Genomic DNA, 115,343 nt, shown 5'->3' on the forward strand with positions numbered 1-115,343 from the left:
TAAAACTATTGATGCTTTAATGAAACTTGAATTGCCAAGTGGAGTTGAAGTAGAGATTAAAGTATAATTTTTATTATATTTTTTATATAAAAAGCGAGTCAGAAATGACTCGCTTTTTTTGTTTTGAAGGGGTGGTTTTAGTTGGTGGTTTTTTCTAAATATTTTATGGTTCCGTAAGTCTTTTGGATTTGTGTAAAGACCTTTGTTTTAAGGAGGTACGAAAGTTTTTTATTTCAATTTTATTAAGTAATTGTTAAGTGTAAATTGTCTAAAGATTAAAAAAAATGTTTCAAATTTTGTGCTGGGCAAAGCTGTTTTTGATGTCATTTTTGAGCTTGGATTTTGATTATGAGCGATTTAATTTTTGTAACTGTTTGGTATATTCAATTTTAATGTCTACTTTTGCACTCCCTGTTTGGAAATTTCTGTTATTTTCAAATTGAAGGGAATTTTAGTAATTAATAATTAATATTTATGTCTGGGTTAATTGGTAAGAAAATCGGCATGACTAGTATTTTTGACGAAAACGGGAAAAACATTCCTTGTACAGTAATCGAAGCTGGTCCATGCGTTGTTACCCAAGTCAGAACCAAAAGTGTTGACGGGTACGAAGCGTTGCAACTTGGTTTCGATGACAAAAACGAGAAACATTCCACTAAAGCTGCTTTAGGGCACTTTAAAAAAGCTGGAACTGTTGCTAAGAAAAAAGTCGTTGAATTCCAAGATTTCGCAACTGAGCAAAAATTAGGAGATCTTATTGATGTTTCTATTTTTGAAGAAGGAGAATTTGTAGATGTACAAGGTGTGTCTAAAGGTAAAGGTTTCCAAGGGGTTGTTAAACGTCACGGTTTTGGTGGGGTTGGACAAGCTACTCATGGTCAGCACAACCGTTTAAGAGCGCCAGGTTCTGTAGGAGCTTCTTCTTATCCATCTAGAGTATTCAAAGGAATGCGTATGGCTGGAAGAATGGGAGGAGAAAATGTAAAAGTTCAAAACCTTAGAGTTTTAAAAGTAGTTGCTGAAAAGAACTTACTTGTTATTAAAGGATGTGTTCCTGGACATAAAAACTCTTATGTAATCATTCAGAAGTAATGGAAGTAAAAGTATTAGATTTCAACGGAAAAGATACTGGAAGAAAAGTTCAACTTTCTGATTCAGTATTCGCAATTGAACCAAACAATCACGCTGTATATCTTGATGTTAAGCAATATCTTGCTAATCAAAGACAAGGTACTCATAAGGCTAAAGAAAGAGCTGAAGTAACTGGTAGTACACGTAAGATTAAAAAACAAAAAGGAACTGGTACTGCTCGTGCGGGAAGTATTAAAAATCCTTTGTTTAAAGGTGGTGGAACAGTTTTCGGGCCAAGACCAAGAAGTTATTCATTTAAATTGAATAAAAGCGTAAAAAGATTGGCTAGAAAATCAGCTTTCTCAATTAAAGCAAAAGAAGCGAATATTGTCGTTCTTGAAGACTTTAATTTTGAAGCGCCAAACACTAAAAATTTCATTAACGTTTTGAAAGCTTTAGGGTTAGAAAATAAAAAATCTCTATTTGTATTGGGTGAGTCAAATAAAAACGTATATTTGTCGTCACGTAATTTAAAGGCTTCTAATGTTGTAACTAGCTCAGAATTAAGCACTTACGCAATATTAAACGCTAATAATTTAGTGCTTTTGGAAGGTTCTTTAGAGTTAATTGAAGAAAATTTAAGTAAATAATAGGAATATGAGCATCATTATCAGACCTATAGTAACGGAAAAAGTAACCAAAGAAAGTGAAGTTCTTAACCGCTTCGGATTCGTTGTTGACAAAAAAGCAAACAAAGTTCAAATTAAGAAAGCTGTTGAGGCTGCTTATGGAGTAACTATCGTTTCTGTTAACACTATGAATGTGAGACCAGACAGATCTACTAAATACACTAAAAGTGGTTTAATCAGTGGAAAGACAAATGCAATTAAAAAAGCGATTGTTCAAGTACAAGAAGGAGAAACAATTGATTTTTACAACAATATCTAAGATAGAAAAATGTCAGTAAGAAAATTAAAACCTATTACCCCAGGTCAGCGATTTAGAGTTGTGAATGGTTATGACGCCATTACAACTGATAAGCCGGAACGCTCTTTGATAGCGCCGATAAAAAACTCTGGAGGTAGAAATAGTCAAGGAAAGATGACCATGCGTTATACGGGTGGTGGTCACAAGCAGAGATATCGTATTATTGATTTCAAAAGAACTAAAGACGGAATTCCGGCTACAGTGAAATCAATCGAATATGATCCAAATCGTACTGCATTTATCGCTTTATTAGCTTACGCTGATGGAGAGAAAACTTATGTAATTGCTCAAAATGGATTGAAAGTTGGTCAGAAATTAGTTTCTGGGCCAGAATCTCAACCAGAAATTGGTAATACATTACCTTTAAGCAGAATTCCTCTTGGAACTGTTATATCTTGTATTGAGTTACGTCCAGGACAAGGAGCTGTTATTGCTCGTTCAGCTGGAACTTTTGCTCAGTTAATGGCAAGAGACGGGAAATATGCAACAATTAAAATGCCATCTGGTGAGACAAGATTAATCTTGTTAACTTGTTCGGCTACAATTGGAGCTGTTTCTAACTCTGACCACCAATTAGTTGTATCTGGAAAAGCAGGTAGAACAAGATGGTTAGGAAGAAGACCTAGAACTAGACCAGTAGCGATGAACCCAGTTGATCACCCTATGGGAGGTGGTGAAGGACGTTCTTCTGGAGGGCACCCACGTTCAAGAAACGGATTGCCAGCTAAAGGTTACAGAACTCGTTCTAAGAAAAACCCGAGTAACAAGTATATCGTAGAACGTAGAAAGAAATAATAAGATATGGCACGTTCATTAAAAAAAGGACCTTTCGTTCATTATAAATTAGACAAGAAAGTTCAAGAAAACGTAGAAAGTGGTAAAAATAGTGTAGTGAAGACTTGGTCTAGAGCTTCAATGATTACTCCTGACTTTGTTGGACAAACTATCGCAGTTCATAACGGTCGTCAATTTGTACCAGTTTACGTAACAGAAAACATGGTAGGTCACAAATTAGGAGAGTTTTCACCAACTAGATCTTTTAGAGGTCATGCTGGAGCAAAAAATAAAGGTAAAAAATAAGAAGCAATGGGAGTTCGTAAAAGAGAAACAGCAGATGCGAGAAAAGAGGCTAATAAGTCTATTGCTTTCGCAAAATTGAATAACTGCCCTACTTCACCTAGAAAAATGCGCTTAGTAGCGGACTTGGTAAGAGGTCAGAAGGTAGAAAGAGCACTTAACATTTTAAGATTCAGTTCTAAAGAAGCTTCAAGAAAATTAGAAAAACTATTATTATCTGCAATCAACAACTGGGAGCAAAAAAATAGTGAAGGTAATTTAGAAGAAGCTGGTTTATTTGTTAAAGAGATCAGAGTAGATGGTGGAATGATGTTGAAAAGACTTCGTCCAGCTCCACAAGGTCGTGCACACAGAATCAGAAAACGTTCTAACCACGTAACAATCGTGCTTGGAGCTATCAATAACACACAAAGCAATTCTTAAGCAGCATGGGACAAAAGACAAATCCAATTGGAAATAGACTTGGTATCATCAGAGGGTGGGACTCAAACTGGTATGGTGGAAATGATTACGGTGATAAACTTGCCGAAGATCACAAAATCAGAAAGTATATCCACGCTCGTTTATCAAAAGCTAGTGTATCTAAAGTAATTATCGAGAGAACTTTAAAGCTTGTAACCGTTACTATCACTACTGCTAGACCTGGTATTATTATCGGAAAAGGTGGACAAGAGGTAGACAAGTTAAAAGAAGAACTTAAGAAAGTTACTGACAAAGAGGTTCAAATCAACATCTTTGAAATCAAAAGACCTGAATTAGATGCTTATCTTGTGGCGACAAGCATCGCTCGTCAAATCGAAAGCCGTATCTCTTACAGACGTGCAATCAAAATGGCTATTGCTGCTTCTATGCGTATGAACGCTGAAGGTATCAAAGTTTTGATTTCTGGTCGTTTGAATGGTGCTGAGATGGCGCGTTCAGAAGGTTTCAAAGAAGGTAGAATTCCTCTATCAACTTTCAGAGCTGATATTGATTATGCTTTGGCTGAAGCTCACACTACTTACGGTAGAATGGGTATCAAAGTATGGATCATGAAAGGTGAAGTTTATGGAAAGAGAGATCTTTCTCCACTTGCAGGAATGGATAAAAAACAATCTGGTACTGGTGGTGGTAAAGGTGGAGATGCCCCTAGAGGTAAATCTAACTTTAATAAAGGTGGAAAACCAGACGCTCGTAAAAGAAAGTAAATTTTTAAACTAAAGAAAAATGTTACAGCCTAAAAGAACAAAATACCGTAAGGTACAAAAAGGTAAGATGAAAGGTAACTCTCAAAGAGGGCATGAACTTTCTAATGGAATGTTTGGTATTAAATCTGTACATGAAGATGGAATGTTCTTAACTTCTCGTCAAATCGAAGCTGCGCGTATCGCTGCAACTCGTTACATGAAGAGAGAGGGACAATTATGGATTAAAATATTCCCAGACAAACCTATTACTAAGAAACCTCTTGAAGTACGTATGGGTAAAGGTAAAGGAGCAGTTGAGTATTGGGCTGCTGTTGTTAAACCAGGAAGAATTATGTTTGAAGTTGGAGGAGTTCCATTGTCAGTTGCAAAAGAGGCGTTACGTCTTGCAGCTCAAAAACTTCCAGTAAAAACTAAGTTCGTCGTTGCTAGAGATTTCGAAGCATAATTTATATTATATTATGAAACAATCAGAAATAAAAGATCTTTCTGCAGCGGAGTTGCAAGAAAAACTTAGTCAAACTAAGAAAATATATGCTGACCTAAAAATGGCTCATGCTATTTCTCCAATTGAGAACCCGCTTCAAATTAGAGGTGTAAGAAGAACAGTTGCAAGATTGGCTACAGAGTTAACTAAAAGAGAGTTACAATAATTGTATTCTGCTGAAAGATGGAAGAAAAAAGAAATTTAAGAAAAGAAAGAATAGGTGTTGTTACTTCAAATAAAATGGATAAGTCTATTGTTATTGCTGAAGTAAGAAAAGTAAAACACCCATTATACGGTAAGTTCGTGTTGAAAACAAAGAAATATGTTGCACACGACGAAACAAACGACTGTAACATTGGAGATACTGTAAGAATTAGCGAAACGCGTCCTTTAAGTAAAACAAAATGTTGGAGATTAGTTGAAATCTTAGAAAGAGCTAAATAATTATGGTACAACAGGAATCAAGACTAAAAGTAGCAGATAACACGGGAGCAAAAGAAGTTTTAACTATCCGTGTTTTAGGAGGTACCAAAAGAAGGTATGCCTCTGTTGGTGACAAGATTGTAGTATCTATTAAAGATGCAACTCCAAACGGTAACGTTAAAAAAGGAGCTGTTTCAACTGCAGTTGTTGTACGTACCAAAAAAGAAGTGAGAAGAGCTGATGGTTCTTATATCCGTTTCGATGATAATGCATGTGTTCTTTTGAACGCTGCAGGGGAAATGAGAGGGACTCGTGTTTTTGGTCCGGTAGCAAGAGAACTTCGTGAAAAACAATTCATGAAAATTGTATCATTAGCACCAGAAGTGCTTTAATTCGTTTTAAGATGATAAAGCTAAAAATAAAATCAGGAGATATCGTAAGAGTTATTGCTGGAGACCATAAAGGTGCTGAAGGTAAAGTTTTACGTGTTTACCGTGAGAAAAATAAAGCGATAGTTGAAGGTGTAAACATGGTTTCAAAACATACAAAACCAAGTGCTAAAAACCCTCAAGGTGGTATCGTTAAGAAAGAGGCTTCTATTCAAATTTCTAACATTGCTCTAATTGATCCTAAAACTAAGGAAACAACTAGAGTAGGTATTAGAGTAGAAGGAGATAAGAAAGTAAGATTTTCAAAAAAATCTAATCAAGTACTATAGTAATGGCATATACACCTAGACTAAAAGAAGAATATAAGAGTAGAGTAATCTCTGCTCTTAAAGAAGAGTTCGGATATACAAACGTTATGCAAGTTCCAAAACTTGAAAAAATCGTTTTGAGCCGTGGAGTTGGTGCAGCTGTATCTGATAAAAAACTTATTGACTATGCAGTTGATGAGTTAACAAAGATCACTGGACAAAAAGCAGTATCTACAATTTCAAAGAAAGACGTTGCGTCATTCAAATTGAGAAAAGGGATGCCTATTGGAGCAAAAGTTACTTTACGTGGTGAAAGAATGTATGAGTTTTTAGATAGACTTATTACTTCTGCTTTACCACGCGTTAGAGATTTTAGTGGTATCAAAGCTACAGGTTTCGACGGAAGAGGTAACTACAATCTTGGAGTTTTGGAGCAAATCATTTTCCCAGAAATTGATATTGACAAAGTAAACAAAATCTCAGGAATGGATATTACTTTTGTTACTACTGCAAAAACAGACAAGGAAGCAAAGTCATTATTGGCTGAATTAGGATTACCTTTTAAAAAGAATTAAGACATGGCTAAAGAATCAATGAAAGCCCGTGAGGTGAAAAGAGAGAAAACGGTAGCTAAGTATGCTGAAAAAAGAAAAGCTTTATTAGAAGCTGGAGATTATGAAGGCCTACAAAAATTACCTAAAAATGCTTCACCAGTTCGTTTGCATAATCGTTGTAAATTAACAGGTAGACCAAGAGGTTATATTCGTCAATTTGGTATTTCTCGTGTAACTTTCCGTGAAATGGCTAATAATGGATTAATTCCTGGTGTTAAAAAAGCATCTTGGTAATCTCGTAATAAGTTATTACTTTTGCAAACCAAAAAATAATTTTAATTGATTAAAGGTTCGGGAGACGAGTGTCTCCCGAAAACCATAATCGCAATCAAATACATATGTATACAGATCCTATTGCAGATTATTTGACTAGAGTTCGTAACGCTGTGGCTGCAAACCACAAAGTTGTTGAAATTCCGGCTTCTAATCTAAAAAAAGAAATAACTAAGATCTTATTTGATCAAGGTTATATCTTAAGTTACAAATTTGAGACGAACACTGTTCAGGGTTCAATCAAAATTGCTTTAAAGTATGATAAAGATACTAAAGAGCCTGTAATCAAAGATATCCAAAGAATTAGTAAACCTGGTTTACGTAAGTACGCAGGTGCTGCCAAATTACCGAGAATCCTTAACGGATTAGGAATTGCTATTGTTTCTACATCAAAAGGTTTGATGACTGGAAAACAAGCTAAGCAATTAAATGTAGGTGGTGAAGTAATTTGCTACGTATACTAATTTTAAACACTAGATAAAGATGTCAAGAATAGGTAAAAGCCCAATTGTAATCACTGCTGGTGTAACTGTAGAAGTTAAAGACGGTATTATTACAGTAAAAGGAAAAAAAGGTCAACTTACTCAGGAGTTTTCGGACGTAACTGTAAAAGTTGAAGGCGATCAAGTTTTAGTTGAAAGATCGTCTGATCATAAAGACCAAAGAGCAAAACACGGATTATACAGATCATTAATCAGTAATATGATTGTTGGTGTATCTGAAGGTTTTACTAAAGAACTAGAATTAGTTGGAGTTGGTTACAGAGCTTCAAACCAAGGTCAAAAGTTAGATTTAGCTCTTGGATATTCTCACAATATTGTTTTAGAAATTGCTCCAGAAGTATCTTTAGAAACAATATCTGAAAAAGGTAAAAACCCTATCGTAAAGTTAACATCATTTGATAAACAACTTTTAGGTCAAGTTGCTGCGAAAATCAGAGGTTTCCGTAAGCCAGAGCCATACAAAGGAAAAGGTGTTAAATTTGTGGGTGAAGTATTAAGAAGAAAAGCAGGTAAATCAGCTTAAAAAATAAGATTATGTCATTAACAAAATCTGATAGAAGACAGAGAATTAGATTCAGAATTAGAAAGTCAATTAGTGGTACTGCTGCTAATCCAAGATTATCTGTATTTAGAAGTAACAAAGAAATTTACGCTCAACTTATTGATGATGTAAATGGAGTTACTATATTAGCTGCATCTTCAAGAGAAAAAGAAATAGGAAAAGGTACTAACGTTGAAGTAGCTGCTGCTGTTGGAAAACTAGTTGCGGAGAAAGCGTTAAAAGCTGGGATCGAAACCATCACTTTTGACAGAGGTGGATATTTGTATCACGGTCGTATTAAATCATTAGCAGAAGGCGCAAGAGCGGCTGGACTTAAATTCTAATATATTATGTCTAAATACAAAAATGTAGAATTGGTAAAACCAAGTGGTCTTGAACTTAAAGATCGTCTGGTAAGTGTTAATCGTGTTACTAAAGTTACAAAAGGTGGTAGAGCTTTCGGTTTTTCTGCTATTGTAGTTGTAGGTGATGAAAATGGAGTAGTTGGTCACGGATTAGGAAAATCTAAAGACGTTTCTGAAGCAATTGCGAAAGCAGTAGAAGATGCTAAGAAAAATTTAGTAAAAATTCCTTTGAACGGACAATCAGTTCCTCACGAACAAAAAGGTAAATTTGGTGGTGCACGTGTATTTTTAATTCCTGCTTCTCATGGTACAGGAGTTATTGCTGGTGGAGCTGTTCGTTCAGTTCTTGAATCAGTAGGTATTCACGATGTATTATCTAAATCTCAAGGATCATCAAATCCTCATAACGTAGTGAAAGCAACTTTTGATGCTTTATTACAAATGAGAAGCGCTCATACTGTTGCAAAACAAAGAGGTGTTTCTTTAGAAAAAGTTTTTAAAGGTTAATTCAAGGAAATTATGGCTAAATTATTAGTAAAACAAGTAAGAAGCAAAATCAACTGCCCTCTTTCTCAAAAAAGAGGTTTGGAAGCTTTAGGTCTACGTAAAATGGGACAAGTTGTAGAGCATGATTCAAATCCTGCAATCCTTGGGATGATAAACAAAGTTAAACACTTAGTTTCTGTAGAAGAAGCTAAATAACAAATACTGTTATGAATTTAAGTAACTTACAACCAGCTGAAGGGTCAACGCACAATCAAAATAAAAGATTAGGTAGAGGAGAAGGTTCTGGAAAAGGTGGTACTTCTGCAAGAGGTCACAAAGGAGCAAAATCTCGTTCTGGTTATTCTAAAAAGATTGGTTTTGAAGGAGGGCAAATGCCACTTCAAAGACGTGTACCTAAGTTTGGTTTCACAAACATCAATCGTAAAGAATACGAAGGTGTTAATTTAGATACGCTTCAATTATTAGTAGACAATGGTGTGATTACTGATTCTGTTTCTATGACAGATTTCGTAGCAAACCGTCTAGCTACCAAAAATGAAATCGTTAAGATTTTAGGTAGAGGAGAGTTGAAAGCAAAATTAAAAGTAACTGCTCACAAATTTACTGCTACTGCTAAAGCTGCTATTGAAGCTGCTGGAGGAGAGGCTGTAACAATATAATTTTTCTATTGTATGAAGAAATTTATTGAATCAATAAGCAATGTTTGGAAAATCGAAGAACTGAAAAACAGAATTCTAATTACTTTAGGATTACTTTTAGTATATCGTTTTGGAGCACACGTAACGCTTCCTGGAATTGACGCAACTCAATTGATGGGGTTAGCAGGACAAACTAAAAATGGTCTAGGATCTATCCTGGACATGTTCACCGGAGGTGCATTCTCTAAAGCTTCAGTTTTTGCTTTAGGTATTATGCCTTACATTTCTGCTTCTATTGTTGTTCAGTTAATGGGAATTGCTATTCCTTATTTGCAAAAACTTCAAAATGATGGAGAAAGTGGTAGAAAAAAGATTAACCAAATTACACGTTGGTTAACTATTGCTATTACATTGGTTCAAGGTCCAACTTATATCTACAATTTATACAGAACGTTACCTGGAAATGCATTTTTACTAGGTTTTAACTCTCCTGAGTTTTTATTTTCGTCTGTTATTATCTTGGTTACTGGTACAATTTTTGCTATGTGGCTTGGAGAAAAAATTACAGATAAAGGTATTGGAAATGGAATTTCATTATTAATTATGGTGGGTATTTTGGCTCGTTTACCACAAGCTTTTATACAAGAATTTAAATCTGTTGTTACTAATAACGCTGGAGGTTTAATGTTAATGGCTATCGAGATTATCGTATGGTTATTGGTTATTATTTCTTGTGTATTATTGACAATGGCAGTACGTAGAATTCCAGTTCAATACGCTCGTCGTACTACAACTGGAGACTACGAGCAAGATTTAGCAGGTGGTAACAGACAATGGATTCCTCTTAAGCTTAATGCTTCTGGAGTTATGCCAATCATTTTTGCTCAGGCAATTATGTTTATACCTGCAGCTGTAGCTGGATTGTCTAAATCAGACACATCACAATCTATCGTTGGAGCATTTAGCAATATGTTTGGTTTTTGGTATAATTTTGTATTTGCAACTTTAATTATTGTATTTACATTCTTTTACACTGCAATTACTGTACCTACAAACAAAATGGCTGATGATTTGAAAAGAAGTGGTGGTTTTATTCCGGGTGTTCGTCCGGGAACTGAAACTTCTGAATTTCTTGATAAAGTGATGTCTTTAATAACTTTCCCAGGATCTTTATTCCTTGCTTTGATTGCTGTGTTCCCAGCCATTGTTGTAAGTATTATGGATGTACAACAATCTTGGGCAATGTTTTTTGGAGGTACCTCATTAATAATTATGGTGGGAGTTGCAATAGACACGATTCAACAAATCAATTCATACTTGTTGAATAAACATTATGATGGTTTAATGAAGACTGGTAAAAATAGAAAAGCAGTAGCTTAATATATTTATGGCAAAACAATCAGCAATAGAACAAGACGGATCAATCATTGAAGCATTATCTAATGCGATGTTCCGTGTAGAGTTAGAAAATGGACATATTGTAATTGCTCATATTTCTGGTAAAATGCGTATGCATTACATCAAATTATTACCTGGTGATAAAGTGAAACTAGAAATGAGTCCTTACGATTTGTCAAAAGCAAGAATTACTTATCGATATTAAAGGATAATTACTATGAAAGTTAGAGCATCAGTAAAAAAGAGAAGTGCCGAGTGCATTATCGTGCGTAGAAAAGGGAGACTGTACGTAATAAACAAAAAGAATCCTAGATTTAAACAAAGACAAGGATAATTATGGCAAGAATAGCAGGGGTAGATATCCCAAAAAACAAAAGAGGTGTTATCGCACTTACCTATATCTTCGGATTAGGAAGAAGTAGAGCTATTGAGATTTTAGAGAAAGCTCAAGTAAGCCAAGATAAAAAAGTTCAAGATTGGAATGATGATGAGATCGGAGCAATTCGTGATGCAGTTTCATTTTACAAAATTGAAGGAGAATTACGTTCTGAAGTTTCTTTGAACATCAAACGTTTAATGGATATTGGTTGTTACAGAGGTATCCGTCATAGATCTGGTCTTCCGTTAAGAGGGCAAAGAACTAAAAACAACTCTAGAACAAGAAAAGGTAAAAGAAAAACTGTTGCTAACAAGAAAAAAGCAACTAAATAATAAGTAATATGGCTAAAGCAACTGCAAAAAAACGTAAAGTTATCGTTGAATCAACGGGTGAAGCTCATATTTCTGCCACTTTCAACAATATTATCATTTCTTTGACTAATAAGAAAGGTGAAGTTATTTCTTGGTCTTCAGCTGGTAAAATGGGTTTCAGAGGTTCTAAAAAGAATACTCCGTACGCAGCTCAAATGGCAGCAGAAGATTGTAGTAAAGTAGCTCTTGAGGCAGGACTTAAAAAAGTAAAAGTTTATGTAAAAGGACCAGGAAACGGACGTGAGTCTGCTATCCGTTCTATTCATAACGGTGGAATTGAAGTTACAGAGATTATCGATGTTACTCCAATGCCTCACAACGGATGTCGTCCTCCAAAAAGACGTAGAGTTTAATACTCAAAATTTAATATAGTATAACCTAGATAGAATATAGATTATCGAAGGATAAGACCTGAATTCATAATCTCTATCTTAAACAATTTAAAATGGCAAGATATACTGGTCCTAGCACAAGAATCGCTCGTAAATTTGGCGAAGCAATCTTCGGAGATGATAAGTCTTTCGAAAAAAGAAATTACCCACCTGGACAACACGGGATGGCTAAAAAAAGAGGAAAAAAATCTGAGTATGCTGTTCAGTTAATGGAAAAGCAAAAAGCTAAATATTCTTACGGAATTTTAGAAAAACAATTCAGAAATTTATTCGAAAAAGCATCAGCTACTAAAGGAGTTACTGGTGAGGTTTTATTACAATTATGCGAAGCAAGATTGGATAACGTAGTTTTTAGAATGGGTATCGCTCCTTCTAGAAGAGGTGCACGTCAAATTGTATCTCACAGACACGTTACTGTAAATGGTGAAGTTGTTAATATTCCTTCTTACCACCTTAAGCCTGGTGATAAAGTTGCAGTTCGTGAAAAATCTAAATCTTTAGAAGCTATCGAACGTTCTTTGTCAAATTCAAGTCATGTTTATGAATGGATTACTTGGAACAATGATCTTAAAGAAGGAACGTTTGTTTCTGTACCTGCAAGACTTCAAATTCCAGAAAACATTAAAGAACAATTAATCGTAGAGTTGTACAACAAATAATAATTGACTTAGTCGAAATTTATGGCAATATTTAATTTTCAAAAGCCCGATAAAGTTATCATGATCGATTCAACCGATTTTGAAGGTAAATTCGAATTTAGACCTTTGGAACCTGGTTATGGATTGACTGTTGGTAATGCACTTAGAAGAGTTTTGCTTTCAGCATTAGAAGGTTATGCAATTACATCGGTTCGTATCGAGGGTGTAGATCATGAGTTTTCTACTATTTCAGGTGTTGTTGAAGATGTTACCGAAATTATCCTTAATCTTAAACAAGTACGTTTCAAACGTCAGATTGAAGATATAGATAATGAAGCAGTTACAATTTCTGTTTCTGGTAAAGATCAGTTAACGGCAGGTGATTTCCAGAAATTTATTTCAGGTTTCCAAGTTCTGAACCCAGATCTTGTTATCTGTAATTTAGATTCTAAAATCAAATTGAACTTCGATTTAACAATCGAAAAAGGTAGAGGATACGTTCCTGCTGAGGAGAACAAAAAACAAAATGCAGCAATTGGTACTATTTTTACAGATTCTATTTTTACTCCGGTAAAAAATGTAAAATATGCAATTGAAAACTTCCGTGTTGAACAAAAAACGGATTACGAAAAATTAGTTTTTGAAATTAAAACTGATGGTTCTATTAATCCTAAAGATGCTCTTACTGAGGCTGCTAAAGTTTTAATTCACCACTTCATGTTATTTTCTGACGAAAGAATTACACTCGAGGCTGACGAAATTGCACAAACAGAATCGTATGATGAAGAGTCATTGCATATGAGACAATTGCTTAAAACTAAGCTTGTTGATATGGATTTATCTGTTAGAGCATTAAATTGCTTGAAAGCGGCTGAAGTTGATACACTTGGTGATTTAGTATCGTTCAATAAAAATGACCTAATGAAATTCCGTAATTTTGGTAAAAAATCTTTAACTGAACTTGATGAACTTGTTGCAGTGAAGAATTTAACTTTCGGAATGGATTTAGCTAAATACAAATTAGATAAAGAATAATTTACTTCATATTTTGCTCTCCATAGTGGATTGTAGCAAGATGAAGATAAAAAAAACACGTCATGAGACACGGAAAAAAATTCAACCACTTAAGCAGACAGACTGGACATAGAAAAGCTATGTTAGCTAATATGGCTTGTTCTCTTATTGAGCACAAACGTATTAACACTACTGTTGCTAAAGCTAAAGCGCTTAAACAATTTGTTGAGCCTTTAATTACAAAATCAAAAGAAGATACGACTCACAACCGTCGTATTGTTTTTGCTTACTTACGTAGTAAATATGCTGTAACTGACTTGTTCAGAGATGTAGCTGCTAAAGTTGGTGACCGTCCAGGTGGATACACTCGTATCATTAAAGTTGGAAATCGTTTGGGAGATAATGCTGATATGGCAATGATCGAACTTGTAGATTTCAATGAACTTTACAATGGTGGTAAAAAAGAAGTTAAAAAAGCAAAAAGCCGTCGTGGTGGTAAAGCTAAAAAAGCGGAAGGTACTCCTGAAGCTCCAGCAGCTGAAGCAGAAACGACTACTGAAGCTTCTGAATAATTATGAAAGTAATGATTCTATAGAAATCAAGGATAAGCTAATTTTTAGTTTATCCTTTTTTTTTGATTTTTTTGAAAGTTGCTAAAATCTAACTTATTTAAACTGTTAGGTTTTATTTTTGCTAATGAAATTTTTAAAAAATCTTGGAGGCACTCTTTTAAAGAAGTAAATTTGCAAAATATCTAATTACAATTGAAGCGAGTTTGACTGGTTTCGCAGATTATAAAACAATACAATTAAAGAATGAAATACACAACACGACAAAGCGCCATTTTATTACTAAGTGATGGGACTATTTTTCACGGAAAATCTATCGGAATTAGCGGTAAGACTTTTGGTGAAGTATGTTTTAATACTGGAATGACGGGATATCAGGAAATATTTACAGATCCTTCGTATTTTGGTCAAATTATGGTAGCTACTAATGCTCACATTGGAAATTACGGAGTTAATGATTTAGAAGTTGAATCTGATAGCATTAAAATTGCTGGTTTGGTTTGTAAAAACTTTAGTTTTAACTATTCTCGTGAAATGGCTTCAGGAAGTTTGGAAGATTATTTTACAAAACAGAATTTAATCTGTATTTCTGATGTTGATACACGTGCGCTTGTTAGCTATATTCGTGATAATGGAGCGATGAATGCTGTTATTTGTACTGATGGGACTTCTATCGAAGATTTGAAAAAAGAGTTGGCAAATGTGCCAAACATGGAAGGTTTAGAGTTGGCTTCAAAAGTATCAACTACTGAGCCTTATTTTTTTGGAGATGAAAATGCTACATATAAAGTTTCGGCATTAGATCTTGGAATTAAAAAGAATATTTTAAGAAATTTAGCGAAAAGAGATTGTTATATTAAGGTATTTCCATATAACTCGACTTATAAAGATTTGTCAGAATTTAATCCAGATGGTTATTTCTTGTCAAACGGTCCTGGAGATCCAGATCCTCTTTTTGGTGCCATTGAAGTTGCAAAAGATATTCTGGCAAACGATAAACCTTTGTTTGGAATTTGTCTGGGACATCAGGTAATTGCTTTGGCAAACGGAGTTCAGACTTACAAAATGTTTAATGGGCACCGAGGTATAAATCATCCTGTAAAAAATGTTATAACAGGAAGAGGTGAAATTACTTCTCAAAATCATGGTTTTGCTGTGAATAAAGAGCAATTAGACAATCATCCTGAATTAGAAATTACACATTTGCATTTGAATGATGGAACAGTTGCAGGAATGCGTATGAAAAACAAAAACTGTTTTTCTGTGCAATATCATCCGGAAGCAAGCCCGGGACCACATGATTCGTCTTATTTGTTCGATCAGTTTGTAGAGAATATAAAACTATCTATCGCTAAAACGATGTAGTTAATAAATAAAGGTGTTTAATGTATTAAATAGGTTTTAAGTATTAAATATTTTTATAATTTCGAAAAAAAAATATAATTTACTAATAAAAAAACAAAAATAATGAGTATTATAATTAAAGTTCACGCAAGACAAATTCTTGATTCTAGAGGGAATCCTACTATTGAAGTTGATGTAGTAACTGAAAATGGTGTTTTAGGAAGAGCTGCTGTTCCATCTGGAGCATCAACTGGAGAGCACGAGGCTGTTGAATTACGTGATGGAGGTAAAGCTTATCTTGGAAAAGGAGTCTTGAATGCAGTGAACAATGTAAATACTGTTATTGCTGAAGAATTAGTTGGAACTTCTGTTTTCGAACAAAACACAATTGATCAATTAATGATTGATTTAGATGGAACTCCAAATAAATCTAAATTAGGAGCTAATGCTATCTTGGGAGTTTCTTTGGCTGCTGCAAAAGCTGCTGCCAATGAACTTGGATTGCCTTTATACAGATATGTTGGTGGAGTTTCTGCTAACACATTACCAGTTCCAATGATGAACATCATCAATGGTGGCTCTCACTCTGATGCGCCTATTGCATTTCAAGAATTTATGATTTTCCCTGTAAAAGCAACTTCTTTTACACATGCTATGCAAATGGGAACTGAAATTTTCCACAGCCTGAAAAAAGTTTTACACGATAGAGGTTTAAGTACAGCTGTTGGTGACGAAGGTGGTTTTGCTCCAAATTTAGCTGGTGGTACTGAGGATGCTTTAGATACTATTAAATTAGCGGTTGAAAAAGCAGGATATACTTTCGGTGACGAAATTATGATTGCTCTTGACTGTGCTGCTTCTGAATTTTATGTAAATGGTAAATACGATTATACTAAATTTGAAGGAGAAACTGGTAAAATCAGAACTTCTGAGGAACAAGCTGATTATTTAGCTGAACTTGCTGCTAAATATCCAATTATCTCAATCGAAGATGGTATGTATGAAGATGACTGGAATGGATGGAAATATTTAACTGAAAAAATTGGAAATAAAGTACAATTAGTAGGTGATGATTTATTTGTTACGAATGTTGAACGTTTATCGACAGGTATCGAAAAAGGAATTGCTAATTCAATTCTAGTAAAAGTGAACCAAATTGGTACTTTAACAGAAACTATCGCTGCAGTAAATATGGCTAAAAATGCAGGTTATACTTCAGTAATGTCTCACCGTTCTGGAGAAACAGAAGATAACACAATTGCTGATTTAGCAGTTGCTTTAAACTGTGGACAAATTAAAACAGGTTCTGCTTCTCGTTCTGATCGTATGGCAAAATACAATCAATTATTAAGAATTGAAGAAGAACTTGGAAGTACAGCTTATTTCCCGGGATTAAATGCATTCAAAATTAAATAATTGTAAGATATACATTGAATTTAAACCATTCGCCTTTGCGAATGGTTTTTTTTTGGACTTTTAACAAATTCATAGCAGTATTCTTTTTTTAGTTAATCTTAAATTCCTTAGATTTGATAAATTATTATTTTATAGAATTATTCCCGATTATATTATGTCAAAAATAGCTACATTAGAAGTAGATGGTAAGAAAATTGAACTTCCGGTAATAACAGGAAGCGAAAATGAATCTGCTATCGATATTAACAAATTACGTGATTTAACAGGTTTTATTACAATTGATCCTGGATATAAAAATTCTGGATCTTGTACTAGTGAAATTACTTTCTTAGACGGAGAACTTGGAATTTTGCGTTACAGAGGATACTCAATTGAAGATTTGGCTGAAAAAGCTAGTTTTTTAGAAGTGTCTTATCTTTTGATTTTTGGAGAATTACCTACCGCTGCTGAATTGGAGCAATTTGAAAATGGTATTAAAAAGCATTCTTTGGTTAACGAAGAAATGAAAAACATCATCGATGGTTTTCCAAAAACGGCACATCCAATGGGAGTGTTATCTGCTTTAACAAGTGCGTTAACGGCTTTTAACCCTAAAGCAGTTAATGTTGAGAACGAAAAAGAAATGTATGAAGCTATTTGTAAAACAATGGCTAAGTTTCTTGTAATCGCAACATGGACCTACAGAAAATCTATGGGATATCCTTTGAATTATTATGATAATACAAAAGGATATGTAGAAAGCTTTATGCAATTAATGTTTAAATTGCCTACAGGACCTTATGCAGCAAATCCAGTAATTGTTAATGCTTTAGATAAATTGTTTATTCTACATGCAGATCACGAGCAAAACTGTTCTACTTCAACTGTTAGAATGGTTGGTTCTTCGCATGCAGGTTTATTTGCTTCAGTTTCTGCAGGAGTTTCAGCACTTTGGGGACCACTTCATGGTGGAGCAAATCAGGCTGTACTTGAAATGCTTGAAGAAATTAACAAAGATGGAGGTGATACAGATAAATTTTTAGCGAAAGCAAAAGATAAAAACGATCCTTTCCGTTTAATGGGATTTGGTCATAGAGTTTATAAAAACTTCGATCCAAGAGCAAAAATTATTAAAAAAGCTGCTAAGGAAGTTTTAGAAACTTTAGGTGTTGAGGATCCTATTTTAGAAATTGCTAAAAAATTAGAATCAGCTGCCCTTGAAGATGATTACTTCAAATCAAGAAACTTATATCCAAATGTGGATTTTTATTCTGGGATTATTTACAGAGCGTTAGGAATTCCAACCGATATGTTTACTGTAATGTTTGCTATTGGTAGGTTACCTGGCTGGATCGCACAATGGAAAGAAATGCGTGAAAACAAAGAGCCAATAGGAAGGCCAAGACAAATTTATACTGGGCATCCATTGAGAGACTTTAAGTCTAATAAATAAAAAAAAATTAAAGCTTCACTTAACTGTGAAGCTTTTTTTATCTTTGTTCAAAATATAATAAAGTTATGTTGCAATTAAATATAAAGAACGAAACCTCCAGACTACGTGCTGTCGTTTTGGGTTCTGCAGTTCATAATGGGCCAACTCCTTCTTTAGATGAAGCTTACGATCCTAAATCGTTGGAACATATAAAAGCTGGAACTTATCCGATCGAAAAAGATATGGTTGCTGAAATGGATGCTTTTAATGCTGTTTTTCAAAAATATGATGTTAAAGTATATCGTCCGGAAATGATCGAAAATTACAATCAAATTTTTGCAAGAGATATTGGTTTTGTGATAGATGATACGTTTGTGAAATCTAATATATTGCCAGATCGTGAGCGTGAACTTGATGCAATTCAGTATGTAATTGATCAAATGGATTCGTTAAAGGTAGTTCGTCCACCTGAAGAAGTTCATATTGAAGGAGGAGATGTAATGCTTTGGAATGATCATATTTTTATTGGAACTTATAAAGGTAGCGACTATAAAGATTATATTACTGCAAGAACCAATATGCATGGTGTAAAATATATTAAAGAATTATTCCCGAATAAGATTGTTAAGGAGTTTGATTTAGTTAAATCTAAATTAGAAGCTCGTGACAATGCTTTGCATCTTGATTGTTGTTTTCAGCCAGTTGGAAAAAATAAAGGTATTATCTATAAAAGAGGTTTTCGGGAGGAAGCAGATTATACCTATTTAGTAAATCTTTTTGGAAAGGAAAATTTATTTCATATCGAAAGAGATGAGATGTATAACATGTTTTCGAATGTGTTCTCAATCGATGAGAATGTAGTGGTTTCCGAGAAAAACTTTACTCGATTAAATAATTGGCTTCGCGCAAATGGATTTGTTGTTGAAGAAATTCCTTATGCCGAAATTGCAAAACAAGAAGGTTTATTAAGGTGTTCAACTTTACCATTAATTAGAGATTAAAAATAGTTTTTGGGTTTCAAGTTTCAGGTTTCAAGTTTTTTACAAGACGTGAAGCCTGAAACTTAAAACTTGACACGAGGCTTTAGCCGAATTGGCGAAGCAAACAAAAAATATAAAAAATGAAACAAACAACAAATGCAATTGTAATGATTCGGCCTGTTGCTTTCAGAATGAATGAACAGACAGCTGTAAATAATTATTATCAAAAAGTTTTAGATGGCTTATTGCCAAGTACGGTAAATGCAAAAGCACAGCAAGAATTTGATGTTTTTGTAGAAAAACTTAGAGCAGTTGGAGTTGATGTTACTGTAATTGAGGATAATTTGGAAACTGATACGCCAGATAGTATATTTCCGAACAACTGGGTTTCTTTTCATGAAAATGGCGATGTAGCACTTTATCCAATGTTTGCAGAAAACCGTCGTCAGGAACGTCGTGAAGATATATTGGATACTTTGGAAGAAAAAGGTTTTGAAATTTCAAATATAATGGATTATACCTCTGCAGAAGATGATGGGTATTTCCTGGAAGGGACTGGAAGTTTACTTTTAGATCGTGCAAATTCAAAAGCATATTGTGCTTTGTCACCTCGCGCAGATGAAGAATTATTCATTGAGTTTTGTGAAGATTTTGATTACGCTCCAGTAATATTTGAAGCTTTTCAAACAGTTAATGGTGAACGCAAGTTAATTTATCATACAAATGTTATGATGTGTCTTGGAGAAACTTTTGCGGTTATCTGTGCAGATTGTATTGATGATAAAAAAGAGCGTAAAATGGTTTTAGAAAACTTAAAGGATGATAAAAAGGAAGTTATTCTGATTACCGAAGATCAGGTAAATAATTTTGCTGGTAACATGCTAGAAGTTCGGGGAACTAATGATAAGAGATATATTGTTATGAGTGCTTCAGCACATCAAAGTCTTACTCCAAAACAAGTTGAACAATTAGAAAAACATGCCGAAATTTTGAGTTCAAGTTTAGATACTATTGAAGCTTGTGGTGGCGGTAGTGCAAGGTGTATGATGGCAGAAGTTTTTTTACCAAGAAGTTAAAGATAGAAAGTTAAAAAAGAAAAGGGATAAAATTACACTGTAATTTTATCCCTTTTCTTTTTTTTGCAAGTAATTAATTTGGATTAAAAATTCCCCTTTATAATATTTACAATAGCACTTACTATATATTGAATTCCGATGGAAATAACGATAAAGCCAACGATTCTGGAAATTGCCACAATACCAGATGCTCCTAATATTCGGGCTAAGTAATGAGCGCTTTTTAAGATGGCGAAAATAGCAACAGCAATTGCAAAAATGGCCAAGCTTGAAATTGCAATTTCTTCCATTTGATGATGCTCCTGATAAAAAGCGATTAATAGAGAAATTGATCCCGGACCTGCTAGCATTGGAATTGCTAACGGAGTTAATGCGATATCATTTCTTTGTTGAGCTTCGTTTTCTATTTTTTTATTAATTCCTCGTTTTTTATTGAATTTTCCAGATAATAAAGAAAACCCGGAATTTACAATTACAATTCCACCGGCAATTCGCAAGGCATCAATGCTTATTCCAAAAAAAGTTAAAACATACTGGCCAATAAAAAAAGAGACTATTAAAATGATAAAAACATTTACAGCAGTCCAAAGTGAAATTCTTGAACGTTCTTTTTGAGAGTCGTGTTGCGTTAATCCAACAAAAATAGGAACAGTGCCTATAGGGTTTAATACAGAAAAAAGTGCAGCAAATAAATAAATGAATAAATCCATATTGTTTTGGTTAGTAAAGTAAAAATAATCAAATTTTAGTATTTCAGAACATATTGGTATTAAGTTATTGTCTTTTTTTCCTAGTAATTCTAAATCAATATCATAGAGTTTGCTCAGACTTTTTCATTACTTTTGCGCTAGATATTAAAAAAATGAAAAATAAAAAAACTCTAGTTCTTGGTGCTACTACAAAACCAGAACGCTACGCTTTTAGAGCCATAAATATGCTAGTGCAAAAAGGGCATACAGTTTTAGCAATTGGCCAGAATAGTGGTGAAGTTGCAGGTGTGAAAATTCATACTAAATCTATACCTGTTAAAAATATAGATACTGTTACATTATACTTAAATCCTGCTCGTCAGCGAGATTACTATAACTATATTGTTGAAGCACAGCCAAAAAGAGTTGTTTTTAATCCGGGAACTGAAAACCCGGAATTGTACCAATTGTTAGAATTGAATAATATTAAAGCCGAAGTCGCCTGCACATTGGTTTTGTTAGCTACAAATCAGTATTAGTTTTGCAATAAATTTCACTTTGTTGAAGTATGTGTTTTGAAAGAATCGTATTGTATAAATGTGAGGTTTCTCTTGGGATATAATTTCTATTTTAAACAAGCTTTGAATTTACTTGCCTCTAAGATGGCTGAACCATTAAAAGTATTACTTTTGTTGCCATGGAATTTTCATCAAAATTAATAGAAAAAGCAGTCAATGAAATGTCACAATTGCCTGGAATAGGTAAACGTACAGCATTACGATTGATTCTTCATTTGCTTAAACAACCAAAAGAGCAAACTGGTTTTCTGTCTCAGGCATTACTAAATATGCGTGAGAATATTAAATTTTGTGAAAGTTGCTATAATATTTCAGATACCAAAATATGTGAGATATGTGCCAATGAAGTGAGAAATCATCAAACAATTTGTGTGGTTGAGGATATTAGAGATGTTATGGCTATTGAAAATACTGGCCAATATAAGGGAATTTATCATGTTTTAGGTGGTAAAATTTCGCCTATTGAAGGTGTTGGTCCAAGTCAGTTGAATATTTCGAGTTTGGTTGAAAAAGTCAAATCTGGAAAAGTAGTCGAAATTATTTTTGCGCTTAGTTCAACAATGGAAGGGGATACAACAAATTTTTATATTTACAAGCAAATTGCCGAGTTAGAAATTGTGATTTCTACAATTGCAAGAGGAATATCTGTAGGAGATGAGTTGGAATATGCCGATGAAGTAACGCTTGGCAGAAGTATTATTCATAGGGTTCCATTCGAAAAAACATTCAAAAGTAATTAACTAAAATTCTAATAAAATATAGATTTTTTAAAGATTAAAGGAAAAACTATATTTGCGGATAAAATTCAAATAATGACAAAAAAAAGTATTTATATTCTGCTATTAATTAGCTCACTTTTTACTTCATGTATTCCTATTAAAGATTTGGTATACTTACAGGATAAGGATTCAACAGGAGAGCAAAATACAATTGCAGCAGTAGAGTCAAAACCATATAGATTGCAGATTAATGATGTTTTGAGTGTTAATATAAAAGCAATAGATCCTAAGTTGGTATCTATTTTTAGTAAAACAGAAAATGCTACATCAACAGGTAAATCTGAGGCAGCTTTATACTTTGATGGATTCACAGTAGATGATCATGGAAATATCAGAATGCCAATTTTAGGCGAGATAAACGTTATTGGTTATACTCTTGAAGAAGTACGAATTATGATAGAGAAAAAACTGCTTGAAGAATATTTTAAGAGTGAAGCGAACATTTTTGTTACAGTTAAATTAGCGGGCTTTAGATATACAATAAACGGAGAAGTTGGTAGCACAGGTACAAAAACATTATTTCAGGAACATGTAAATATTATGGAGGCTATTGCAAATTCTGGGGATATTACTACAGTTGGTAATAGAAAAGCTGTGACAGTGATACGACAAACTCCTACTGGTGTACAAATGCATGAAATAGATCTGACAGACGCCAATGTAATGAAGTCGCCTTATTATTATTTACAGCCAAATGATTATATTTATGTAAAACCATTAAGGCAAAAAACTTGGGGAACTGGTCAGACTGGTATACAGTCTATAGGTACTATAATTACGTTGTTATCTTTGGCAACAACCGTTTATCTAATTATCAAAAATTAAAGCTGAGTTATAAAGATGTTAGATATAAAAGATTTTTCGATTTTTGAAAATCATTCCAATTTTGATTTTAAAGGATTTTTGCTAAAAATTGCCAGTTATTGGAAATGGTTTTTAGTTAGTTTAATTATTGCATTTGTGATTGCATATCAGGTTAACGTTCGTAAAGAAAAAATTTACGGAATGGAGACTGTTATTTCTATTAAGGAAGAAAGCAATCCTTTTTTTACTTCTAATACAAGTTTGGTTTTTAATTGGGGTGGAATTTCTGATCAAGTAACAGGAATTTCTACAATACTACAATCCAGATCTCATAATGAGCAAGTAGTTAATAAGTTGCAGTATTATATCGATTATCTGACTCAGGGGAAATATAATCTGGTAGATTCTTATGGAGCTGTTCCATTTTACGTTAATATAGATAAAACAAAAGGACAATTAGCAAATAGCTTAATTAAAATTAAGTTTTTAACTGCAAACGAATATGAAATTCGTATTCTATTTGAAAGTAATTCAGTATCAATAGTAAACTATTCCGAAAATACTTATTCTAGTACAGCTGTTCAGCCTGTCGAATATGTTAAAAGATTTAAAGTCGGACAACAAGTTTCTGTGCCTTTTTTGAATTGGAAATTGGAAATAAAAGAAAATCCAGGACTTTATGTGGGGAATGAATATTTTGTTCGATTTAATGATTTTGATGGTATTGTTTCTCGTTATAAGGGAATAAGTATTAATGCGGATGATAAAGGAGGCTCTATTCTGACTTTGGGAATGCAAGGAACTAATAAGGCAAGATTGGTTGAATACCTGAATTCGACAGTTAAAATGTTAATCAAAATCCAGTTGGATGGAAAAAATCAGTTTGCAAATAATACCATAAGATTTATTGATAGCACCCTTGTTGCAATGGAGTCGCAACTAAAGGAGACTGGAAATGAGCTTAAATCTTTTAGAAAAGATAAAAATATCTATGAAATTGAAGGAGGTGGTGCAAAGGTTTCCGATAAAATAATGGGTTTTGATCTTCAAAAGGATCAGGTTACAAGGAAGATAACGTATTATAATTCTTTAAAAGCTTACCTGAATAATAGTGTTGATTATTCGCGTTTACCAGCACCATCTGTTGCGGGAATTGAAGATCCAAATATAGTTGCGAATGTGTCAAGGCTTATTGAACTTTCTGCGCAAAGATCAGAAATGAGTTACGCTGTTAAAAGTGAAAAGATTTTCAAAGATTTTGATAATCAAATGCAAGCGGTAAAAAATGTTTTGTTAGAGAATATTGCTTCAGCAAAATCTTCTTTATTGTATGATTTGTCATTGGTTAATGCTAAAATTGGTGAAGCGGAAAGTACAGTTAAGAGGTTACCAGAAGAGCAACAGGAATTGTTGAAAATTAAGCGTAAATATGATCTAAATGATAATATTTATACAGAGTTTCTTCAAAAAAGGAATGAAGCTGAAATTGTTAAAGCTTCCAATTTATCAGATATTCATTTTATTGATCCTGCAAAAGATATTGGGGAAGGATTAATTGGACCTAAAACTTCTGTTAATTATATATTGGCATTGTTTTTAGGAATACTGATTCCTTTATTAGTGGTTTTTGGGATCTTCTTTATCAATAACTCTGTTCAAAATGCTGATGACATTAGTAAAGTAAGTCAAATTCCGTTAATTGGAGTTATTGGAGTTAATAAGGATGCTAAGAGTTTAGCTGTTTTTGATAAGCCAAAATCGGCACTATCAGAAGCTTTTAGAGGAATACGTTCGTCTTTGCAATTTTTGTATAAAAAACAACAAGTTAATGGTACAAAAACTTTAATGATTACTTCTTCTATAAGTGGAGAAGGTAAAACGTTTTGCTCTATAAATATTGCAACAGTTTTTGCTCTAAGCGAAAAGAAGACTGTAATTGTGGGATTAGATTTGAGGAAGCCGAGATTAGCTGATGAGTTTGGCTTAATCACTAAAACTGGAGTTGTGAATTATTTAATTAAGCAAAATAGTTTGTCGGAAATTATAAGTGCGACAAAAGTTCCAAATTTAGATGTGATTCTTTCTGGGCCAATACCACCAAATCCTTCAGAATTAATTTTGAGTGATGCTATGAAAGAATTGATAGATGAGTTAAAGGAAAAATATGATTATATTATTTTGGATACTCCACCGGTAGGTTTGGTTTCTGATGCTCTTGAGTTAGCTCAATATGCTGATGTTACCTTGTATATTGTTAGACAAAACTATACTAAAAAAGATATGATTACGTTGTTGAATACTAGGATCAAAAGAGGAGAATTAAATAATGCCAGTATAGTTTTGAATGGTTATGAGAATAAAGCAAAATATGGGTCAGCCTATGGATATGGTTATGGAGCTTATTCAAATGGGTATCATGATGAAGTAGAAAAATCAAGTTTTGTGAAAACTATTTTTAATAGATTGTCAAAAAAATAATTTCAGATGGGAACATTTGCTCAAAATAGTATTTTAATAACAGGAGGGGCAGGATTTATAGGTTCAAATTTATGTGAGTATTTTTTAGGTGCTGGGCATAATGTTATTTGTTTAGATAATTTTTCAACAGGTTGTCGTGAAAATTTGAGAGATTTTTTTGAGAATCCAAAATTTAAATTGATCGAAGGAGATATACGAAATTTGGACGACTGTAAATTGGCAGTTGAAGGAGTTGATTATGTTTTGCATCAGGCTGCATTAGGATCTGTTCCAAGATCTATAAATGACCCAATCACCACTAATGATGTAAATGTTTCGGGTTTTTTGAATATGCTGGTGGCATCTCGAGATGCAAATATTAAACGATTTGTATATGCAGCAAGCTCTTCTACATATGGAGATTCGGAAGGATTGCCAAAAGTTGAAGATGTGATCGGAAAACCATTGTCTCCTTACGCTATTACAAAATATGTAAATGAATTATATGCGGAGATTTTTGGAAAGACGTATGGTTTACAAACTATTGGATTACGTTATTTTAATGTGTTTGGAAGAAAACAAACTCCTAATGGTGCTTATGCAGCAGTAATTCCAAAGTTTGTTATGCAATTAATGAATTATGAAAGTCCGGTGATAAATGGAGACGGAAATTATTCCAGAGATTTTACCTATATAGATAATGTGATTCAAATGAATGAATTAGCACTAAAATGCCAAAAATCTGAAGCTGTAAATGCGGTTTATAATACTGCATTTGGAGATAGGAATACATTGAATGATTTGGTTCAATATCTTAAAGAATATTTATCTGAATTTGATTCAAAAATTGCCGATGTGCAGATTATCTATGGTGATACTAGAATAGGCGATATACCTCATTCTTTAGCAAGTATCGATAAGGCAAAAAAGATATTGGGTTATAATCCAAAATACTCTTTGAAAGAGGGATTAAAGGAGGCTGTAAATTGGTATTGGAATAATTTAAAATAAGTTATAGATTACATAATATAAAAATTAAATGGAAATTACAAAAATTTGTTGCATTGGTGCAGGTTATGTTGGAGGTCCAACTATGGCAGTAATTGCTCAAAAATGTCCAAATATTCAAGTTACGGTTGTTGATTTGAACGAACAAAGAATTAAAGATTGGAATGATCCAAACACAGATAATATTCCAATTTATGAACCAGGACTTGCAGAAATTGTCGCTGAGGCAAGAGGTAGAAATCTTTTCTTTTCTACAGAAGTTGAAAAAGCAATTGATGAAGCTCAGGTGATTTTTATTTCTGTAAATACGCCAACTAAAACCTATGGTAAAGGAAAAGGAATGGCTGCAGATTTAAAATACATTGAATTATGTGCAAGGCAAATTGCTAAGGTTGCAAAGCAAAATAAAATTGTGGTTGAAAAATCCACTTTGCCAGTTCGTACTGCTGAAGCTATCAAGAGTATATTAGATAATACCGGAAATGGAGTTCAATTTCAAATTTTATCAAATCCGGAGTTTTTGGCAGAAGGTACTGCTGTAACTGATTTGTTAAATCCGGATCGTATTTTAATTGGAGGAGACACAACGCCTGAAGGTCAGGATGCAATAAATGCGTTGGTCAATGTATATGCAAACTGGGTAGACAAAACTAAGATTTTGAAAACTAATGTTTGGTCTTCAGAATTGTCAAAATTAACAGCAAATGCTTTCCTGGCTCAACGAATTTCATCAATAAATGCAATGTCAGAATTATGTGAAAAGACTGGGGCAGACGTTAATGAAGTGGCTAAAGCGATTGGTATGGATTCGAGAATTGGCTCAAAATTTTTAAAAGCATCAGTTGGTTTTGGTGGTTCTTGTTTTCAAAAAGATATTCTGAATTTAGTTTATATAGCTAAATCATACGGATTAAATGAAGTTGCTGATTATTGGGAACAAGTTATTATTATGAATGATCATCAAAAAAGAAGGTTTTCAAATAAAATTGTTCAAACTTTATATAATACAGTTGCCGATAAAAAAATTACATTTTTAGGATGGGCTTTCAAAAAAGATACAAATGATACTCGCGAATCTGCTGCCATTTATGTTGCTGATGATTTGATTAATGAGCAGGCTAAAATTTCAGTCTATGATCCAAAAGTTTCAAGGAATAAAATGCTGAGTGATTTGGACTATTTGCAAACCAGATCAGTTGAAGAAAATAGTAAAGCATTATCTATATTTGAAGATGCTTATAAAGCATGCGAAGGAGCTCATGCAATTGCAATTCTGACAGAATGGGATGAATTTACAACTTATGACTGGCAAAAAATTTATGATTCAATGCATAAGCCAGCATTTCTTTTTGATGGAAGAAATATATTGAATGCTAAGGAATTAGAATCAATTGGTTTTATATACAAAGGAATAGGTTCTTAAATGTGATTTGAATGCTTTGTTTCAATTTAAATAAAAATTATGAACTGGTATGTAATATACACAAAGCCTAAATGGGAAAAGAAAGTTGCTGAAAAACTAAATCAAGTTGGCATTGAATGTTATTGTCCATTAATTACACAGGTAAAACAATGGTCAGATCGTAAGAAAAAAGTTGAAGTGCCTTTGTTTAATTCTTATGTTTTTGTTCATTTAAACGATACTGATCGTAATAGTGTTTTTCAAGTTTCAGGAGTAATAAGATATCTATTTTGGTTAGGAAAACCTGCTATAGTAAAAGATGAAGAAATTAGTGTTATTAAAAACAGCCTTTCGTCACCTAATATTAGCGATGTAACGGTTGCGACAATTCAAGTCGGAGATAAGATAAAATTAGAGACTGGGGTATTTAGTAATCAAGAGGCAATAGTTCAGGAAGTTTCAAAGACACATTATATTTTAATACTCGAATCATTAGGTTGTGTTTTGAAAATTAAATATAAGTAATTTGTTTTAAGGCTAAAATCCAAAGAAAACAGGTAATAAAACCTTATTTTTCAGGTTATATTACCTGTTTTCTTTTGTTATTATGGATTTATTTCTGCTATAATTTACGGATTACTACGGGATTATAATGTTTTGGTATTTTGTTTTTAGTGCTTTAAGGGAAACCGTATTGAATAAGTAGAAGTAATACCTTATATTTGCGCAAAATTGAACTTTTAATATCTGTGTTATATTTATGTGACACAGAGAGGCGAAGCCGTGAATTGTGATGAACGAAATAAGTAAAAAAGAGAGTAAAATGGGTAACGATATAAAAATTGCCGTCATTGGTTTAGGTTATGTTGGTTTGCCTTTAGCTAGATTATTTGCTACTAAATATTCTGTTGTAGGTTTTGATATAAATGAGGCAAGAATAAAAAGTTTAAATTCTGGTTTTGATAGTACATTAGAAGTAGACGCTGAGACTCTAAAAAAAGTTTTGGTTAACAGTCCAAGTGCTGAAAAAGGTTTGTATTGTTCAAATTTATTAGAAGATATTTCCGAATGTAATTTTTTTATAATAACGGTTCCTACGCCTGTAGATAAAAATAATCGCCCAGATTTAACACCTTTATATAAATCAAGTGAATCAGTTGGTAAAATATTAAAAAAAGGTGACATTGTTATTTATGAATCAACGGTATATCCTGGAGTAACAGAAGAACAATGTGTCCCTGTTTTGGAAAAAGTTTCCGGACTTGTTTTTAATGAAGATTTTTTTGCGGGATATTCTCCTGAGAGAATAAATCCAGGTGATAAAGAACATACTGTTGAGAAGATTTTAAAAGTTACTTCTGGCTCAACTCCTGATATTGGACTTAGGGTTGATGCCTTGTATAAATCGGTTATCACAGCCGGAACTCATCTGGCACCATCAATAAAAGTAGCAGAGGCAGCTAAAGTGATAGAAAACTCTCAACGAGATATAAATATTGCTTTTGTAAATGAGTTGGCAAAGATATTCAACCTAATGAATATTGATACTCAGGAAGTATTAGCGGCAGCAGCAACAAAATGGAATTTTTTACCTTTCAAGCCTGGTTTAGTAGGTGGACACTGCATTGGTGTTGATCCTTATTATTTGGCACAAAGAGCACAGGAGTTTGGATATCATCCTGAAATAATTTTAGCGGGACGACGTTTAAATGATAGTATGGGGGAGTATATCGCTTCTCAGGTAGTAAAATTGATGATAAAAAAAGGTATATCGGTTAATGGCGCTAGCCTTTTAATGCTAGGTATAACTTTTAAGGAGAATTGTCCTGATGTAAGGAATACTAAAATTGTTGATGTGATTAAAGCATTGACGGAATATGGTATGTCGGTGACAATTTATGATCCATTAGCTAATGTTAAAGAAGTAAAAGAAGAATATGAATTAACAACAGTAAATTCAATTCCAAAAGAAAAATTTGATGCGATCATTTTGGGTGTAGCACATGCTGAGTTTTTAGATTTAAATTTTTCAGAATTACAAAATGATAATAGTTTATTATATGATGTAAAAGGAGTGTTGGGGACTATAGCTGATAACAGATTATAGTAGTCAGGACTTCTTTTTTATTTTAAAATAATGAGTACAGAAAAAACAATTACACATGTAATCCTAACTGGAGGGGTAGGTAGTAGATTGTGGCCGCTTTCACGTAAAAGCAGACCAAAGCAGTATTTGGAGATATTTGAAGGTAAATCTTTATTTGAAATGACTGTTGATCGTAATAGTCACCTTGCTGGTAAAGTTATGGTGGTTGGAAATGTAGATAATCACCATTTAAGTGGTGCAGTGATGGATAAAACGGCGACTTCATATATCAATATAGTTGAGGCCACACCTAGGAATACTGCTGCTGCAATTGCATTTGCTGCTTTTGCATCAGATCCTGATGATATATTAATTGTAACGCCTTCTGACCATATTATAGATAAAATTGAAGAATATAATAATGCTATTCAAGAAGCTGTATTAAAAGCAAAGGAAGGTTTTATTGTGACATTTGGGATTATACCGACTAAGCCAGAAACAGGTTATGGTTATATCGAGTCTAAAGGAGACAAAGTAATTTCATTTAGAGAAAAACCAAATGAGACTACTGCAAAAGAATTTATTGCAAGAGGCAATTTTTTATGGAATAGTGGTATGTTTTGTTTCAAAGCTGGAGTTCTTTTAGACGAATTGAAACAATTTCAGCCAGATGTTTATGAAAAATCTAAGATTGTATGGGAATCTAGTAAAAATGGATTCTTAGATTTTGATTTATCGCTAGAAATTCCATCAATTAGTATTGATTATGCTGTAATGGAGCGCAGTAAAAGAATAAAAGTGGTTCCAGCGTCATTCTCATGGTCAGATTTAGGTTCTTTTGAATCGGTGTATGATTATTTAATTTCTAAAGGCCATCCCATTGATAATAATGGAAATATGGTAATTGGAATGGAAAAATATACTACTTTTTTAGGGTTAAAAAATGTTATTTTTGTTCACACAGATAGTGCTAATTTGATTTTGCAAAAAGAAGATTCACAAGATGTAAAAGACATCTATAGTGAATTAGAAAAGCAGAATTCTGATTTATTAAATTAATTGAAATTTAAAATGAAAAAAATTCTTATAACTGGAGGAGCAGGTTTTATTGGTTCGCACGTAGTTAGGCGTTTTGTTAATAAATATCAAGAGTATCAAATTTTTAATTTAGATGCTCTGACTTATGCTGGAAATCTTGAAAATATTAAAGATATAGAAAATCAGCCCAACTATACTTTTGTAAAAGGAGATATTGTAGATGAAAACTTTATAAACGAACTTTTTGCTATTCATAAGTTTGATGGAGTGTTGCATTTAGCTGCAGAGTCTCATGTTGACCGTTCTATTGAAGACCCTTTAGCATTTGTAAAGACTAATGTCATTGGAACAATGAATTTGTTAAATGCTGCTAAAAACCAATGGAAAGATAATTTTGAAGGAAAAAGATTCTATCATATCAGTACAGATGAAGTTTATGGTTCATTAGGAGCAGAAGGATTATTTACTGAAACAACTTCCTATGATCCTAATTCTCCTTATTCTGCTTCAAAAGCCAGTTCTGATCATTTTGTGAGAGCATATGGTGAAACTTATAGTTTACCTTATGTTTTAACTAATTGTTCAAACAATTATGGATCATTTCATTTTCCCGAAAAATTAATTCCGCTTTTTATTAATAATATTATCAATAATAAACCTTTGCCGGTTTATGGAGATGGAAATTATACAAGGGATTGGCTTTTTGTTGAAGATCATGCTATTGCAATAGACTTAGTTTTTCATGAAGGAAAAAATCATGAAACATATAATATTGGGGGCTTCAACGAATGGAAAAATATTGATTTGGTTAAATTATTATGCCAAATTATGGATGAAAAATTAGGAAGAGAAAGTGGGACTTCTGCAAAACTAATTACATATGTAAAAGACAGGCCGGGTCATGATTTGCGTTATGCAATTGATGCTTCAAAAATTAATAAAGAGTTAGGATGGAAACCATCTGTTACTTTTGAAGAAGGTTTAGAAAAAACGATTAATTGGTATCTGAATAACGAAGAATGGTTGCAAAATGTAACATCAGGTTCTTACAAAGATTATTATCAAAAACAATATTCATAAAAAACTTTAAGCAGTTTTTTGAACCAAATTTCAAGGTTAAATTCTAAATTATATATGAAAAAGATAATATATGTTCTTACTCTGTTTTGTATTTTGCTAATGTCTTTTAATGCAAATGCTCAGGATATTATAAAGTCTAAAGATTTAAGCACTGTAAAAGTTGATTATTTATCAGATGATGAAATTGCTAAAATAATTTCTCAATTAAAAAGTAATAATGCGACAATAAATGATGTTGAATCTATGGCTTTGTCAAAAGGGATGAGTCAAAACGAATTTGATAAATTAAGAATTCGGGTAACAGAATATGAAAAGAAGAACTCGAAGGATAAGGACAAAAAAGATAAGGATAAAAAGAAAGATGATAAATCAAAAGAGATAGATAAAGATTCTGAGTTTGGAAGAAAACAGGAAAAAATTAAAAATGAAAAAATAAAGGATTCCTTAAATGCTTTGATTTTTGGCTCTGAATTGTTTGATAATCCTACTTTGAATTTTGAACCAGATCTAAAAATGGCAACGCCAATAAATTATGTTCTGGGGCCAGGAGATAAATTAGAAGTTAGTATATATGGTGTTCAGCAATTTGAGGATACTGTACCTGTAAATTTTGAAGGTAAAATTTCAATTGCAAATGTTGGACAAATTGCGGTAGCAGGAATGTCTATCGAGGCAGCTTCACAAAAAATAAGAGCGGCAATTGCCAGAGTTTACAGTACTGTTAGATCTGGACAATCTCAGGTTAGTGTTAGTTTAAGTGATATTAGAACTATTAAAGTGACCATTGTAGGCGGTAAACAACCTGGGAATTATTCTATTTCATCTTTGGCTTCTGTTTATAATGCGTTGCATTTAGCAGGTGGTCCTGGAAAAAATGGTAGCTACAGAAATATAGAATTAATTAGAAATAATAAGGTTTATAAAAATATTGATATCTATAAGTTTTTAGTAAAAGGAGATCAATCAGATAATGTAAATTTAAGAGATAATGATGTAATCCGAATTCCTGCTTATACTCAGAGGGTTGTAGTAGAAGGGGAAGTAAAACGTCCTGGTATTTTTGAAATGAAAAAAGGAGAGACATTTACAGATCTATTGTCTTTTGCTTCAGGATTTAACGAATTTGCATATACAGCATCTGTGAATGTGATGCAAAAAACAGGAAAAGAGTTTAAGGTACATGATATCAATGAAAGTGAATATAATTCATATTTGCCACAATCTGGGGATGTTTTCAGAGTAACTAAAATTTTAAATCGATTTGAAAATCGTATTAAAATTGAAGGAGCAGTTTTCAGACCAGATTATTATTCTTATAATGATGGTATGAGAATCTCAGATCTTATTACCAGAGCCGAAGGATTAAAAGAAGATGCTTATACAAAAAGAGCAAGAATTATTCGCTTAAAGACTGATTTAACGACTGAAATTGTCAATGTAGATTTAGGAAATGCTTTGTCTGGGGATTTAAATGCTGATATTGAATTAAAACGAGAAGATATTATTACGGTTTATTCGATTCTTGATTTTAGAGAAGAATATAAAATTACTATTGATGGAGAGGTTAAAAATCCTGGGGAATATGAGTATTTTGAAAATTTAACTTTAAATGATTTAGTTGTTCAGGTAGGTGGACTGACAGGTTCTGCGTCAAAAAGAGTAGAAATTGCAAGAATGGTAAAATCAGATGTAATTGATGATGCTGATCCAAAACGTATAGAATTGGTTGAACTTGAAATTACTGCTGATAACAATGAACAAATTAAAAATTTTGTATTAAAACCGTTTGATGTGATTAATATCCGTAAAATGGCAGTTTATGAAAAGCCAGAAATGGTAAAAGTTAGCGGAGCAGTAACTTATCCAGGTAAATATGTTTTAGCTAATAAAAAAGAAACAGTTTATAATGTTGTAATGCGAGCAGGAGGGTTAACATCTATTGCCAATCTGGATGGTATGAAAATAAAAAGACCAATTAAAGAGGAGCAGATTAAACAATTAGAAAATATAAATCTTAATCTTGATAAAAAAAATGATGAAGACGAAGAATTGTCAAAATCAAAGCAAGAGGGTTTGAATTTAAAACAAAAAGATACACTTAGTTCTAAGTTGTCAAAAAAACTTAGAGATGAACTAAAATATGCTACAATTCCAGTTAATTGGGAAAAAATTGTAAAAGATAAAAATCACTATTCTAATGTTACCTTATTTCCTGGAGATGAGATCGAGGTAGCGGTTTATAACGAAGGTGTTAAAGTTACTGGAAATGTCTTGCTTACTTCCGAAATTCCATATAGAAGCGGAAAAGGATTTAAATATTATATAAATTCTGTTGGAGGTGTAGATAGTAAGGGGTGGAAGAAAAAAGCCTATATTATTTATCCAAACGGAAAAGCATCTGTAACTCAGTCATTTTTGTTTTTTAGATCATATCCAAGGGTGGAGCCTGATTCACAGATAGTTGTTCCGGAAAAACCTGAGACAAAAAAAATGAGTACTGGAGAATGGGTTAGTATAGGAAGTGTACTTACTAGTTTGGCATTATTAATAGTTACAGCATTTAAATAATTTTTAATGGAAAAGAAAACTATTGAAAACGATGAGGTATCGTTAAAAGAACTAATAATAGAAGTAAAAGCATGGTATGCTTATTTATTGTCTCAATGGAAAATTATTATGTTAGCTGGATTAATTGGAGCGGTTTCAGGTTTAACATATTCACTTATTAAAAAACCTATTTATACTGCTACTTTATCTTTTGCCTTAGAAGATGAAAAAGGTGGAGGAGGCATTGGAGGAGCATTAGGATTGGCTAGCTCTTTTGGATTTGATTTAGGGGGGAGTGGAGGAGGAATATTTACTGGTTCAAACTTAACTGAACTATTTAAATCTAGATCAATGGTTGAAAAGACTCTTTTATCACCAGTTACTTTAAATGGAAAAGTAATCTCATTAGCCGAAATGTATATTCAAAATAACAACTGGCGTAAAGGTTGGAATGATAATCAACAATTCGCATCTATTAAATTTTTGCCTTATGCAAATCGTGAAAAATTCACTCGTGCACAAGATAGTATTATGGGAGTTATTTATAGAAATCTCTCTCAAGGAGGACTAACAGTTGCACAAAAAGATAAAAAGATATCAATTGTTAATATTGATGTTACTTCTACAAATGAGCTTTTTGCTAAATATTTTTGTGAGGCATTAGCAAAACAAGTTTCAGATTTTTATGTAAGTACAAAAAGTAAGAAAGCAAGAATCAATATGTCTATTTTACAATACCAAACAGATTCAATTCGTAGAGAGCTTAATGGCTCTATTACAGGTGTAGCTATTGCCAATGATAATACATTTAACTTAAACCCCGCGTTAAATGTACATAGGGCGCCATCTGCAAGGAGACAAGTAGATGTTCAGGCTAATACAGCTATACTTACTGAACTTGTAAAACAAACTGAATTGGCTAAAGTTACACTACGAAAAGAAACACCTCTTATTCAGGAAATAGATAGGCCAATTTTGCCTTTAAAAATGGAACGTGTAGGAAAGGCTAAAGGATTAACAATAGGGGCTTTTTTAGGTGGTTTTTTAATTGTTTTAGTGTTAATTGTTAAAAAATTACTAAAAGGTTTGAGCTAATGGTTTTAATCGTAAAATAAAGCTGAAATACTTTTAATAATAATAAATTTAGAAAATAATATAATATGGATCTTGTAAATAAAACAATATTAATAACAGGTGGTACAGGCTCTTTAGGAAAATCACTGACTTCACATATTTTTGAGCATTACCCAAAAGTGAAGAAATTAATAATTTTTTCGAGAGATGAACAGAAACAATTTCAGATGGCTCAGGAATATCCTGAGAAGGACTATCCCCAGATTAGATTTTTCTTAGGAGATGTTCGTGACCAAGAAAGGCTTATGAGAGCTTTTCAAGGAGTTGATATTGTAATTCACGCTGCTGCTATGAAGCATGTTCACTTAGCAGAATATAATCCGGATGAGTGTATTAAAACAAATATTGGAGGAGCTCAAAATGTTATACATGCTGCCCTTGAAACAGGTGTTCAGGATGTTGTGGCCTTATCGACAGATAAAGCTTGCGCACCTATTAACTTATATGGGGCTACAAAACTTACATCGGATAAATTGTTTGTCGCTGCTAATAATATAAAAGGTAGAAATCCAATTAAATTTTCGGTTGTAAGATATGGTAACGTGATGGGATCTAATGGTTCTGTAATTCCATTCTTCATGAAAAAGAAATCAGAGGGGGTACTTCCTATTACTGATGCTTCTATGACCAGATTTAATATATCGCTGCAGGGCGGTGTAGATATGGTTATGCATGCAATTAAACATGCATGGGGTGGTGAAATATTCATACCAAAAATTCCTTCATACAAAATTACTGATGTAGCAGAGGCAATTGCTCCTGAATGCAAATTGAATATTATAGGAATCAGACCAGGAGAAAAAATCCACGAAGAGATGATCACTTCATCAGATTCATATAATACATTCGATTTAGGGAAGTATTTTACTATACTTCCATCAGTGCCTAATTTTGACCTTGATAAATTTATCACCTTCTTCGATGCTCAAAAAGTAGAAGAGGGGTTTAATTATAACTCAGGTACTAATACTGAATGGGAAACTGTAGAAGGTTTAAGGGAACTTATAAAAGAACACGTAGATGCAACATTTAACTAAAGAGGGAAAGGCAATACCATATGGTCGCCAAAATATAACTCAGGAAGATATTGATGCAGTTATCTCGGCATTACAGTCTGACTACTTAACTCAAGGTCCTAGAATTGCCGAATTTGAGGCTGCTTTTGCAAAGTATATTGGTTGTAAATATGCCGTAGCTTTATCTAACGGTACAGCTGCTCTGCATCTGTGTGCGCTTGCCCTTGATGTAAAAGAAGGTGATAAAGTAATTACTACACCAATAACTTTTGCAGCATCTGCCAATTGTATAAAGTATTGTGGTGGTGATGTAGTATTTGCTGACATAGATCCTTCTACTTATCTATTAGATATAAATAATGTACGACGTTTACTTGAGGAATCTCCTAAAGGGACTTATAAAGGTATTATTCCGGTAGACTTTGCAGGTAAAGCTATTGATCTTGAGGCTTTCAGAAAACTTGCCGATGAATATGGGCTTTGGATTATTGAAGATGCCTGTCATGCGCCAGGAGGCTATTTTACTGATAAGACTGGAAAACAGCAAAATTGCGGTAATGGAAATTTTGCTGATCTAGCGATATTTTCTTTTCACCCAGTAAAACACATTGCTTGTGGTGAAGGTGGTATGATAACAACTAATAATGAAGCATTGTACAATAAGCTATTAATGCTACGTACACACGGTATTACTAAGAGTGATTCTGATTATACCAACAGTATTGCTTTTGCTGCAGGTACACCTGAGGCGGAAAATTATCCTGGTTGGTATATGGAAATGCAGACGCTTGGGTATAACTACAGATTAACTGATTTTCAGGCGGCTCTAGGAATAACACAATTGAAAAAGGCAGATGAAGGAATTAATAAAAGAAGGGAAATAGCTGCAATCTATAATGATGCCTTTGCTGATAAATTATACATTAAAGGCCAATCGGGTGTTGTAGAAGGACATGCTTACCACCTTTATGTTATAGAGGTAGAAGATAGGCTTGGCTTGTATAACTTCTTAAGGGAAAATAAGATTTTTGCCCAAATACATTATATCCCATGCCACCTTATGCCTTATTACAGACTTCAGGGTTGGAATGAGGGCGATATGGTAATAGCTGAAGAATATTATAAAAACTGTATAAGCTTACCAATGTATCCAACATTAACAGTAGAAGAACAAGAATTTGTTATTCAAATTATAAGTTCTTATTATGAAAGAAAATAATCAGAAAGAATCTTTTCTTGCCTACGAAGCTAATGCTTGGTTTGATAGAAATCGAGCAATAATAAAGAAGTATGACTCTAACAAAGACAGAGTCATTACGTTGATCGATGAGTATAATCTGAATCCAAAAAAAGTTCTCGAAATTGGATCTTCTGCTGGATATAGAATTAATGCCTTAAAATCTAGATACAAAGAATGTGAGGTTTATGGTATTGATCCTTCTGAGAAAGCTATAGAATATGGGAGAAGACATTTTTCTGATGTGAATTTTATACACGGAACAGCAGATAATTTAGAGAGTTTAGAAAATCACTCTATTGATATTGTTATTGTTGGTTTTGTTTTTTATGTTATTGATAGGGATATTTTATTTAAAGTTATATCCGAAATCGATAGGGTTCTAAAAAATGGAGGTATATTAATTATTGTTGATTTTTTCTCAGAAAAGTCATTGAAGAATGTTTACGAACATATTAATGAATTTACTGCATTCTCATTTAAACAGAATTATGAAGAAATTTTCACATCGTCTAAATTATACTATCTCTTAGATAAGTCGACTTGGAATCATACTGAAAAAGTACTTGATGCAACCGACAATTATTATGATAAATACAGTATTTCACTCCTTAAGAAAGATACTGTCGCAAGTTACAGGTAATAGACTAAGATTAAAAATATCTAAATTGAATAATAAAATAATATTAGGAACCGTTCAGATGGGCTTAGATTACGGTATTAATAATACAACGGGAAAAGTAAGCTTTGAAAACAGTTGTAAAATTCTAAGAAAGGCCTTCGAATTAGGTATTAATACCTTAGATACGGCAGAAGCTTATGGAGACGCTCATAAAGTAATAGGTGATTTTCATGAATTAAATCCGGATTCAATATTTAATATCATAACTAAGATACCACATGATGATGTTGAAAGTATTGAAAATAAAATAAATACTTATTTAAAAGAACTAAATGTTAATTTTCTTGAAGTTTTGATGTTTCATTCTTTTGATTCTTATTTAAAGAATAAAAACAATATCGGAATTTTGAAAAAATTTAAGCAAGAGGGTATTATAAATCATATTGGAGTTTCAGTTTATACAAATGAACAAATTGAAATATTGTTGTTTGATGATAATATTTCTGTGGTACAGATGCCTTTCAATTTACTAGATAATATATCGTTGCGCGGTGATTTAATGCACAGTTTAAAGAAAAATGGAAAGCTTATTCATACAAGGTCAGCTTTTCTACAGGGACTTTTTTTTAAAGAGAACTTTAATGATAGTATTATAACAAAAAGTTTGCAATCTGAATTAATTGAGATAAAAAACATTGCTAGAGAAGAGAATATAAGTATTTCAAATTTAGCATTGAGTTATTGCTTAAATGAAGAGCTAATTGACCAAGTTTTAATTGGTGTAGATTCTGAGAAGCAGCTTATAGACAATTTAGACGCTTTTAATTATAAGCCAACTAAGACTATAATTGATAAAGTTAATTCTTTAAAAGTCGTAGATTTAGATTTATTGAACCCTTCATTATGGAAATAAAAACAGTTTTAGTTACTCAAGCAAGATTAGGAAGTACTAGGCTTCCTGGGAAAATTTTAAAAGAAATTAAAGGTAAATCTTTGCTTGAAATTCATTTAAACAGGTTAAAAAAATGTTTGAATATTTCAAAAATAATAATAGCGACTACAACTTTAGATATTGATCAACTAATTTGCGATAAAGTTAAGGAATGGGGGTATGATACTTACCGTGGATCTGAATTGGATGTATTAGATCGATTTTATCAATCAGTAAAAGACGAAAACCCAGATTGGATCGTAAGAGTTACCTCAGACTGTCCATTAATAGATCCTAATTTAGTTGATGAAATTGTAACATTTGTTCAACAGAATAATAAAGATTATGGATCAAATGTATTGATTGAAAATTTTCCAGATGGGCAAGATATTGAAGTATTTAAATTTTCGGCTCTTGAAAAAGCTTGGAAGGAAGCTAAATTACTTTCGGATCGAGAACATGTAACATTGTATGTAAGAAATAATTCAGATTTTAATGGAGGGAATTTATTTTCATCGATTAATTATCCATGTCTTTCGGATTTTTCTAATATAAGGATGACTGTGGACGAACAGAGAGATTTTGATTTAATAGAAATCCTTGTAAATTCATTAGGTACAGATAGAACTTGGAAAGAATATACAAATTTCATTATTGAAAATGATTTAGCTTGTATAAATGATCAAATTATAAGAAATGAAGGATTATTGAAATCATTAAAAAAAGATAAATAATGGGGACAGGACAAGAACTGTATAAAAAAGCTAAAACATTAATCCCAGGAGGTACAATGTTATTATCTAAGAGGCCGGAGATGTTTTTACCAGATTTATGGCCATCTTATTTTTCAAAAGCAAAAGGATGCAAAATTTGGGATTTGGATGGTAAGGAGCTTTTGGATATGTCAATAATGGGGATTGGGACTAATACTCTTGGATATGGGAATGACGAAGTGGATAATGCCGTTTTGGAAACTATCAAAAATGGAAATATGACAACCCTAAATTGTCCAGAAGAGGTTTACTTAGCAGAAAAACTTGTAGAACTGAATCCTTGGGCTGACATGGTTCGTTTTGCAAGAAGTGGTGGTGAAGCAAATTCGATTGCGATTCGTATAGCACGTGCTGCATCTGGAAAAGATAAAGTAGCTATTTGTGGATATCATGGATGGCATGATTGGTATTTGTCAGCAAATCATAACGATGGTGGTGATGAATTGTCTGGTCATTTGTTGGCAGGACTTAGTCCTAAAGGGGTTCCTAAAAACTTAAAAGATACTGTTTATCCGTTTAATTATAACAATTTTGAAGAGCTACTTACGATTGTTAATACTAATGAAATTGGTGTAATTAAAATGGAGGTACTTAGAAATTTTGGACCTGAGGATAATTTTTTGCAAAAGGTGAGAAATCTCGCTACAGAAAGAAATATTGTACTAATCTTTGATGAATGTACATCAGGATTTAGAGAGACTTTTGGTGGAATTTACCAAAAGTTTGGTGTTGAGCCAGATATTGCTATGTATGGCAAAACAATAGGCAATGGTTATGCCTTAACTGCAGTTGTTGGTAGAAGAGAAGTAATGGAAGCTGCCCAGCAAACTTTTATTAGTAGTACGTTTTGGACTGAAAGAATAGGTCCAACAGCAGCTTTAGCCACTCTAAAAGTTATGGAAAAGTTAAAATCTTGGGAAATTATCACTGAAACGGGTACTAAAATGCGAGATGGCTGGCAGAAATTGGCAGATCTGCATAATCTAAATATTTCGATTTCAGGAATTCCGGCATTAAGTACTTATAGTTTTGATAGTTCTAATGCTCTATTATACAAAACACTAATAGCTCAGGAAATGTTGGAAAAAGGGTTTTTAGCAAGTACAAATTTTTACGCATCTACAACTCATTCTGATGCAGATTTGGAATCTTATTTTAATGCTTTAGATGAAGTTTATACTCTTATCGCAAAATGTGAAAGTAACGTTTTAAAAATAGAAGATCTATTAAAAGGACCAGTATGTCATGGTGGATTTAAAAGATTAAACTAAACTTGATATGTCATTATATAGCTGTTTAGAGAAACAAATTTTTGAATTTGAGAACTTTAAAATTGTTCCAATCCGTTATGAAGATCGATTTAAAATTATGGAATGGAGGAATGAACAAATTTATCATTTGCGACAAGATAAACCACTTACGAGTGAAGATCAAGAGTATTACTTTAAAAATGTAATATCTCATCTTTTTGATCAGGAAAAGCCCAGCCAAATTTTGTTTTCTTTTTTAGAAAATGATATATGTGTTGGTTATGGAGGACTTGTCCATATTAATTGGATTGATAAAAATGCCGAAATATCATTTATTATGAAAACCGATTTAGAAATGAATCATTTTCAATCATATTGGATAACATATTTAGGTTTGATTGAGCAGCTAGCTTTTAACGAATTAAATCTACACAAAATTTATACATATGCCTTTGACTTAAGGCCAAAATTGTATGATGCCTTATATAATGCAGGTTTTACTGAAGATGCAAGATTATCTGAACATTGTTTTTTTGAGAGCAATTATATTGACGTAGTAATACATGCAAAAACTAATACTTTATGTTAAATTTTAGACATGCGATTTTAGATGACCTTGAACTTTTTTTTAAGTGGGCAAACGATCCTTTTGTTAGAGACAATTCTTATAATTCAACAATTATTGAGTTTAAAGATCATGAGAAGTGGTTTAAAGCTAAGTTAAATGACGAATCGTGTTTAATATTAGTTTTTGAGAATGAAAACAATTTAGAAGTTGGGCAAATTAGAATACAAAAAGAAAATAATCAACAAGCTTTAATTGGAATATCTATTGACTCCATGCATAGGGGTAAAAGTTATTCAAAAGAAATGTTGAATATTGGAACTGATTACTTTTTAAGAAGTAATCCAAATTTTGTTATAAACGCATTTATAAAAGAGAAGAATTTAAACTCAAAGTACGCTTTTGAAAAATCAGGTTTTATATTTCAAAAGATGTTAAGCTATGAGAACTTTAATAGCTTTCATTATACAAAGAAAAATGAAAATAGATAATTTTATTATTGACAAACAAAGTAAAGTTTTTGTTATTGCTGAACTTTCTGCAAATCACAATGGAAGTATTGAAACAGCAATCGAAACAATTAGAGCAGCTAAAAGAGCAGGTGCAGATTGTATAAAATTTCAAACATATACTGCAGATACAATTACAATTGATTCTGATAAAGAAGATTTTTTGATTAAGGGAACGATTTGGGAGGGTAAGAATCTTTATAATTTATATAAGGAAGCTTACACTCCATGGGAATGGCATAAAGAACTGTTCAAAGTTGCAAAAGAAGAGGGACTAGTTTGTTTTTCTTCTCCTTTTGACAAAACTGCTGTTGACTTTTTGGAAGAATTGAATGTGCCAGCTTATAAAATAGCTTCTTTTGAGATTACCGATATTCCTTTGATAGAATATGTAGCATCTAAAGGAAAACCCATTATTATTTCAACAGGAATAGCTGAACAGGAGGATATTGAATTAGCACTCGATGCATGTCGTAGAATGGGCAATAATGATATTGCATTATTGAAATGTACTTCAAGCTATCCGGCTCCTATTGAAGAGGCAAATATGTGTATGGTAAAAGATTTGTCTGAACGTTATAATGTAATAAGCGGTTTGTCAGATCATACTATGGGGGCTACGGTACCAATTGTTGCAACGGTATTTGGAGCAAAAATAATTGAAAAACATTTTATTCTTGATAGATCAATAGGAGGGCCAGATGCTTCTTTTTCTATGAATGAAGGAGAATTCGCTGCTATGGTAAAAGCAGTGCGTGAAGCAGAAAATGCTATTGGGAAGGTGGATTATACTTTAACTGAAAAACAAGCGAAAGGAAAAGATTTTTCGAGATCCCTTTACGTAGTTGAGGATATGAAGGCTGGAGATATAATTACTGATAAAAATGTGCGTTCAATTAGACCAGGATTTGGGTTGCATCCAAAGTTTTTTAATAAGGTACTGGGAAAGTCCATTACAATTGATGTAGAAAGAGGAAGTCGTTTTGAATTGGATTCAATAAAATTATAAAGTAATAGTTTATAAAATTAGAGACTAAATTAATTATATTTCATTTAATTTTCAGTGGATAAATACCTTATTAAATACTTAAAAGAGAACACAAATAATGAATTGTCTTCTAAATATATAGATTTTTTCAAGATTGAATTGGATTGGCATATATATAATTCGGAGCGACATATTGCAGAAGTATACCATAGAAATAGAGTAATAGGTTGGAAAGAGAGACTTTTTAATTTATATCAATATACCAATGCACTTTTTTTTAATGCTAATTTAAATAAAAAGAAGGGACTAAATATATTATCAACAGTTCATTTCGAGAAGGATTTGTTATCAAGTTTAGGTTTTAATTCTTATTCACCTGTTTGGCATGCTTTAGGAAAGGATAATATTTTTGGGGATTATAAAACTGTTGTATGGCATGAAAAAACAAAAAATCTTATAAGAAATGAAGATTTTTTTATGTTTCTCGATTCAAAATTACACCAAGAGTTTGAAGATTTTCAATCCCACCTTCTTGAGCAGTATCAAAAACAAGATTTTAGGGCTTTATTTCTAAATACGGATCAATATTTTTATAGCAAATATAGTATTGATATATTTAAAAAATTAGATAGGCCCTCTTTTGTTTTCTCACATGGATTACCAGGGATATATTCTTTTGAAGTTGATAATAGATCAGATTACTTAATGGTTTGGAGTGAAAAAATAAAGCAAAATTATATAAACATTGGCTTTGATCCTTCAAAAGTTAAAGTGGTTGGTAATCGCAAATATGTAAATATTCCAAAAAATAAAGAGCTAAAATCTTCTTTGGACAATATTTTAGTAATTCCAGTTTCTTCCGCCAATTGGCATCAACATGAATATGATAATATTGTTCATACAGATAAAAGTATGGTTGTTCTTTATTTATACAAAGTCCAATCAGTTTTGAAAAAACTTGGAGTCAAAAAAGCCCGATATAGAGTTCATCCCTCTATTAATAAAGAATGGGTTCATGCTTTTTTAGATCATACTTTTTATGTTAGAGATGATGAAACACTAGTAATGTCTCTTAATCGTTCCTCTTTAGTTATTGGATCTACATCTACTGTTTTGTTAGATTCTTTAATACAAGGGGTTAATTATATAATATTTGAGCCTAAAGAAGAAGATCAGGTCAATATGACAGGCTTTAAGATGGTTCCTCCATTTGATGGATCTGAAGAAAAATTAATGGTTGCAAATGATGAAATTGAGTTAGAAAAAATGTTGCATTTTAATGCCGTAACGGATTATAGTTTAGTGCAGGATTATGTGCAGGATTTTGATTTAACTGTGCTAAAAGAATTGATTAAATAAAAAATGAAAGAAAGTAAACGTTTAATTAAAAATACAACCATTTATGCTTTAGGAGATATTATTCCAAGACTTTTAGGTTTTATATCTTTTCCAATACTTACTAGATATTTGTCACCTGCAGACTATGGAATAGTAAATTATGTAGGAACACTAACTACTTTTTTATTAGCTTTTGGTTTTTTATGTATTAATACGTATTATTTAGTTTTTTATTATAGATGTGAAGATAGTGAAGCCCAAAAAAAATTACTTGGAAATCTTTCTTCGTTTGCGATCTTATTCAATTTAGCATTGGTAGTCTTTTTTTTGTTATTTGGAAATAGTTTATTCAAACTTTTTGGAAGTAAAATTACTTTTTATCCCTATATTTTTATTGGCATTTTAACGAACTTTTTTAATATTTTTGCAGTATTGCCTTCAGCTCTGTTTAGATTATTGGAAAAGCCTTTATTGCTTACAATAATAAATGTTTCCAGAGGTGTAATAACCCTACTTTTGACTTTATTATTGGTAGTATATTATGACTATTCCGCAATTGGAGTTTTATATGTAACTCTTTTTGTGAATTTTATTTATGCCTTTATTTTTCTTTATATTTCACGGAATCATATTATTTGGAATATATGCTTAAAACAGTTAAAAGAAGTACTACGATTTTCGTTACCTCTTCTTCCTGGGTCATTAGCCTATTATATTACTACGATTTCTGATAGAATATTGATAGACAAATATCTTAGTTTAAGTGAATTAGGGGTTTATAGTACGGCAGTAACTTTAGCGTTAATCCTTAATATATTTTCTTATGGTGCTTATAAAGCTTTTGAACCTTATATTTTTAAGAATTGGGGTACTGAAGGTTTTGTAGAGATATTTGAGAAAATTCGTAATGCGTTTGTTTATGTTTTACTTATTGGGGTTCTTTGTTTATCTGTTTTTTCTAAGGAATTTTTTCAAATTATGTCTAATGTGAAATTTCACGAAGCTTATTGGTATGTTCCAATGATAATAATTGGAGTATATAGTTCATCTTTAAGTATGTTGTATAGTACTATTATTACCGCAAAAGGAAAAACAAAAATAAATTCACTAGTTAGTATTATTGGAGCTACAATTAGTATAACACTTAATATAATATTATTACCAATATTAGGATTAGTATCAGCTGCTATTGTTTCTAGTTTTGCACTCACTGTAGAATTATTTATTTTGATATGGTATTCTAAATTAGAAGTAAACCATAAGAAACCTTTCTTTAGTGTGTTGATTGTTGCGGTCGCAATATATTTTTCAGTATATATATTTAGTATTGAGCAAATAGTGATTGCGATTTTATTAAAAACTATATTCACTTTCTTAGTAATCGTAATTTTATCTAAAACCCTAGTTATTAATCCATTTAAGATGATTAATAGCTTTATCATAAAATAATTATAATCATGGAAAATAAAGCAAGACTAATTGCATTTTACTTACCACAATTTCACCCTATACCAGAAAATGATGAGTGGTGGGGAAAAGGATTTACAGAATGGACCAATGTAGGTAAAGCCAAGAAGCTTTTTAAAAGACATGATCAACCAAAAGTTCCAGCCGATTTAGGGTATTACGATTTGCGCGTGGATGAGACACGTAAAGCTCAGGCGGACATGGCTAGGGACCATGGAGTCGAAGGTTTTTGTTATTGGCACTATTGGTTTGGAAATGGCAAAAGATTAATTGAACAGCCGTTCAACGAGGTAGTAAAATCAGGAGAGCCAGATTTTCCATTTTGTTTGGCTTGGGCAAATGATTCATGGATGGCTAAATTGTGGAATAGTGAAGGTACATGTCAAAAAGAAATTTTACAAGAACAACTTTATTTAGGAGAAGATGATTATATACAACATTTTAATGAGCTCCTCCCAGCTTTTAAAGATCAACGCTATATACGTGTAAATAACAAACCGTTATTTATGATATATAAACCTTTGGAGTTTCCAGATGTTAGTTATTTTATTCAATTATGGCAAAAATTAGCTATCGAGAACGGACTTGAAGGTATCTATTTTGTTGGCCAAACACCGAATATTAGAAAAAGAGATATTATTTTGTCTAAAGGTTTTGATGCAATAAATGTTGTACGTCTGTTTGAATTTGTTAAATACAGAAGTTTTAAGAAAAAGGCTGTTCAAAAGATTAAGAGAAAAGTTTTCTCATTGCCGTTTGTTTTTGAATATAAAGATGCAATGAAGTATTTTGTTGGAAAAGAAGATTCAGATATAAAAGTGCATCCTTCAATTATTCCTAATTGGGATCATACTCCACGTAGCGGATTAGGTGGACATGTTTATCTTAATTCTAATCCTGAGCTTTTTGGAACACATGTTAGTGAAGTACTAGAAAAAATTAAAGATAAACCGGAGGAAGAAAGGATTGCTTTTATTAAATCATGGAATGAATGGGGAGAAGGTAATTATCTTGAACCAGATTTAAAGCATGGATTGTCATATCTAAAAAAGCTAAAAAGTGTTTTGAAAGATTTTCAAAAATGATTTTATGAAAAAAATACTTATTGTTTTCGGGACTAGACCAGAAGCTATAAAAATGGCTCCTTTAATTAAAGAATTTCAAAAAGACAAAGCAAAATATGATGTAAAAATTTGTGTAACGGCTCAGCATAGGGAAATGTTAGATCAGGTTTTAGAGTTTTTTGAAATTAAACCTGATTTTGATTTAAACCTGATGAAAATTGGCCAAAACTTGTTTACTCTGACTGCTGATGTTATTGTTGGAATGAAGCCAATTCTTGAGGATTTTAAACCGGATTTTGTTTTTGTTCATGGTGACACTACCACCTCTACCGCAACTGCTATAGCCTCATTTTATGCAGGAGCAAAAATCTGCCATGTAGAAGCTGGTTTAAGAACTTATAATAAATTATCTCCTTTTCCAGAGGAAATGAATAGACAAATTACGGGTCGATTGGCAGACATTCATTTTGCGCCAACAATACAAGCGAAGCAAAATTTAATAAAAGAAGGAGTTGATTCTGATTGTATTTCTGTAACAGGAAATACTGTTGTTGATGCTCTTTTGTATGCAAGGGACAGAGTTGACAATGTACAAGATTTTCAAATAGATTTTTTGAAATCAATAGTTGATACTACTAAATATTTAATTTTGGTTACAGGGCACAGAAGAGAAAATTTTGGAGAGGGATTTGTAAATATTTGCAAAGCTTTAAAACAAATAGCATTAGATAAAAATGTACAGGTGATTTATCCTGTACATCTTAATCCAAATGTACAAAAGCCCGTTAATGAGATATTGGGAGAAGTTGATAATGTGAAATTAATAGCTCCATTGAATTATCCTGCTTTTGTTTGGTTAATGAAACAATCTAAGATTATAATTACAGATAGTGGTGGTGTGCAAGAAGAGGCGCCAAGTCTTGGGAAGCCGGTTTTAGTGATGAGGGACACAACAGAAAGACCGGAAGCTGTAGAAGCAGGAACGGTTATATTGGTAGGAACTAATACCTCTGATATTGTTAAACAAACATCTTTATTGATGTCAGATAACCTTTTGTATGAAAAAATGAGTAAAGCCCATAATCCTTATGGTGATGGAAATGCCTCATTGAGGATATTAAAAGCAATTGAATAAATGAAGAATATAGTTTTTTTAGCGCCATTTCCTACATCCGAAAATATAAAAGAAGGAATGATGCAAAGAGTATGTGCTGTTGATCAGATGTTTGAGAGTAGTGAGTATAAAAAAATATATTTGATTCCTCGGTTTAAGACTTTCAAAACAGAATTTAAAGAAGTTGATAGAAATGTTTTTGAAATAAACTTATCAATTTGGCTTTCATTTCCTTTATTATTGAGAAAATTAAAAAAGGCAGATATTGTGTATTCTCATTCTCTTTATGGAATGAGTTTAGTGGGGTTGTTTTTTTTGCCGCTTTTAAGAATTAAAAATTTAATATTAGATGTTCATGGAATAATTCCTGAGGAAATAAAGCTGGCCGGACACGGTAAGCTAAAACAATTTGTTTATTCAAAACTTGAAAGCTTGGCAATTAAAAAAGCAACAAAAATAATTGTTGTTACTAATGCTATGAAGAAATATTTATGTAAAAAGTATGATAACATAAATGCGGAATTCTTGGTTTATCCAATACTTCCTAACACTATAAATGTTGACAGTGGGTTTGAAGAAAAGGGAGATAAGTTAAATTTTCTTTATGCTGGAAATATGCAAGGTTATCAGAATGTTCCATTGATGGTGGAGGTCATAAAAAGTATGATTGATATACCCAATATCTATTTTTATATATTGACAGGGCAAAAAAATGAAATGAATGAAATATTTAATTTGCATGGACTAAGTGATAGAACAAATATTTTAATAGATTCGGTTAAACCCAGTGAGTTAGATTGGTATTATAAGAAAGCACATTATGGGTTTGTTTTGAGAGATGATTTAGATGTTAATAATGTGGCTTGCCCAACAAAGATTATTGAGTACCTTGCTTACGGAATGACTTGTATAACTTTAAATAGTAAAATTGGAGATTTTGAAGAATTAGATTTTGATCATATAAATTTAGATGAGCTAAAAAACAGGAAGTTGAAGGGAATAAAAAGTATTAAGAATCATGAAATATATTGCAAAATGAATGCAGATAACAAACCTTCTAAATTAGTTTCTTTTGTTTTAAACATATAAAATATGTGGGTATATTTTATGGTTTTTTTTACAATTGTTGGTTTTGGTTCGATTTATAAGTTTAAATTAACCAACCAAAGCCTTTGGTTGTATTTTTTTTTGTGGGCTCTTCTTTTTATGATTGCAGGATTTCGTGCAGATAATGTTGATAATGATTATGAAAATTACATTGTAGCGATTAAAGGTGAAGAAGGATTTACCGAGCCTTCTTTTTCATTAATTTCTTATATATGTTATGATTTATTAGACTCTACAAAACTTGTTTTTGTAACTTATGCATTGTTATCTATTTCTTTACTGTTTTACGGGTTAAAGAAATTATCGCCCTATTTTTTTTTATCGTTAGCAGTTTATTTTTCGACTTCTTATGTAATTCATGATTTGAATGCTATCAGAGCAGGTGTAGGCGTTGGGTTCACATTCATCGCTTTGGATCACTGGATTAATGAAAGAGCAAAGAAAACATTTCTTTTTTTAGCACTTGCTACATTCTTTCATATCTCATTTTCAATGTTTTTCGTATTCTACTTTTTTTTAAAAGATAATAAGAAATATCTTTTAACTTATATTCTGCTTATTCCAATATCTTATTTAATTTATTTTTTGAGGATTGATGCTTTGTCCTTACTTATGAGGGTTCCTATACCTCAAGTACAGACATTAGCTTTAGCTTATAGTGAATGGAATACAGATGTAGTTTCGACAGTAAATGTTTTTAGTTCTTTTGTACTAATAAAGCTTCTGATATTTACAACTTTAGTGGTATGTATAAAACAATTGGGTGTGCGATTTAAAGGTTTTTATCTTTACTTAAAAATGTACAGTTTAGGTTTTTTTTTATTGATTTTTTTAGCTTCTCTGCCTGGAGCAGCTTTTAGATCTTCTGATCTATTATGGATAAGCGAATGTCTTTTGTTGCCAATGTTAATTGTAGTCGTTAATCCTCGATGGGTAACAATAGTATTAATTTTAATCTTTTGTATTTTTATGGTTTGGCTAAATTATGTACATAGTGATTTTGTACGACCATATGATTTTAATTTCGAATTATGAGTGTAGTGGATATTGCAATGGCAACATACAATGGAGAAAAATATTTAAGAGAACAAATAGATAGTATAATATCTCAAACATTTACGGATTGGAGATTGTTTATTCGTGATGATGGTAGTATTGATAAAACTATTGATATTATTCGGGAGTATGTTGAAAAAGATTCTAGAATTCATTTAATCGAAGATGGATTAGGAAATCTTCATGTCTCGAAGAATTTTGAACAGGCTCTTCTATATTGTACAGCACCATATTCAATGTTTGCAGATCAAGATGATGTTTGGTTTGATAATAAAATAGAGGTTTCTGTATCTTTTATGAAAAGGGTTGAAAAAGAAGGAGTTCCTGTTTTAATGTTTTCAAATTCAGTTTTAGTTAGTGAATCTCTCGATGTTAAATTTGAAAACAATTATAATTTAAAAAAAGATCCAGAGTTAAGGAATTTTTTATTTGCTAACGCAGGTTACCAAGGGTCAACAATGGTATTTAATAATAATTTAAAAGAAAAATTATTTCCATTTTTTCCAAATTCTTCTGTTCATGATTATCATGTTTCAATTGCTGCATTACTTTTTGGAGAAGTATATCATGTAAATGAACCTTTAATGTTATATAGAAGGCATGACAGTGCAACTACAAAAAAAAATATTTCTTTGATAGAAAGGATGGTTTGGTTGTTTAAGAATAAATCCTTTTTATCTGACAAAAAAATGTTAAGTTATTTGAAAGAATTTACCTCGTATCATGAAGATGAAATTACAGAAACAAATAGAAATTTAATAAATGATTACTTTAAAATTTTAGATAAAAAAACATTTTTTTTGAAAAAAGCGAAGTTGGTTTTAAAAAATAATTTTAGCTTAAGAGATAGCAAACATTATTTAATTTTTAAATTATTAGTGTTAAAATGAAAATACTTCATGTAATTAATAATATGGTTACTGGTGGTGCTGAAAAGTTATTATTAGATACCATTCCTTTATTCAACGTCAAAAATTGTCAGGTAGATTTATTGCTAATAGATGGGACAGATTATCCCTACTTAAAAAAGCTTAAAGAGTTCAATAATTGTAATATATATTATTTGAATTCAAAAAATATATATAGTCCTTTAAATATCTTTAGGATAATTCCATTTTTGCGTAAGTATGATTTGTTACACGTTCATCTTTTTCCAGCTCAGTATTGGGTTGCATTTGCAAAATTAATTTCATTTTCTAATACGAAACTTGTTTTTACAGAGCATAGTACTTCAAATAGAAGAATGGAGAATAGATTGTTTAGATTAATAGATAAGCAGATATATAAAATTTATCATAAAGTTGTTTGTATTTCATCGGAAATAAAGAAAGTATTGATGCTTCATGCAAATCTTAATGAAAGTAAATTAGTTATTGTAGAAAACGGAATTAATCTAGATTTATTTAATAGATCAGCTGCGATAAAAAAAAACAGCATAGATAAAAATTTATGTGATAATGATATAGTATTAATTCAAGTAGCTGGTTTTCGTTATCAGAAGGACCAAGTAACTACGGTCAAATCATTACAATATTTACCAATAAATGTTAAGTTGGTTTTAGTTGGAGATGGTGAGTTTAAGGAAGATTTGAAAAAATTAGTTGATGATTTGAATTTAATTGATCGAGTGTTCTTTTTAGGTATACGATTAGATGTTCCTGTACTTATGAAATCGTCCGATATTGTAGTTATTAGTTCACATTGGGAAGGTATGCCTTTATCTGTTATCGAGGGAATGGCTGCTAAAAAACCAGTTGTTGCTTCAAATGTAGCGGGAGTTACTCAATTGGTTGATGGATTTGGTATCTTGTTTGAAAAAGGAAATGAAATAGAGCTTGCTGAAAAAATAAAAACATTACTGGTTGATGATATTTATTATAGGAAAATAGCAGAGAGAGGTTTTGAGCGGGCAAAAAAATATGATATAAATTGTATGGTAGACCAGCAAATAAATTTGTATAAAGAATTATTGAAATAAGGTATTGCAAAAAATGAAAATTCTTATAATAATAACAGATTATGGTAGTTTTAATAATTTTTTGGCTGAGCTTGCAGTAAGTTTAAGTTACCAAAATGAAATCCATATTGTTTGTTCAGATTCTAATGTAATAAATATTGTAGATAAGTATGATTATGACAAATATAATTTAACATTCCATACCGTAGATATTCCAAGGTCAACGTCTATATTAAAATTAGTAAAAAGTGCTTCTTTGATTCGAAAAATAGTTGAAAGAATTAATCCAAATTTAATCTATGCGCATTTTACCACAGGAATTTTTCCAACAATTTTCTTTAGAAAAAGAAATGTCAAATATTGGGGAGCTTTTCATGGATTGGGAATGAATGCCAGTAATGGAATTAGACAAATAATGTTTTCTATTGTTGAACTTTTTTGTTTTGTAAGGTTGGACAAGAGATTTCTTATTAATAAAAAAGACTATAAACTGGTTAGTAATATATTCAATAAAAATACATTAAAGTATAATTCTTGCGGGGTTGGTTGTGACATAGAAAAATTTAATAAAGATAAATATACTAGTTTAGATAAATTGCATCTAAAACAAGAGTTAAATATTGTTGATAAATTTGTAATTACATACACAGGAAGATTTGTTGAGTTTAAAGGATTTGATTTAGTTTATCATAGTTTTGTAAAATTGCTTGAAGAGTTTCCAGATAAAATTGTTTTGCTATTGATTGGAGGCAGGGATCCAATACATCCGACGGGGTTAAATGAGTACGAAGAAAATGATCTCTTAAAAAATAAAAACATTATTAATATTGGTTATACATCACAAGTAGAAAAATTTCTGGCTATTACAGATGTATTTCTGTTTCCAAGTAAGAAAGAAGGACTACCAGTTTGTATAGTCGAAGCTTTAGCTATGGGAGTTCCTGTTGTAACTCTGGATGAACGTGGGAATTCAGATGTTGTGCAAAATGATTATAATGGATATTTAGTTAAGTCTGTTTCGAAATTAAAAGATGTTGATGAAATTGTTGAAAAATTAAAGCATTTGTGTTCTAACAAAGAAGACATGTATAGATTGTCTGCAAATTGTTTAAAGAATCGCCAATTATATTCTCGCTCTTTTTTTGTTGAAGAACAATTAAAACACATTGATGATTTTAAAAAAATTATGTTGAATTGATTTTTAATTTCGCACAAGCTATTAAAGAAATGATTTTCTAGCAGTTTATTAGTAAATGTAAACTTAATAGTAAAATAACAATAATAATGAAAATTACTATAACAGGTGCTACAGGTTTTGTTGGTACACATCTTATCGAGTATTTAAAAGATTATATGGAAATTAATGCGATGAGTGTTAGATACAGTCCTAATCAAACCTTTGAATTAAATACAGATGTTGTAGTTCATTTAGCAGGTAAAGCACATGACCTTAAAAAAGTTTCAGTTCCAAATGAATATTATGAGGCAAATTTTGAATTGACCAAGCAATTGTTTGATGCATTTTTGTGTTCAACCGCTTCTGTGTTTATTTTTATAAGTACAGTAAAAGCTGTTGCAGATAAAGTTGAAGGGATTTTGAAAGAAGATACAATTCCTAATCCTCAAACACACTATGGAATTGCGAAGCATAAAGCAGAGGAATATATTTTAAGTAAAAATGTGTCTAAAGATAAGAAAGTTTTTATCCTTAGACCATGTATGATTCACGGACCAGAGAATAAAGGGAATCTTAATTTGCTTTACAAATTAGTTTCGAAAAACATACCATGGCCATTGGCAGTTTATAAAAATGAACGTTCATTTTTAAGTGTAGATAATCTTTGTTTTCTAATTAGGTCAATTATTGAAAAAGACAATGTTGCATCAGGAGTTTATAATATTTCGGATGATGAATTTCTTTCAACAAATGATTTAATAAAAATTATATCTTCAATCTGTAAGAAAAGAAATGTATTTCTGACGATACCAGTATTCATTATTAATAAAATTGCAAGAGTTGGGGATTTGATGAAGTTGCCATTAAATTCAGAAACATTACAAAAATTAACGGAAAATTATCGTGTTTCAAATCAAAAAATAAAAATAGCATTGGAGATTGATACACTTCCAATGACAGCTCAGCAAGGGCTCAAGAAAACAATCAAAAGCTTCATAGATAAATAAAAATGGAATATACAATATTAGGAATTCTTTTAATGATTTTGATGTTACTTTATTTTAGAGTCGCTAATCATTTTAATATTATTGATAAGCCTAACGAAAGAAGTTCACATACAGAAATTACATTAAGAGGAGGTGGGATAATTTTTTGGTTTTCTGCCTTGATTTATTTTTTACAGCACTTTCAGAATAATTCTTTTTTCTTTACCGGAATTACTCTTGTCAGTTTAGTAAGTTTTTGGGACGATATTCAAAGCCTATCTAATAAAATTCGAATCGGAGTTCATTTTCTTTCAATCACGTTAATTTTTTATGATTTAAACTTATTTACTTTAATTCCAATTTGGACTGTTTTAATAGCCTATATTTTAGCAATTGGACTAATTAATGCATATAATTTCATGGATGGAATTAATGGTATTACAGGTTTATATACTTTAGTTGTAATGGGAGCATTGCTATATGTCAATACAAGCATTCAGCTTTTTACAGATGGAGATTTTATAAAATACGCCATAATTGCGAGCTTAGTTTTTCTGTTCTTTAATTATAGAAAAAAAGCAAAATGTTTTGCCGGAGATGTTGGAAGTATCGCAATTGCGTTCTGGATAATTTACTTAATTTTAAAACTTATTCTGGTTACAAATTCTCTTATTTGGCTTTTATTTTTAGCGGTCTACGGAGTTGATGCTATTTGTACAATTACTCACCGCCTGTACTTAAGACAGAATATTTTTGAAGCCCATCGTTTACATTTATATCAGGTTTTAAGTAATGAATATAAAATACAGCATAGATTGGTTTCTTTATACTATGCTTTAATTCAAGCAGGAGTTTCGTTTTTAGTTATAAAACTCTACAATAAGATAGAAGATTCTATTTTGTTTTTAATTGTACTTTTACCTTTGCTTTTAGTTTATTCATCTAAATTTTACTTACTAAGTAAAAATAATTTAAAAGTGAAAGCATGATTCCAAAAATAATTCAGGGCGGAAATTTTTCAGATCATCGTGGTACTATTTCATATGTAAATGACTTTAGTTTTAAAGATATAGAAAGATTTTATATTATCAGTAATTCTGATGAAAATCCAATCCGTGCATGGCAAGGTCACAAATTAGATGCTAAAAACTTTTATTGCTTAAATGGTTCTTTCAAAATTCATTTTGTAAAAATTGATAATTGGGAAAATCCTTCAAAAGATTTGGTTATTGAAACAGTTATAGTTTCAGAATCTGATAGTAAAATAGTCCATGTTCCTGCTGGTTATGCTAATGCAATAGAATCATTAGAAACAAATTCAAAATTGTTATCATTCTCAACCTTGCCGTTAACAAACGTAAAAGAAGATGATGTTCGCTACTTGTCAGATTACTGGAATATAAATGAATAATAAAAGAATTTATTTGTCATTATCTCAACAAAGCGGTTTTGAACAAGAATTTGTTCAGAAAGCTTTAGATACAAATTGGATAACTTCTGGAGGGCCAAATGTTGATGATTTTGAAATTAAACTTGAAAATTATTTTAATAAAGGAGCATTTGTAACGGCATTAAATTCTGGAACATCGGCTATCCATTTAGCATTGATTTTATTAGGAATAAAAGCCGGTGATGAGGTAATCTGTCAAAGTATGACATTTTCGGCATCCGCAAATCCTGTTTTGTATCAAGGGGCAGTGCCAGTTTTTGTTGACAGTGAATCTGATACATGGAATATTTGTCCTGAGAATCTCGAAATAGCAATAAAAGATAGAATAAAAAAAGGAAAAAAACCAAAAGCGATTATCGCTGTACATTTATATGGTATCCCCTATAAAGTTGATGAAGTTCATGCTGTTGCAGATAGATATGATATACCAGTCATTGAAGATAGTGCAGAAGCTTTAGGAAGTACATATAAAGGTAAAAAATGTGGAAGCTTTGGAAGCTTTGGGATTCTTTCCTTCAATGGGAATAAAATTATTACAACTTCAAGCGGAGGAGCATTAATTTCAAATTCTAAAAAAACAAAAGAGAGAGCTATTTTTTATTCTAATCAATCAAAAGATATTGCAGTTCATTATCAACATAGTGAAATTGGATATAATTATAGAATGAGTAATATTTGTGCTGGTATTGGTTTAGGGCAAATAAAAATGTTAGATAAGAATATTGAAGCACGAAGAGAAAATCATTTTTTTTATAGAGAGATTTTTAATGAGATCGAAGATGTAGAACTTTCGGAAATATCAGATGAAACTTCTTTTTCCAATTTCTGGTTAAATACTATTTTAGTAAAACAGAATAAAAACAAAGATAGAGAAAGGTTAAGATTGACTCTCGAAAAGGCGAACATTGAAAGCCGCCCTTTATGGAAACCGATGCATTTGCAGCCAATTTTCATGAAATATCCTTATTATGGAAATAAAGTTGCAGAAGAATTATTTGATAAAGGATTATGTTTGCCTTCGTCATCAAATTTAACAACAGAAGATAAAAATAGAATTAAAGAAGTTATAACAAATTTCTTTAGATAAAATATAAAATTAAAACATGAAGATCGAAGAAACATTTATAAAAGATTTAGTAATAGTAGAACCTACAGTTTTTGGAGATGAAAGAGGTTATTTTTTTGAATCTTATAGTAAAACTAAATTTGAAGATTTAAGAATTAATATTGATTTTGTGCAGGATAATCAGTCCTTTTCGAAAAAAGGAACATTAAGAGGTTTGCATTATCAGAACCCTCCTTTTGCTCAAACAAAATTGGTTCGTGTTTTAGAAGGAGAGATTATTGATGTTGCCGTAGATTTAAGAAAAGATTCGCCAACTTATGGAAAAGCTTTTAGTGTTTTATTAACTGCTGAGAATAAAAGGCAATTGTTAGTACCACAAGGTTTTGCGCATGGTTTTTCAGTTATTAGTGAGACAGCTTCAGTAATGTATAAATGTGATCAGTTTTATAATAAAGCTTCTGAAGGGGGAATTAAATATGATGATCCATCTTTAAATATAGATTGGGGAATGAATTTAGATGAAGCAATAGTTTCCGAAAAAGATCAGATTCTTCCCTTTATAGATAATTGCAATAGTTTGTTCTAATGAGAAAAATTCTTGTAACCGGAGCAACAGGTCAGTTAGGGTCAGAACTTTTAGTTTTATCCCCTTCTTATTCAATGTATGAATGGGTATTTGCTGATCGAACAAAAGTGACATTAGATGATTTAGAATTACTGCAATCACAATTAAGTGCAATTAAACCAGATGTTATATTTAACTGTGGGGCTTATACTGCTGTTGATAAAGCTGAATCAGAAAAAGAGTTATCATTTAAGGTGAATCATTTAGCAGTAGAATTAATTGCAAAATATGCAGCAGAAAATAATGTCAAATTAATTCATATTTCAACAGATTACGTTTTTGATGGTTCTTCTTCAATTGCTTTAGATGAAAAGGCAGAAACAAATCCTGTAAATGTTTATGGTGAAAGCAAACTGGCAGGTGAAACCGCATGCATAAAAGAAAATCCAGAGACTATTATTATTAGAACTTCTTGGGTTTACAGCAAGTTTGGAAATAATTTTGTGAAAACTATGCAACGATTAATGCAAGAGAGAACTGAAATTAATGTTGTAAATGACCAGATTGGTTCACCAACTTACGCAGCTGATCTGGCTCAGGCAATGATTGATATAATTGAATCTTTAAATTGGATTCCAGGAATTTATAATTATTCAAACGAAGGTGAAATTAGCTGGTACGAATTTGCATTAAGTATTAAAGAATTAGGGGATTATAACTGTAAAGTAGGAGGGATAACTTCTTCATCTTATCCGACACCGGCAAGACGCCCAAATTTTTCACTGTTAGATAAGAAAAAGATAAAAACTGTTTATAATTTAGAAATTCCAAATTATAAAGAAAGTTTAAAAAAAATGTTTGTTTAAAAATCTAAGATTAGAATTTTATAATCAATAAAATAAGAATTATGAAAGGAATTATATTAGCTGGAGGTTCGGGGACAAGATTACATCCATTAACATTAGCGGTAAGTAAACAATTAATGCCAGTTTATGATAAACCAATGATTTATTATCCATTGTCAACTTTAATGATGGCAGGAATAAACGAAATTTTAATAATATCTACTCCTCATGATTTACCTCATTTCAAGAAGCTTCTTGGGGATGGGACTTCAATTGGATGTAAATTTAGTTATGCTGAACAGCCAAATCCAAATGGTTTAGCTCAGGCTTTCGTGATAGGGGAAGAATTTATAGGCAATGATAAAGTGGCTTTAGTGCTAGGAGACAATATTTTCTTTGGAACAAATATGCAACAATTGCTTAAAGATAATGCAGATCCAGAGGGAGGTGTTGTTTTTGCTTATCATGTTTCTGATCCAGAAAGATATGGAGTAGTAGAATTTGATGAAAATAAAAATGCAATTTCTATTGAAGAAAAACCTTTAGAGCCTAAGTCAAACTATGCTGTTCCAGGTTTGTATTTTTATGATAATACAGTAGTTGAAATTGCAAAAAACATTAAACCGAGTGCTCGCGGTGAATATGAAATTACAGATATCAATAAAGTTTACCTTGAGAAAGGGCAATTAAAAGTGGGAATATTAAGTAGAGGTACTGCCTGGTTAGACACAGGGACTTTTAATAGTTTAATGCAGGCTGGACAATTTGTTCAGGTTTTAGAAGAAAGACAAGGTTTAAAAGTAGGTTGTATTGAAGAGATTGCATGGAGGCAAGGCTTTATTAATGATGCACAGCTTGAAGAATTAGCTCAGCCATTGCTTAAATCTGGATATGGGACTTATTTAATAGAATTTTTAAAACAAAAGAAGAAAGGTGTTAAAGTATAATTTACTTGATAAAATAATCTTTTAAAACCTTTAATTTGTATTTTTGTAAGACATACAAATTTTGCAGAATCAAAATCATTGAAATTGAATACAGATAAACCAACCAAAATAGCCGATTTGTTGCATAATTCATTCTCTCCGAGAAATTTAAGGGCGAATATTAATAACCTTAGTTATTTGCCTAGGTGGATTATTGTTGCTATAGATATAATGGTTCTGGTTTTTTCATTTACCTTCACATACATGTTGTTTGAAGGAACAGCGATTGGATACATTATAACTTCTCATGATTTTTATTTTGTTTTTAGTTTAATATTTGTAAATATATTTTTCTTTTGGTTGTTTAGAACTTATTCTGGTATTATTAGGCACTCCTCTTATATTGACGCAATAAAACTTCTGTTTTCTCAGATGTCAGTATTGGTTTTCTTTTTATTTTTTAATTTAGTTTTTGAACTATATACCGGACATAAAGCGTTTCTAAACACGGCTCTTTTTATTAATTTGGTTTTATCATTTTGTGGTTTGTTTTTGTATCGTGTAATTGTAAAACAAACATTTGAGTTATATTTTTCTGAAAAGACAAATTCAAAATTGATTAGAACTGTGATTTATGGCACTGATGCCAATGCTATTTCAGTAGCTAATGCATTAAAATTTGAAACTCCTTCTCGTTTTAAAATTGTTGGTTTTGTGGATAAAAACAATCAAAATGCATCTAAACGTATGCTAGATTTGCCAATTTTAATTCTAAGAAAAAAAATACCGGCTTTAATGCGTTCTGTTGCAGCAGAAGGTGTGATTATTGCTGATAAAAGTTTATCTAAAGAAGAACAATTAATTATTGTTGACCAATGTCTGGAGTTTAACTATAGAGTATATACTGTTCCATTAATTTCAGATTGGGAAAATCAAAAGGAAATTTCTCAAAAGGTTAAGAACATTCAAATTGAGGATTTATTAGAAAGAAAACCTATAGTTTTAGATAGTAAATCAATTTCTAAGCAATTAAAGGATAGAACAATTTTGATAACCGGAGCTGCTGGTTCTATTGGAAGTGAGATAGTAAGACAGGTTCTTGGCTTTAATCCTAAAACAATTATTATTTTAGACCATGCGGAAACTCCGTTGCATAATTTATGTTTAGAGACATTCGCAATGAACTCAGAAACAAAAATTGTTGCTGTGATTGCTGACGTTAAAAGTAAGAAAGCATTAGAAAAAGTATTTAAAAATTATAACCCTCATGTTGTTTTTCACGCGGCAGCTTACAAGCATGTTCCCTTAATGGAAGATAATCCATCACAAGCTATATTAACAAATATAAAAGGGACAAAAAATTTGGCAGATTTATCATGTAAATACCATGTACGTAAATTTGTAATGGTTTCAACAGATAAGGCTGTTAATCCTAGTAATGTTATGGGAGCAAGTAAGCGAATTGCAGAGAAGTATGTGCAGTCACTTTTTTTAAAAAATCAAAAAGAGGATATTCCCGGCGTTACAAAGTTTATTACAACACGTTTTGGGAATGTTTTGGGATCAAACGGATCTGTTGTTCCCTTGTTTACAAAGCAGATTGCAGAAGGTGGCCCAGTTACCATAACGCACCAGGATATTATTAGATATTTTATGACTATTCCTGAAGCTTGTCAGTTAGTATTAGAAGCTGGAGCTATGGGGAATGGTGGAGAGATTTATATTTTTGATATGGGGAAACCTGTACGTATAATAGATTTGGCAAAAAAAATGATTAAACTTGCAGGCTTTATTCCAGACAAGGAAATTAAAATAAAAATTGTAGGTTTGCGGCCTGGAGAAAAATTATATGAAGAATTATTAAATGATACTTCTAAAACGCTACCAACTTATCATAATAAAATTATGATTGCTGAGGAAATTCAGGATGAATATGAAAATCTTCATGCAGAAATTGATGAGCTTATAGGAATAGCAGATTTCTATGACAATGATGATATTGTTGCGAAAATGAAAAAAATTGTTCCAGAATTTAAAAGTATGAATTCTGCTTTTGAAGTTTTAGATAATTGATTTCTTACAGTTATAGAATTTTATTTCAAGTTATATAGTTAAAAAGGTGTTTTTTTGAAAGCGCCTTTTTCCATTTATAGATGTTTTTTAATCGAGTAAAAATCCTGTTAATTCAAAATGGAATTCTAAGGTTGATCTAAAATGAAAAATGTAAATTGAGAAAAAGTTTTCAATTTTGGAAAATTTATCCTGAATAGAAGAGTAAAACAAGTGCATTAAAGTAATTAAATTTATTTTTTAAATTTTTAAATGGAATTAAAAACTACGGTTTATCAAAGGGAGAATAATAGTAATATTGGTAAACTTATAAAAGAGAGTCTTAAAGATATTGTTAGTTCACGGTTTTTAGCAAAACAATTAGCTATTCGCGATATTAAGGCTCAATATCGACAATCATTTTTAGGTATTATATGGGCATTTATTACACCATTATCTACTGCCTTAGTTTGGATTATTTTAAGTAAATCAGGAGCGGTAAAACTATCCGAAACAGGAGTTCCCTATCCAGTTTATGTGTTTTCGGGAACACTGCTTTGGTCTATAGTTGTAGATTCTATTAATGCACCCATGGCTAATACTAATGCAGCCCGCGGAATACTTTCTAAAATTAATTTCCCTAAGGAAGCGTTAATTTTATCTGGTGTATATAAGCTGATTTCAAATAGCATTGTAAAAATCGTTTTATTATTAGCATTTTTAATAGTGTATGGAGTTGGATTTCATTCCTCTATTTTATTATTTCCATTAGCATTTTTAGGAATTATTTTTTTTGGAACTACGATAGGATTATTTATTACTCCTTTAGGAATGCTTTATAATGACATAGGAAAAATAATTACTATAGGACTCAATTTTTTGATGTATGCAACACCGGTTGTATATGCAATTCCTAGAATGGGATTATTGAAAAGTTTAATGGAAATAAATCCATTAACTCCCTTGTTATTAACTACTAGAAATTTATTGTTTGGACAGCATATAGAGTATTCAGCATATTATTTTGGTGTATTTGCTGTTTGTATACCTTTATTTTTTCTAGGATTAGTTTTTTATAGAATTTCGATTCCAATAATTGTTGAACGTATGAGTGCTTAATTATGAAGGAGAACGAAGTATTAGTAAAAGTAGAGAGTCTTTCTAAAAAGTTTTGTAAAGATTTAAAATCCAGTCTTTGGTACGGTGTGAAAGATTTGTTTTTTAATGTACTAGGGAATAAAAATGATAATACAAACTTACGCACAAATGAGTTTTGGGCAGTAAAAGATATCAATTTTGAATTAAGGCGAGGTGAATGTCTTGGATTAATAGGGCATAACGGTGCCGGTAAATCAACATTATTGAAAATATTGAATGGATTAATAAATCCAGATGAAGGCAAAGTAACCATAAAAGGAAGAGTTTGTGCCTTGATTGAACTGGGAGCTGGTTTTAATCCAATATTAACAGGTAGGGAAAATATATATAATAATGGTGCAGTTTTAGGCTTTTCAAAAAGTGAAATTGATTCAAAGGTTGAGGAAATTATTGATTTTGCCGAGGTTCGTGAATTTATTGATATGCCGGTACAAAATTACAGCAGTGGAATGAAGGTACGTTTAGGGTTTGCTGTTGCAGCTCAAATGGAACCTGATGTACTAATTATTGACGAAGTACTTTCGGTAGGAGATTTAGGTTTTAGAGTAAAATCTATGAATCGGATTACGGAATTATTGGCCAGATCTGCAGTTATATTTGTATCACATTCTATGGCTCAAGTTACAACTGTTTGTAATGAGGCAATGCTTTTGGAGCATGGTAAACTAGATTTTTATAGTAAAAATGTAGGGGAAGTCGTTGAGCAGTATTTCTTCAAATTTCAAACAAGTGATGAACAATTAATTGGAGATGGAAGTGTAAAATTAAAGTCATTTAATTTTATTGAAAACTCACAAAAAGTTGTAGAAACTTCTATTAAAAATGGAGAAGATTTGAAAGTAGAATTTGAGATTGAAGCCGTTAATGGTATTGAAAATTTAAAATTCAGATTAGGTTTTTTTAATATTGAATACAAACTTTTGGCTGAAGTCGATTCAGATTCAGTAAACTTTATTGGGAAAGTAGTTGATGGAAAAATTAAAGTGGTTACCGTTGTTAAAGGACTATATTTGAAATATGGAAAATATAGTATTCACTTGCACGTAACAGATTTTGATACAGATAAAAAAAAATTAAGACAAAGTAATATTGGTCACTTTATTGTAAAACCAACAATTACTGTCGGGGCCGATTTTTTACTGCCTAGCGAGTGGAGCTAAATTAATAGTTTTCAATATGACGCATATATTTATACAAGCCAGAACTGGATCTACCAGACTTCCAAATAAAATTTTGTTGCCTTTTTTTGATGGTAAGTGTATTTTAGAAATTATTGTAGAGAAACTTAAAAAGAGTTTTCCTTTAATATCCATAATAGTCTGCACAACGATCGATAAGAAAGATGATGCTGTAGTTAAATTCTGTGAAAATAAAAATCTGAATTATTTTAGAGGTGATGAAAAGAATGTTTTAAAAAGATTTATAGAGGCGGGGTATTTTTATAAGGCACAAAATATTGTTCGAATTTGTGCCGACAATCCTTTTCTGGATGTCAATTTTTTAGAAGAATTACTTAGATTTCATAATGAAAATCAAGAGGCTGATTATTGGAGTTACAAGAATGGTAAAAATGTTCCTGTTATTAAAACACATTTTGGTTTTTTTGCTGAGATAGTAACCATAGATGCTTTGTTAAAAGTTGCATCAATTACTTCTGAACCTATATACTTAGAGCATGTGACAAATTTTATTTATGAAAATGATTTGTTTGAAAGTAAATTAAAAATTTTACCTGGTTTTTTAAAAGAAAGAAATGATTTACGCTTCACAATAGATGATTTTTCTGATTTTGAAATACTGCAAGAAGTATATCACTATTATAATGAAGTGAACTATGATATTGAAAAAACGATTCTTTTCGTAGAAAAAAATCCATTAATTTTAAAAAGTATGATTGAAAATATTAATAAGTATTCAAAATGACATATATAATTGGTGAAATAGGCCAAAATCACAATGGTTCGGTTGAATTAGCTAAAGTTATAATTGATTTAGCTTCAAGAGAGATTAAAGATGAGGTTTTTGGAAATTTATTGCGAGGGATGGATGCTGTAAAGCTGACTAAACGTGACCTAAATCAAGAGTTATCACAATCACAAATGTCCAGAATTTACGATTCTCCACATTCTTTTGGAAAAACATATGGTGAGCATCGTGAAAAACTTGAACTATCAGATGAAGAGCATTTTGAGGTATATAAATACGCAAAAACAAAAGGTCTTGATTTTGTTGAAACACTTTGTGCTGTTGGTTGTTTATCAATTTTAGGATATTTTAGTCCTGATAAATTAAAAGTAGCAAGTAGAGATTTAACTAATTTGCCACTATTGGAAGCCTTAGCCGAAACTAAAATACCAATAATTGTCTCTACAGGCATGGCAGGGAAGAAAGAATTAGACGATGCGATCGAAGTTATAACAAAATATCATTCAGATTTATCAATACTGCACTGTGTTTCTCAGTATCCTACAGAACCTAAAAATGTTAATTTAAATACCATCAAGTATTTATTGGCTAACTATAGTGATTTTGTAATAGGTTATTCGGATCATACAATAGGAATTTCTACTCCTGTAGCTGCAGTAGCAATGGGAGCAAAAATTATAGAAAAACATATTACTCTTGATAGAAGAATGAAAGGTACTGATCAGGCTGGTTCTTTGGGACCTGATGGAGTTTATAGAATGGTGCGAGATATCAGGATTCTAGATCAATCTATGGGAATTGAAGATATTTTTATCGTTCCGGAAACGGCAACAGCAAAAGAAAAATTGGAACGATCGATTGCAACAAACAAAAAGATAAAATCGGGAACAATAATTACCGAAGCAGATATTCATATGCTATCTCCGGGAGATGGTTTTAAATGGGCTGAACGCCATCAGGTTATTGGAAAGAAAATGAAAGAAGACCTTTTACAAAATGAGATTATTTACACAAAGGATTTAATATAGTATGGCAATAGAAATAAAAAGTATAGCTTCTTCGGTAGAATTAGAAAATAGAAACAGATTGAATTCTCTTTTTAATAATTGTCCAATACCTGATAATGAAAGATTGGCAAATTCTGGTTTATTCGTTAAAAGGCAAGATTTGACAAAGCAACTTTTTTTTAATGATTTGTATTCAAAAATAATGGGAGTTCATGGTGTTATAATGGAATTCGGTGTTAGATGGGGACAAAATCTTGTAACATTAAATAATTTAAGAGGCATTCATGAACCTTTTAATTACAGTAGAAAAATAATTGGGTTTGATACATTTTCGGGTTTTGAAGAAGTTAGTGAAAAAGACGGAAATCATGAAGTTATAAAAAAAGGAGCATTTTCAGTTACATCCGAATATGAAAAGTATCTGGAAGAAATTTTGGATTATCATGAAAAAGAATGTCCAGTTTCACATGTAAAGAAAAATACTTTAGTTAAGGGGGATGCCGTTGTAATGTTAAAGAAGTATTTAGAAGAACATCCCGAAACTATAATTGCATTTGCTTATTTTGATTTTGATGTATATGAACCAACTAAGAAATGTTTAGAGATGATTAAGCCTTATTTAACAAAAGGATCTATCATTGGTTTTGATGAATTAAATGACCCTCAATTTCCGGGTGAAACAGTAGCTCTTAGAGAAAGTTTAGGATTAAATAATGTGGCTGTGAAAAGAAGTAAGTATAGTGGGATTCAATCTTATTTTGAGTTTTAATGAAAGTACCAAAATTAGTTTTAACAGATATTGATGGTGTTTGGACAGATGGCGGGATGTATTATGACCAGACGGGAAATGAATGGAAAAAGTTTAATACCTCAGATAGTGCTGGGATTTTGTTTTGTAAAAAAGCAAATATTCCAGTTGGGATCATTACAGGAGAAGATACAGAAATAGTAAAACGGCGGTCAGAAAAATTAAAAATTGATTTTTTATATCAAGGAATTTCAGATAAACTTACAATTGCTAAAGAGATTTGTAAAGAACTGCAAATTTCACTAGATGATGTAGCTTATATAGGTGATGATTTAGGGGATATTGAATTACTATCTAAAGTAGGGATTAGCGCTTCTCCTGCAAATGCTCCTGAATATATAAAATCTAGGGTAAACTTTGTAACCACAAAAGCAGGAGGAGAAGGTGCATTTCGTGAATTCGTAGAAACTATTTTAGGCGAAGATTTTGTTTTGAGGTTGTTATGTTAGATCAGGAAATTTTTATAAAAAAATTTGAAAATCAAGAATTTAGTTTTTGTGGTGTTAATTGGTGGCCACTCATAAAGATTCAGGTGGCATACCAGATCCATTTGAAAAATTCTAATATTTTTGCATTACATCATAGTGATAAATATTATCATGAAATCCAAATACAAAGAACTTTAAAAGATAAATTACGATTTTATCTTCAATTCTTAAAAACGACAAAACCTGCTAAAAATCTAATAGTTACAGACTACTCTCATAAATATAATACGTCTAATGGTACAAATACAGGATCTAATCCTTATACAGATCCGTTTATACATTATTTTGAAAAGTTAAAAATTGATTTCACTATTTTCGATTACAAAAAAGAGAGATTTTTATTAAATTTTGATTTAAAAAGTTTAAAAAAAATATACCTAGAACAAATCAAGTATAGTTTTAGAAATGATGCTATAATTCAATCACAATTAAAACAATTTTGTAGCTTTTTAGAATTGCATTATGGAAATGATTTTAAACTATATAACCATTTAATTCAAAGTATTATTGATAATCAAGTAGAATATTTGATTTACTCCTTTGTTTTAAAAAAAGGAAACGTAAAAAATATCCTCTTGTATTGCTACTACAATAATACCATGATGAGTATTATTAGAGCAGCAAATCACTTAGATATTCAAACCATAGAATATCAGCATAGTCAGGTAACTTCAAATCATTTTGCATATAGTAGTTGGAGTATCAAAAACAACAACAGCAAAGGTTTTTTTCCTGCAAAAATGTGGGTTTGGAGACAAAGTGATGCTGAATATTTAGCGAAGCATTTTCAATGTGTGAAAAAAATAGGTTATGTCATCGGAGGTAATCTTTCTTTAAAGTCAGCGAAAACTATAAAAATTGAAAAATCAGATTTGAATATTAAGGTACTTGTTACTCTGCAAGGGATAGGTTTGCCAGATTATGTGATTAATTGTCTTAGTAAATATCCCAATTTAATATTGTATTTAAGATTGCATCCACGTTATTCTCAAGATAAAGAAATGTGTGAGGTACTTAAAGCAAAATATAATGATCAAATAGAAATAGATCTTTCTAATTCATTAACACTGCACGAACTTTTAAGTTTTGCAGATTATCATTTGACTAACTTTTCAGGGTCTGCAATTGAAGCGGAACATTTTGATGTAACAAATATTATCTACGGGGACAAAGGTTATATATCTTATGAAAATGAAATAACGACTGGAAAATATTTATTTATAAATAATCAGAATGATTTAGATAATATATTTGCGCAAAAATTAAAGCATAAACCAAACTCAATTGTAAACAAGAAAGACATTTTTGAATTGATCAAAGAAAATTTTAATTGATCTCTAATGACCTGCTTAAATTATAAAATTTTAGAATGATCAAAAAATCAAGAATATTAGTATTTGCTCATGAACAATATCTAAATGGAGCATCACATTCTTTAATTGCTATTTTAGAGGGATTAAAAGAAGTATATGAATTTTTGGTAATAGTGCCTGATTATGGCTTAATGGTTGATGAACTGAAAAGAATAAATGTAAATTTCGAGATATTAAATTTGCCAAGATGTGGTTACTTTAATTATTCATCCTTTCAAAATCATGTAAAGGAAATAAGACTTTATTATAAACGTAAAAAGGTAATCACAAAAAGACTGTTTTTGATAGCGGAAAACTTTCTTCCAGATTTAATTTATACAAATACTTCTGTTTTATCATTAGGTTACGATTTGTCAAAAAAAATAAATAAGCCTCATATTTGGCATATCAGAGAATATGGAGATAAAGATTTTAATATTTTCTACATTCCATCAAGAAGCTTAATTGTGAGTAAAATTAGAAAAAGTGATGTTTCAATTTTTACAACAAATTTGCTAAAAAAGCATTGGTTGGGAGAAAAGAAGCATAATTCTGAAATCATATACAATGGGGTTTTGGAACAAAAAGAAGTTCCTTTTAAGAAAAAAAGCAACAAGTTGATTACAATTGGAGTTGTGGGATTCATTATGGACACTAAAAATCAGGATTTCGCCCTACAGGTATTTAGCTCATGTTATAAAAAAAACAGTAATTTGAGATTGAACTTTTACGGAGATATTTTTACAGATCGTTATTACAAAACCTTAGAAAACTTTATTGAAATAAATAAATTATCAGATGCTGTTAGTTTTTTGGGTTATGTATCCAATGAGATAATATATAACGAAATAGATATATTAATGAGTTGTGCTAATAATGAAGCTTTTGGAAGAACTTTAATAGAAGCAATGAGTTATAAAATACCGGTATTAGCCAGAAATAGTGGTGGACCATCTGAAATATTAAATGACAACTACGATTTATCCCTATATGATACTATTGATGAAGCAGTTTTTAAAATGAATAATTTAGTTAATAATAGCAGGTTGTATAAGAAATCTTCAGAGGCTGGGTATAAGTTAGCTATGAGTTCTTTTTCTAAAAATAATTATATAGAAAAGACTGCCTTTATTTTTAATAAAACAATAAATGAATAAGATTAAACCGATTGCAATTTATTTACCTCAATTTCATCCTTTTAAAGAAAATAATGAATGGTGGGGAAAAGGGTTTACTGAATGGACAAATGTTAGTAAAGCGAAGCCAAGATTTGAAGGCCATTATCAGCCACATTTACCAGCTGATCTGGGATTCTATGATTTGAGACTGGAGGAATCTAGACTGGCACAGGAACAAATGGCAAAAGATTATGCTATACATGGATTTTGTTATTATCATTATTGGTTCAATGGAAAAAGGTTGTTACATGAACCCCTTGACAGAAAATTAAAGAATGATAAGGAAGATTTTCCTTTCATGATGTGCTGGGCAAATGAAAATTGGACAAGAAGATGGGACGGAGAAGAAGAAGAAGTTCTAATTAAGCAAGATTACAGTTTTGAAGATGATGCTGCTCATTTTAAATTTTTATGCAATAACTACTTTAAAGACTCAAGATATATTAGACATGATGGCAAGCCTGTTTTTTTGGTTTATCGACCTAAACTTTTTAATGATATAAATAAAACTATAGAAATTTGGCGAAATGTAGCAAGAAGTGAGGGTGTCGGAGAAGTGCATTTGGGATATATGCAAAGTTGGGGAATAACTGAAGATCCTTTAAATATGGGCTTTGATTTTGCTGTAGAATTTCAGCCCCGATTCCCAGCTGTAGAAGATAGAAAAAATAATTTTTGGCAAAAAATAGGCAATAAAATTTTTGGAGACTCTTTTGGTTTTGATAAAAAAGAAGTCGAAAATGATGCCGATAGATTGTACGATTATAAAAAATTTGTTGAGGCACAAAAGAGTCATAAATTTAAAAATAATGTAAGTCCTTCACTAATTCCAATGTGGGACAATACTTCAAGGCGAAAGAAAAAAGCATTTGTGTTTACCAATTCGACACCTGAAGAATATGGTAAGTGGCTGAGTTACATTGTGAGCAATTTTCCATGGAAAGCGAATAAAGAAAAATTTTTATTTATTAATGCATGGAATGAATGGGCCGAAGGAAATCATCTTGAACCATGCCAGAAATGGGGTACACAATATCTCGAAGAAACCAGAAAAAATCTGATTATAGATGAAAAATAAAATAAATTTTCTGGCATATTACCTTCCTCAATATCATCCTATACCAGAGAATGATCAATGGTGGGGAAAGGGTTTTACAGAGTGGACAAATGTAACTAAATCAAAACCTCTTTTCGAAGGGCACTATCAGCCAATATTACCAGCTGATCTGGGATTTTATGATTTAAGAATTTCAGAAGTACAAATACAGCAGGCTGAATTGGCAAAAGAATACGGAATTGATGGTTTTGTTTACTATCATTACTGGTTTGGTAACGAAAAAATGCTATTGGAAAAGCCTGCCGAGGCAATGCTCCAAAATAAAGCCATAGACATACCATTTTGTTTTTGCTGGGCAAATGAAAGCTGGAAAGGAATTTGGCACGGAATAAATAACAATAATGTCTTAATGGAGCAGTTATATCCTGGAGAACAGGATATTATTAATCATTTTAACTATTTGCTTCCATTTTTTAAAGATGAAAGATATATTAAAATTGAAGGGAAACCTATGTTTCATATTTATAAGCCAATTGATATTCTTAACACAAAAGAATATTTATCTGTTTATAATCGATTGGCAATAGAAAACGGATTTGAAGGAATTTATTTTGTAGCTAATTTTTTTCCATTTGAAACTGAAAATATTTTAGAATATGGCTTAGACGCCCAAGTAGGGTTGGATTTGTTTTATAAAGTTAGATATAAGAAAGCGATGGAAAAATCGCCAGGTGGAAATAAATTACTAAGAAGAATAAAAAATAAATTTAAAAGTAAAATTAGAAGCTATATTCAGCCTAAAAAGCAAAAACCAAGTCCAATGATCTATGAGTACGATGAAGTTGTTGATTATTTGAAAAATGATCAATATCCTCAGGGTATAAATTATTTTCCGTGTATAATCCCGAATTGGGATAATACAGCACGTGCAGGAATCAATGCGTTGATTTTTAAAAATTCAAACCCTGATGATTGGGCAAAATGGATAAGTTATACTATTGATAAATTAAAAAATAGAGAACAAAAGGAAAAATTTATAGTGATAAAATCCTGGAATGAATGGGCAGAAGGTAATTATTTGGAACCATGCAGTAAATTTGGATACAAGTGGTTAGAAGAATTAAAAAAGGCAAAAAACAAATTGTAATTTTTTTTAAAATATAAAAGAGAGGTACTTTTTTATTTTGGAATAGAAGGATAAAGTTTATGGAAGTATTTGTTCCGCATCAAAACGTTAATAACATTTATTTGGAAGAAATTATTCGTTTTTCGGATAGTAAATTTATCTTTGGAAATATAAATGAATATAAAAGCAGTTTTAAAATTGTTAATATACATTTTCCCGAAGCGATCTTTAACTGGAAAAGGCCTACAGAAGATGAGTTAATAGATTTAGAAAGGGAGTTATTGCTCTGGAAAAAACATTCTAAGATTGTGTTTACTCTAAACGATATAGAATCACATTATGACCGGGAAAATAAATTTATAAATTTATTTAGGTTAATTCAAAGACATGTTGATGCTGTTATACATTTAGGGAATTATTCTTTTGAAAAATTCAAACATCTGTTTTCTGAAAACTGTTCACATGTGGTAATTTATCATCCATTATATGCTAGTTTGACAGAGAATTATAAAACGGAAAGTTTCTCGAAAGAACTTAAAATAAATCTAAAAGAAAAGTATATAGTTACAGTTATTGGTGCTCTTAGATCTGCTGATGAAGCAAAACTGGTTTTTAAAATTTTTAATAAAATACCGGTTAAGAATAAATTTCTTGTAGTACCAACTATGTTTCAGTTTATAAATATGCCTTCCTATTTTCCTTATCGTTTTAGGAAAATTTACAGAGCCGTGGTCGAACGAATATTCTGTTATCCACTGCAAAAGAAAGATTACTTTTTTGGATACACGTTTTTAGACCATAAATATATGGTAGACTTAGTCGAAAAATCATCCTTGGTAATCATACCAAGAATAAAAAATTTAAACTCAGGTAACCTTTATTTAGGATTAACCTTTGATAAGCCAATGATAATACCTAAGGTTGGTAATTTGACAGAAATTGCAGATTTGTTTAATTTTCCAGTACTGGATTTAAAAAAAAATAATTTTGAAGAGGTTATTAAAATTCAGTTAGATCCAAAAATTGAATTCTCTTTTAAAACTAATGATTACTTAGAGAAAAAGAAAGTATTTATGCCGAACAAAATTGCCAAAGAATATGACTCTTTTTTTAATAATTTGATAAACACAAAATGAATCCATTAGTTTCTATAATTATTCCTTGTTACAATCAGGGTAAATTTATAAATGAGACGCTTCAGTCTGTTTATCTGCAAACTTATATCACTTGGGAATGCATAATTGTTAATGATGGCAGTACTGATAATACTGAAGAAATTGCCAAATCATGGGAAGCTAAAGACAGTAGGTTCAAATATTATTATAAAAAAAATAGTGGTGTAAGTAGTACAAGAAATTTTGGTATTTCAAAGGCTTCCGGAATGTATCTTCAATTTTTAGATTCAGATGATCTTTTGGATGAAAAAAAAATACAATTTTCTGTAGATGAAATACTTAAGTCTGATGAAGTAAAAAAACAAGTCGTTATTTCAAATTTTAAAATGATATCGGCCAATTCTAAGGAAATTTTACCGCCATTTTGTGAATTGACGGAAAAATCATTTACACTTGAAAATTTTTTGTACAATTTATTCTCGATTCAGCTGCAATGCGGTTTTTTTGATATAAAGCTGTTTGAGAATATAAAATTCCCCGAAAATTTATCAGCTCAGGAGGATTGGATTGTATGGATTGCTATTTTAAAAACAAACCCCGGATATAGCTTTATTGATCTGCCGTTGGCTTACTATAGAATTAATCCTTCAGGAAGAATGAATACGATTGGTGCCGATGATAATCAAATCAAAATTTTAGACCCATTAAAGCAAATATTGACTTATGACGAATACTATAAGTTTTCGGTCGATTTAATGACGCGATATTTTAATTCGGCTAAATTGTTTAGAAATAATTTGAATGCAGTTAAAAGATCAAAAAGTTATCAATCCGGAATATTGCTAAAAAAAGGGCTAAAAAAGATTGGGGTGTTGAAAATTGGGCAATTTTTCTTTAAAAGAGTTATCAAGTTCAAAACTAAAGAGTTGTAGTCTATAAATTTTTCCTAATAAAAAAATGATTTCAATAATTATTTGTTCCAGAGATATTAGCCTTTATACTAAAATACATAAAAGTATTGAAGAAACTATTGGTATAACTGAATATGAAATTATAAAGATTGATAATTCGGTAGAAAATTTAGCTATTGTGAAATCTTATAATATCGGAATTCAAAAATCAAAATTTGAGTATTTGTTGTTCGTTCATGAAGATGTTCTTTTTCATACCGTAAATTGGGGGCAGATTCTTGTCGATATTTTCGATTCAAATTCTAAGCTTGGACTGATTGGAGTTGCCGGGACTAAATATAAAAGTAAGTTTCCGAGTGCGTTTTGGCATACAAAAGAAGAGCTTTTAAATATTAATTTGATTCAGCATTATCCAAATAAACCAAAAAGTCATTTAAAACTGGGTTTTATCGAAAATCACATGGAAAAAGTTGTAGCAATTGACGGTGTTTTTATAGCACTTAAAAAAAATACAGGAGTTCAGTTTAATGAAAAAATTTCTGGTTTTCATTGTTACGATTTAGGTATTAGTGTTGATATTTTAGAAAAAGGATATCAAATTGTAGTAACCGATCAGATTTTAATAGAGCATTTTTCTAATGGAAATACGAATTTAGATTTTATAAATGGAGTTATTAAATTTCATGATTTGTATAAAAATAAACTGCCAAAAAGCATTGATCATAAAAATAAGAACTTAGGATCTTTAGCCTTAAAAAAATTTTTAGAATTGTGTCTGTATCATAGAATGGTACCTTTGAGGTTATGGTTGTTTAATATACGTCATAGACCTTTTGACAAATTGAATTATAAAATAATGAAATTAAAAATCTACACATTAAAAACTAAATTTAAATTTAATGTCTAGAGTTTCGATAATATTACCAAGTTATAATCACAGTGAATTTTTGTTAGAAAGGTTAAAAAGTATACTTAATCAAACATACAAAAATTGGGAAGCGATTATAATTGATGATCAATCTAAAGATGATAGTGTACAGATAATATCAAGTTTTCTAAAACAAAATGCAGACTTTAAAGTGAAATGCTTTATTGTCAATGAGAAAAATTCCGGAAGTGGTTATTTTTCATGGCAAAAAGGAATAGAATTAGCGGATACCGAATATATTTGGATTGCAGAAACGGATGATTTTTCTGAACCGGAATTTCTGGAAGAATTGGTTGAGATTTTAGAATTTAATCAAGAAACAGCTTTGGTTTTTTGTGGTAGTAATTATATTGAGAATAATAAAACCATTTATAATTCGGCAAATAGGACTCAGGATTTAGCCGTTGAAAAAAATAAATATAGAATTATTAATAAAAATATTTTTTTAGAGCGAATGCCTTTTAATACTTATATAACCAATGGGAGTTCTGTTGTTTTCAGAAAACCGCAGTTTGCAATTCCATCAGAAATATTTAATAATAGATTGTGCTCTGATATTTTTTTATGGTCTTATTTGCTTCAAAATAATTCTTTTGCATTTCTAAATAAAAATTTGAATTTTTTTCGAAGACATGAAGGGTCAACATCATCGTTTTTACAGAAAAATAAATTAGAAACTATTTATCATGAAAAAGCAAAATATCTGAATTATTTTGGAAAAGAAAAGGATTACGAATATTTTATAAATCATTATATCAAATATTATATTTGGAGTCATAAAAAAGATTTTTTGAATACTACAAGCATTCAAAAGATCCAGGCGGGTAAAAACCTAAAAGTGTTATATTTTTATAAATTGATACAATTTTTTGTTTCGAAACTTTTACGAAGATGATTTGGCCTTTAGTTACCGTTATTATTCCAACATATAACCGAAAAGAATATTTGGAAACAGCTATTCGATCGGTCTCGAATCAATCTTATTCGGAAATTGAGATTTTAGTAATAGATGATGGGTCAGCAAATAATTATGCGCAAGAAATCTGCAATAAATTCTCGAATTGCACTTATCATTTCAAGGTAAACGGTGGCTTGTCTTCTGCAAGAAATTACGGAATCCAGCTAGCTAAAGGTGAATACATAGCTTTTTTAGACGATGATGATTTTTGGGAAAGTTCAAAAATAAAGAAACAGGTAAAAATAGTACTCGAAAACCCTTCTGTTGATTGTGTTCATAGTTCTGTCACTGTCGTGGATGAAAATGGAAAACCTACAGGGAAATATTATGGAGCTGCTAAAAATAAAATTAGTAAACGTTCAGGATATGTTTTTTGGAACGCACTAGGTGTTTGGGTTGTAAAATCTCCAACTCCTCTAATTAGAAGAAAGGTTTTTAGAGAAGATTTAATGTTTGATGAAATGATTAAGGTTGGGGAAGATATTGATTTTTATCAGCGTATGTTTTACAGACATAAAATACATTACATTAACGAGCCATTAGCTTTTTATAGAGAATATGATGATCCAGAGCGACTTTCGCTTCAACTTGAAAAGTATATTGGAATTGAAAGTAAAATGTATCATAATTTTAGACAAATGAAAATTAGAAATCCATTTGTTCTTTATTTTGTAAAAATCAGATTACTAAAGAGTTATGTGAAAAGGTGGAATATGGCTGATGATAGAAATCCTATAATAATTAGTGAATTTGAAATTTGGTTTAGAATTAATTACTTTCTAAAAATATATTTCAAAATTTAAAGCGAAAAAAATTTAAAGTAAAAAAGAAAACTATACAATACTAAAGTGAGAATAACCAAAATATTTAAGAATTTGAAAAAATGACTTGTTTTAAACAAATTAGATCATTTTTAGTTTTTTATAGTTAAGGTATTAAAATTATTGCTTTTTATTTTAATTAAAAGATAAGTGAAATGAGTTAAATGACTTTTTATCAGATTATAAATGATTAAATCTCAAATCATATAATCGGTAAATATTATGTATTAACTTCTTCCAACCGATAGTGCTTATGAAAATACATTTTTATCATCATAATTTAATAGGATCGATTGATGAATTAAATTTCAGCCCAAATGATGGTTTAGATCATTGGATAACAACAACTTTCTTTGCTTTAAAAATGGAATTTGAAGAAATTACTATTGGCCCAGAAATACCTTTAGAAGGAGTTATTGTTTTTCATAGAAGATATTTTCCTGCCAAAATAAAACCAACTATTAATCAATTTTTTTTGTGTTTGCATATAGATTCTGGTAGACATTCTTATGCTCAATGGCATATAGTACACAACCCTTATCAGGATAAATTTTTCCTTTTTCCTAAATTAATTACGGATTTTCTATTTGGATTTAGTAAAACAAAATTTATCTGTGGTTGGCCACAACATAATATGATTCCACGTGAAATTTCGCGAAAAAGAGATTTAAAAACCATATCATTTCATGGGAATATTGAAAATATTCCTAAAGAAGTTATTTCGGATGATTTCAATATGTTTTTAAAAAATAATAATTTAGAATTAAAGATAAAGGCTGAACCTGAATCATGGAACGATTTTTCAGATTCTGATCTTTCTTTTTGTTTTAGAAGTTTCGATAATGAAAAATATTATTTTAAACCTTATTTAAAGATTACTAATTCTTTATTAGCTGGAGTTCCCGTTGTTTCAGGATATGATTCAAGTTCGGTTTATTTTCATAATAATTATGTTACAATCCCATTAGTTCGAAATATTTCAGAATTGAAGGTATTAATCTTGCAAATTGTCGAGAAAAAATATGATCCTATAGGGCAACTTGAAGAATTTGAAAAGCATAAAAATAAATTTGTGCGGAATGAAATTCAAAAAAAATGGATTTTGCTTTTAAAACAAGTAGAACAAGATTATAATAAATGGATGAGTTCATCGAATAATAAGAGAACTGCATTTTTAAAGGTTCGTCAATTTTATCGTTTTATGTATAATTCTTCAAAGTTATACTTCACTTTTTTGGTTCGAATTAAAAGTAAAATCAGGAATTTTAAAATACTTGTAACTAAATGCGCATAGGAACAAACCCAGAAAATAAAAATTAGAAATCCATTTGTTCTTTATTTTGTGAAGGTAAAGTTGTTAAAAAGTCATATAAAAAGATACAACTTGGTAGGTAATAGAAATCCTATAAGAATTAGTGAGTTTGAAATTTGGGTTAGAATTAATTATTTTCTAAAATTATATTTCAAAATTTAAAGCAAAAAAATAAGTTAAAAAAAGAAAACCGTACAAAACTAAAATGAGAATAGCCAAAATATTTAAGAATTTGAAAAGATTAAATTTTATTAATCTGACAAGACTTATCATTTATAAGCTGAAGAAAAAGATAAATAGTAAGACAACACAGGCCGAGAAATATTTGTCTCTTTATTATAATTATTTGGTTAGATTTAATGGTGTTTTAATTGAAGAAACCAGTAAATATTATATCACAGAATTTAAGGATAAGTTTTCAGCACGAGTTAAACTTAGAAAAACTCCTTCTAGTGATTTTGATGTTTTTTATCAAGTAGTTGTGTCGAATGAATATCTTCCGGTTGTAACTAGTTATCGGACAAATTTTAAGCTTCCATTAAATTATACACCAAATATTATTGATGCAGGAAGTAATATTGGTTTAACATCTCTGTTTTTTATCAATCAGTTTCAAAGCGCCAAAATTGTTGCTGTAGAACCTGATACTGATAATTTTCAGGTACTGGATTATAACTTACAAGAAAAAGATAATTTTGAGTTTATTAAAATTAATGGTGCGATATGGTCATCAAATACAAAAATTAAAGTAATAAATGATTTTAGAGATAGGTCTGATTGGTCATTTAGGGTTGAAGAATCTAATGATTCAGATGCAATGCAATCATATACAATTAACGATCTAATGTCAAAAAATAATTTTGATTATATAGATATTCTTAAAATTGATATCGAAGGAGCAGAAAAACAAATATTTACTTCGTTTGAGTCTGATTTAGATTTTTTGAATAAAACAAAATGTATAGCCATTGAAATTCACGATGAGCTTGAATGCAGAGATGAAATTAATACTATTCTTGATAAATATGGATTTTCAATTATTCATGAAGGAGAGCTGACAATTGGAATCAATAAAAATTTAAGAGACACAACCGCTTAATTCATGACAATAAATTATATAATATTAGCGCATAGATATCCGAATCAAGTAAAGAAATTGATTCAGAAACTGACATGTCCAGATGCTTTTTTTTATGTTCATATCGATAAGAATGTTTTAATCGATCCTTTTTTTGAAGAATTAGATGATTTGCCGAATGTAAGTTTTGTTGCTCAACGTGAAGAGGGAATTTGGGGAGATTTAGGAATTGTTATAGCAACATTAAATGCTTTAAAGCAGATTTTAAGTGATAAAAGGAGTGGTTATTGTGTGCTCTTAAGCGGTCAGGATTATCCAATTAAATCTAATGATGATATAAAACTGTATTTTAAAACAAATATTGGAAAAGATTTTATAGATATTTTTTCTCTGCCAACAAAGTATTGGTCAATAGATAGAATGACAAAATATAAATTTAATCTATCTGGCAAAAAGGAAGATTTTGTGCAAATTGGTTCTATTTTGGAATCTGAGTTTTTCACAAAAAAGACTTTTAAGAAAATTTATAGGTTGATAAAATTAGGTCGCTTTGATTTTATTTTGAAGATTTTAAAAAAGAGGAAATATCCTAATTACATCCAGCCTTATGGAGGAAGTCAATGGTGGGCTTTGTCAATGACAACAGTTGAAAAAATTATTGCATTTCTTGAAGATCATCCGGATTATGTAAGATATCATACGTATTCATTATTACCAGATGAAATGTTTTTTCAGTCAATTATTATGTATTTGATAGAAAAGAAAAATGAAATTAAAATAATGCCATTTCTTTCTTATGCTAACTGGGAAAAAAAGAATTGTGATTTGCCGGTTACCTTTACTTCTGAAGATTTTGACGAATTAATCTCACAGCCAAATTCTAAGCTGTTTGCAAGAAAATTTGACAGGAGTATAGATAAGGAGATTTTTGATAAAATAGATGCTTTTCAAGCACAGAAGAAATAAAAAATAAACGGGTTTTAATTCAAATAAAGAGATAAAAATTATGCGTATTGGCGAAAATCCGGAAAAATTAAACTCTAAAAAGCTCGAGTATAAACCTTTTAGGGTGATAATTCCTGTTTTTATTCCTGAAGGTAATGCGGGATATTTTAAGGATGCTTTTTCTGTTTTTGAAAAGAGTATATACTCCCTATTAAATACAATAGATGCTGAAAAAACAAATATTACAATAATTAATAATAATTGTAAAAAAGAGGTCACAGATTACATTAATTTATTACTCGCTAATAAAGAAATTGATAAACATATTCACTGTAGTGAGAATTATGGAAAAATTTACACCATACTTCAGGAAGCTAGAGGATGTTATGAAGATTATATTGCAATAGTAGATTCAGATGTTTTTTTCTTTTCCAATTGGCAGAATGAAGCTTTGTCAATTTTTAATAATTTTAAAAACGCAGGGGTTGTAGGTTTAACACCTGACCCAAATACAGCGTTTTATTGCAATAACTCTCTTTTTACTAATGAATTTTTATTTGTAAAAAAAGACAAAGTAGTAAAAGATAAGGAGTTAGAATTGTTTGAAGCAGGTATAAATAAGGAGAATTTTTTTGTAACCAAGACTAAAAATTGGAAGGAAAAACAGTTCTACTTAGAAACAAAAACAACAAAAGCTGTTATTGGGGCCGGACATTTTGCTTCAGTATACAGAAAAGAAATTTTTAAAAAACTTCCTTTAGAAAAACCCATTTATGTTTTTCCTGGGGGTGAATTAAGTTTTTTAGATATTCCGATTGATAAACTGGGATATTATAGGCTTTCTCTACTAAAAGCATCGGCTTACCATTTGGGTAATTCATTACCAGACTGGATTCTTGAAAAAGAAATTTTTGCATCCAAAATTCATGAACATTTAGAAAGTTCGAAGAGAGTGTATGTTTTAATTCCGTATAATTTCAGATGTCTTTTTGTTAGGGTTTTAAGAAAATTTAATTTTTATAAATAGATGGGGCATAAAAATTTAGTGTCAATTGTAATCGCAACTTATAATAGAGCAAATCTAATAGCTGAAACTCTAGAGAGTGTTTTAGCTCAAACCTATGAAAATTGGGAGTGTATAATTGTCGATGACGGTTCTTCTGATAATACTGAAGAGGTGGTAGCTAAATATACTACCGATGAAAGAATACGGTTTTTTAAAAGACCAGAAGAAAGAATAAAAGGCCCCAATGCGAGTAGAAACTACGGAATAGAAAATAGCTTTGGAGAATTTATAATGTCTTTAGATTCTGATGATTGGATTCTGTCGGATTATTTACAAAAAAAAATTGAAATTTTTCAAAATCAACCAGAGGTGGATGGAGTACTTTCAAAAACTATAATGGTCAATAATGAGAAAGAAATAATTAAAAAAGAACTAAGGACAAAAATAACAAACAATTTACTTGAAGATTTTATTTCTTTAAATATCTCTTGGTATATGCATGATATTCTTTGGAGAAGAAGTTTTTTGCAAGATAAAATCTTGTATAATGAGAGACTTCTTAAAATGCTTGATCGGGATTTCCATATAAGACGATTGATAGAAGAACCGAATTTGTTTCTTGTTGATGAATATTTAGCTTTATATAGAATTCACGAAAACTCAAATTCATCAAATTCAGATTATAACGTAGCAGAATCCAGACATAAAGCAATTTTACAAATTGTGGGGGCTTTAAAAAAGGAAAACAAACTTTCAGATCGAATAAAATTTTACTTATTTAAACATCAAGTTCAAAATTTAATTGTTTTATATAAGCATCCTAAATGTATTGAGTTATATTTAAATTTAATTGGTAAAACATTTAATTTTAGTTTAGAATACTTGAAATGGTTGTTGAAATTTAGCATTGGATATGTTTCGTTCAAATTAACAAAAAGAGGATTAAGATTTATTCAATAAAGAGAAATGAAAAAAATATTCAAAAAATTATTGTTTAAAATTTTAAACAGTCCAGAAATTAATGGTAGTAGTGTGTTTTCAGGTTTTTCTCGAGGAATAAAAAATGTAGTGTTTGAAGGTAATAATGCAGTTCCTCATGGATGTAATTTTTCAGGTAAAGTTACAATTGGATTTGCGAGCACATTAGGGTATAATAATTTTATACATGGTGATGTTACAATTGGAAAATATTGTCAAGTAGGAGTTGATGTTGGAATATTTGCCAAAAATCATCCAACTAATTATATGTCAACGTACATTAACAAAAATTTATTTAATGGTGAATTGAAAAGTATTAGGCAAGAAAATAAAATAATCATTGGTAATGATGTCTGGATTGGTCACAATGTAATAATTGTCGGAAATGTTACTGTTGGAAACGGAGCGGTTTTGGCAGCCGGTTCAGTAATAACAAAGGATGTATTGCCATATTCAATTGTTGGAGGTGTTCCAGCAAAAATTATTAAAAAGAGATTTACAGATAGTATTATCCAAGAAATAGAAGAATTACAATGGTGGAATTACTCTGAATCTGAATTAGAAAAAATAAAACCTCTGTTTTTTAAAGATTTTGAAAATAAAATTAGCATATATGAATAAAACAATTGCTATAATTCCTGCAAGAGGAGGTTCTAAACGAATACCTGAAAAAAATATTCAGATTTTAGGTGATCTACCTTTGATTGTTCATTCCATTATTTATGCAAAAGAAAATAAAGCAATAATTGATGAAGTATATGTTTCCACAGATAATGATGCAATCAAACAAATTGCCTTAAAATTTGGTGTAAATATTATTGACAGACCAGAATCAATTTCAGGAGATATGGAACCAACAATTTCTGCTCTAAAACATGTTTTAGAATCCATTGATTCAGAAGATGTAGAAAATGTTGTTTTATTACAACCTACAAATCCGTTGAGACCTCGGGATTTATTAAATGAAACTTTCGAAAAATATCAAAATGAAAATTTAGACAGTTTATTTACGGTTTCCAGAAATTATCAAAAATTGGGAAAAATTGAAGACAATAGATTTTTACCCTATAATTATTCTATTGGGCAAAGAAGCCAGGACTTAGAGCCTCTTTTTTTTGAGAATGGATTATTATATATCACAAAAGCTTCCTTAATTCTGAATAATATTATTATTTCAGAAAATGCTTTTCCATTCGAAGTAAATCATATTTTTGCACAAGTTGATATCGATACTCGGGATGATTTAGATTATGCGAGATATCTTTATCAAAAACAATAAAACCCCAAATTTTAGAAAATAATGAACCCATACATAGAAATTGCAGGGCGTAAAATTGGACCAGATTTTCCGCCATTAGTTATTGCCGAAATCGGAATCAATCATGAAGGTTCTTTAGAAGTAGCCAAAGAAATGGTTGATGCAGCACACAGAGCAGGAGTTGAGGTAGTAAAACACCAGACTCATATTGTAGAAGATGAAATGTCTGGTGCAGCAAAAAAAGTAATTCCAGGGAATGCAGATGTTTCTATTTATGAAATCATGGAACGCTGTTCACTAGATGAAGATGAAGAATTAGAATTGAAAAACTATGTTGAAAGTAAAGGGATGATTTTTATTTCTACTCCCTTTTCAAGAGCTGCGGCAGAACGCTTGAAAAAATTTGATATTCCGGCCTACAAAATTGGTTCTGGAGAATGCAATAATTATCCCTTATTAGAACATATCGCTTCTTTTGGAAAACCTGTAATTTTAAGTACAGGTATGAATACAATAGAAAGTATCGGAAAAGCGGTTTCGATTTTTGATAAAAATAATATTCCGGTTGCTTTATTGCATACAACTAACTTATATCCAACGCCTATTCATTTAGTTCGTTTTGGTGCAATGGTAGAACTTCACGAAGCTTTTCCAGATAAAGTATTTGGGTTAAGCGACCATACTCTAAATAATAATGCTTGTTTAGGTGCGGTAGCACTTGGAGCTAGTATTTTAGAAAGACATTTTACAGATCATATGCAGCGAACAGGTCCGGATATTATTTGCAGTATGGATGAAAAAGCATGTAGTGAATTAATTGTTTCAAGTGCAGAAATTGCTTTAATGCGAGGAGGAACTAAAAAACCAGCTCTTGAAGAACAAGTTACAATTGACTTTGCTTTTGCTACCGTTTGCGCTATTAAACCAATTAAAAAAGGAGAGATTTTATCTAAAGAAAATATTTGGGTTAAACGTCCAGGGACTGGTAAAATTTTAGCAGAACACTTTAATGATTTAATTGGAAAAATTGCTGCAAGAGATATTGAAAATGATGAACAATTAGATTTTACTGATTTTGAGTAATTCTACAAAAAAAATATTATTTCTAACCGGCACCCGTGCAGATTTCGGGAAAATAAAATCCCTTATTCAAACCTTGGAAGAACGGCAGGATTTTGAAGCTTTTGTTTTCGTTACCGGAATGCATCTGCAGGAAATTTATGGGTATACGCTAATTGAAATTGAACGATGTAATTTTAAAAATGTCTTTACATTCGAAAATCATACGCATGAAACTACAATGGATTTGACATTGGCAAAAACCATTGAAGGTTTGTCAAATTATTGCAAAACCATAAAACCTGATATGATTGTGGTGCATGGTGATAGGGTAGAAACACTTGCCGGCGCCATTGTAGGATCTTTAAACAATATTTTGGTAGCTCATATTGAAGGCGGCGAAGTTTCAGGAACTGTCGATGAATTAATTCGTCATAGTGTAAGTAAACTAAGTCACGTACATTTTGTGTCAAATAAGCAAGCAGCAAAAAGGTTACTGCAAATGGGAGAAGTGAAAGAATCTATTTTTACTATTGGCTCGCCAGATATAGATATTATGTTTTCTAATAATCTGCCTTCTCTTGAAACAGCAAAACAATACTATCAGATTTCTTTTGATGATTATGCACTTGTAATGTTTCATCCCGTTACGACAGAATTTAATTCAATGAAAGAATATGCTGTTACTTTTGTTGACTGTCTATTAAAAGATAATCGAAATTATATTGTTATTTTTCCAAACAACGATTTAGGAAGTCAATTCATAATTAACGAATTTAAAAGATTGGAAGGGAATACTAGATTCAGAATTTTTCCATCATTGCGATTCGAATATTTTCTAACATTATTAAAAAACAGTCAATTTATAATTGGCAACAGCAGTGCCGGAATTCGCGAAGCTCCTTATTATGGAATTCCAATTATAAATATAGGGACTCGCCAGCAAAACAGAGCCGTTCATGCAGATATTATCAATGTCAATTATTCAGAAAAAGACATTCTTGAAGCCCTTTTTAAAATAGATTCTCACAAAGTTCAGTTTTCAGATAATGATTTTGGGGAAGGAAATAGTAACGAATTGTTTTTGCAATCACTAAAGAAAAACGATATTTGGCAACTGAATCACCAAAAACAATTTAGAGATATATAATATCTCTTTAATAATACCATTGTAAACACTTATGTTTTTTAACTCCATAGCATTTGCTATTTTTTTACCAATCGTTTTTTTCCTGTATTGGTTTGTATTTAATAAAAACAAAAGCACCCAAAATGCTTTGTTAATTATTGCCAGTTATTATTTTTATTCTTGTTGGGATTGGAGATTTCTATTTTTATTGGTTTTCTCCACTTTTCTGGATTATTACACAGGGATTCAAATCGAAAAAGGAAAATCAGAGAAAAGCCGAAAATTTTGGTTTTGGTTAAGCATTTTGGTCAATCTGGGCTTTTTAGGAGTTTTCAAATATTATAATTTCTTTGCCGCTTCATTTTCAGAATTATTAAATTCAGTTGGAGTAAAAGCAAGTCCGCTTTTACTGAATGTTATTTTGCCTGTCGGAATTTCATTTTATACTTTCCACGGACTTTCTTATGTTATCGATATTTATTTTAAAAGAATAAAAGCCGAATATAACTTTGTAGATTATTCCTTGTTTGTGAGTTATTTTCCGTTGCTGGTTGCCGGACCAATTGAGAGAGCCACCCATTTATTGCCAGAAATAAAAGTTAAGCGTGAATTTGATTTAGAAAATGCAAAACAAGGAGTTTATCAAATTATTTGGGGTTTAGTAAAAAAGGTAATTATTGCAGATACTTGCGCACCTTATGCCAATGCTGTTTTCGATAATTATACTTCAATGAATTCCTTCTCCCTTATTCTAGGAGCCATATATTTTGCTTTTCAAATTTATGGAGATTTCTCAGGATATTCAGATATTGCACTTGGTGTATCAAAACTGTTTGGTTTAGATTTATTACGAAACTTCAATTATCCTTATTTCTCAAGAGATATAGCAGAGTTTTGGCGCCGCTGGCATATTTCACTTTCTTCCTGGTTTAGAGATTATTTATATATTCCGTTAGGAGGAAGTAAAGGTGGACTTTGGATGAAAATCAGAAACACATTCATCATTTTTGTTGTAAGTGGTTTTTGGCATGGCGCAAACTGGACATATCTCGCTTGGGGATTTATAAATGCAGTTTATTTCCTACCATTACTTCTTTCAAACAGCAATCGAAATAACATGGACACCATTCAGCTCAAATTTAATTTTGATTCTGTAAAAGTGTTTTTAAGCATACTTTACACCTTTGCATTAACCTGTATTGCATGGGTATTTTTTAGAGCCAAAACAATTACAGATGCTGTTTTGTATTTAAAGAGAATTATTACCAGTAAAGATTTTAGTTTTCAATATTTAGATAACGAGCGCTACAGTTACGAACTGTTGCTTATGATTGGATTATTTGTTTTAATCGAATGGAATAATCGCAGCAAAGTAGAACCACTTTCTGGAAAACGGAGTGCCTTAAAAGTAGCTTTGGCAATTTTAGCTATTATGGCTTTTGGAACTTTTTCAGATTATAAAGAATTTATATATTTTCAGTTTTAATGAAGAAGTTTTTAATTTATATAGCTAAAATTAGTGTAATAACTGTTTTAATGGCATTTTTATTAGATGGCTCGTATACGTATATTTTTATGCATTCTAATAATAGAGGAAAAATTGAAAAGGTTTTTAATTCAAAAGCCCAGAAATATGATGTAGTTTTTTTAGGATCCTCAAGGGCAAACAATCATTTTGTGACACAAATGTTTGAAGACAAAGGACTAAAAGCATTCAATTACGGAATGAGCGGTGGACATTTATTTGAAGCTTCTTTGATGTTAAAATTAATGATTGAAAGAAAATATGAAATAAAAAATGTCATTCTCGAAGCCGATTTAAATCTTTCAAATGAACATCAGGCGGAAGGGATTTCAGCAAGATTCCTGCCTTATATTCATAATTCAGAAGTGATTAAAGAACACTTTTCAAATGAAACAGATTTTAATGAGCTGTATTATATTCCTTTTTATAGATATATTAAATATGATAGTAAAATAGGGTTTCGGGAAACTTTTTTTATTTCAATTAATAAAAAAACGAGCGCTTTGGATAATTTGGGTTACTATCCTTTGGTGAAACATAAAAATGGTAATATGAAAAATAATATCGTTAATTTAAACCCATTAAAGCCTAACAAATATTACGAAGAAATTAAAAATCTTTGTAAAGTACATAATATTAATTTCATTCCGGTTATGACACCAATGTGTGAAAACACTAAAGGGATGAATTATTTTGAAAAAGTTAAAAAAGTATATCCGGAAATTCATAATTACGAAAATGTAGTGATAGAAGATAAATACTTTTCTTCTTGCGGACACATGAATGACACTGGTGCAAAAATATTTACAGCAAGAATTCTAAAAGATTTTTTCAATAAATAAAAATGAAAAAAAATAAGATTTTATTATTGTTCCCAGATGGTGTTGGTATTAGAAATTATCTGTTTTCGAATACGTTTAATAATTATAAATCAGAAGAGTTAATTCTGTTTCATAGTTTTGATCCCAACACAATTGCTGCAATTAAGGAAGATTCTTTGATTGTTAATGATATTGTAATTCCAACTTATAAAGAATCTGCAAAGGAAAAATTTTTAAGAGAGTTAATTTGTCTTTCGAGATTATACTATAATAATGCTAAAGTTAACAATCCAACTTTGTTAACCAATTGGAATTGGGAACAAAAAGGATTGTCTAAGAAGATATTTTATAAACTAATACAGATATCATCTATATTTTTTAAAAAATATCCGAGTATTTTAAAACTCGAAAAGATGTATCAGAAAGCCATTCGTCAGAATCCTTTTTACTATCAAGTAAAAAATATCTTGAGCGATGCAAAAGTAAGTCATTTATTCTGTTCACACCAAAGAGCACTTACTGCTGCGCCGGTTTTTGCCGCAGCGACTGACTTAGGAATTAAAACCAGTACCGTAATTTATTCATGGGATAATTTGCCAAAAGCTCGTTTAGCCTTGCGAGCAGATAATTACTTAGTTTGGTCAGATTACATGAAAAATGAATTAAAACAATTCTATTCTGAAATTCCATCAGAAAGCATTCATGTTACAGGAACCCCGCAGTTTGAGTTTTACGATGAACCAAAAAATGTAATTGATAAAGAAATTTTTTATCAGAAATATAATTTAGATTTAAACAAAAGAATTATTTGTTTTTCTGGTGATGACACTAAGACTTCACCAGATGATCCAAGTTACTTAAAAGACATGGCAGAGGAAATTATTAAAGCAAATTTGCAGAATGAATATCAAATTTTATTAAGAAGATGCCCGGTTGATTTTTCAGGAAGATTTGATAAGATCGTAGAGCAATATAAAGATTTAATTAAAGAAGCACCGCCTTTATGGTATTTCAGTAAATCAAAGGAGTGGAATACTGTATATCCAAGTTTTGAAGATGTAAAATTATTAGTAAGTACTGCCTTTTATGCAGATATAGTTGTAAATGTTGGGTCTACCATGGCTTTTGATTTTGCAATGTTTAATAAACCCTGCATATTTATTAATTATGATCAATCAAATAGAAATGTAAAAGATTGGTCTGTAAAAACGATCTATCAATTTCAACATTTTAGAAGTATGCCAAATAAAGATTCAATTATTTGGTTAAATAGTAAAGATGAAATCGCTCAAAAAATTGATATGCAGACGAACAATAATCTTGATATGATTAATTGGAAAGAAATAATCCTTGGAGATTATAAAAATGCATCTAGTAATATTCGACAAGTAATAAATAATTAGGTAAATATGCACATTTGTTTCTTAACAAACGAGTTTCCGAAAGAAGGATTCCCACATGGTGGAATAGGCAGTTTTGTTAAAACGCTGGCAACTGCTTTAGTCAAAAAAGACTATAAAATTTCTGTAATCGGAATTAATTATACTAATAATCGTGAAACTGATGTTTTTGAAGGTGTTAATATATATAGATTAAAAAAAAGTACAATAAAAGGATTCTCGTGGTATTTTAATGCTAAGGAAATTAATAATAAAATTAGAGAAATTCATCAAAAAGACCCTATAAAAATTATTGAATCTTCTGAACTAGGTTTGGCTTTCATTCCTAAAATAAACGGTATAAAGTATATTATCAGATTGCATGGTGGACATCATTTTTTTGCAGAAAGCGAAAATAGAAAAATTAATAAATGGAAAGGGTTTCAGGAAAAAAGATCTTTTAAAAAGAGTGATGCTTTTATAGCTGTTTCTAAGTTCGTAAAAGGGCACACGGAAAAACACTTAAGTTATAATAATAAACCCGTTGTCTATATTAGTAATCCAATTGATACAGATTTTTTTTATCCAATTGAAATGGAATGCGAAGATAAGATTGTTTTTGCTGGAACAGTTTGTAAAAAAAAAGGAGTGCGTCAGTTGATACAATCTTTTCCATTTGTAAAAAAAGAATTTCCAAAAGCAACACTTGAAATTTATGGTAGAGATTGGTTTTTTTTAGACGGTAGTTCCTATATTCAAATGCTGAAAGATAAAGAACTTTATCAATTAGGAGAATTAGCAAATGATATTCATTTTCATGGAGCAATTTCATATAATGATATTCCAAGAGCTTATTCAGAAGCTTCGGTATGCGTTTTTCCATCGCATATGGAAACACAAGGCTTAGTTGCCCCGGAAGCTATGTCTATGAAAAAAGCAGTTGTTTTTACAAAATTGGGACCAGGACCAGAAACGATAAAAGATTATGAAACTGGCTTATTATGTGATCCGTATAATCCTGAAGATATAGCAGAGAAAATTATTTGGATGTTTTCGAATAAAGAAAAAACAAAAGAGATGGGTGAAAGAGCAAGAGAATTTGTGCTTCAAAAATACAAATTGGAAAATATCGTTTTGAAAAATATAGAGTTTTTTGAGTCTTTATTACAAGTAGAAAAAGAATAATTCATAAGGAAAAATAAAATTTCGAAAAGTTTATGCGAAATAACTCTCATATTTGGTTATTATAAAAGAAATGAACTGGTGAAATAATTAGATTTGGCACATTTTACAAAGTTTGAATTTATCATTTTTTTAGGATTAGGGCAGTTTGTAAAGGACCTATTGTAATAAAGTTTTCGGTTATAAAAATGAAATATTGTAGTTTAAAAATTTGGCAACAGTTTCAAATTTTGTTGATATTGAAGAAGAAATAAAGCATTCTAAACATAGGGTAGTCCAGTATGTTGATTTATTTAGTGTGTTATATAAGTAAAATTAAGAAACAAAATTGTAAATAATGAGAACCATTTTTATAACACATAATTATAACGAAAATTCTTTTGTAGTACTTAGTTTTTAGTTAGCTCATTATTTGGTAAATCTGGAAAACAGAGTTTTTTTTGTTTCGTATCGGCCATTTTTTATCGAAAATGAAACTATTCTAAAATGTATGCTCAAATAAATTTGTTTATTTGTAATCTTGTCAAACTAAAATTGTTTTAATGAAATTAGAATTACCATGTTGGACCTCACATCATAATTTGCTATTGTACTCATTTCTGTTTTTTTGTTATGAAAATGATTTTGCATTTAATGTCGTTTTTAATAATAGACTTGCAACAGGCGGAGGAATTATTTATTTAGATGATGATAAAACAATCTTTCTTGATTATTCTGATGATATTAAGTTTATAGATGACCCTAAACGGTATAGTTTTTACTTTAAAAGGTCACTAACTTTTGAAAATTATTCAGGAAATATTTATCCACTTAATTTTCAAGTTAATTATTCTTATAAAGCAATTAACCTTTTAATGAAGTTTAAGCTGAATGATTTAATGAATAGTAGAAATAGAATAGAGATAATACGTGCAATGGATTATTTTAATTTATTCACAAATCTGTCACATAATGCAATGGATGCAAGGTCTTTTCCTACAAGTGTCACTGATAACAATGGAAAAATAATTTTTCATACTAGATTGTGGAACCCAGAAAATCATATAGATCTTGAAGAGAAAAAAAGACGTGAAATTCAGAATCAATTTCGTATTGAAGCGTGTCGCATAATAAAAAGGAATTTTGAAAATTCTTCGGTGGGTATTTTTCCTGATGAGCTGTCAGCTAGAATCGCTCCTGATCTTTTACTAAATGTAAAAAGAATATCTAAAAAAGAATATTTTAAGTCGTTAAGGAATGCTGATATTGGAATCGCTGATGATGGTTTAAAAGATACTCCAGGATGGAAAATAGGGGAATGCTTGTTGTTTGGGAAAGCAGTAATTACAACTCCTTTAAATGTTGTTGTAGAAGATTTTAAAGAGTATGTTAATTATGAAAAATTAAGTGCAAGAGATTCTTATTTAGAATTGCCAGAAAAAATTGAGAGTTTAATTGTAGGTAAGAGATACTGTGAAATGGGACAAAAAAATTTAGAATGGAGTGAAAACTTTTTACATCCAAAGAATTATTTTAAAAGAATTCTGGCTATAACAAAAAGTAAAACATGCTAAAAATTAAGAAATTTGTAATAATTACAAATGTTAATCATATTAAAAATGGTAGCTTTTTTTTTGGATATTCCCCATATGTACATGAAATGGACATTTGGTTAAAGTATGTTGATAAAGTAATAATTGTTGCTCCTTTATCAGAAGGAATTGCAAGTGAAATTGATTTCTCATACAAGAATGAACAGATTGATTTTAAACAAGTACCAGATTTTAATCTTACAAGTTTTAAAAATAGCATATCCTCAATTTTTAAAATTCCTATCATTCTTTGGAAAATATTTTGGGCGATGAAAAATGCTGATCATATCCATTTAAGATGCCCCGGAAATGTCGGTTTGTTAGGGTGTTTTATTCAAATGTTTTTTCCAGGCAAAAGTAAAACAGCTAAATATGCAGGAAATTGGGATTCTAAAAGCAAACAGCCCTGGACATATAATTTGCAAAAACGAATTTTGAACAATACTTTCCTAACTAGAAATATGAAGGTTTTAGTTTATGGAGAATGGAAGAATCAATCAAAAAATATTAAGTCTTTCTTTACGGCAACATATTCAGAAAATGAAAAAAAACTAATTCAAAAATCACCTCTGGATTTAGTTTTAGAATTTATTTTTGTTGGAAGTTTAGTTTTGGGAAAATCTCCCATTTATGCCATTAAGTTGGTTGAAGGGTTAGTTAAAAAAGGGCATAATAGTGTTTTAAATCTATATGGAGATGGGGTTGAAAGAGATATTTTAGAACAATATATAAGAGAGAATCAACTCGAAAATTTTGTCTTTTTGCACGGAAATCAAAATAAAGAAACAGTAAAAAAAGCCTATCAAAAGAGTCATTTTGTGATTTTGCCTTCTAAAAGTGAAGGCTGGCCAAAAGCAATAGCAGAAGGGATGTTTTGGGGCTGCGTTCCATTAGCAACAAAAGTTTCCTGTGTTCCCTACATGCTTGATAATGGTAAAAGAGGTATTTTGCTGGATATGAATCTTGAGAAAGATTTAGCACAAATTGAAAATATGCTTTTTGATAGTAGTGGTTTTAGCGAAAAAAGTAAATTAGCAATCGAATGGTCTCAAAAATTTACAACTGATATTTTTGAAGCAGAAATTAAAAAGCTGTTAGTAAAATGAGAATTGTTCAGATAATAGATTCTTTAGAAGCTGGGGGAGCCGAGCGTATGGCAGTAAGTTATGCAAATTCACTAGCAAAAAAGATAACTTTTTCCGGTTTAATTGCTACTAGAAGAGAAGGGAAATTACTTTCTCAAATAAATGAAAATGTTTCTTACCTGTTTTTAAGGAAAACAAAAAGAATAGATTTTCGAGCCATTTTCAAATTAAGAAAATATATAGTAAAAAATGAGGTTAATATTGCTCATGTACATAGTTCTTCTTTTTTTACAGCTGTTTTAGTAAAGCTAACGCTGCCAAAACTTAAAATTATCTGGCACGATCATTATGGGTCACGACCAAAGGAATCAAGAAAGCAAAATAGAATTTTAGTGCTTTCTTCATTTTTCTTTTCTTCCATTTTTGTAGTTAATTTGCAGCTGAAGAAGTGGAGTGAGGATAATTTACAGTGTAAAAAGGTTTTTTTTATTCCAAATTTTGCCTTCGTAAAAAATGAATATGAGAAAATAACTTACTTAAAAGGGGAGCAGGGCAAACGTATTGTCTTTCTGGCAAATTTAAAAGACCCCAAAAACCATATAGTAATTCTTAAGGCTTTTAGAGATTTAAAGTTGAATGAAACAGATTGGAGTTTGCATTTAATTGGTAGAGATTATAATGATATTTATTCTCAGCTGTTAAAAGATTTTATAAAATCTAATTCATTAGAAAAACATATACATTTGTACGGTGATAGAAATGATATTAAACATATATTATCTCAATGTTCAATTGGAGTTTTGGCCTCAACTGATGAAGGTTTTCCAGTAACTTTATTAGAATATGCTTTAGAAGGTCTCGCAGTTATGTCAACAAATGTTGGATATTGTTCAGAAATTATTCAGGATAATAATACTGGATTATTATTTAATCCATTAAATCAATCTGGGATAATGAATCAATTGTATACAATAGTTGAAAGTGAATCATTTAGAAATAAATTAGGAAATCATTTTAAAGACACTGTTATTAAAAATTATTCAGAAGAAAAGGTGATAGAAAAACTAATCAGGTCTTATAAAAAAATAACGTAATGAAAAAAAAGTCATTGTCATATAGTTTTCTTGTACTGATTCATATAATTATTGCTGTGATGATTTTTAGTTTACCTTTTTTGTCTAAAATTTATGCATTATTGATTCCTGCTTTTGGTCTTTTGATCACTGTTCGAAATAAAAATAGAAATAATGAAGTTATTCTTGTTTCAGCTTATCTGGTTGGAGTTGAGGTTTTTTTACGGATGACGGGAGGTAATTTTAATAATGAATATATAAAGTTTCTTATTGTGTTTTTTATGTTGGTGGGAATGCTATATAGTAACTTTTCTAAAAAGGCTCTTATTTTTGGTTTGTTTTTATTGTTGTTAATTCCGGGAGTTTTAGTTACAAGTACAGCTGATAATTTTAATTTAGATATTAAAAAAGCAATAATTTTTAATTTATCCGGCCTTATTTGTCTAGCAATTGCTTCAATATATATGCTAAAGAAGAGATTATCTTTTTCAGAACTGCAAAATATTGTAATAACAATGGGAATGCCAATAATTACAATAGCTACATATTTATTTTTGTTTAATCCTAGTGTTAAAGATGTTGTGAAAGGTACCAACTCTAATTTTGAAACTTCTGGAGGCTTTGGACCTAATCAGGTTTCAACTATTCTGGGATTAGGAATCTTTATTTTCTTTACTCAATTGATTTTGTTTTCAAAATCAAAAAAAGAAATCATTTTAAATGGACTGCTATTAATTTTTACAGCATACAGAGGGGTTGTGACTTTTTCCAGAGGAGGAGTTATAACGGGTGTAATCATGATTCTTTTTTTATTGTTTTTATTATACTGTTTTTCAAACAACAAGGGTAAAAGTAAGATTAGTTTTGTTGTTATTTTAACCGGATTAATTGCAATAGGAGTTTGGGGTTATAGCTCTTTACAAACAAGAGGTTTGATTGAAAAGCGTTATGCAAACCAGGATGCAAAGGGACGAACAAAAAAGGACCGTTTAGGAGGTAGAGAGGCTGTTATAGATTCAGATTTAAAAATGTTTTTTGATAATCCTATACTCGGTATTGGTCCTGGATTGGGAAAAGAAGTGAGAAAAGAGACAATTGGTCACGCTGTTGCAGCACATAGCGAGATCTCGCGTATGTTAAGCGAGCATGGTTTATTTGGTATTTTTGGTTTACTTATACTTTTAATAACCCCATTTACAATATATATAAACAACCCTCAACATTTGTATTTTTTGTCTTTTTACTTTTTTTGGCTGCTTACCATAAACCATGCAGCCATGCGGATCGCTGCACCGGCATTTGTATATGCTTTAACATTACTTTCTGTTCAGGTAAAAATTCCGGATAAAGCAGAAAATTCTCTCGATTAATATCTTTTTTTTTATGATACATTTGCCCCCAATCAAAGAGCTTAAAAAAACAGACTACATGGTTTCCAATAAAAAAATGCACTTCGAAATTTCGGAAAGAAAAATACTACTTCGTGTTTTTGATGCTGCTTTTATTTTGTCGGGACTGTATTTGTTAAGCACCCTGTTTAATTATCAGTATTTTGTTTTAGATTACGCTCACTTTTTTAGACCTCTTTTGTTAATTGCCTATATTCTTGTGTTTGGTGTAATTTTCGAGATGTATAATCTTCAGGTTTCGAGTAATCAGTTTCAGATTCTTCGAAGTGTGATTTTTACAGTGACGACGTCGATTTTGGTTTACTTATTTACTCCGATTTTATCTCCTGAATTGCCTAAGCAACGTTTAGTTATTTTAATTTTTTACTTTACTGTTTTAAGCACACTTCTTTTTTGGCGGTTTTTTTATGCAATTTTTCTTGCTTCACATCGGTTTTCTCAAAGTGTGGTTTTGATTTGTGATCAGGATCAGGTAGAAGAGTTAGTCTTAGGACTTGAAAATGTAGACCCACATTATAAAATAATTGGCTTTGTAAATTCAGATTCTGTTTCTGTAGAGGATTCTAAGTTTCATTATGTAAAAGAAATAAAAAAGGATGATTTGGAAGCATTCGTAAGAAAAAATTACGTTTCAGAAATTGTAATTGCTTCTCAAAAAACGGAAGGAATCACTGCCGATTTGTATCAGCAACTATTACATTTACTGGAATCCGGAAATATAATTAGAGAATATACTCAGGTTTATGAAAATAAAACACAACGTATTCCTGTACATCATATAGAACGTGACTTTTATCGTTTTTTTCCATTCAGTCGCAGTAATAGTAATAAGTTATATTTGATTTTAATACGTTTTTTTGAATTGGTTTTTTGCTCTGTAGGTTTGTTCTTAGGGGCACTTTTTATTCCGGTTATTTTGATTGGAAATCTTATAGGTAACAAAGGAAGTTTGTTTTACACTCAGGAACGTGTGGGGAAGCACGGAGCTCTTTTTAAGATCTATAAGTTTAGAACTATGGTTGAAAACTCTGAAGCTAACGGAATTGTTTTTGCAACCACAAATGATAAACGAGTAACACCTTTTGGAAAATTTATGCGTAAATCAAGATTAGACGAGTTTCCGCAGTTTATCAATATTGTAAAAGGCGATATGGCAATTATTGGCCCAAGACCAGAGAGACCATTTTTTGTGGAAGAAATTGCACAGATCATGCCTTTTTATGAAACCCGTCATGTTATTAAACCAGGTCTTACAGGTTGGGCTCAGGTTAATTATTCTTATGGAGAATCTATAGCAGAAAGTTTGGTAAAACTTCAGTATGATTTATACTATATTAAACATCGTAGTGTTTTTCTTGATTTAAATATTGTTTTCAAAACCTTTACAACTGTTTTGTTTTATCGCGGACAGTAATTAGATAATAATTGGAATACGCTTTTTGTTTCTAAGAGCTACTCTTACTAAAACAAATCCGCTTGTAATTATCATTGGTAATACAATAAAGAAGTGCGCTTTGTTGATTAAGATAAAAATATAAATAATCAGGAATAATAAATGTAAAACGGCAAATCTATATGTCCATCTTTTATTTTTAAGAAGCGAAAAAACAATCAAAATCAATAATAGCGGGCTAAACAATAATATGTTATAATTCATTGCCAATTCGTGGTGAAAGGAATAAAATCCAACCGTAACAAAAAAGATTCCCATTAAGGATAAGATTAAAAGATAGATTTTATCTGCAATTTTATTATGTACTAGTATTATAAAACCCAATATCACAATATAAGTGTAAATGTTATTCCACCATGAAGTTGGTGTTTCTTTTTCAAAACTTAACAGAGTTGTACTTTTTTCTGCTAACGGATGATTTTGAAAAGTAGTTTTTTCTAAACTGTTTTTCAATTCAAAAGGCAAAAATATCTTCGTACCCAATTGATCAACTTTTGTTCCGAATATTATACTAGTTCCTAATTGATCATAGAAATGTCCATTAAAATAAGGGAAAAGTATAGAGCGGTAAGTTTTATCAGTATCTCCAACTTTAGTAATTACACTTCCATTTAGAGTTTTATTAATAATGTCTACCACCATTGAGGTACAGTTTTTATCAATAAATTTATATGTATAGTAGCGATCTTCAGTAAGTAAAGTGGCATTTAAATTATCAAAAAGTTTTTGTTTTAAATCTTGCGAAATAACAAGTTCTTGTTCAAAGACACTTCTTTTCTCATAAGTATATTCATTCATGAAATCTGCAAATGGATGAACGACTACAAAATATTGTAGATCTCCTTTTGCAAATTTGGCAACAAAATTTGGAGTTCTAAAATCGAAAGCACCATAATTATATACCAAATCAATATTGTTTGCGGTATCTGCGACGCGTATAGCGGTATGCCCAAAATAAGAATAAGTCTCATTGCCAAGCCCACAAGTAATAACGCTTATTTTAGCATCTTTCGATAGGGGCAAATTTTGGCCAAAACCAATGAAACTTAGTAATAATAGTAAACAAAAAAGTGTTTTTTTGAAAAGGACATTTTTCATAATTTAAAATTTTAAGAAGTTTAATCGGGTTGTAATATTATCTAAAGATACCTAAATCTACTTTTAAAGAAAAAATATTAGAGTAAAGGGCTGTACTTTGATTTCCTAAATCAGTCAAAGCATAATCAACCTGAATACCTTTATATTTAAAACCCAGTCCAATATTAGGCTGAAAATTTACTTTTTCGGTATTATCAAGTTGTGTTACATTCTGGAAATTTCCTGCTCCTGCTCTCAAAAAGACAAGATCGGTATATCCAAATTCAAAGCCAATTGCAGGATCAATACTTACAGCTTTTGTAGAAATAATATCATTTGTTTGTTCAAAACGCATATTTAGATTTGTGGCAACCAAAAGACTGTAATCATAATGAAAATCAAACTTTTTTGAAACTCCTAATTGTGCTTTTGGCAGTGTTATTTCGGTACTTTCAGGGAGTTCATTATTTTCTCCCGGAATAGCATTGGCAATTTTTGCATATTCCTTCTCATCAATATTCCAGACATTATAAGTTGTGGTAATATCACGAAGCATCAAGCCAAATTTCCAGTCATTTCGCTCAAACTGAAGGCCAAAATCAAATCCAAAACCCCATGAGTTAGCAAATTTCCCGATAATTCTTCGGATTACTTTGGCATTTATACCATATTGAAAACCTTCTACAGGCAGTTTTCTGGCATATGAAAAAGTAAAGCCATAATCTGCGGTAGAGAATAAACTTATCCGGTTATAATCGATATTACCTTGACTATCGATTAATTGAGTGGTATCCATAATATCATCAACACCAAATCGTATCATAGAGATTCCCCAGGCACTGCGATCATCAATAGGGCTGGCATATCCTATGTAATCATATTGCGCAATATTGGCAAAATAATTGGCGTGCATTAGTGAAATTTGATGATCTTCAAGATGGGTTAAACCAGCCGGATTCCAATATACAGAATTGACATCGTTTGTAGAAGCAACAACGGCGCTGGACATTCCTAATGCTGCCGCATCAACACCAATATTCATAAACTCATTCGAATACTTTCGAACGGTTTGTGCATACTGTGCAGTAAAACTCCAAAATAATAATAACGTAAAAAGTTTCTTCAACGGTTATTTTTTTGCAGACTGAGGCCTGTTTTTAATTTTCATCAAAAATATAATATTTTACTCAGCAAATTTATTCCTTTTGAGAAATATTGCGAAAGATCCTTTTTTATGAGGCTGGCTTTTATGAGTAATAATATTGTGTTCAAACTTTAGTAACAATTTTTGTTACGAATAGTAATAAATGTTGTTTTTTATGCGAAATTTGCTGTTCATTATATATCAAAATCAAAAACATGAATATCAAAAAGCACATTCCGAATTTAATTACTTTAATTAATCTTTTTTGTGGCTGCGTTGCAATAGTTTTTATTTCTAAGGCTGTCGAAACAGGAGATTCTTTTAACTACGAAATGGCTTTTTACATGGTTTGTCTTGGAATCTTTTTCGATTTTTTTGATGGTTTTTTCGCCAGGTTATTCAAAGTTTCAAGCCCGCTTGGCCTGCAGCTGGATTCTTTGGCAGATATGGTAACAAGCGGAGTTGCTCCTGGGTACGTAATGTATACCATGTTTGCGAATAGCGGACATCAAATAGGTACAAATGCTTTTATTCCGTTTTTAGGATTTATAGTAACATTAGGTTCTTGTTATAGATTGGCTAATTTTAATATTGATACACGTCAGACAGATTCATTTATTGGTTTACCAACACCAGCATGTTCATTATTTATGTTGAGTTTGCCTTTGGTTTTGAAGTTTTCAGATTCTTTAATGTTGCTTGAAATTTTAACTAATCAATGGGTTTTATTAGTAATCACTTTATGCAGTGCTTATATCATGAATGCTGAAATTCCGTTATTTTCTTTAAAATTTAAAAAGTTTACTTTTAAGGATAATATATTGCAGATTGTGTTTCTTGCTATTTCTTTTGTTTGTCTTCTATTACTTCAATTCGGTGCAATTCCTGTGATAATTATTATTTATATATTGTTGTCGATCATAAATAATATCTTTCTGAAAAAGTAGTTGTATTCGAATGGCAAGAAAAACCACAAGACGAACTTCATATTCTCGAAAATCAGAGCCTTCTTTTTTTAGAAAAGTTATCCGATTTATTGTATTCTCTTTTTTCGCGGTGCTTATTTTAGGAATGTTTTATCACTATCGCGCTGGATTAGCTTACTATCTGGGTTTTAAATCAGAGAAAGTTCTTGATGAAGATGAGGTAGATAAACATCTTTCGGATGTTAGAAACATTAGAGTTCTCGAAAATCATAAAGGAAAAGTAGTCGGAATTGATGTTTCTGAATTTCAAGGAAAAGTAGATTGGGATGAGGTAGAAGTTCTTGATGAGAAATACCCTGTGCAATTTGTTTTTATTCGGGCTACCGCTGGAAACGATCGTGTTGACAGACAATTTAAAAAAACTGGGAAGGAGCAAGAGAGAATAAAATTATTCGGGGCGCTTATCATTATTATCGCCCAAATGAAAATTCTATAGAACAAGCTGATCTTTTTATTAAAACAGTAAAACTGCAAAAAGGAGATTTACCACCGGTTTTAGATATCGAAAAATTACCCAAAAATCAACCTTTAGACAGTTTGAAGAAAGGATTAAAACGCTGGTTGACTAAAGTTGAAAAACATTATCAGGTGCGCCCAATCATTTATTCGGGAGAAAGATATTATTCTGATTTCTTAAAAGAAGAGTTTGGGGAATATTTATTCTGGATTGCCAACTATAATTTTTATAGAGAAAAAATTGAGGACGACTGGTTGTTTTGGCAGTTTACAGAAAAGGCTTCCTTGCCGGAATAAAACACCGTGTAGATGTTAATATTTATAATGGAGATTTAGAGCAACTGCAATTTATTACGGTTGAGTAGGGTGTAAGTCTCGTAATTTAATTGCGGCAAGTTTTTAATTTATTTTGATAAAATGAGAGCAATTATTATAACTAAAGGCAATAGCAGTAATACAGAATAAGGATTGGCAAAATTTATAGTATAACCCATCCATTGAATCTTTTTGGGAGGAAGCAATCTTTTGTCTTTTGGATTATAATAAATGAAACCTAAATACCAATTTTTTGGGTCTTTATGCCAATTATCGTAATCTTCCTGAGTTGGTTTTTCTGATTTCATTCGAGAGTTTTTGTATGAAAATTGTAACCTGTAAGATGAAAAAAAATGGTAAAAAGTAATTTTATATTTTACTTTTTACCATTCATAATATAACTTTTTTAAAATTCCAATTTCTTCTTACGAAGTTCGAAGTTTTGACCAAGATAAACACGGCGTACCATTTCATCTTCTACTAATTCTTCGGGAACTCCTGCTTTTAGAATTCCTCCTTCAAACATTAGATAAGTTTTGTCAGTAATGGCCAAAGTTTCCTGAACGTTGTGATCTGTAATCAGGATTCCGATATTTTTGTTTTTAAGCTGAGCTACAATTCTTTGGATATCCTCAACCGCAACAGGGTCAACTCCGGCAAAAGGTTCGTCCAATAAGATGAATTTTGGATCTGTAGCCAATGCACGCGCAATCTCGGTACGACGACGTTCTCCTCCGGAAAGTAAATCCCCACGGTTAGTGCGAATATGTTCTAAGCTAAATTCCTCGATTAAACTTTCCATTTTAGCGATTTGGGCTTCTTTAGAAAGTTTTGTCAATTGTAATACACTTAAAATATTGTCTTCAATACTTAATTTTCTAAAAACAGAAGCTTCTTGTGCCAGATATCCAATTCCTTGCTGTGCACGTTTGTACATTGGGTAATCGGTAATATTCAGGTCGTCAAGATAAATGTTTCCTTGATTTGGTTTTACCAATCCTACAATCATATAAAAAGAGGTAGTTTTTCCGGCACCATTTGGTCCTAGAAGTCCAACGATTTCTCCTTGGTTTACTTCAACAGAAATTCCTTTTACAACACTTCGGCCTTTATAGGTTTTGATTAAATTATCGGCTCTTAGCTTCATTTTTTTTAATTAGATAATGTCAATTTGATAATGAGATAATTATATCTGCTTGGGCAAAATAAATGAAAATAAATCAACGAGATAAATGAATTAACATATTGTCAAGAAATTATCTAATTGACTAATTATTAAATTTTCTAATTATTTCCCCGCTTCTTCAAGAGCTTCCCAGAACTCATAAGCTCTTCTTAAATGAGGGATTACAATTGTTCCTCCAACCAAAGTGGCGATTCCCATTGCTTCCATCATTTCTTCTTTAGTAACGCCTTCTTTGTGGCTTGTTTCTAAGTGATATTTTACACAGTCATCACATCTTAAAACTGCCGATGCTACTAATCCTAAAAGTTCTTTTGTTTTTACATCAAGAGCTCCGGGTGCGTAAGCATTGGTGTCAAGATTAAAAATTCGCTTTACAATTTTGTTATTGTCAGCTAATAATTTCTCGTTCATTTTAGAACGATAGTCGTTAAATTCTTGTATGATATCAGACATTTTCTTTCATTTTATTTCTGTAAACAATCTTTGAAATCAGGATACTCACTTCGTAGATTATTAACATCGGGATTGCTACAATAGTTTGACTTACTACATCTGGAGGGGTTACAATTGCAGCAATAATTAAAATAATTATTACCGCGTATTTCCAGTATTTTCTTAAGAAGGTCGGAGTAACCAGACCTAATTTGGTTAAGAAATAGATAGCGATTGGTAATTCGAAAAATATGGCACTACCAAGAATACTCGTTTTTACCATTCCCATATAAGATTCAAGTGTAAATTGATTTTTTACAACATCGCTCACGGAGAAAGTTGCAACGAAATTTACAGACATCGGAATCACAACATAATATCCAAACAATACTCCTAAAAAGAAAAGTAATGAAGAAGTGAAAATAAAAGTTTTTGCATTTTTACGTTCTTTCTCATATAAGGCAGGACTAATAAACTTCCAGATTTCCCATAAAATATAAGGAAAACTCAAAATGAAACCAGCCAAAAGACACATCCACACAAATATGTTAACCTGTCCTTCCATTTCGGTATTCTGAATAATGAAATTCAGTTCGGTGATACAAATACTGTCAGCAAATCCTAGTTGGTGTGATAAATCACAAAACCATACATAAGTAAAAAATGTAGGTCTTATTGGGCCCAAAATAATTTGATCAAACAAATAATCACTCACAAAATAAGTAACAAATGCCATAATGCATATAGCAATTGTACTTCTAACTAATAACCATCTTAATTCTTCAAGATGATCTAAAAATGACATTTCGCCAAGATTTTTCTTTGCCATTATACGATTCCTTCTTTTAAAATGTCATGTAAATGTAATACTCCTTTATATTCGCCATTGTCCGCAACAATAAGCTGTGTTATTGAGAAATCTTCTAAAATATTCAAAGCTTCAACCGCCATGGTTTCAGAAGACACTAATTTAGGGTTTTTAGACATAATGTCTTTTGCGGTTAAATCTGCGATAGAATCTCTATCGTTCAGCATTCGTCTGATATCTCCATCGGTAATAATACCTACTATTTTCTCATTTTCGATAACAGCGGTAACTCCTAATCTTTTTTCAGAAATTTCAAAAATAGCTTTCTTGATTGAGGTGTCAGGGCTAACAGCTGGTTTTAGTGAATGTTCGATCATATCTTTTACACGAAGCAATAATTTTTTGCCCAATGCACCTCCAGGATGATAAATAGCAAAATCTTCGGGTTTAAAATCACGCATTTCCATTAAACAAACGGCTAATGCATCACCCATTACAAGTTGTGCAGTAGTGCTGTTTGTTGGGGCAAGATTTATAGGGCAAGCTTCTATTTCAACAGTGGTATTCAAAACATAGTCCGAACCTTTGGCTAAAAATGAAGTTATGTTTCCGGTCATTCCAATTAAAATGTTTCCAAACCGTTTTAATAACGGAACTAAAACTTTTATTTCAGGGCTGTTTCCGCTTTTTGAAATGCAGATAATGATATCGTCATTTTGTATCATTCCCAAATCTCCATGAATTGCTTCTGAAGCATGCAGGAACATCGATGGGGTTCCTGTCGAGTTAAAAGTGGCAACCATTTTTTGTGCAATGATGGCGCTTTTTCCTATCCCTGTAACGATCAATCGGCCTTTGGTTTCGTAGATGCGCTGTGTGGCTTCGTAGAAATTTTCGTCAAGAAAATCAATTAATTTTGTAATCGCCTCACTTTCAGATAGTATTGTTTTTTTGGCGATCGCCAATATATTTTCTTTTGTGATCAAAACAGAATATTTAAAATTTGTATGTATAAAAGAAAGTTGTATCTTTATGTGTTGCAAATTTATACAAAAATATCCATTAAAATAAAGAATGAATTCAAACGAAATTGAAATACACAAGGAATTAAAGAAGTATTTCGGCTTTAGCCAATTTAAGGGCTTGCAGGAGCAAGTCATTACGAGTATTTTAGGTAAGAATAATACTTTTGTAATTATGCCTACTGGCGGTGGAAAGTCTCTTTGTTATCAATTACCCGCTTTAATTCAGGACGGAACAGCAATTGTTGTTTCGCCTTTGATTGCTTTGATGAAAAATCAGGTTGATGCAATTCGAAGCCTCTCGTCTGAAAATGGAATTGCGCATGTGCTCAATTCTTCTCTCACAAAAACAGAAATTGCTCAGGTAAAAAAAGACATTAGTTCTGGTTTAACGAAGCTTTTATATGTAGCTCCCGAATCTTTGACCAAAGAAGAGTATGTTGCTTTTCTTCAAAGTGTACCTATTTCTTTCGTTGCAATAGACGAAGCCCACTGTATTTCAGAATGGGGTCATGATTTTAGACCGGAATACAGGAATCTTAGAAATATTATTAAACAATTAGGTCAGGTGCCTATTATAGGACTTACCGCGACTGCAACTCCAAAAGTTCAGGAAGATATTTTAAAAAACCTGGATATGTCTGATGCAAATACTTTTAAAGCATCATTCAACAGACCGAACTTGTACTACGAAGTTCGTACAAAAACTAAAAATATAGAGTCGGATATTATCCGTTTTATTAAACAACATAAAGGCAAGTCTGGAATTATTTACTGCCTGAGCCGTAAAAAAGTAGAATCGATTGCCGAAGTTTTACAAGTTAACGGAATCAGTGCTGTTCCATATCACGCAGGTTTAGATGCGAAAACACGAGCGAAACATCAGGATATGTTTTTGATGGAGGATGTAGATGTGGTTGTGGCTACTATCGCTTTCGGGATGGGTATTGATAAACCAGATGTTCGATTTGTAATTCATCATGATATTCCAAAATCTCTTGAAAGTTATTATCAGGAAACAGGTCGTGCCGGACGAGATGGTGGTGAAGGACATTGTTTAGCTTACTACTCTTATAAAGATGTAGAAAAATTAGAGAAATTCATGTCCGGGAAACCAGTTGCAGAACAGGAAATTGGGTTTGCTCTTTTGCAGGAAGTTGTGGCTTATGCCGAAACTTCGATGTCGCGCAGAAAGTTCCTTCTTCATTATTTCGGTGAAGAGTTTGACAGCGAGACAGGAGAAGGTGCAGATATGGATGACAATGTTCGTAATCCGAAGAATAAAATTGAAGCAAAAGACCAAGTGGTTAAATTGCTCGAAATTGTTCGGGATACCAAACATATTTATAAATCAAAAGAGATTGTATTTACTTTAATTGGGCGCATAAATGCAGTAATTAAAGCGCATAAAACAGATTCGCAATCCTTTTTTGGATCGGGTGCAGATCATGACGAAAAGTACTGGATGGCCTTGCTTCGCCAGGTTTTAGTAACAGGTTATTTGTCAAAAGATATTGAAACTTATGGTGTTGTAAAAATTACCAAAGAAGGTTTAGATTTTATCAAAAAACCAGTTTCGTTTATGATGTCTGAGGATCATGAATATAGCGAATCTGAAGACGAAGCAATTGTGACCGGAGCAAAATCATCCGGAACTGCAGATGAAGTTTTGATGGGAATGCTTCGTGAATTACGTAAAAAAGTGGCCAAAAAATTAGGAGTTCCTCCATTTGTTGTTTTTCAGGATCCTTCTCTTGAAGACATGGCTTTAAAATATCCGATTACTTTAACTGAGCTATTCAATATTCATGGAGTAGGTGAAGGAAAGGCTAAAAAATATGGTGGCGAATTTGTAGCATTGATCAGTCGTTATGTTGAAGATAATGATATTATTCGTCCAGATGACTTAGTTGTAAAATCTACAGGAGTTAACTCTGCTAATAAATTATACATTATTCAGAATATCGATCGAAAATTATCGCTGAATGATATTGCTTCTGCGAAAGGTTTAACAATGGATGCTTTGATTAAAGAAATGGAGCAAATCGTTTATTCCGGAACAAAACTAAATATCAAATATTGGGTCGATGATATGCTTGATGATGATCAGCAAGAAGAAATTCACGATTACTTTATGGAATCAGAATCGGATAAAATCGAAGATGCTCTTAAAGAATTTGATGGCGATTATGATATTGATGAATTGCGTTTGATGCGTATTAAATTTATTAGCGAAGTGGCTAATTAAATTCCAACCCTTTGGGAAATTCCAAATAAAAAATTCCAAATAAAAAATTCCAAATTCCAATGCTACAGATTGCTTGGAATTTGGAATTTATTTTTTTTGATTGTTTTTGGAATTTGGAATTTCAAATATTGGAATTTTACTCCGTATAAACTTCCCCTCGATGCGGTTTCAAAGCATCTCTTACCTGAATCATATTTTCATCGGTTACAACCATAAATGCAGTTGCATACATGTCGTTTATGATTTTATATCCAGTGATATTCAAGGGTAGTTTTTCAATTGCGATATATTCTTTTAAATGAATTTCATGATGCTCGGCTGTCTTTGCAGAAGCCGGACCGCGAAAATCCCAAATCAGTTTTATTTTTCTAGACATTCTTTTTTAAGGTGCAAAGGTTCAGAGAGGCAAAGGTACAAAGTCTATTTTGAAAAAAGATTCTGAGGTTCTGAGTTTTTTTCTGTAGTGACGCACTGAAGTGTGTCTAACTGTTCTAAAAGAAATCTTTTTAATCATGATAATCTGTGGCTAAAAAGAAATTAGAAAGATCGTAAAGCTTTGTGGGTAGGTAAATGTAAAATCTGCATGCAAATTCTATAGTAAAGATAAAATCTCATTTCAAAATAGTACTTTTGCATGTTCTTTTCATAGAAAGAAAAGCTAATAGAATAAAAAAGATACAATGCCAAGAGAACTTTTACTTCAGGTAACTCCGGAAATAGCTGCAAACGAATTGTTGCTAAAAGACTATTTGTCTAAACAAATAAAGGTTTCTCCTAAAGAAATTCAACACATTTCTATTTTAAAACGTTCGATTGATGCGCGTCAAAAAGCGATTAAAATCAATCTGAAAGTTATTATTTATTTGCAGGGAGAACCTTTTCAGGAGACTAAAATAGAGCTACCTATATATAAGGACGTTTTTTCGGCACAAGAAGTGATTGTTGTTGGAGCTGGTCCTGCGGGACTTTTTGCTGCTTTGCAATTAATAGAGCTAGGTTTAAAACCAATTTTGCTTGAACGTGGAAAAGATGTTCGCGGACGCAGACGTGATCTAAAAGCAATAAATGTTGAACATATCGTAAACGAAGATTCTAACTATTGTTTTGGTGAAGGCGGAGCCGGAACGTATTCTGATGGGAAATTATATACACGTTCTAAAAAACGTGGAGATGTAACTAGAATCTTAGAGCTTTTAGTAGCCTTTGGAGCTTCAGAAGATATTTTGATAGAAGCGCATCCACATATTGGAACGAATAAACTGCCGAAAATTATTGAAGATATCCGAAACAAAATTATCGAGTTTGGTGGTCAGGTTTTGTTTGAAACCCGTGTAACGGATATTTTGGTTAAGAACAATGAAGTTGAGGGAATCGTTACTCAAAAAGGAGACAAAATTCTGGCGAATAAAATAATTCTGGCAACGGGACATTCTGCTCGCGATATTTTTGAATTATTAGATAAAAAGAAAATTTTTATAGAAGCAAAACCTTTTGCTTTAGGAGTTCGTGCGGAACATTCACAGGAATTAATTGATAGCATTCAATACAGTTGTGATTATCGCGGGGAGCATTTACCGCCGGCACCGTATTCTATCGTAAAACAAGTAAACGGTCGCGGAATGTATTCATTCTGTATGTGTCCGGGTGGGGTAATTGCCCCTTGTGCGACAAGTCCGGGAGAAGTAGTTACAAATGGTTGGTCGCCATCAAAACGTGATCAGGCGACGGCAAATTCAGGAATTGTAATCGAATTGAAATTAGAAGATTTTAAACCGTTTGCAAAATTTGGAGCTTTGGCGGGAATGGAATTTCAAAAAAGCATCGAGCAGAAAGCATGGCATCTGGCGGGAAGAACTCAAAAAGTACCGGCACAAAGAATGATCGATTTTACACAAAACAAAGTTTCATCAGATATTCCGAAAACATCTTATGTTCCCGGAACAACTTCAGTTGAAATGGGGCAGGTTTTTCCGGGATTTTTATCTCAGATTTTACGTCAGGGATTTCAGGAATTTGGAAAATCAATGCGCGGTTATTTGACCAATGAAGCCATTTTGCACGCTCCGGAAAGCAGAACGTCATCACCAGTAAGAATTCCGAGAGATCCAATGAGTTTAGAACATTTGCAAATCAAAGGTTTGTATCCGTGCGGAGAAGGAGCAGGGTATGCGGGCGGAATTATCTCTGCTGCTATCGATGGTGAAAAATGCGCATTGATGATTGCGGAATCCTTGAAATAATTGGCACAGGACTTTTCATGTAGTTAAAAGATTATTATCTTGGTCATTTGATTCTAATAGAATATTCCCCAAATATGACCATACAAGAAATTGAAACAAAACACAGCTTTAAATTCCCCAATTTATACAAACAACTAGCTGCCGATGGTATGCTTGATGTTGGAGAATATGGGCCAAATTGGTTCACCGAAGTTTATCCAACTTTAAGAGATAATCCGCCTTTACTATTACATTCGTATGATTTTGAATCTCTGAATTTAAAATCAGTTGCTGAAGAAATTGAAGAGCTTAAAGATCCTGAAGATTATCGTAATATAAACCCGGAATTTAGATTTATTCCCTTTGCAAAAAGTGGAGGCGGCGATCATTATTGCTTTTTTCTAAATGAAGAAAATAATGGCGATGTGCCCATTGTTTTTGTATGGCATGATATGAATGAAGTTGATTATCTGGCTAAAAACCTGCAGGAGTTTATTTTTAAAGTTTTATTGATCGACATGTCAAAGCAGGATCTTTACAATGAACTCAGTGATGAAGAATTTAGAAATGATATCGAATCGGTACTTAAATCTCATAAAAAGTATTTAACAGATCGTCAAAATGAAATTTTGTCGGCTATTTTAAAACGTGAAATTATTGATTACGAAATAAACGTATCGCCAAAAATAAAAGAATCTGCAAGAGGATTGTTAACTGATGTTGAATTGGAATCAATTGTAAATGAGGTTATCCCTTTTGATAAAATGAATCAAAGTTTTAAATATTCAATGGAGTAAATCTGTAGTCTAAAACCGCTAAATATCATTTATGAAAAATTTCTTTTCAAACTTATTTAATAGAAATAATGACCCAAAATCGATAATTTCTTTTGATGTTATTGACCCGATTTATGGTTATTTGTATCATGAAGCTAATAGTTTTGAATTCAAGATGAAAGGGATTCAGGATTCCGTTTTGGTTAATTTATATGCTTTTCCGACTTCATTAGATCATGAAGAGGGTAGAGCAGAAATTAAAAAAGCGGGTTTTAATACTGCTTATGAGGTTTTAAATGAACTCTACAAAAAGATTGATATCGGACCTTTGTCTGAAGAAATAATGCAGCAGGATTTAGAGTATGATTTTATTCATATTCAGTTTTACTCGAAACCAGATCCGGAAATGAAAACGCATTTTAAACGCGTTTTGAATAATTTTATAATCTTTTTTTGTTGTACTAATAGTCTCGAAACAAATGATTTTAAGATTTTGTATACAAATAGTTATTTTGAGGATTATACAAAAGGATTGCTGGGGGCTGAATCTCTTGATTTTAAGAATCCTAAAAATGAAACTGAGGAAATTGGAATTCAGGATTTAAAAGTTGTTTTGCAGGGAATTTGTCAGTATTTAAATATTGAAATTCCACAAACCGTTGAGCTTCCTTCCTCTGAAAATTTGTTAGAAAGTGAAGAAGTGACAGCAGAAACTTTTGAAGAATTTATACACTTGGTTTCTAGAGGTAATATTGAAGAAAAAGAACTTAAAGGGAAATCTAAGAAACTATTTAAAAACTTTAAGAGACCAGCAGAGGATTATTGCGAAATAGTCGAAGATCATTTTGAGTTTTTTGAAAGTATTGATGCCTGGAACAGCGATTGGAAATTTGATCCTGAAGATGCTGAATATTTTATTTCTGAAATGATTGGCGAAGATCTTAATTTCGATTATCCGGAAGAAACCTATAGTCATGATTTGTTCCCTTATATTCAATCGGCTTTAGAGAAATATAATCTTGAGCTAATGACGTATGATACGTATGGAGATAATTATTTGTTTTTTGTAGCAAATAAAAATGATGTAGACAGAATCTTAGAATTGTCCGAGGTAACAAAGATTGAGATTAATCAGTTGTAAAATGGACTGAGTTTTACCGCAAAGGTTGCAAAGTTAGTTAGGCTTTATTTTTATTTGCTTTTGTAAAGATCACAAAGGGATTACAGAAAAGAAAGTACGCGGATAAAACGGATTCGCTAAGTGAAGACACAGATAAGAACGGATTTTATATGATTTCTCATTCCTTGAAATGACAAGATTACGGTGAAAACTGAGACTGAAAACTGATTATGCGTGAGGGATAGGAGCCGGCTACCGAAGTAGCGCGGATAGCCCGACAGCAATATAAAAAGGGGCGACTAAGCGATTGCAATAGTCAGCCCCTTTTTATATTGGTGGCACGCCCAGATTATTATTTACGGAATCAAAATTATTTTCCCTGTACTTTTTCGGCTTTCCAGATAATCATGTGCCAGTTTTCCTTCAGATAATTTAAAGGATGTTGGTTCAGAAAGTTTGATTTTGCCTTCAGTAATCCAGTTGAATAATTGATTAGCTCTTTTGATTCTTTCTTCTTTTGAGTTTAAGTAACTCCATAAATCGCCACCGGTTAAAGTTTTTGAAGTATCCATTAACATTCTTGGGTCTACATATTCAGGATCGCCGCCTGCCATTCCGAAGAAAACAACCTGACCACATTCTTTAGTCACTTCGAAGCTTTCTGTTAAAGTGCTTCCGATACTGTCATAAACAACATCAACTCCTTTTGGAGTTACATTAAAAACTTGTGATTTCCAATCTTCATTGTAAAGAAAAACATGATCTGCACCTTGCTCAGTTGCCACTTTGGCTTTGTCTGCAGATGAGGTTAAGCCTATGATTTTTGCACCTAAAAATTTACTGATTTGGGTTAAGATCTGACCAACTCCGCCAGCAACGGCGTGAATTAATACTGTTTCACCTTTTTGAGTTTTATGACTATCGGTGGCTAAATAATGTGCGGTTAAACCTTGTAATAATATAGAAGCTGCGGTTTCAAACGAAATCGCTTCTGGCAGAGGTAAAATATGATTGGTGTTTACAGCAACCAGTTCGGCATTTGCAAAAGGAGCGTCGGCAAAAGCCACACGATCGCCCACTTTGTATTCAGGATGATTATTGGCATCGATTACAATTCCGGCACCTTCGTAACCCGCAATAAAAGGTGGATTTCCTTTTAAATGATAATTTCCCTTTCGTCTGTAAACATCGGCAAAATTTAATCCGATAGCTTTCATTTCGATTAAAATCTCATCGCTTTTTAGTTGTGGATTTGGGATTTCGATATATTCTAAAACATCTGAATTCCCAAAAGAAGAGAAGGTAAGTGCTTTCATTTTTAGTTTTTTGAGGTTACAAATAACGGAAAATATATTGGCTCCATTTTAAAGATGCTCTTAAAAATAAAAAAAAGTAACAACTTGAATTCAGGTTGTTACTTTGAGTTAAAAACTAAAAGGTTATGATACCCGTAATATCCTATTTTTTAGTTCTGGGTTTTATTTCTGTTACAACTAAATTCACAGTTGTATCCCCTAAATTTTTTGCCATATGTGTCACTGTAGGTATGTACATGGCATCCCCGGCTTTAATATCCATAATAACAGGTGCTTTGCCTTTATCGGTTATTTCAATTTTTCCATCAGTCAATGCATAGATGGTGTGATCAGGATGATGATGCCATGGGATTGTTTCTCCCGGAGTAATCTCAACTTGCATTATTCTTACTCTTTCATTCTCAAGAAGTACTTTTTTATACGCGTTAGGCGCTACTTTTATAGGGTCTTGCGCATAGATATTCACACTTAATAGTAAAAGTAATAGTATGAACAGAGACATTAAATTCTTTTTAATTGTTTTCATTTCTTTTTTATTGATTAAATTTTTCCAGAATTGTTTATTGCGTATTCGTTTTGAGAATTTTATCATGGTTGCGTTATGAAAAAGACAAAGTTCTCTTGCAATGCATTTTTTTAAATTAATACAAAGAGGCAAATTTTTTCTGATTCGAAAAATTACGGTTAGGATATTTAGCTAGAAAAATTGGATTTCATTTTGCGGTTGTGAGATCCTTAGATTTAGGTAATAGATCCTTATGCCGCTTGTTTAAATCCATTGTTTTTTTTCGGCTTATCTTCACTGGTTTGGGAAATTGAAGTGCGATAAATAGCTTCTATTTTGGGACTACTAATTTACAAAAAAAAGAGACGTGAAATGTTTTAAAACTAAATTATTAGTCTTGTTTATTGTTGTAAATAGCTTGTTGTTAGTTGTTTGTGTTTGTTTTGATCCGAATATTTGTGAAATTGTAAGAAGAAACCATTAGTAAAAACTTTTTATTTACTAATGGTTTTATAGTTATTTTTAGGTTTTATTTTTAGTTTGCTTTTAAAAACTTTTCAGGATTTATATTTTCGGAAGTTTCATATCATTAAAAGTACTTTTTTGTTTGGCTAAAGCTTCGATATCCTGCCATTTTCTAGGAGATTCTGCTGATAAGTTTTCGTAAGAATCTTTAAGCATTAAAATGTCATCTTCGATACGAACACCAATATTCCACCATTTTTTATCGCATTTGCTGTTGGCAGGAATATAAATTCCAGGTTCAACGGTCAGAATCATATTTTCTTTTATAACTGTCTGTGGTCCTTTGTAAGTTCCTTTGTCGTGAACATCTAAACCAAGAAAGTGAGAGCAGGTATGCGGATAGTATAATTTTACCTCTTTTGGATCTGTGATGATACCTAATTTGATAAGTCCTTTTGCGATAACATCTTTTGCAGCTTCGTTTAGGGCAACAAGAGGAGTTCCTGCCTTACAGATTTTGAAAACAGCTTCCTGAGCATCATAAACAATTTGATAAATCGCTTTTTGTTCCTCGGTAAATTTTCCGTTTGCCGGAATTGTTCTGGTAACATCTGCAGAATAACCGTGATACTCAGAGCCAACATCCATTAATAATAGTTGATTGTCCATTTTTGTGGCGTTGTTTTCCCAATAATGTAATATGCATCCGTTTGCTCCGGCACCTACTATCGGGCCATAGCCTTCGCCTTCGGCGCCATAGTGCTTGTGTATATAAGCATGAATTCCATCAGCTTCGTTTTCGCTCATATCTGGGCCAACTGCTTTCATTACTTCGTTGTGGGCAACACAGGATAATTTTACAGTTTTGCGCATTAGAACAAGTTCTTCGGGAGTTTTTATTTCTCTAAGAGAACTCGTAATATCTGCAAAAGATTCAATAGGTGCTTTATCGTCAGTATTTATTGCGGCCTTGGTTTTAAAGTTTTCCAAAAGTCCAAAAAGATCAAATCCGCTTTTGTCATTACGAATGTCTGTTGGGATCGCATCATAAATTACTTTATCGAATTTTTTAAAATCAATGGCAAAATCTTTAAAGTCTTTTCCGTTATAAACAGTAGTAAAACCTAGTTTCGATTTTGCGCCTTCAATTCCTAAACGTCTTCCTGTCCACATTTCATGAGCTGTATTTCTTTCTCTAACAAAAAGGACTTCATTGTATTTCTCAGTTCCTTGAGCTTCTTTGAAAATTAACAGTACAGCATCAGGTTCTTTGTATCCCGTTAAGTAATACATATCGGGATTTGCGTGATAATTGTAGTTGATGTCTTTTGAAAAAACTCTTTCAGGGTAAGCAAATACAACCGCTACAGAATTGGCAGGCATCAAAGCCCTAAAAGCTTCACGACGGCCTTTGTGGAATTCTTTAGTGAGATAATCTGTCGGAAGGTTTTCTTGTGATTTTACTTGATTTACAGTGAATAAAAAAACAAATAATAAGAATAATTGCTTCATTTTTTGTGGTTTTTGATGATTGGTTTTAGTTTTTTGATTCATGCAAATTACAAAAATTATGAATTGCTATTGTAGAAAAGAAGTTGTCTCGAATTGTACTAATTCTCACGAATTATATTCTTGATTTTTTTGCCACAGATTAAAGGATTATTTGGATTTTAAATCTGTGAAAATCTTTTAATCTGTGGCAAAAAATATTCCCGATTTTAGAGAATAAAAATTAGTGGCAAAAAAAAAGACCACTCATTTTCATTAGTGGTCTTTGATTGAATTAATAATTATTTCTTTTTGAGTTTGTCTTTAAAGACTTTTTCAAATTTTTCAATTTTAGGCTGAATTACCATTTTACAATACGGCTGATTTTTGTTGTTTGCGTAATAATTCTGATGATAATCTTCGGCTTTATAAAATGTTTTAAAGGGTTCTACTTTAGTTACAATTGGATTGTTGTAGACTTTTGCTTTATTGAGTTCTGCAATAATGCTCTGAGCGGCTTTTTTCTGTTCTTCGTTTTTATAAAAAATTACAGAACGATATTGAGTTCCAACATCTGCTCCCTGACGATTTAGAGTTGTTGGGTCATGTACAGTAAAAAACACCTTGAAGATTTCATTAATATCAGTTATGTTTTTATCATAAGTGATC

General features: G+C 31.3%; 123 protein-coding genes and 1 pseudogene (2 of these 124 cut by a window edge). 111 read left to right on the top strand and 13 right to left on the bottom strand.

Annotated elements, in window-relative coordinates; all coding sequences use genetic code 11:
• From rpsJ to ctlX, 34 genes are all read left to right on the top strand, one after another.
• Positions 1–67, top strand: the 3' end of a protein-coding gene (gene rpsJ, locus OLM51_RS05640; RefSeq protein ID WP_007803605.1) for a 30S ribosomal protein S10. Its footprint begins 239 nt before the window's first position; 67 of the gene's 306 nt are visible here — the last part of the coding sequence; its start codon lies off the left edge, out of view; the stop codon is at positions 65–67.
• A gap of 407 nt (positions 68–474) precedes the next feature.
• Positions 475–1,092: a 50S ribosomal protein L3 gene (gene rplC / locus OLM51_RS05645; protein WP_264553401.1), complete on the top strand. Its 618-nt coding sequence runs from the start codon at positions 475–477 to the stop codon at positions 1,090–1,092.
• Positions 1,092–1,721, top strand: a complete 630-nt coding sequence (gene rplD, locus OLM51_RS05650; RefSeq protein ID WP_264553402.1) for a 50S ribosomal protein L4 — start codon at positions 1,092–1,094, stop codon at positions 1,719–1,721. Before rplC ends, rplD begins: the two co-directional genes overlap by 1 nt.
• Positions 1,722–1,728: 7 nt before the next feature.
• Positions 1,729–2,019, top strand: a complete 291-nt coding sequence (gene rplW / locus OLM51_RS05655) for a 50S ribosomal protein L23 (protein WP_012022489.1) — start codon at positions 1,729–1,731, stop codon at positions 2,017–2,019.
• Positions 2,020–2,028: 9 nt separating this feature from the next.
• Complete coding sequence (rplB, locus tag OLM51_RS05660) at positions 2,029–2,853, top strand: 50S ribosomal protein L2 (RefSeq protein ID WP_035650459.1); 825 nt, start codon at positions 2,029–2,031, stop codon at positions 2,851–2,853.
• 6 nt (positions 2,854–2,859) lie between these two features.
• On the top strand, positions 2,860–3,138 hold the full coding sequence (gene rpsS / locus OLM51_RS05665) for a 30S ribosomal protein S19 (RefSeq protein ID WP_012022488.1): 279 nt from the start codon (positions 2,860–2,862) through the stop codon (positions 3,136–3,138).
• A 6-nt stretch (positions 3,139–3,144) separates the two neighbouring features.
• Complete coding sequence (gene rplV / locus OLM51_RS05670) at positions 3,145–3,558, top strand: 50S ribosomal protein L22 (RefSeq protein ID WP_007803631.1); 414 nt, start codon at positions 3,145–3,147, stop codon at positions 3,556–3,558.
• A gap of 5 nt (positions 3,559–3,563) precedes the next feature.
• Positions 3,564–4,322, top strand: a complete 759-nt coding sequence (gene rpsC / locus OLM51_RS05675; protein WP_012022487.1) for a 30S ribosomal protein S3 — start codon at positions 3,564–3,566, stop codon at positions 4,320–4,322.
• Positions 4,323–4,341: 19 nt separating this feature from the next.
• Positions 4,342–4,767 carry a 50S ribosomal protein L16 gene (gene rplP / locus OLM51_RS05680; RefSeq protein ID WP_017495016.1) on the top strand — a complete coding sequence of 142 codons (426 nt, stop codon included), beginning with the start codon at positions 4,342–4,344 and terminating at the stop codon, positions 4,765–4,767.
• Positions 4,768–4,780: 13 nt separating this feature from the next.
• A complete protein-coding gene (gene rpmC, locus OLM51_RS05685; RefSeq protein WP_133507759.1) occupies positions 4,781–4,972 on the top strand; it encodes a 50S ribosomal protein L29 in 192 nt (63 codons plus the stop codon).
• Between the two features lie 17 nt (positions 4,973–4,989).
• Entirely contained in the window at positions 4,990–5,250 is a 261-nt protein-coding gene (gene rpsQ / locus OLM51_RS05690) for a 30S ribosomal protein S17 (protein ID WP_007803646.1), read from the top strand.
• Positions 5,251–5,252: 2 nt separating this feature from the next.
• Positions 5,253–5,621, top strand: a complete 369-nt coding sequence (gene rplN / locus OLM51_RS05695; RefSeq protein ID WP_007803649.1) for a 50S ribosomal protein L14 — start codon at positions 5,253–5,255, stop codon at positions 5,619–5,621.
• Positions 5,622–5,632: 11 nt separating this feature from the next.
• Positions 5,633–5,947, top strand: a complete 315-nt coding sequence (gene rplX, locus OLM51_RS05700; protein ID WP_026727873.1) for a 50S ribosomal protein L24 — start codon at positions 5,633–5,635, stop codon at positions 5,945–5,947.
• A gap of 2 nt (positions 5,948–5,949) precedes the next feature.
• Positions 5,950–6,501 (top strand): 50S ribosomal protein L5, encoded by a 552-nt coding sequence (gene rplE / locus OLM51_RS05705; protein WP_017495015.1) that lies wholly within the window; start codon positions 5,950–5,952, stop codon positions 6,499–6,501.
• A gap of 3 nt (positions 6,502–6,504) precedes the next feature.
• Positions 6,505–6,774: a 30S ribosomal protein S14 gene (rpsN, locus tag OLM51_RS05710; RefSeq protein WP_031456037.1), complete on the top strand. Its 270-nt coding sequence runs from the start codon at positions 6,505–6,507 to the stop codon at positions 6,772–6,774.
• A 104-nt stretch (positions 6,775–6,878) separates the two neighbouring features.
• Positions 6,879–7,277, top strand: a complete 399-nt coding sequence (gene rpsH, locus OLM51_RS05715; RefSeq protein WP_029272051.1) for a 30S ribosomal protein S8 — start codon at positions 6,879–6,881, stop codon at positions 7,275–7,277.
• A 19-nt stretch (positions 7,278–7,296) separates the two neighbouring features.
• The gene (gene rplF, locus OLM51_RS05720) at positions 7,297–7,839 is read left to right on the top strand and encodes a 50S ribosomal protein L6 (protein ID WP_194140866.1); all 543 of its coding nucleotides are present in this window, start codon (positions 7,297–7,299) and stop codon (positions 7,837–7,839) included.
• An 11-nt stretch (positions 7,840–7,850) separates the two neighbouring features.
• Positions 7,851–8,201, top strand: a complete 351-nt coding sequence (gene rplR, locus OLM51_RS05725) for a 50S ribosomal protein L18 (RefSeq protein ID WP_053470830.1) — start codon at positions 7,851–7,853, stop codon at positions 8,199–8,201.
• A 3-nt stretch (positions 8,202–8,204) separates the two neighbouring features.
• Entirely contained in the window at positions 8,205–8,729 is a 525-nt protein-coding gene (gene rpsE / locus OLM51_RS05730) for a 30S ribosomal protein S5 (RefSeq protein WP_085950926.1), read from the top strand.
• 12 nt (positions 8,730–8,741) lie between these two features.
• Positions 8,742–8,924 (top strand): 50S ribosomal protein L30, encoded by a 183-nt coding sequence (rpmD, locus tag OLM51_RS05735; RefSeq protein WP_017495010.1) that lies wholly within the window; start codon positions 8,742–8,744, stop codon positions 8,922–8,924.
• Between the two features lie 11 nt (positions 8,925–8,935).
• Entirely contained in the window at positions 8,936–9,388 is a 453-nt protein-coding gene (gene rplO / locus OLM51_RS05740; RefSeq protein WP_017495009.1) for a 50S ribosomal protein L15, read from the top strand.
• 12 nt (positions 9,389–9,400) lie between these two features.
• On the top strand, positions 9,401–10,747 hold the full coding sequence (gene secY / locus OLM51_RS05745) for a preprotein translocase subunit SecY (RefSeq protein ID WP_264553403.1): 1,347 nt from the start codon (positions 9,401–9,403) through the stop codon (positions 10,745–10,747).
• A 7-nt stretch (positions 10,748–10,754) separates the two neighbouring features.
• On the top strand, positions 10,755–10,970 hold the full coding sequence (infA, locus tag OLM51_RS05750; RefSeq protein ID WP_007136545.1) for a translation initiation factor IF-1: 216 nt from the start codon (positions 10,755–10,757) through the stop codon (positions 10,968–10,970).
• 12 nt (positions 10,971–10,982) lie between these two features.
• Positions 10,983–11,099, top strand: a complete 117-nt coding sequence (gene ykgO, locus OLM51_RS05755; RefSeq protein WP_002987490.1) for a type B 50S ribosomal protein L36 — start codon at positions 10,983–10,985, stop codon at positions 11,097–11,099.
• Between the two features lie 2 nt (positions 11,100–11,101).
• On the top strand, positions 11,102–11,476 hold the full coding sequence (gene rpsM / locus OLM51_RS05760) for a 30S ribosomal protein S13 (protein WP_007803675.1): 375 nt from the start codon (positions 11,102–11,104) through the stop codon (positions 11,474–11,476).
• Between the two features lie 8 nt (positions 11,477–11,484).
• Entirely contained in the window at positions 11,485–11,868 is a 384-nt protein-coding gene (gene rpsK / locus OLM51_RS05765) for a 30S ribosomal protein S11 (RefSeq protein WP_007803677.1), read from the top strand.
• A 92-nt stretch (positions 11,869–11,960) separates the two neighbouring features.
• Positions 11,961–12,566, top strand: a complete 606-nt coding sequence (gene rpsD / locus OLM51_RS05770; RefSeq protein ID WP_035619621.1) for a 30S ribosomal protein S4 — start codon at positions 11,961–11,963, stop codon at positions 12,564–12,566.
• Between the two features lie 21 nt (positions 12,567–12,587).
• Positions 12,588–13,580, top strand: coding sequence for a DNA-directed RNA polymerase subunit alpha (locus OLM51_RS05775; RefSeq protein ID WP_026109818.1), 993 nt, complete (start codon positions 12,588–12,590; stop codon positions 13,578–13,580).
• 62 nt (positions 13,581–13,642) lie between these two features.
• Positions 13,643–14,131, top strand: coding sequence for a 50S ribosomal protein L17 (gene rplQ / locus OLM51_RS05780; protein WP_202701683.1), 489 nt, complete (start codon positions 13,643–13,645; stop codon positions 14,129–14,131).
• A 243-nt stretch (positions 14,132–14,374) separates the two neighbouring features.
• Positions 14,375–15,493: a glutamine-hydrolyzing carbamoyl-phosphate synthase small subunit gene (gene carA / locus OLM51_RS05785; RefSeq protein WP_264553404.1), complete on the top strand. Its 1,119-nt coding sequence runs from the start codon at positions 14,375–14,377 to the stop codon at positions 15,491–15,493.
• 102 nt (positions 15,494–15,595) lie between these two features.
• A complete protein-coding gene (gene eno, locus OLM51_RS05790) occupies positions 15,596–16,888 on the top strand; it encodes a phosphopyruvate hydratase (protein ID WP_035650440.1) in 1,293 nt (430 codons plus the stop codon).
• Positions 16,889–17,042: 154 nt separating this feature from the next.
• Positions 17,043–18,320 (top strand): citrate synthase, encoded by a 1,278-nt coding sequence (locus tag OLM51_RS05795; RefSeq protein WP_264553405.1) that lies wholly within the window; start codon positions 17,043–17,045, stop codon positions 18,318–18,320.
• Between the two features lie 65 nt (positions 18,321–18,385).
• A complete protein-coding gene (locus OLM51_RS05800) occupies positions 18,386–19,300 on the top strand; it encodes a dimethylarginine dimethylaminohydrolase family protein (protein WP_264553406.1) in 915 nt (304 codons plus the stop codon).
• 119 nt (positions 19,301–19,419) lie between these two features.
• Positions 19,420–20,355: a citrulline utilization hydrolase CtlX gene (ctlX, locus tag OLM51_RS05805; protein ID WP_264553407.1), complete on the top strand. Its 936-nt coding sequence runs from the start codon at positions 19,420–19,422 to the stop codon at positions 20,353–20,355.
• An 83-nt stretch (positions 20,356–20,438) separates the two neighbouring features.
• Here ctlX and OLM51_RS05810 read toward each other — a convergent pair whose 3' ends face one another.
• Positions 20,439–21,065, bottom strand: a complete 627-nt coding sequence (locus OLM51_RS05810; protein WP_264553408.1) for a MarC family NAAT transporter — start codon at positions 21,063–21,065, stop codon at positions 20,439–20,441.
• A 152-nt stretch (positions 21,066–21,217) separates the two neighbouring features.
• Here OLM51_RS05810 and OLM51_RS05815 point away from each other — a divergent pair, with 152 nt between their 5' ends.
• From OLM51_RS05815 to OLM51_RS06165, 71 genes are all read left to right on the top strand, one after another.
• Positions 21,218–21,583 carry a CoA-binding protein gene (locus tag OLM51_RS05815; RefSeq protein ID WP_264553409.1) on the top strand — a complete coding sequence of 122 codons (366 nt, stop codon included), beginning with the start codon at positions 21,218–21,220 and terminating at the stop codon, positions 21,581–21,583.
• A 158-nt stretch (positions 21,584–21,741) separates the two neighbouring features.
• A complete protein-coding gene (gene recR, locus OLM51_RS05820) occupies positions 21,742–22,362 on the top strand; it encodes a recombination mediator RecR (RefSeq protein WP_264553410.1) in 621 nt (206 codons plus the stop codon).
• 72 nt (positions 22,363–22,434) lie between these two features.
• On the top strand, positions 22,435–23,226 hold the full coding sequence (locus OLM51_RS05825) for a polysaccharide biosynthesis/export family protein (RefSeq protein ID WP_264553411.1): 792 nt from the start codon (positions 22,435–22,437) through the stop codon (positions 23,224–23,226).
• A 15-nt stretch (positions 23,227–23,241) separates the two neighbouring features.
• Positions 23,242–25,683 (top strand): polysaccharide biosynthesis tyrosine autokinase, encoded by a 2,442-nt coding sequence (locus OLM51_RS05830; RefSeq protein ID WP_264553412.1) that lies wholly within the window; start codon positions 23,242–23,244, stop codon positions 25,681–25,683.
• Between the two features lie 6 nt (positions 25,684–25,689).
• Positions 25,690–26,673 (top strand): SDR family oxidoreductase, encoded by a 984-nt coding sequence (locus OLM51_RS05835; protein ID WP_264553413.1) that lies wholly within the window; start codon positions 25,690–25,692, stop codon positions 26,671–26,673.
• Between the two features lie 28 nt (positions 26,674–26,701).
• Entirely contained in the window at positions 26,702–28,093 is a 1,392-nt protein-coding gene (locus OLM51_RS05840; RefSeq protein WP_264553414.1) for a UDP-glucose 6-dehydrogenase, read from the top strand.
• 39 nt (positions 28,094–28,132) lie between these two features.
• Positions 28,133–28,597 (top strand): UpxY family transcription antiterminator, encoded by a 465-nt coding sequence (locus OLM51_RS05845; RefSeq protein ID WP_264553415.1) that lies wholly within the window; start codon positions 28,133–28,135, stop codon positions 28,595–28,597.
• 298 nt (positions 28,598–28,895) lie between these two features.
• A complete protein-coding gene (locus OLM51_RS05850) occupies positions 28,896–30,179 on the top strand; it encodes a nucleotide sugar dehydrogenase (RefSeq protein ID WP_264553416.1) in 1,284 nt (427 codons plus the stop codon).
• Positions 30,180–30,209: 30 nt separating this feature from the next.
• Positions 30,210–31,217, top strand: a complete 1,008-nt coding sequence (locus OLM51_RS05855) for a mannose-1-phosphate guanylyltransferase (RefSeq protein ID WP_264553417.1) — start codon at positions 30,210–30,212, stop codon at positions 31,215–31,217.
• Positions 31,218–31,229: 12 nt separating this feature from the next.
• A complete protein-coding gene (rfbB, locus tag OLM51_RS05860; RefSeq protein ID WP_264553418.1) occupies positions 31,230–32,276 on the top strand; it encodes a dTDP-glucose 4,6-dehydratase in 1,047 nt (348 codons plus the stop codon).
• A 54-nt stretch (positions 32,277–32,330) separates the two neighbouring features.
• The gene (locus tag OLM51_RS05865; protein ID WP_264553419.1) at positions 32,331–34,844 is read left to right on the top strand and encodes an SLBB domain-containing protein; all 2,514 of its coding nucleotides are present in this window, start codon (positions 32,331–32,333) and stop codon (positions 34,842–34,844) included.
• 6 nt (positions 34,845–34,850) lie between these two features.
• On the top strand, positions 34,851–35,918 hold the full coding sequence (locus OLM51_RS05870) for a Wzz/FepE/Etk N-terminal domain-containing protein (RefSeq protein ID WP_264553420.1): 1,068 nt from the start codon (positions 34,851–34,853) through the stop codon (positions 35,916–35,918).
• Between the two features lie 65 nt (positions 35,919–35,983).
• Positions 35,984–36,994, top strand: a complete 1,011-nt coding sequence (pseB, locus tag OLM51_RS05875) for a UDP-N-acetylglucosamine 4,6-dehydratase (inverting) (RefSeq protein ID WP_264553421.1) — start codon at positions 35,984–35,986, stop codon at positions 36,992–36,994.
• Positions 36,978–38,192, top strand: a complete 1,215-nt coding sequence (gene pseC / locus OLM51_RS05880; protein ID WP_264553422.1) for a UDP-4-amino-4,6-dideoxy-N-acetyl-beta-L-altrosamine transaminase — start codon at positions 36,978–36,980, stop codon at positions 38,190–38,192. The genes pseB and pseC overlap by 17 nt, the downstream gene beginning before the upstream one ends.
• Positions 38,179–38,853, top strand: coding sequence for a class I SAM-dependent methyltransferase (locus tag OLM51_RS05885; protein ID WP_264553423.1), 675 nt, complete (start codon positions 38,179–38,181; stop codon positions 38,851–38,853). The genes pseC and OLM51_RS05885 overlap by 14 nt, the downstream gene beginning before the upstream one ends.
• Before the next feature lie 25 nt (positions 38,854–38,878).
• Positions 38,879–39,745 carry an aldo/keto reductase gene (locus OLM51_RS05890; protein ID WP_264553424.1) on the top strand — a complete coding sequence of 289 codons (867 nt, stop codon included), beginning with the start codon at positions 38,879–38,881 and terminating at the stop codon, positions 39,743–39,745.
• Positions 39,736–40,497, top strand: coding sequence for a glycosyltransferase family protein (locus OLM51_RS05895; protein WP_264553425.1), 762 nt, complete (start codon positions 39,736–39,738; stop codon positions 40,495–40,497). The genes OLM51_RS05890 and OLM51_RS05895 overlap by 10 nt, the downstream gene beginning before the upstream one ends.
• Positions 40,497–41,807 (top strand): aminotransferase class III-fold pyridoxal phosphate-dependent enzyme, encoded by a 1,311-nt coding sequence (locus OLM51_RS05900; RefSeq protein ID WP_264553426.1) that lies wholly within the window; start codon positions 40,497–40,499, stop codon positions 41,805–41,807. The genes OLM51_RS05895 and OLM51_RS05900 overlap by 1 nt, the downstream gene beginning before the upstream one ends.
• A 7-nt stretch (positions 41,808–41,814) precedes the next feature.
• The gene (locus OLM51_RS05905) at positions 41,815–42,375 is read left to right on the top strand and encodes a GNAT family N-acetyltransferase (RefSeq protein WP_264553427.1); all 561 of its coding nucleotides are present in this window, start codon (positions 41,815–41,817) and stop codon (positions 42,373–42,375) included.
• A complete protein-coding gene (locus OLM51_RS05910; protein WP_264553428.1) occupies positions 42,369–42,842 on the top strand; it encodes a GNAT family N-acetyltransferase in 474 nt (157 codons plus the stop codon). Before OLM51_RS05905 ends, OLM51_RS05910 begins: the two co-directional genes overlap by 7 nt.
• Complete coding sequence (pseI, locus tag OLM51_RS05915; protein WP_264553429.1) at positions 42,793–43,869, top strand: pseudaminic acid synthase; 1,077 nt, start codon at positions 42,793–42,795, stop codon at positions 43,867–43,869. The genes OLM51_RS05910 and pseI overlap by 50 nt, the downstream gene beginning before the upstream one ends.
• Positions 43,870–43,923: 54 nt before the next feature.
• The gene (locus tag OLM51_RS05920; protein ID WP_264553430.1) at positions 43,924–45,207 is read left to right on the top strand and encodes a hypothetical protein; all 1,284 of its coding nucleotides are present in this window, start codon (positions 43,924–43,926) and stop codon (positions 45,205–45,207) included.
• 3 nt (positions 45,208–45,210) lie between these two features.
• Positions 45,211–46,635: a lipopolysaccharide biosynthesis protein gene (locus OLM51_RS05925; RefSeq protein ID WP_264553431.1), complete on the top strand. Its 1,425-nt coding sequence runs from the start codon at positions 45,211–45,213 to the stop codon at positions 46,633–46,635.
• Between the two features lie 8 nt (positions 46,636–46,643).
• Positions 46,644–47,738, top strand: a complete 1,095-nt coding sequence (locus OLM51_RS05930; protein WP_264553432.1) for a glycoside hydrolase family 99-like domain-containing protein — start codon at positions 46,644–46,646, stop codon at positions 47,736–47,738.
• Between the two features lie 4 nt (positions 47,739–47,742).
• Positions 47,743–48,852: a non-hydrolyzing UDP-N-acetylglucosamine 2-epimerase gene (gene wecB / locus OLM51_RS05935; protein WP_264553433.1), complete on the top strand. Its 1,110-nt coding sequence runs from the start codon at positions 47,743–47,745 to the stop codon at positions 48,850–48,852.
• Positions 48,853–49,920 carry a glycosyltransferase gene (locus OLM51_RS05940; RefSeq protein ID WP_264553434.1) on the top strand — a complete coding sequence of 356 codons (1,068 nt, stop codon included), beginning with the start codon at positions 48,853–48,855 and terminating at the stop codon, positions 49,918–49,920. It begins immediately after the preceding gene.
• A gap of 3 nt (positions 49,921–49,923) precedes the next feature.
• Entirely contained in the window at positions 49,924–50,973 is a 1,050-nt protein-coding gene (locus tag OLM51_RS05945) for an EpsG family protein (protein WP_264553435.1), read from the top strand.
• Positions 50,970–51,884 carry a glycosyltransferase family 2 protein gene (locus tag OLM51_RS05950; protein ID WP_264553436.1) on the top strand — a complete coding sequence of 305 codons (915 nt, stop codon included), beginning with the start codon at positions 50,970–50,972 and terminating at the stop codon, positions 51,882–51,884. Before OLM51_RS05945 ends, OLM51_RS05950 begins: the two co-directional genes overlap by 4 nt.
• Positions 51,881–52,972: a glycosyltransferase gene (locus OLM51_RS05955; RefSeq protein ID WP_264553437.1), complete on the top strand. Its 1,092-nt coding sequence runs from the start codon at positions 51,881–51,883 to the stop codon at positions 52,970–52,972. Before OLM51_RS05950 ends, OLM51_RS05955 begins: the two co-directional genes overlap by 4 nt.
• 13 nt (positions 52,973–52,985) lie before the next feature.
• Complete coding sequence (locus OLM51_RS05960) at positions 52,986–54,149, top strand: glycosyltransferase (RefSeq protein WP_264553438.1); 1,164 nt, start codon at positions 52,986–52,988, stop codon at positions 54,147–54,149.
• 86 nt (positions 54,150–54,235) lie between these two features.
• A complete protein-coding gene (locus OLM51_RS05965) occupies positions 54,236–55,135 on the top strand; it encodes an NAD-dependent epimerase/dehydratase family protein (protein WP_264553439.1) in 900 nt (299 codons plus the stop codon).
• 2 nt (positions 55,136–55,137) lie between these two features.
• Positions 55,138–56,103 carry an MraY family glycosyltransferase gene (locus tag OLM51_RS05970; protein ID WP_264553440.1) on the top strand — a complete coding sequence of 322 codons (966 nt, stop codon included), beginning with the start codon at positions 55,138–55,140 and terminating at the stop codon, positions 56,101–56,103.
• The gene (locus OLM51_RS05975; protein WP_264553441.1) at positions 56,100–56,525 is read left to right on the top strand and encodes a WxcM-like domain-containing protein; all 426 of its coding nucleotides are present in this window, start codon (positions 56,100–56,102) and stop codon (positions 56,523–56,525) included. The genes OLM51_RS05970 and OLM51_RS05975 overlap by 4 nt, the downstream gene beginning before the upstream one ends.
• Entirely contained in the window at positions 56,518–57,651 is a 1,134-nt protein-coding gene (locus OLM51_RS05980) for a DegT/DnrJ/EryC1/StrS family aminotransferase (protein ID WP_264553442.1), read from the top strand. The genes OLM51_RS05975 and OLM51_RS05980 overlap by 8 nt, the downstream gene beginning before the upstream one ends.
• Positions 57,652–57,667: 16 nt before the next feature.
• Entirely contained in the window at positions 57,668–58,216 is a 549-nt protein-coding gene (rfbC, locus tag OLM51_RS05985) for a dTDP-4-dehydrorhamnose 3,5-epimerase (RefSeq protein WP_264553443.1), read from the top strand.
• Positions 58,216–59,061 (top strand): dTDP-4-dehydrorhamnose reductase, encoded by an 846-nt coding sequence (gene rfbD / locus OLM51_RS05990; RefSeq protein WP_264553444.1) that lies wholly within the window; start codon positions 58,216–58,218, stop codon positions 59,059–59,061. The genes rfbC and rfbD overlap by 1 nt, the downstream gene beginning before the upstream one ends.
• A 41-nt stretch (positions 59,062–59,102) precedes the next feature.
• Positions 59,103–59,987 (top strand): glucose-1-phosphate thymidylyltransferase RfbA, encoded by an 885-nt coding sequence (gene rfbA, locus OLM51_RS05995; protein ID WP_264553445.1) that lies wholly within the window; start codon positions 59,103–59,105, stop codon positions 59,985–59,987.
• Positions 59,988–60,071: 84 nt separating this feature from the next.
• Positions 60,072–62,039, top strand: a complete 1,968-nt coding sequence (locus OLM51_RS06000) for a polysaccharide biosynthesis protein (RefSeq protein WP_264553446.1) — start codon at positions 60,072–60,074, stop codon at positions 62,037–62,039.
• Positions 62,040–62,288: 249 nt separating this feature from the next.
• Entirely contained in the window at positions 62,289–63,134 is an 846-nt protein-coding gene (locus tag OLM51_RS06005) for an ABC transporter permease (RefSeq protein WP_264553447.1), read from the top strand.
• A 2-nt stretch (positions 63,135–63,136) separates the two neighbouring features.
• A complete protein-coding gene (locus tag OLM51_RS06010) occupies positions 63,137–64,333 on the top strand; it encodes a polysaccharide ABC transporter ATP-binding protein (protein WP_264553448.1) in 1,197 nt (398 codons plus the stop codon).
• Positions 64,334–64,409: 76 nt separating this feature from the next.
• Positions 64,410–65,096 carry a cytidylyltransferase domain-containing protein gene (locus OLM51_RS06015; protein WP_264553449.1) on the top strand — a complete coding sequence of 229 codons (687 nt, stop codon included), beginning with the start codon at positions 64,410–64,412 and terminating at the stop codon, positions 65,094–65,096.
• Positions 65,093–66,127 carry an N-acetylneuraminate synthase family protein gene (locus tag OLM51_RS06020; protein ID WP_264553450.1) on the top strand — a complete coding sequence of 345 codons (1,035 nt, stop codon included), beginning with the start codon at positions 65,093–65,095 and terminating at the stop codon, positions 66,125–66,127. The genes OLM51_RS06015 and OLM51_RS06020 overlap by 4 nt, the downstream gene beginning before the upstream one ends.
• Before the next feature lies 1 nt (position 66,128).
• Positions 66,129–66,875, top strand: a complete 747-nt coding sequence (locus tag OLM51_RS06025; RefSeq protein WP_264553451.1) for a crotonobetainyl-CoA--carnitine CoA-transferase — start codon at positions 66,129–66,131, stop codon at positions 66,873–66,875.
• Positions 66,875–67,363, top strand: a complete 489-nt coding sequence (locus tag OLM51_RS06030; protein ID WP_264553452.1) for a KdsC family phosphatase — start codon at positions 66,875–66,877, stop codon at positions 67,361–67,363. Before OLM51_RS06025 ends, OLM51_RS06030 begins: the two co-directional genes overlap by 1 nt.
• Entirely contained in the window at positions 67,357–68,736 is a 1,380-nt protein-coding gene (locus tag OLM51_RS06035; protein WP_264553453.1) for a hypothetical protein, read from the top strand. The genes OLM51_RS06030 and OLM51_RS06035 overlap by 7 nt, the downstream gene beginning before the upstream one ends.
• A gap of 35 nt (positions 68,737–68,771) precedes the next feature.
• Positions 68,772–69,911: a glycosyltransferase family 4 protein gene (locus OLM51_RS06040; protein WP_264553454.1), complete on the top strand. Its 1,140-nt coding sequence runs from the start codon at positions 68,772–68,774 to the stop codon at positions 69,909–69,911.
• Positions 69,904–71,010, top strand: a complete 1,107-nt coding sequence (locus OLM51_RS06045; RefSeq protein ID WP_264553455.1) for a glycoside hydrolase family 99-like domain-containing protein — start codon at positions 69,904–69,906, stop codon at positions 71,008–71,010. Before OLM51_RS06040 ends, OLM51_RS06045 begins: the two co-directional genes overlap by 8 nt.
• Positions 71,000–72,136 carry a glycoside hydrolase family 99-like domain-containing protein gene (locus OLM51_RS06050; RefSeq protein ID WP_264553456.1) on the top strand — a complete coding sequence of 379 codons (1,137 nt, stop codon included), beginning with the start codon at positions 71,000–71,002 and terminating at the stop codon, positions 72,134–72,136. The genes OLM51_RS06045 and OLM51_RS06050 overlap by 11 nt, the downstream gene beginning before the upstream one ends.
• 59 nt (positions 72,137–72,195) lie before the next feature.
• Positions 72,196–73,251, top strand: coding sequence for a hypothetical protein (locus tag OLM51_RS06055; protein ID WP_264553457.1), 1,056 nt, complete (start codon positions 72,196–72,198; stop codon positions 73,249–73,251).
• Positions 73,248–74,162, top strand: coding sequence for a glycosyltransferase family 2 protein (locus tag OLM51_RS06060; protein WP_264553458.1), 915 nt, complete (start codon positions 73,248–73,250; stop codon positions 74,160–74,162). Before OLM51_RS06055 ends, OLM51_RS06060 begins: the two co-directional genes overlap by 4 nt.
• 25 nt (positions 74,163–74,187) lie before the next feature.
• Complete coding sequence (locus OLM51_RS06065) at positions 74,188–75,048, top strand: glycosyltransferase family protein (RefSeq protein ID WP_264553459.1); 861 nt, start codon at positions 74,188–74,190, stop codon at positions 75,046–75,048.
• Positions 75,041–75,964: a glycosyltransferase family 2 protein gene (locus OLM51_RS06070; protein ID WP_264553460.1), complete on the top strand. Its 924-nt coding sequence runs from the start codon at positions 75,041–75,043 to the stop codon at positions 75,962–75,964. The genes OLM51_RS06065 and OLM51_RS06070 overlap by 8 nt, the downstream gene beginning before the upstream one ends.
• The gene (locus OLM51_RS06075; RefSeq protein ID WP_264553461.1) at positions 75,961–76,830 is read left to right on the top strand and encodes a glycosyltransferase family 2 protein; all 870 of its coding nucleotides are present in this window, start codon (positions 75,961–75,963) and stop codon (positions 76,828–76,830) included. Before OLM51_RS06070 ends, OLM51_RS06075 begins: the two co-directional genes overlap by 4 nt.
• Before the next feature lie 271 nt (positions 76,831–77,101).
• Positions 77,102–78,142, top strand: coding sequence for a hypothetical protein (locus tag OLM51_RS06080; protein ID WP_264553462.1), 1,041 nt, complete (start codon positions 77,102–77,104; stop codon positions 78,140–78,142).
• A 223-nt stretch (positions 78,143–78,365) separates the two neighbouring features.
• On the top strand, positions 78,366–79,259 hold the full coding sequence (locus OLM51_RS06085) for an FkbM family methyltransferase (protein WP_264553463.1): 894 nt from the start codon (positions 78,366–78,368) through the stop codon (positions 79,257–79,259).
• A gap of 3 nt (positions 79,260–79,262) precedes the next feature.
• Positions 79,263–80,204, top strand: a complete 942-nt coding sequence (locus OLM51_RS06090; RefSeq protein WP_264553464.1) for a beta-1,6-N-acetylglucosaminyltransferase — start codon at positions 79,263–79,265, stop codon at positions 80,202–80,204.
• Positions 80,205–80,244: 40 nt separating this feature from the next.
• Positions 80,245–81,210, top strand: a complete 966-nt coding sequence (locus OLM51_RS06095) for a glycosyltransferase family A protein (RefSeq protein WP_264553465.1) — start codon at positions 80,245–80,247, stop codon at positions 81,208–81,210.
• Positions 81,211–82,149 (top strand): glycosyltransferase family 2 protein, encoded by a 939-nt coding sequence (locus OLM51_RS06100; protein WP_264553466.1) that lies wholly within the window; start codon positions 81,211–81,213, stop codon positions 82,147–82,149.
• A 6-nt stretch (positions 82,150–82,155) separates the two neighbouring features.
• Positions 82,156–82,788, top strand: a complete 633-nt coding sequence (locus tag OLM51_RS06105; RefSeq protein WP_264553467.1) for a CatB-related O-acetyltransferase — start codon at positions 82,156–82,158, stop codon at positions 82,786–82,788.
• Positions 82,781–83,446 (top strand): cytidylyltransferase domain-containing protein, encoded by a 666-nt coding sequence (locus tag OLM51_RS06110; RefSeq protein WP_264553468.1) that lies wholly within the window; start codon positions 82,781–82,783, stop codon positions 83,444–83,446. Before OLM51_RS06105 ends, OLM51_RS06110 begins: the two co-directional genes overlap by 8 nt.
• 21 nt (positions 83,447–83,467) lie before the next feature.
• Positions 83,468–84,508 carry an N-acetylneuraminate synthase gene (gene neuB / locus OLM51_RS06115; RefSeq protein WP_264553469.1) on the top strand — a complete coding sequence of 347 codons (1,041 nt, stop codon included), beginning with the start codon at positions 83,468–83,470 and terminating at the stop codon, positions 84,506–84,508.
• Positions 84,501–85,634, top strand: coding sequence for a UDP-N-acetylglucosamine 2-epimerase (neuC, locus tag OLM51_RS06120; RefSeq protein WP_264553470.1), 1,134 nt, complete (start codon positions 84,501–84,503; stop codon positions 85,632–85,634). Before neuB ends, neuC begins: the two co-directional genes overlap by 8 nt.
• Positions 85,635–85,665: 31 nt before the next feature.
• Entirely contained in the window at positions 85,666–87,099 is a 1,434-nt protein-coding gene (locus OLM51_RS06125) for an MBOAT family O-acyltransferase (protein ID WP_264553471.1), read from the top strand.
• A complete protein-coding gene (locus OLM51_RS06130; RefSeq protein WP_264553472.1) occupies positions 87,099–87,980 on the top strand; it encodes a hypothetical protein in 882 nt (293 codons plus the stop codon). Before OLM51_RS06125 ends, OLM51_RS06130 begins: the two co-directional genes overlap by 1 nt.
• A 2-nt stretch (positions 87,981–87,982) precedes the next feature.
• On the top strand, positions 87,983–89,362 hold the full coding sequence (locus OLM51_RS06135) for a hypothetical protein (protein WP_264553473.1): 1,380 nt from the start codon (positions 87,983–87,985) through the stop codon (positions 89,360–89,362).
• Between the two features lie 6 nt (positions 89,363–89,368).
• Complete coding sequence (locus tag OLM51_RS06140; RefSeq protein ID WP_264553474.1) at positions 89,369–90,523, top strand: glycosyltransferase family 4 protein; 1,155 nt, start codon at positions 89,369–89,371, stop codon at positions 90,521–90,523.
• Between the two features lie 539 nt (positions 90,524–91,062).
• Positions 91,063–92,073 (top strand): hypothetical protein, encoded by a 1,011-nt coding sequence (locus OLM51_RS06145; RefSeq protein ID WP_264553475.1) that lies wholly within the window; start codon positions 91,063–91,065, stop codon positions 92,071–92,073.
• Positions 92,067–93,197, top strand: a complete 1,131-nt coding sequence (locus tag OLM51_RS06150) for a glycosyltransferase (protein WP_264553476.1) — start codon at positions 92,067–92,069, stop codon at positions 93,195–93,197. Before OLM51_RS06145 ends, OLM51_RS06150 begins: the two co-directional genes overlap by 7 nt.
• Positions 93,194–94,270, top strand: a complete 1,077-nt coding sequence (locus OLM51_RS06155) for a glycosyltransferase (RefSeq protein WP_264553477.1) — start codon at positions 93,194–93,196, stop codon at positions 94,268–94,270. The genes OLM51_RS06150 and OLM51_RS06155 overlap by 4 nt, the downstream gene beginning before the upstream one ends.
• A complete protein-coding gene (locus OLM51_RS06160; protein WP_264553478.1) occupies positions 94,270–95,619 on the top strand; it encodes an O-antigen ligase family protein in 1,350 nt (449 codons plus the stop codon). The genes OLM51_RS06155 and OLM51_RS06160 overlap by 1 nt, the downstream gene beginning before the upstream one ends.
• Before the next feature lie 58 nt (positions 95,620–95,677).
• The gene (locus OLM51_RS06165; RefSeq protein ID WP_264553479.1) at positions 95,678–97,072 is read left to right on the top strand and encodes an exopolysaccharide biosynthesis polyprenyl glycosylphosphotransferase; all 1,395 of its coding nucleotides are present in this window, start codon (positions 95,678–95,680) and stop codon (positions 97,070–97,072) included.
• On the opposite strand, the gene OLM51_RS06170 is transcribed toward OLM51_RS06165, so the two are convergent.
• A complete protein-coding gene (locus OLM51_RS06170; protein ID WP_264553480.1) occupies positions 97,073–98,209 on the bottom strand; it encodes a DUF4105 domain-containing protein in 1,137 nt (378 codons plus the stop codon). It lies immediately after the preceding gene.
• 37 nt (positions 98,210–98,246) lie between these two features.
• On the bottom strand, positions 98,247–99,230 hold the full coding sequence (locus OLM51_RS06175; protein ID WP_264554276.1) for a PorV/PorQ family protein: 984 nt from the start codon (positions 99,228–99,230) through the stop codon (positions 98,247–98,249).
• A 317-nt stretch (positions 99,231–99,547) separates the two neighbouring features.
• On the opposite strand from OLM51_RS06175, the gene OLM51_RS06180 reads away from it, so the two are divergent.
• Together OLM51_RS06180 and OLM51_RS06185 are read left to right on the top strand one after the other, a co-directional pair.
• On the top strand, positions 99,548–100,279 hold the full coding sequence (locus OLM51_RS06180; RefSeq protein WP_264553481.1) for a CDP-alcohol phosphatidyltransferase family protein: 732 nt from the start codon (positions 99,548–99,550) through the stop codon (positions 100,277–100,279).
• A 10-nt stretch (positions 100,280–100,289) separates the two neighbouring features.
• Positions 100,290–101,139, top strand: a pseudogene (locus OLM51_RS06185) (glycoside hydrolase family 25 protein).
• Positions 101,140–101,178: 39 nt separating this feature from the next.
• On the opposite strand, the gene OLM51_RS06190 reads toward OLM51_RS06185, so the two are convergent.
• From OLM51_RS06190 to OLM51_RS06210, 5 genes are all read right to left on the bottom strand, one after another.
• Positions 101,179–101,397, bottom strand: coding sequence for a DUF5808 domain-containing protein (locus tag OLM51_RS06190; RefSeq protein ID WP_264553482.1), 219 nt, complete (start codon positions 101,395–101,397; stop codon positions 101,179–101,181).
• Between the two features lie 98 nt (positions 101,398–101,495).
• Positions 101,496–102,236: an LPS export ABC transporter ATP-binding protein gene (gene lptB, locus OLM51_RS06195; protein WP_012022391.1), complete on the bottom strand. Its 741-nt coding sequence runs from the start codon at positions 102,234–102,236 to the stop codon at positions 101,496–101,498.
• A gap of 141 nt (positions 102,237–102,377) precedes the next feature.
• Complete coding sequence (locus OLM51_RS06200) at positions 102,378–102,728, bottom strand: carboxymuconolactone decarboxylase family protein (RefSeq protein WP_223679981.1); 351 nt, start codon at positions 102,726–102,728, stop codon at positions 102,378–102,380.
• Positions 102,721–103,536 carry a twin-arginine translocase subunit TatC gene (gene tatC / locus OLM51_RS06205; RefSeq protein WP_264553483.1) on the bottom strand — a complete coding sequence of 272 codons (816 nt, stop codon included), beginning with the start codon at positions 103,534–103,536 and terminating at the stop codon, positions 102,721–102,723. Before tatC ends, OLM51_RS06200 begins: the two co-directional genes overlap by 8 nt.
• Positions 103,536–104,501, bottom strand: a complete 966-nt coding sequence (locus tag OLM51_RS06210; protein ID WP_264553484.1) for a KpsF/GutQ family sugar-phosphate isomerase — start codon at positions 104,499–104,501, stop codon at positions 103,536–103,538. Before OLM51_RS06210 ends, tatC begins: the two co-directional genes overlap by 1 nt.
• Before the next feature lie 88 nt (positions 104,502–104,589).
• Between OLM51_RS06210 and recQ the strand changes: the two genes are divergently transcribed.
• On the top strand, positions 104,590–106,785 hold the full coding sequence (recQ, locus tag OLM51_RS06215; RefSeq protein WP_264553485.1) for a DNA helicase RecQ: 2,196 nt from the start codon (positions 104,590–104,592) through the stop codon (positions 106,783–106,785).
• Between the two features lie 136 nt (positions 106,786–106,921).
• Here the strand turns inward: recQ and OLM51_RS06220 are convergent, their stop codons facing one another.
• Positions 106,922–107,161, bottom strand: coding sequence for a hypothetical protein (locus tag OLM51_RS06220; protein ID WP_264553486.1), 240 nt, complete (start codon positions 107,159–107,161; stop codon positions 106,922–106,924).
• Positions 107,162–107,465: 304 nt separating this feature from the next.
• On the opposite strand from OLM51_RS06220, the gene OLM51_RS06225 reads away from it, so the two are divergent.
• The 3 genes from OLM51_RS06225 (at position 107,466) to OLM51_RS06235 (ending at position 110,921) form a co-directional block, all read left to right on the top strand.
• A complete protein-coding gene (locus OLM51_RS06225; protein ID WP_264553487.1) occupies positions 107,466–109,025 on the top strand; it encodes an NAD(P)/FAD-dependent oxidoreductase in 1,560 nt (519 codons plus the stop codon).
• A gap of 74 nt (positions 109,026–109,099) precedes the next feature.
• Entirely contained in the window at positions 109,100–109,801 is a 702-nt protein-coding gene (locus OLM51_RS06230; protein WP_264553488.1) for an SMI1/KNR4 family protein, read from the top strand.
• 31 nt (positions 109,802–109,832) lie between these two features.
• Positions 109,833–110,921 carry a hypothetical protein gene (locus OLM51_RS06235; RefSeq protein ID WP_264553489.1) on the top strand — a complete coding sequence of 363 codons (1,089 nt, stop codon included), beginning with the start codon at positions 109,833–109,835 and terminating at the stop codon, positions 110,919–110,921.
• A 335-nt stretch (positions 110,922–111,256) separates the two neighbouring features.
• Here OLM51_RS06235 and OLM51_RS06240 read toward each other — a convergent pair whose 3' ends face one another.
• The 4 genes from OLM51_RS06240 to msrA all read right to left on the bottom strand — a co-directional run.
• A complete protein-coding gene (locus OLM51_RS06240) occupies positions 111,257–112,216 on the bottom strand; it encodes a quinone oxidoreductase family protein (protein ID WP_264553490.1) in 960 nt (319 codons plus the stop codon).
• Between the two features lie 142 nt (positions 112,217–112,358).
• A complete protein-coding gene (locus tag OLM51_RS06245) occupies positions 112,359–112,718 on the bottom strand; it encodes a cupin domain-containing protein (protein WP_264553491.1) in 360 nt (119 codons plus the stop codon).
• Positions 112,719–113,285: 567 nt separating this feature from the next.
• On the bottom strand, positions 113,286–114,698 hold the full coding sequence (locus OLM51_RS06250) for an aminopeptidase P N-terminal domain-containing protein (RefSeq protein ID WP_264553492.1): 1,413 nt from the start codon (positions 114,696–114,698) through the stop codon (positions 113,286–113,288).
• A gap of 278 nt (positions 114,699–114,976) precedes the next feature.
• Positions 114,977–115,343, bottom strand: partial view of a peptide-methionine (S)-S-oxide reductase MsrA gene (msrA, locus tag OLM51_RS06255; RefSeq protein ID WP_264553493.1) — the 3' portion only. The gene runs 242 nt beyond the window's last position; the window shows 367 of its 609 coding nt (coding positions 243–609); its start codon lies off the right edge, out of view; it ends in the stop codon at positions 114,977–114,979.

It is taken from the genome of Flavobacterium sp. N2038, assembly GCF_025947185.1.
GTDB lineage: Bacteria > Bacteroidota > Bacteroidia > Flavobacteriales > Flavobacteriaceae > Flavobacterium.

Coding starts and splice junctions, on each gene's coding strand:
- rplC (WP_264553401.1), top strand. CDS start 475: ATGTCTGGGTTAATTGGTAAGAAAATCGGCATGACTAGTATTTTTGAC.
- rplD (WP_264553402.1), top strand. CDS start 1,092: ATGGAAGTAAAAGTATTAGATTTCAACGGAAAAGATACTGGAAGAAAA.
- rplW (WP_012022489.1), top strand. CDS start 1,729: ATGAGCATCATTATCAGACCTATAGTAACGGAAAAAGTAACCAAAGAA.
- rplB (WP_035650459.1), top strand. CDS start 2,029: ATGTCAGTAAGAAAATTAAAACCTATTACCCCAGGTCAGCGATTTAGA.
- rpsS (WP_012022488.1), top strand. CDS start 2,860: ATGGCACGTTCATTAAAAAAAGGACCTTTCGTTCATTATAAATTAGAC.
- rplV (WP_007803631.1), top strand. CDS start 3,145: ATGGGAGTTCGTAAAAGAGAAACAGCAGATGCGAGAAAAGAGGCTAAT.
- rpsC (WP_012022487.1), top strand. CDS start 3,564: ATGGGACAAAAGACAAATCCAATTGGAAATAGACTTGGTATCATCAGA.
- rplP (WP_017495016.1), top strand. CDS start 4,342: ATGTTACAGCCTAAAAGAACAAAATACCGTAAGGTACAAAAAGGTAAG.
- rpmC (WP_133507759.1), top strand. CDS start 4,781: ATGAAACAATCAGAAATAAAAGATCTTTCTGCAGCGGAGTTGCAAGAA.
- rpsQ (WP_007803646.1), top strand. CDS start 4,990: ATGGAAGAAAAAAGAAATTTAAGAAAAGAAAGAATAGGTGTTGTTACT.
- rplN (WP_007803649.1), top strand. CDS start 5,253: ATGGTACAACAGGAATCAAGACTAAAAGTAGCAGATAACACGGGAGCA.
- rplX (WP_026727873.1), top strand. CDS start 5,633: ATGATAAAGCTAAAAATAAAATCAGGAGATATCGTAAGAGTTATTGCT.
- rplE (WP_017495015.1), top strand. CDS start 5,950: ATGGCATATACACCTAGACTAAAAGAAGAATATAAGAGTAGAGTAATC.
- rpsN (WP_031456037.1), top strand. CDS start 6,505: ATGGCTAAAGAATCAATGAAAGCCCGTGAGGTGAAAAGAGAGAAAACG.
- rpsH (WP_029272051.1), top strand. CDS start 6,879: ATGTATACAGATCCTATTGCAGATTATTTGACTAGAGTTCGTAACGCT.
- rplF (WP_194140866.1), top strand. CDS start 7,297: ATGTCAAGAATAGGTAAAAGCCCAATTGTAATCACTGCTGGTGTAACT.
- rplR (WP_053470830.1), top strand. CDS start 7,851: ATGTCATTAACAAAATCTGATAGAAGACAGAGAATTAGATTCAGAATT.
- rpmD (WP_017495010.1), top strand. CDS start 8,742: ATGGCTAAATTATTAGTAAAACAAGTAAGAAGCAAAATCAACTGCCCT.
- rplO (WP_017495009.1), top strand. CDS start 8,936: ATGAATTTAAGTAACTTACAACCAGCTGAAGGGTCAACGCACAATCAA.
- secY (WP_264553403.1), top strand. CDS start 9,401: ATGAAGAAATTTATTGAATCAATAAGCAATGTTTGGAAAATCGAAGAA.
- infA (WP_007136545.1), top strand. CDS start 10,755: ATGGCAAAACAATCAGCAATAGAACAAGACGGATCAATCATTGAAGCA.
- ykgO (WP_002987490.1), top strand. CDS start 10,983: ATGAAAGTTAGAGCATCAGTAAAAAAGAGAAGTGCCGAGTGCATTATC.
- rpsM (WP_007803675.1), top strand. CDS start 11,102: ATGGCAAGAATAGCAGGGGTAGATATCCCAAAAAACAAAAGAGGTGTT.
- rpsK (WP_007803677.1), top strand. CDS start 11,485: ATGGCTAAAGCAACTGCAAAAAAACGTAAAGTTATCGTTGAATCAACG.
- rpsD (WP_035619621.1), top strand. CDS start 11,961: ATGGCAAGATATACTGGTCCTAGCACAAGAATCGCTCGTAAATTTGGC.
- OLM51_RS05775 (WP_026109818.1), top strand. CDS start 12,588: ATGGCAATATTTAATTTTCAAAAGCCCGATAAAGTTATCATGATCGAT.
- rplQ (WP_202701683.1), top strand. CDS start 13,643: ATGAGACACGGAAAAAAATTCAACCACTTAAGCAGACAGACTGGACAT.
- carA (WP_264553404.1), top strand. CDS start 14,375: ATGAAATACACAACACGACAAAGCGCCATTTTATTACTAAGTGATGGG.
- eno (WP_035650440.1), top strand. CDS start 15,596: ATGAGTATTATAATTAAAGTTCACGCAAGACAAATTCTTGATTCTAGA.
- OLM51_RS05795 (WP_264553405.1), top strand. CDS start 17,043: ATGTCAAAAATAGCTACATTAGAAGTAGATGGTAAGAAAATTGAACTT.
- OLM51_RS05800 (WP_264553406.1), top strand. CDS start 18,386: ATGTTGCAATTAAATATAAAGAACGAAACCTCCAGACTACGTGCTGTC.
- ctlX (WP_264553407.1), top strand. CDS start 19,420: ATGAAACAAACAACAAATGCAATTGTAATGATTCGGCCTGTTGCTTTC.
- OLM51_RS05810 (WP_264553408.1), bottom strand. CDS start 21,065: ATGGATTTATTCATTTATTTATTTGCTGCACTTTTTTCTGTATTAAAC.
- OLM51_RS05815 (WP_264553409.1), top strand. CDS start 21,218: ATGAAAAATAAAAAAACTCTAGTTCTTGGTGCTACTACAAAACCAGAA.
- recR (WP_264553410.1), top strand. CDS start 21,742: ATGGAATTTTCATCAAAATTAATAGAAAAAGCAGTCAATGAAATGTCA.
- OLM51_RS05825 (WP_264553411.1), top strand. CDS start 22,435: ATGACAAAAAAAAGTATTTATATTCTGCTATTAATTAGCTCACTTTTT.
- OLM51_RS05830 (WP_264553412.1), top strand. CDS start 23,242: ATGTTAGATATAAAAGATTTTTCGATTTTTGAAAATCATTCCAATTTT.
- OLM51_RS05835 (WP_264553413.1), top strand. CDS start 25,690: ATGGGAACATTTGCTCAAAATAGTATTTTAATAACAGGAGGGGCAGGA.
- OLM51_RS05840 (WP_264553414.1), top strand. CDS start 26,702: ATGGAAATTACAAAAATTTGTTGCATTGGTGCAGGTTATGTTGGAGGT.
- OLM51_RS05845 (WP_264553415.1), top strand. CDS start 28,133: ATGAACTGGTATGTAATATACACAAAGCCTAAATGGGAAAAGAAAGTT.
- OLM51_RS05850 (WP_264553416.1), top strand. CDS start 28,896: ATGGGTAACGATATAAAAATTGCCGTCATTGGTTTAGGTTATGTTGGT.
- OLM51_RS05855 (WP_264553417.1), top strand. CDS start 30,210: ATGAGTACAGAAAAAACAATTACACATGTAATCCTAACTGGAGGGGTA.
- rfbB (WP_264553418.1), top strand. CDS start 31,230: ATGAAAAAAATTCTTATAACTGGAGGAGCAGGTTTTATTGGTTCGCAC.
- OLM51_RS05865 (WP_264553419.1), top strand. CDS start 32,331: ATGAAAAAGATAATATATGTTCTTACTCTGTTTTGTATTTTGCTAATG.
- OLM51_RS05870 (WP_264553420.1), top strand. CDS start 34,851: ATGGAAAAGAAAACTATTGAAAACGATGAGGTATCGTTAAAAGAACTA.
- pseB (WP_264553421.1), top strand. CDS start 35,984: ATGGATCTTGTAAATAAAACAATATTAATAACAGGTGGTACAGGCTCT.
- pseC (WP_264553422.1), top strand. CDS start 36,978: ATGCAACATTTAACTAAAGAGGGAAAGGCAATACCATATGGTCGCCAA.
- OLM51_RS05885 (WP_264553423.1), top strand. CDS start 38,179: ATGAAAGAAAATAATCAGAAAGAATCTTTTCTTGCCTACGAAGCTAAT.
- OLM51_RS05895 (WP_264553425.1), top strand. CDS start 39,736: ATGGAAATAAAAACAGTTTTAGTTACTCAAGCAAGATTAGGAAGTACT.
- OLM51_RS05900 (WP_264553426.1), top strand. CDS start 40,497: ATGGGGACAGGACAAGAACTGTATAAAAAAGCTAAAACATTAATCCCA.
- OLM51_RS05905 (WP_264553427.1), top strand. CDS start 41,815: ATGTCATTATATAGCTGTTTAGAGAAACAAATTTTTGAATTTGAGAAC.
- OLM51_RS05910 (WP_264553428.1), top strand. CDS start 42,369: ATGTTAAATTTTAGACATGCGATTTTAGATGACCTTGAACTTTTTTTT.
- pseI (WP_264553429.1), top strand. CDS start 42,793: ATGAGAACTTTAATAGCTTTCATTATACAAAGAAAAATGAAAATAGAT.
- OLM51_RS05925 (WP_264553431.1), top strand. CDS start 45,211: ATGAAAGAAAGTAAACGTTTAATTAAAAATACAACCATTTATGCTTTA.
- OLM51_RS05930 (WP_264553432.1), top strand. CDS start 46,644: ATGGAAAATAAAGCAAGACTAATTGCATTTTACTTACCACAATTTCAC.
- wecB (WP_264553433.1), top strand. CDS start 47,743: ATGAAAAAAATACTTATTGTTTTCGGGACTAGACCAGAAGCTATAAAA.
- OLM51_RS05940 (WP_264553434.1), top strand. CDS start 48,853: ATGAAGAATATAGTTTTTTTAGCGCCATTTCCTACATCCGAAAATATA.
- OLM51_RS05945 (WP_264553435.1), top strand. CDS start 49,924: ATGTGGGTATATTTTATGGTTTTTTTTACAATTGTTGGTTTTGGTTCG.
- OLM51_RS05950 (WP_264553436.1), top strand. CDS start 50,970: ATGAGTGTAGTGGATATTGCAATGGCAACATACAATGGAGAAAAATAT.
- OLM51_RS05955 (WP_264553437.1), top strand. CDS start 51,881: ATGAAAATACTTCATGTAATTAATAATATGGTTACTGGTGGTGCTGAA.
- OLM51_RS05960 (WP_264553438.1), top strand. CDS start 52,986: ATGAAAATTCTTATAATAATAACAGATTATGGTAGTTTTAATAATTTT.
- OLM51_RS05965 (WP_264553439.1), top strand. CDS start 54,236: ATGAAAATTACTATAACAGGTGCTACAGGTTTTGTTGGTACACATCTT.
- OLM51_RS05970 (WP_264553440.1), top strand. CDS start 55,138: ATGGAATATACAATATTAGGAATTCTTTTAATGATTTTGATGTTACTT.
- OLM51_RS05975 (WP_264553441.1), top strand. CDS start 56,100: ATGATTCCAAAAATAATTCAGGGCGGAAATTTTTCAGATCATCGTGGT.
- OLM51_RS05980 (WP_264553442.1), top strand. CDS start 56,518: ATGAATAATAAAAGAATTTATTTGTCATTATCTCAACAAAGCGGTTTT.
- rfbC (WP_264553443.1), top strand. CDS start 57,668: ATGAAGATCGAAGAAACATTTATAAAAGATTTAGTAATAGTAGAACCT.
- rfbD (WP_264553444.1), top strand. CDS start 58,216: ATGAGAAAAATTCTTGTAACCGGAGCAACAGGTCAGTTAGGGTCAGAA.
- rfbA (WP_264553445.1), top strand. CDS start 59,103: ATGAAAGGAATTATATTAGCTGGAGGTTCGGGGACAAGATTACATCCA.
- OLM51_RS06005 (WP_264553447.1), top strand. CDS start 62,289: ATGGAATTAAAAACTACGGTTTATCAAAGGGAGAATAATAGTAATATT.
- OLM51_RS06010 (WP_264553448.1), top strand. CDS start 63,137: ATGAAGGAGAACGAAGTATTAGTAAAAGTAGAGAGTCTTTCTAAAAAG.
- OLM51_RS06020 (WP_264553450.1), top strand. CDS start 65,093: ATGACATATATAATTGGTGAAATAGGCCAAAATCACAATGGTTCGGTT.
- OLM51_RS06025 (WP_264553451.1), top strand. CDS start 66,129: ATGGCAATAGAAATAAAAAGTATAGCTTCTTCGGTAGAATTAGAAAAT.
- OLM51_RS06030 (WP_264553452.1), top strand. CDS start 66,875: ATGAAAGTACCAAAATTAGTTTTAACAGATATTGATGGTGTTTGGACA.
- OLM51_RS06035 (WP_264553453.1), top strand. CDS start 67,357: ATGTTAGATCAGGAAATTTTTATAAAAAAATTTGAAAATCAAGAATTT.
- OLM51_RS06040 (WP_264553454.1), top strand. CDS start 68,772: ATGATCAAAAAATCAAGAATATTAGTATTTGCTCATGAACAATATCTA.
- OLM51_RS06045 (WP_264553455.1), top strand. CDS start 69,904: ATGAATAAGATTAAACCGATTGCAATTTATTTACCTCAATTTCATCCT.
- OLM51_RS06050 (WP_264553456.1), top strand. CDS start 71,000: ATGAAAAATAAAATAAATTTTCTGGCATATTACCTTCCTCAATATCAT.
- OLM51_RS06055 (WP_264553457.1), top strand. CDS start 72,196: ATGGAAGTATTTGTTCCGCATCAAAACGTTAATAACATTTATTTGGAA.
- OLM51_RS06060 (WP_264553458.1), top strand. CDS start 73,248: ATGAATCCATTAGTTTCTATAATTATTCCTTGTTACAATCAGGGTAAA.
- OLM51_RS06065 (WP_264553459.1), top strand. CDS start 74,188: ATGATTTCAATAATTATTTGTTCCAGAGATATTAGCCTTTATACTAAA.
- OLM51_RS06070 (WP_264553460.1), top strand. CDS start 75,041: ATGTCTAGAGTTTCGATAATATTACCAAGTTATAATCACAGTGAATTT.
- OLM51_RS06075 (WP_264553461.1), top strand. CDS start 75,961: ATGATTTGGCCTTTAGTTACCGTTATTATTCCAACATATAACCGAAAA.
- OLM51_RS06080 (WP_264553462.1), top strand. CDS start 77,102: ATGAAAATACATTTTTATCATCATAATTTAATAGGATCGATTGATGAA.
- OLM51_RS06085 (WP_264553463.1), top strand. CDS start 78,366: ATGAGAATAGCCAAAATATTTAAGAATTTGAAAAGATTAAATTTTATT.
- OLM51_RS06090 (WP_264553464.1), top strand. CDS start 79,263: ATGACAATAAATTATATAATATTAGCGCATAGATATCCGAATCAAGTA.
- OLM51_RS06095 (WP_264553465.1), top strand. CDS start 80,245: ATGCGTATTGGCGAAAATCCGGAAAAATTAAACTCTAAAAAGCTCGAG.
- OLM51_RS06100 (WP_264553466.1), top strand. CDS start 81,211: ATGGGGCATAAAAATTTAGTGTCAATTGTAATCGCAACTTATAATAGA.
- OLM51_RS06105 (WP_264553467.1), top strand. CDS start 82,156: ATGAAAAAAATATTCAAAAAATTATTGTTTAAAATTTTAAACAGTCCA.
- OLM51_RS06110 (WP_264553468.1), top strand. CDS start 82,781: ATGAATAAAACAATTGCTATAATTCCTGCAAGAGGAGGTTCTAAACGA.
- neuB (WP_264553469.1), top strand. CDS start 83,468: ATGAACCCATACATAGAAATTGCAGGGCGTAAAATTGGACCAGATTTT.
- OLM51_RS06125 (WP_264553471.1), top strand. CDS start 85,666: ATGTTTTTTAACTCCATAGCATTTGCTATTTTTTTACCAATCGTTTTT.
- OLM51_RS06130 (WP_264553472.1), top strand. CDS start 87,099: ATGAAGAAGTTTTTAATTTATATAGCTAAAATTAGTGTAATAACTGTT.
- OLM51_RS06135 (WP_264553473.1), top strand. CDS start 87,983: ATGAAAAAAAATAAGATTTTATTATTGTTCCCAGATGGTGTTGGTATT.
- OLM51_RS06140 (WP_264553474.1), top strand. CDS start 89,369: ATGCACATTTGTTTCTTAACAAACGAGTTTCCGAAAGAAGGATTCCCA.
- OLM51_RS06145 (WP_264553475.1), top strand. CDS start 91,063: ATGAAATTAGAATTACCATGTTGGACCTCACATCATAATTTGCTATTG.
- OLM51_RS06150 (WP_264553476.1), top strand. CDS start 92,067: ATGCTAAAAATTAAGAAATTTGTAATAATTACAAATGTTAATCATATT.
- OLM51_RS06155 (WP_264553477.1), top strand. CDS start 93,194: ATGAGAATTGTTCAGATAATAGATTCTTTAGAAGCTGGGGGAGCCGAG.
- OLM51_RS06160 (WP_264553478.1), top strand. CDS start 94,270: ATGAAAAAAAAGTCATTGTCATATAGTTTTCTTGTACTGATTCATATA.
- OLM51_RS06165 (WP_264553479.1), top strand. CDS start 95,678: ATGGTTTCCAATAAAAAAATGCACTTCGAAATTTCGGAAAGAAAAATA.
- OLM51_RS06170 (WP_264553480.1), bottom strand. CDS start 98,209: ATGAAAAATGTCCTTTTCAAAAAAACACTTTTTTGTTTACTATTATTA.
- OLM51_RS06175 (WP_264554276.1), bottom strand. CDS start 99,230: ATGAATATTGGTGTTGATGCGGCAGCATTAGGAATGTCCAGCGCCGTT.
- OLM51_RS06180 (WP_264553481.1), top strand. CDS start 99,548: ATGAATATCAAAAAGCACATTCCGAATTTAATTACTTTAATTAATCTT.
- OLM51_RS06190 (WP_264553482.1), bottom strand. CDS start 101,397: ATGAAATCAGAAAAACCAACTCAGGAAGATTACGATAATTGGCATAAA.
- lptB (WP_012022391.1), bottom strand. CDS start 102,236: ATGAAGCTAAGAGCCGATAATTTAATCAAAACCTATAAAGGCCGAAGT.
- OLM51_RS06200 (WP_223679981.1), bottom strand. CDS start 102,728: ATGTCTGATATCATACAAGAATTTAACGACTATCGTTCTAAAATGAAC.
- tatC (WP_264553483.1), bottom strand. CDS start 103,536: ATGGCAAAGAAAAATCTTGGCGAAATGTCATTTTTAGATCATCTTGAA.
- recQ (WP_264553485.1), top strand. CDS start 104,590: ATGAATTCAAACGAAATTGAAATACACAAGGAATTAAAGAAGTATTTC.
- OLM51_RS06220 (WP_264553486.1), bottom strand. CDS start 107,161: ATGTCTAGAAAAATAAAACTGATTTGGGATTTTCGCGGTCCGGCTTCT.
- OLM51_RS06225 (WP_264553487.1), top strand. CDS start 107,466: ATGCCAAGAGAACTTTTACTTCAGGTAACTCCGGAAATAGCTGCAAAC.
- OLM51_RS06230 (WP_264553488.1), top strand. CDS start 109,100: ATGACCATACAAGAAATTGAAACAAAACACAGCTTTAAATTCCCCAAT.
- OLM51_RS06235 (WP_264553489.1), top strand. CDS start 109,833: ATGAAAAATTTCTTTTCAAACTTATTTAATAGAAATAATGACCCAAAA.
- OLM51_RS06240 (WP_264553490.1), bottom strand. CDS start 112,216: ATGAAAGCACTTACCTTCTCTTCTTTTGGGAATTCAGATGTTTTAGAA.
- OLM51_RS06245 (WP_264553491.1), bottom strand. CDS start 112,718: ATGTCTCTGTTCATACTATTACTTTTACTATTAAGTGTGAATATCTAT.
- OLM51_RS06250 (WP_264553492.1), bottom strand. CDS start 114,698: ATGAAGCAATTATTCTTATTATTTGTTTTTTTATTCACTGTAAATCAA.